The sequence below is a fragment of the Vibrio galatheae genome (assembly GCF_000967545.1).
Classification (GTDB): domain Bacteria; phylum Pseudomonadota; class Gammaproteobacteria; order Enterobacterales; family Vibrionaceae; genus Vibrio; species Vibrio galatheae.
In genome coordinates, this window is the sequence record NZ_JXXV01000007.1 from 1 (window position 1) to 115343 (window position 115343).

100 protein-coding genes and 1 pseudogene (1 of these 101 running past the window's edge) are annotated in these 115343 nt (G+C 45.1%); 48 read left to right on the forward strand and 53 right to left on the reverse strand.

The window, feature by feature from the left end; genetic code table 11:
- Window positions 1-49 precede the first annotated feature (49 nt).
- Window positions 50-823, reverse strand: coding sequence for an ABC transporter substrate-binding protein (locus TW81_RS02755; protein ID WP_045954209.1), 774 nt, complete (start codon window positions 821-823; stop codon window positions 50-52).
- The gene (hisC, locus tag TW81_RS02760) at window positions 807-1925 is read right to left on the reverse strand and encodes a histidinol-phosphate transaminase (protein WP_045954210.1); all 1119 of its coding nucleotides are present in this window, start codon (window positions 1923-1925) and stop codon (window positions 807-809) included. Before hisC ends, TW81_RS02755 begins: the two co-directional genes overlap by 17 nt.
- Window positions 1926-2073: 148 nt before the next feature.
- Between hisC and TW81_RS02765 the strand changes: the two genes are divergently transcribed.
- On the forward strand, window positions 2074-2976 hold the full coding sequence (locus TW81_RS02765; RefSeq protein WP_045954211.1) for a LysR substrate-binding domain-containing protein: 903 nt from the start codon (window positions 2074-2076) through the stop codon (window positions 2974-2976).
- Here TW81_RS02765 and TW81_RS02770 read toward each other — a convergent pair.
- A complete protein-coding gene (locus TW81_RS02770; protein WP_045954212.1) occupies window positions 2973-3839 on the reverse strand; it encodes a glycerol kinase in 867 nt (288 codons plus the stop codon). The genes TW81_RS02765 and TW81_RS02770 overlap by 4 nt on opposite strands.
- Window positions 3840-4007: 168 nt before the next feature.
- Complete coding sequence (gene glgX, locus TW81_RS02775; protein ID WP_045954213.1) at window positions 4008-5957, reverse strand: glycogen debranching protein GlgX; 1950 nt, start codon at window positions 5955-5957, stop codon at window positions 4008-4010.
- Between the two features lie 446 nt (window positions 5958-6403).
- Here glgX and lamB point away from each other — a divergent pair, with 446 nt between their 5' ends.
- From lamB to TW81_RS02790, 3 genes are all read left to right on the forward strand, one after another.
- Window positions 6404-7699 carry a maltoporin LamB gene (gene lamB / locus TW81_RS02780; protein WP_045954214.1) on the forward strand — a complete coding sequence of 432 codons (1296 nt, stop codon included), beginning with the start codon at window positions 6404-6406 and terminating at the stop codon, window positions 7697-7699.
- A gap of 80 nt (window positions 7700-7779) precedes the next feature.
- On the forward strand, window positions 7780-8688 hold the full coding sequence (locus TW81_RS02785; RefSeq protein WP_045954215.1) for a MalM family protein: 909 nt from the start codon (window positions 7780-7782) through the stop codon (window positions 8686-8688).
- Between the two features lie 166 nt (window positions 8689-8854).
- Window positions 8855-9469, forward strand: a complete 615-nt coding sequence (locus TW81_RS02790; RefSeq protein WP_045954216.1) for a fumarylacetoacetate hydrolase family protein — start codon at window positions 8855-8857, stop codon at window positions 9467-9469.
- A gap of 180 nt (window positions 9470-9649) precedes the next feature.
- Here TW81_RS02790 and TW81_RS02795 read toward each other — a convergent pair whose 3' ends face one another.
- The 3 genes from TW81_RS02795 to TW81_RS02805 all read right to left on the reverse strand — a co-directional run bounded on the left by TW81_RS02795 (window position 9650) and on the right by TW81_RS02805 (window position 11589).
- Window positions 9650-9958 (reverse strand): AzlD domain-containing protein, encoded by a 309-nt coding sequence (locus tag TW81_RS02795; RefSeq protein WP_045954217.1) that lies wholly within the window; start codon window positions 9956-9958, stop codon window positions 9650-9652.
- Window positions 9955-10674 carry an AzlC family ABC transporter permease gene (locus TW81_RS02800; protein ID WP_045954218.1) on the reverse strand — a complete coding sequence of 240 codons (720 nt, stop codon included), beginning with the start codon at window positions 10672-10674 and terminating at the stop codon, window positions 9955-9957. Before TW81_RS02800 ends, TW81_RS02795 begins: the two co-directional genes overlap by 4 nt.
- A 75-nt stretch (window positions 10675-10749) precedes the next feature.
- On the reverse strand, window positions 10750-11589 hold the full coding sequence (locus TW81_RS02805; protein WP_045954219.1) for an AraC family transcriptional regulator: 840 nt from the start codon (window positions 11587-11589) through the stop codon (window positions 10750-10752).
- A 219-nt stretch (window positions 11590-11808) separates the two neighbouring features.
- Here TW81_RS02805 and TW81_RS02810 point away from each other — a divergent pair, with 219 nt between their 5' ends.
- Window positions 11809-12441, forward strand: a complete 633-nt coding sequence (locus tag TW81_RS02810) for a LysE family translocator (RefSeq protein ID WP_045954220.1) — start codon at window positions 11809-11811, stop codon at window positions 12439-12441.
- A 66-nt stretch (window positions 12442-12507) separates the two neighbouring features.
- The gene (locus tag TW81_RS02815; RefSeq protein ID WP_045954221.1) at window positions 12508-12927 is read left to right on the forward strand and encodes a GNAT family N-acetyltransferase; all 420 of its coding nucleotides are present in this window, start codon (window positions 12508-12510) and stop codon (window positions 12925-12927) included.
- Between the two features lie 46 nt (window positions 12928-12973).
- On the opposite strand, the gene TW81_RS02820 is transcribed toward TW81_RS02815, so the two are convergent.
- A complete protein-coding gene (locus TW81_RS02820; RefSeq protein WP_275041433.1) occupies window positions 12974-13921 on the reverse strand; it encodes a Solitary outer membrane autotransporter beta-barrel domain in 948 nt (315 codons plus the stop codon).
- Window positions 13922-14105: 184 nt separating this feature from the next.
- Window positions 14106-15812 (reverse strand): phospho-sugar mutase, encoded by a 1707-nt coding sequence (locus TW81_RS02825; protein ID WP_045954223.1) that lies wholly within the window; start codon window positions 15810-15812, stop codon window positions 14106-14108.
- A 370-nt stretch (window positions 15813-16182) separates the two neighbouring features.
- Between TW81_RS02825 and coxB the strand changes: the two genes are divergently transcribed.
- Genes coxB through TW81_RS02845 form a run of 4 tightly spaced genes read left to right on the forward strand, consistent with a single transcriptional unit; the run spans window position 16183 to window position 20459 of the window.
- Complete coding sequence (gene coxB / locus TW81_RS02830; RefSeq protein ID WP_420835054.1) at window positions 16183-17307, forward strand: cytochrome c oxidase subunit II; 1125 nt, start codon at window positions 16183-16185, stop codon at window positions 17305-17307.
- A complete protein-coding gene (gene ctaD, locus TW81_RS02835; protein WP_045954225.1) occupies window positions 17304-18968 on the forward strand; it encodes a cytochrome c oxidase subunit I in 1665 nt (554 codons plus the stop codon). The genes coxB and ctaD overlap by 4 nt, the downstream gene beginning before the upstream one ends.
- A 10-nt stretch (window positions 18969-18978) precedes the next feature.
- Window positions 18979-19578, forward strand: coding sequence for a cytochrome c oxidase assembly protein (locus TW81_RS02840; RefSeq protein WP_045954226.1), 600 nt, complete (start codon window positions 18979-18981; stop codon window positions 19576-19578).
- Complete coding sequence (locus tag TW81_RS02845) at window positions 19575-20459, forward strand: cytochrome c oxidase subunit 3 (RefSeq protein ID WP_045954227.1); 885 nt, start codon at window positions 19575-19577, stop codon at window positions 20457-20459. The genes TW81_RS02840 and TW81_RS02845 overlap by 4 nt, the downstream gene beginning before the upstream one ends.
- 14 nt (window positions 20460-20473) lie before the next feature.
- Here the strand turns inward: TW81_RS02845 and TW81_RS02850 are convergent, their stop codons facing one another.
- Complete coding sequence (locus TW81_RS02850; protein ID WP_045954228.1) at window positions 20474-20722, reverse strand: DUF2909 family protein; 249 nt, start codon at window positions 20720-20722, stop codon at window positions 20474-20476.
- On the opposite strand from TW81_RS02850, the gene TW81_RS02855 reads away from it, so the two are divergent.
- The 5 genes from TW81_RS02855 to aroG all read left to right on the forward strand — a co-directional run bounded on the left by TW81_RS02855 (window position 20721) and on the right by aroG (window position 25240).
- Window positions 20721-21461 carry an SURF1 family protein gene (locus TW81_RS02855; protein WP_045954427.1) on the forward strand — a complete coding sequence of 247 codons (741 nt, stop codon included), beginning with the start codon at window positions 20721-20723 and terminating at the stop codon, window positions 21459-21461. The genes TW81_RS02850 and TW81_RS02855 overlap by 2 nt on opposite strands.
- Window positions 21454-22002, forward strand: a complete 549-nt coding sequence (locus tag TW81_RS02860; RefSeq protein WP_045954229.1) for a hypothetical protein — start codon at window positions 21454-21456, stop codon at window positions 22000-22002. The genes TW81_RS02855 and TW81_RS02860 overlap by 8 nt, the downstream gene beginning before the upstream one ends.
- 17 nt (window positions 22003-22019) lie before the next feature.
- Window positions 22020-23060 (forward strand): COX15/CtaA family protein, encoded by a 1041-nt coding sequence (locus TW81_RS02865; protein ID WP_045954230.1) that lies wholly within the window; start codon window positions 22020-22022, stop codon window positions 23058-23060.
- A complete protein-coding gene (gene cyoE / locus TW81_RS02870) occupies window positions 23053-23949 on the forward strand; it encodes a heme o synthase (RefSeq protein WP_045954231.1) in 897 nt (298 codons plus the stop codon). Before TW81_RS02865 ends, cyoE begins: the two co-directional genes overlap by 8 nt.
- Before the next feature lie 235 nt (window positions 23950-24184).
- The gene (gene aroG, locus TW81_RS02875; RefSeq protein ID WP_045954232.1) at window positions 24185-25240 is read left to right on the forward strand and encodes a 3-deoxy-7-phosphoheptulonate synthase AroG; all 1056 of its coding nucleotides are present in this window, start codon (window positions 24185-24187) and stop codon (window positions 25238-25240) included.
- 124 nt (window positions 25241-25364) lie between these two features.
- Here aroG and TW81_RS02880 read toward each other — a convergent pair whose 3' ends face one another.
- The 4 genes from TW81_RS02880 to TW81_RS02895 form a co-directional block, all read right to left on the reverse strand.
- A complete protein-coding gene (locus TW81_RS02880; protein ID WP_045954233.1) occupies window positions 25365-26600 on the reverse strand; it encodes a quaternary amine ABC transporter ATP-binding protein in 1236 nt (411 codons plus the stop codon).
- The gene (locus TW81_RS02885) at window positions 26593-27492 is read right to left on the reverse strand and encodes an ABC transporter permease (protein WP_045954234.1); all 900 of its coding nucleotides are present in this window, start codon (window positions 27490-27492) and stop codon (window positions 26593-26595) included. The genes TW81_RS02880 and TW81_RS02885 overlap by 8 nt, the downstream gene beginning before the upstream one ends.
- 94 nt (window positions 27493-27586) lie before the next feature.
- A complete protein-coding gene (locus TW81_RS02890) occupies window positions 27587-28582 on the reverse strand; it encodes an ABC transporter substrate-binding protein (protein WP_204243978.1) in 996 nt (331 codons plus the stop codon).
- A gap of 186 nt (window positions 28583-28768) precedes the next feature.
- Window positions 28769-30520, reverse strand: a complete 1752-nt coding sequence (locus TW81_RS02895) for an SgrR family transcriptional regulator (RefSeq protein WP_045954236.1) — start codon at window positions 30518-30520, stop codon at window positions 28769-28771.
- 469 nt (window positions 30521-30989) lie between these two features.
- Between TW81_RS02895 and TW81_RS02900 the strand changes: the two genes are divergently transcribed.
- Window positions 30990-32426 (forward strand): coniferyl aldehyde dehydrogenase, encoded by a 1437-nt coding sequence (locus TW81_RS02900; RefSeq protein ID WP_045954237.1) that lies wholly within the window; start codon window positions 30990-30992, stop codon window positions 32424-32426.
- Here TW81_RS02900 and TW81_RS19490 read toward each other — a convergent pair.
- Window positions 32423-32887, reverse strand: a pseudogene (locus TW81_RS19490) (substrate binding domain-containing protein); the annotation flags it as partial. The gene TW81_RS02900 and the pseudogene TW81_RS19490 sit on opposite strands and share 4 nt — an antisense overlap.
- A gap of 102 nt (window positions 32888-32989) precedes the next feature.
- Between TW81_RS19490 and TW81_RS02905 the strand changes: the two are divergent.
- Window positions 32990-33793, forward strand: a complete 804-nt coding sequence (locus tag TW81_RS02905; RefSeq protein ID WP_045954238.1) for a PilZ domain-containing protein — start codon at window positions 32990-32992, stop codon at window positions 33791-33793.
- A 380-nt stretch (window positions 33794-34173) separates the two neighbouring features.
- A complete protein-coding gene (locus tag TW81_RS02910; RefSeq protein ID WP_045954239.1) occupies window positions 34174-35337 on the forward strand; it encodes a tetratricopeptide repeat protein in 1164 nt (387 codons plus the stop codon).
- Window positions 35338-35384: 47 nt separating this feature from the next.
- Here the strand turns inward: TW81_RS02910 and sstT are convergent, their stop codons facing one another.
- The 6 genes from sstT to TW81_RS02940 form a co-directional block, all read right to left on the reverse strand.
- Complete coding sequence (gene sstT / locus TW81_RS02915) at window positions 35385-36602, reverse strand: serine/threonine transporter SstT (RefSeq protein ID WP_045954240.1); 1218 nt, start codon at window positions 36600-36602, stop codon at window positions 35385-35387.
- Between the two features lie 221 nt (window positions 36603-36823).
- A complete protein-coding gene (gene rsgA, locus TW81_RS02920) occupies window positions 36824-37888 on the reverse strand; it encodes a ribosome small subunit-dependent GTPase A (protein WP_045954241.1) in 1065 nt (354 codons plus the stop codon).
- Window positions 37889-38129: 241 nt separating this feature from the next.
- Complete coding sequence (locus TW81_RS02925; RefSeq protein ID WP_045954242.1) at window positions 38130-38576, reverse strand: copper chaperone PCu(A)C; 447 nt, start codon at window positions 38574-38576, stop codon at window positions 38130-38132.
- A 5-nt stretch (window positions 38577-38581) separates the two neighbouring features.
- Window positions 38582-39175: an SCO family protein gene (locus TW81_RS02930; protein ID WP_045954243.1), complete on the reverse strand. Its 594-nt coding sequence runs from the start codon at window positions 39173-39175 to the stop codon at window positions 38582-38584.
- Window positions 39172-39600: a hypothetical protein gene (locus TW81_RS02935; protein WP_045954428.1), complete on the reverse strand. Its 429-nt coding sequence runs from the start codon at window positions 39598-39600 to the stop codon at window positions 39172-39174. Before TW81_RS02935 ends, TW81_RS02930 begins: the two co-directional genes overlap by 4 nt.
- Before the next feature lie 99 nt (window positions 39601-39699).
- Entirely contained in the window at window positions 39700-40233 is a 534-nt protein-coding gene (locus TW81_RS02940) for a GNAT family N-acetyltransferase (RefSeq protein WP_045954244.1), read from the reverse strand.
- 226 nt (window positions 40234-40459) lie between these two features.
- On the opposite strand from TW81_RS02940, the gene TW81_RS02945 reads away from it, so the two are divergent.
- Window positions 40460-41731 carry an HD-GYP domain-containing protein gene (locus tag TW81_RS02945; RefSeq protein WP_045954245.1) on the forward strand — a complete coding sequence of 424 codons (1272 nt, stop codon included), beginning with the start codon at window positions 40460-40462 and terminating at the stop codon, window positions 41729-41731.
- A gap of 15 nt (window positions 41732-41746) precedes the next feature.
- On the opposite strand, the gene TW81_RS02950 is transcribed toward TW81_RS02945, so the two are convergent.
- Window positions 41747-42397, reverse strand: coding sequence for a DUF2057 family protein (locus TW81_RS02950; protein ID WP_045954246.1), 651 nt, complete (start codon window positions 42395-42397; stop codon window positions 41747-41749).
- A gap of 444 nt (window positions 42398-42841) precedes the next feature.
- Here TW81_RS02950 and TW81_RS02955 point away from each other — a divergent pair, with 444 nt between their 5' ends.
- Both TW81_RS02955 and TW81_RS02960 read left to right on the forward strand, forming a co-directional pair.
- Window positions 42842-44239 carry a tryptophanase gene (locus tag TW81_RS02955; RefSeq protein WP_045954247.1) on the forward strand — a complete coding sequence of 466 codons (1398 nt, stop codon included), beginning with the start codon at window positions 42842-42844 and terminating at the stop codon, window positions 44237-44239.
- A gap of 345 nt (window positions 44240-44584) precedes the next feature.
- Window positions 44585-47122 (forward strand): glycosyl hydrolase family 18 protein, encoded by a 2538-nt coding sequence (locus TW81_RS02960; protein WP_045954248.1) that lies wholly within the window; start codon window positions 44585-44587, stop codon window positions 47120-47122.
- A 64-nt stretch (window positions 47123-47186) separates the two neighbouring features.
- On the opposite strand, the gene TW81_RS02965 is transcribed toward TW81_RS02960, so the two are convergent.
- From TW81_RS02965 to TW81_RS02980, 4 genes are all read right to left on the reverse strand, one after another.
- Complete coding sequence (locus TW81_RS02965; protein WP_045954249.1) at window positions 47187-49301, reverse strand: type I secretion system permease/ATPase; 2115 nt, start codon at window positions 49299-49301, stop codon at window positions 47187-47189.
- 17 nt (window positions 49302-49318) lie between these two features.
- Complete coding sequence (locus TW81_RS02970; RefSeq protein ID WP_045954250.1) at window positions 49319-51229, reverse strand: bifunctional diguanylate cyclase/phosphodiesterase; 1911 nt, start codon at window positions 51227-51229, stop codon at window positions 49319-49321.
- Window positions 51230-51234: 5 nt separating this feature from the next.
- Complete coding sequence (locus TW81_RS02975) at window positions 51235-51870, reverse strand: transglutaminase-like cysteine peptidase (protein WP_045954429.1); 636 nt, start codon at window positions 51868-51870, stop codon at window positions 51235-51237.
- A 79-nt stretch (window positions 51871-51949) separates the two neighbouring features.
- Window positions 51950-53341 (reverse strand): HlyD family type I secretion periplasmic adaptor subunit, encoded by a 1392-nt coding sequence (locus TW81_RS02980; RefSeq protein WP_045954251.1) that lies wholly within the window; start codon window positions 53339-53341, stop codon window positions 51950-51952.
- Window positions 53342-53551: 210 nt separating this feature from the next.
- Between TW81_RS02980 and pdxH the strand changes: the two genes are divergently transcribed.
- Window positions 53552-54187 (forward strand): pyridoxamine 5'-phosphate oxidase, encoded by a 636-nt coding sequence (gene pdxH, locus TW81_RS02985; protein ID WP_045954252.1) that lies wholly within the window; start codon window positions 53552-53554, stop codon window positions 54185-54187.
- Between the two features lie 64 nt (window positions 54188-54251).
- On the opposite strand, the gene TW81_RS02990 is transcribed toward pdxH, so the two are convergent.
- Together TW81_RS02990 and TW81_RS02995 are read right to left on the reverse strand one after the other, a co-directional pair.
- Window positions 54252-56078, reverse strand: coding sequence for an SUMF1/EgtB/PvdO family nonheme iron enzyme (locus TW81_RS02990; RefSeq protein ID WP_045954253.1), 1827 nt, complete (start codon window positions 56076-56078; stop codon window positions 54252-54254).
- A 142-nt stretch (window positions 56079-56220) separates the two neighbouring features.
- Window positions 56221-57318 carry a PEGA domain-containing protein gene (locus TW81_RS02995; RefSeq protein WP_045954254.1) on the reverse strand — a complete coding sequence of 366 codons (1098 nt, stop codon included), beginning with the start codon at window positions 57316-57318 and terminating at the stop codon, window positions 56221-56223.
- Between the two features lie 495 nt (window positions 57319-57813).
- Here TW81_RS02995 and TW81_RS03000 point away from each other — a divergent pair, with 495 nt between their 5' ends.
- The 6 genes from TW81_RS03000 to TW81_RS03025 all read left to right on the forward strand — a co-directional run bounded on the left by TW81_RS03000 (window position 57814) and on the right by TW81_RS03025 (window position 65196).
- The gene (locus TW81_RS03000; protein ID WP_045954255.1) at window positions 57814-58629 is read left to right on the forward strand and encodes an AraC family transcriptional regulator; all 816 of its coding nucleotides are present in this window, start codon (window positions 57814-57816) and stop codon (window positions 58627-58629) included.
- Window positions 58630-58816: 187 nt separating this feature from the next.
- Entirely contained in the window at window positions 58817-61936 is a 3120-nt protein-coding gene (gene putA, locus TW81_RS03005; protein ID WP_045954256.1) for a bifunctional proline dehydrogenase/L-glutamate gamma-semialdehyde dehydrogenase PutA, read from the forward strand.
- Window positions 61937-61959: 23 nt separating this feature from the next.
- Window positions 61960-62658, forward strand: coding sequence for a 1-pyrroline-5-carboxylate dehydrogenase (locus tag TW81_RS03010; RefSeq protein WP_045954257.1), 699 nt, complete (start codon window positions 61960-61962; stop codon window positions 62656-62658).
- 71 nt (window positions 62659-62729) lie between these two features.
- A complete protein-coding gene (putP, locus tag TW81_RS03015) occupies window positions 62730-64217 on the forward strand; it encodes a sodium/proline symporter PutP (RefSeq protein ID WP_045954258.1) in 1488 nt (495 codons plus the stop codon).
- 168 nt (window positions 64218-64385) lie between these two features.
- Window positions 64386-64619: a hypothetical protein gene (locus TW81_RS03020; protein WP_045954259.1), complete on the forward strand. Its 234-nt coding sequence runs from the start codon at window positions 64386-64388 to the stop codon at window positions 64617-64619.
- 100 nt (window positions 64620-64719) lie between these two features.
- Window positions 64720-65196 (forward strand): Lrp/AsnC family transcriptional regulator, encoded by a 477-nt coding sequence (locus TW81_RS03025; protein WP_045954260.1) that lies wholly within the window; start codon window positions 64720-64722, stop codon window positions 65194-65196.
- A gap of 42 nt (window positions 65197-65238) precedes the next feature.
- Here TW81_RS03025 and TW81_RS03030 read toward each other — a convergent pair whose 3' ends face one another.
- The 4 genes from TW81_RS03030 to TW81_RS03045 all read right to left on the reverse strand — a co-directional run bounded on the left by TW81_RS03030 (window position 65239) and on the right by TW81_RS03045 (window position 68488).
- A complete protein-coding gene (locus TW81_RS03030; RefSeq protein WP_045954430.1) occupies window positions 65239-65943 on the reverse strand; it encodes a DUF445 domain-containing protein in 705 nt (234 codons plus the stop codon).
- A gap of 100 nt (window positions 65944-66043) precedes the next feature.
- Window positions 66044-66472: an acyl-CoA thioesterase gene (locus TW81_RS03035; RefSeq protein ID WP_045954261.1), complete on the reverse strand. Its 429-nt coding sequence runs from the start codon at window positions 66470-66472 to the stop codon at window positions 66044-66046.
- A 140-nt stretch (window positions 66473-66612) separates the two neighbouring features.
- Complete coding sequence (locus TW81_RS03040; RefSeq protein ID WP_045954262.1) at window positions 66613-66939, reverse strand: hypothetical protein; 327 nt, start codon at window positions 66937-66939, stop codon at window positions 66613-66615.
- Between the two features lie 115 nt (window positions 66940-67054).
- Window positions 67055-68488 (reverse strand): methyl-accepting chemotaxis protein, encoded by a 1434-nt coding sequence (locus TW81_RS03045; protein WP_045954263.1) that lies wholly within the window; start codon window positions 68486-68488, stop codon window positions 67055-67057.
- Between the two features lie 286 nt (window positions 68489-68774).
- On the opposite strand from TW81_RS03045, the gene TW81_RS03050 reads away from it, so the two are divergent.
- Window positions 68775-69230: a GNAT family N-acetyltransferase gene (locus TW81_RS03050; RefSeq protein ID WP_045954264.1), complete on the forward strand. Its 456-nt coding sequence runs from the start codon at window positions 68775-68777 to the stop codon at window positions 69228-69230.
- A 1-nt stretch (window position 69231) separates the two neighbouring features.
- On the opposite strand, the gene TW81_RS03055 is transcribed toward TW81_RS03050, so the two are convergent.
- The gene (locus TW81_RS03055) at window positions 69232-70128 is read right to left on the reverse strand and encodes a DMT family transporter (protein ID WP_045954265.1); all 897 of its coding nucleotides are present in this window, start codon (window positions 70126-70128) and stop codon (window positions 69232-69234) included.
- Between the two features lie 214 nt (window positions 70129-70342).
- Here TW81_RS03055 and TW81_RS03060 point away from each other — a divergent pair, with 214 nt between their 5' ends.
- Window positions 70343-70699, forward strand: a complete 357-nt coding sequence (locus TW81_RS03060) for a hypothetical protein (protein WP_045954266.1) — start codon at window positions 70343-70345, stop codon at window positions 70697-70699.
- A 109-nt stretch (window positions 70700-70808) separates the two neighbouring features.
- On the opposite strand, the gene TW81_RS03065 is transcribed toward TW81_RS03060, so the two are convergent.
- The 6 genes from TW81_RS03065 to deoD form a co-directional block, all read right to left on the reverse strand.
- Complete coding sequence (locus TW81_RS03065; RefSeq protein WP_045954267.1) at window positions 70809-71939, reverse strand: HlyD family secretion protein; 1131 nt, start codon at window positions 71937-71939, stop codon at window positions 70809-70811.
- A complete protein-coding gene (locus TW81_RS03070; RefSeq protein ID WP_045954268.1) occupies window positions 71939-72328 on the reverse strand; it encodes a DUF3302 domain-containing protein in 390 nt (129 codons plus the stop codon). The genes TW81_RS03065 and TW81_RS03070 overlap by 1 nt, the downstream gene beginning before the upstream one ends.
- Before the next feature lie 233 nt (window positions 72329-72561).
- Entirely contained in the window at window positions 72562-74142 is a 1581-nt protein-coding gene (locus TW81_RS03075; protein ID WP_045954269.1) for a GGDEF domain-containing protein, read from the reverse strand.
- Complete coding sequence (locus TW81_RS03080) at window positions 74123-75610, reverse strand: hypothetical protein (RefSeq protein ID WP_045954270.1); 1488 nt, start codon at window positions 75608-75610, stop codon at window positions 74123-74125. The genes TW81_RS03075 and TW81_RS03080 overlap by 20 nt, the downstream gene beginning before the upstream one ends.
- Window positions 75611-75737: 127 nt before the next feature.
- Entirely contained in the window at window positions 75738-77207 is a 1470-nt protein-coding gene (locus tag TW81_RS03085) for a lactate dehydrogenase (protein ID WP_045954271.1), read from the reverse strand.
- A 60-nt stretch (window positions 77208-77267) separates the two neighbouring features.
- Window positions 77268-77978, reverse strand: coding sequence for a purine-nucleoside phosphorylase (deoD, locus tag TW81_RS03090; RefSeq protein WP_045954272.1), 711 nt, complete (start codon window positions 77976-77978; stop codon window positions 77268-77270).
- 350 nt (window positions 77979-78328) lie between these two features.
- Between deoD and TW81_RS03095 the strand changes: the two genes are divergently transcribed.
- The 4 genes from TW81_RS03095 to TW81_RS03110 are packed head-to-tail and all read left to right on the forward strand — an operon-like array spanning window position 78329 to window position 82385.
- Window positions 78329-79282 carry a YbgA family protein gene (locus TW81_RS03095; RefSeq protein ID WP_045954273.1) on the forward strand — a complete coding sequence of 318 codons (954 nt, stop codon included), beginning with the start codon at window positions 78329-78331 and terminating at the stop codon, window positions 79280-79282.
- Window positions 79272-80060 carry a MerR family transcriptional regulator gene (locus TW81_RS03100; RefSeq protein ID WP_045954274.1) on the forward strand — a complete coding sequence of 263 codons (789 nt, stop codon included), beginning with the start codon at window positions 79272-79274 and terminating at the stop codon, window positions 80058-80060. Before TW81_RS03095 ends, TW81_RS03100 begins: the two co-directional genes overlap by 11 nt.
- Before the next feature lie 9 nt (window positions 80061-80069).
- Window positions 80070-81485 carry a deoxyribodipyrimidine photo-lyase gene (gene phrB / locus TW81_RS03105; protein WP_045954275.1) on the forward strand — a complete coding sequence of 472 codons (1416 nt, stop codon included), beginning with the start codon at window positions 80070-80072 and terminating at the stop codon, window positions 81483-81485.
- Entirely contained in the window at window positions 81486-82385 is a 900-nt protein-coding gene (locus tag TW81_RS03110; protein WP_045954276.1) for a L,D-transpeptidase family protein, read from the forward strand.
- 50 nt (window positions 82386-82435) lie between these two features.
- On the opposite strand, the gene TW81_RS03115 is transcribed toward TW81_RS03110, so the two are convergent.
- The gene (locus tag TW81_RS03115) at window positions 82436-82684 is read right to left on the reverse strand and encodes an Lpp/OprI family alanine-zipper lipoprotein (RefSeq protein WP_004744579.1); all 249 of its coding nucleotides are present in this window, start codon (window positions 82682-82684) and stop codon (window positions 82436-82438) included.
- A gap of 345 nt (window positions 82685-83029) precedes the next feature.
- On the opposite strand from TW81_RS03115, the gene TW81_RS03120 reads away from it, so the two are divergent.
- Window positions 83030-84373: a DEAD/DEAH box helicase gene (locus tag TW81_RS03120; protein ID WP_045954431.1), complete on the forward strand. Its 1344-nt coding sequence runs from the start codon at window positions 83030-83032 to the stop codon at window positions 84371-84373.
- Between the two features lie 123 nt (window positions 84374-84496).
- Here the strand turns inward: TW81_RS03120 and TW81_RS03125 are convergent, their stop codons facing one another.
- Complete coding sequence (locus TW81_RS03125) at window positions 84497-86404, reverse strand: DEAD/DEAH box helicase (protein ID WP_045954277.1); 1908 nt, start codon at window positions 86402-86404, stop codon at window positions 84497-84499.
- 473 nt (window positions 86405-86877) lie between these two features.
- On the opposite strand from TW81_RS03125, the gene rnb reads away from it, so the two are divergent.
- The gene (rnb, locus tag TW81_RS03130; RefSeq protein ID WP_045954278.1) at window positions 86878-88881 is read left to right on the forward strand and encodes an exoribonuclease II; all 2004 of its coding nucleotides are present in this window, start codon (window positions 86878-86880) and stop codon (window positions 88879-88881) included.
- Between the two features lie 58 nt (window positions 88882-88939).
- Here the strand turns inward: rnb and TW81_RS03135 are convergent, their stop codons facing one another.
- The gene (locus TW81_RS03135) at window positions 88940-89293 is read right to left on the reverse strand and encodes a DUF3024 domain-containing protein (protein WP_045954279.1); all 354 of its coding nucleotides are present in this window, start codon (window positions 89291-89293) and stop codon (window positions 88940-88942) included.
- 162 nt (window positions 89294-89455) lie between these two features.
- On the opposite strand from TW81_RS03135, the gene TW81_RS03140 reads away from it, so the two are divergent.
- Window positions 89456-90274, forward strand: a complete 819-nt coding sequence (locus TW81_RS03140; RefSeq protein ID WP_045954280.1) for a phosphate ABC transporter substrate-binding protein — start codon at window positions 89456-89458, stop codon at window positions 90272-90274.
- 108 nt (window positions 90275-90382) lie between these two features.
- Here the strand turns inward: TW81_RS03140 and malK are convergent, their stop codons facing one another.
- Window positions 90383-91501: a maltose/maltodextrin ABC transporter ATP-binding protein MalK gene (malK, locus tag TW81_RS03145; protein WP_045954281.1), complete on the reverse strand. Its 1119-nt coding sequence runs from the start codon at window positions 91499-91501 to the stop codon at window positions 90383-90385.
- Window positions 91502-92160: 659 nt separating this feature from the next.
- Here malK and malE point away from each other — a divergent pair.
- The 3 genes from malE (at window position 92161) to malG (ending at window position 95896) form a co-directional block, all read left to right on the forward strand.
- A complete protein-coding gene (gene malE / locus TW81_RS03150) occupies window positions 92161-93342 on the forward strand; it encodes a maltose/maltodextrin ABC transporter substrate-binding protein MalE (RefSeq protein ID WP_045954282.1) in 1182 nt (393 codons plus the stop codon).
- A gap of 76 nt (window positions 93343-93418) precedes the next feature.
- On the forward strand, window positions 93419-94993 hold the full coding sequence (malF, locus tag TW81_RS03155) for a maltose ABC transporter permease MalF (RefSeq protein ID WP_045954283.1): 1575 nt from the start codon (window positions 93419-93421) through the stop codon (window positions 94991-94993).
- Between the two features lie 12 nt (window positions 94994-95005).
- Entirely contained in the window at window positions 95006-95896 is an 891-nt protein-coding gene (gene malG / locus TW81_RS03160; protein ID WP_045954284.1) for a maltose ABC transporter permease MalG, read from the forward strand.
- A gap of 340 nt (window positions 95897-96236) precedes the next feature.
- On the opposite strand, the gene TW81_RS03165 is transcribed toward malG, so the two are convergent.
- The 6 genes from TW81_RS03165 to TW81_RS03190 all read right to left on the reverse strand — a co-directional run bounded on the left by TW81_RS03165 (window position 96237) and on the right by TW81_RS03190 (window position 101004).
- On the reverse strand, window positions 96237-96482 hold the full coding sequence (locus TW81_RS03165) for a hypothetical protein (RefSeq protein WP_045954285.1): 246 nt from the start codon (window positions 96480-96482) through the stop codon (window positions 96237-96239).
- Window positions 96483-96617: 135 nt separating this feature from the next.
- The gene (locus TW81_RS03170; RefSeq protein ID WP_045954286.1) at window positions 96618-97103 is read right to left on the reverse strand and encodes an acyl-CoA thioesterase; all 486 of its coding nucleotides are present in this window, start codon (window positions 97101-97103) and stop codon (window positions 96618-96620) included.
- Window positions 97104-97329: 226 nt separating this feature from the next.
- Window positions 97330-97536 (reverse strand): hypothetical protein, encoded by a 207-nt coding sequence (locus TW81_RS03175; RefSeq protein WP_045954287.1) that lies wholly within the window; start codon window positions 97534-97536, stop codon window positions 97330-97332.
- Between the two features lie 226 nt (window positions 97537-97762).
- Window positions 97763-99199, reverse strand: coding sequence for a glyceraldehyde-3-phosphate dehydrogenase (locus TW81_RS03180; protein WP_045954288.1), 1437 nt, complete (start codon window positions 99197-99199; stop codon window positions 97763-97765).
- A 331-nt stretch (window positions 99200-99530) separates the two neighbouring features.
- On the reverse strand, window positions 99531-100217 hold the full coding sequence (locus TW81_RS19495) for a hypothetical protein (protein WP_239424270.1): 687 nt from the start codon (window positions 100215-100217) through the stop codon (window positions 99531-99533).
- Window positions 100218-100581: 364 nt separating this feature from the next.
- Complete coding sequence (locus TW81_RS03190) at window positions 100582-101004, reverse strand: hypothetical protein (protein WP_045954290.1); 423 nt, start codon at window positions 101002-101004, stop codon at window positions 100582-100584.
- Window positions 101005-101175: 171 nt separating this feature from the next.
- Between TW81_RS03190 and TW81_RS03195 the strand changes: the two genes are divergently transcribed.
- Window positions 101176-103818, forward strand: coding sequence for a hybrid sensor histidine kinase/response regulator (locus TW81_RS03195; RefSeq protein WP_045954291.1), 2643 nt, complete (start codon window positions 101176-101178; stop codon window positions 103816-103818).
- 4 nt (window positions 103819-103822) lie between these two features.
- Here the strand turns inward: TW81_RS03195 and TW81_RS03200 are convergent, their stop codons facing one another.
- The 3 genes from TW81_RS03200 to TW81_RS03210 all read right to left on the reverse strand — a co-directional run bounded on the left by TW81_RS03200 (window position 103823) and on the right by TW81_RS03210 (window position 107739).
- Window positions 103823-104275, reverse strand: a complete 453-nt coding sequence (locus TW81_RS03200; RefSeq protein WP_045954292.1) for a dCMP deaminase family protein — start codon at window positions 104273-104275, stop codon at window positions 103823-103825.
- A 1176-nt stretch (window positions 104276-105451) separates the two neighbouring features.
- The gene (locus tag TW81_RS03205; RefSeq protein WP_045954293.1) at window positions 105452-106798 is read right to left on the reverse strand and encodes a magnesium transporter; all 1347 of its coding nucleotides are present in this window, start codon (window positions 106796-106798) and stop codon (window positions 105452-105454) included.
- Window positions 106799-107079: 281 nt separating this feature from the next.
- On the reverse strand, window positions 107080-107739 hold the full coding sequence (locus tag TW81_RS03210; RefSeq protein ID WP_045954294.1) for a pyridoxamine 5'-phosphate oxidase family protein: 660 nt from the start codon (window positions 107737-107739) through the stop codon (window positions 107080-107082).
- Between the two features lie 95 nt (window positions 107740-107834).
- Here TW81_RS03210 and pdxR point away from each other — a divergent pair, with 95 nt between their 5' ends.
- Both pdxR and TW81_RS03220 read left to right on the forward strand, forming a co-directional pair.
- On the forward strand, window positions 107835-109259 hold the full coding sequence (pdxR, locus tag TW81_RS03215) for a MocR-like pyridoxine biosynthesis transcription factor PdxR (RefSeq protein ID WP_045954295.1): 1425 nt from the start codon (window positions 107835-107837) through the stop codon (window positions 109257-109259).
- A gap of 41 nt (window positions 109260-109300) precedes the next feature.
- Window positions 109301-110059 carry a class II glutamine amidotransferase gene (locus tag TW81_RS03220; RefSeq protein ID WP_045954296.1) on the forward strand — a complete coding sequence of 253 codons (759 nt, stop codon included), beginning with the start codon at window positions 109301-109303 and terminating at the stop codon, window positions 110057-110059.
- Here the strand turns inward: TW81_RS03220 and yjeH are convergent.
- The gene (yjeH, locus tag TW81_RS03225) at window positions 110045-111304 is read right to left on the reverse strand and encodes an L-methionine/branched-chain amino acid transporter (RefSeq protein ID WP_045954297.1); all 1260 of its coding nucleotides are present in this window, start codon (window positions 111302-111304) and stop codon (window positions 110045-110047) included. The two genes, TW81_RS03220 and yjeH, sit on opposite strands and share 15 nt — an antisense overlap.
- 190 nt (window positions 111305-111494) lie before the next feature.
- On the opposite strand from yjeH, the gene TW81_RS03230 reads away from it, so the two are divergent.
- The 5 genes from TW81_RS03230 to yddG form a co-directional block, all read left to right on the forward strand.
- Window positions 111495-112415 (forward strand): LysR family transcriptional regulator, encoded by a 921-nt coding sequence (locus TW81_RS03230; protein ID WP_045954432.1) that lies wholly within the window; start codon window positions 111495-111497, stop codon window positions 112413-112415.
- Between the two features lie 93 nt (window positions 112416-112508).
- Window positions 112509-113123 (forward strand): LysE family translocator, encoded by a 615-nt coding sequence (locus tag TW81_RS03235; RefSeq protein ID WP_045954298.1) that lies wholly within the window; start codon window positions 112509-112511, stop codon window positions 113121-113123.
- Window positions 113124-113230: 107 nt separating this feature from the next.
- A complete protein-coding gene (locus TW81_RS03240; protein WP_045954299.1) occupies window positions 113231-114235 on the forward strand; it encodes a Gfo/Idh/MocA family protein in 1005 nt (334 codons plus the stop codon).
- Between the two features lie 10 nt (window positions 114236-114245).
- Window positions 114246-114644 (forward strand): OsmC family protein, encoded by a 399-nt coding sequence (locus tag TW81_RS03245; protein WP_045954300.1) that lies wholly within the window; start codon window positions 114246-114248, stop codon window positions 114642-114644.
- 62 nt (window positions 114645-114706) lie between these two features.
- A protein-coding gene (gene yddG / locus TW81_RS03250) for an aromatic amino acid DMT transporter YddG (RefSeq protein ID WP_045954301.1) crosses the window boundary here: on the forward strand, window positions 114707-115343 show its 5' portion. The gene runs 260 nt beyond the window's last position; only the first 637 of its 897 coding nucleotides appear in the window; its start codon is at window positions 114707-114709; its stop codon lies off the right edge, out of view.

A 115343-nucleotide genomic window follows, 5' to 3' on the forward strand; every position in this document is an offset into this window, starting at 1 on the left:
TGCCTTAACTGATCGGCATTAGGCTCAGTTGAGCCTCTTACGCTATCGATTATAGCTCTTCGCCATAGATATCAAACGAGAAGTATTTGGCCGCAATTTTGTCGTAGGTGCCGTTGGCTCGAATGGTTTTAATCGCTTGGTTGAATTTTTCAGCTAACTCTTTGTCGTTTTGACGTAAAGCGAGCGCTGTGCCTTCGCCAATATAGGCTTTATCGGTAACAGGGCTGCCAACAAATTCAAAACCTTTGCCAATTTCTTTGTCTAAAAATGCCAGAGCTAGTTGGTCGGAATTGCCAAAAGTCAGGTCCAAACGGCCATTCGTCATGTCGATGTATACTTCATCTTGGCCTGTATAACGCTTAATTTCTGCTACATCACCGAACATATCGGTCACATATCGATCGTGAATTGTACCAGTTTGAACACCGATAACCTTATCCTTAAGGCTTGCGGGTGTTAACTCGATATTGCTGTTTGCACTTGCCACAAAGCGAGCGGGTGTTTGGTAATATTTATCGGTAAATAGCACACGCTTTTTACGATCTTCAGTAATGCGCATTGACGCCATGATCACGTCAGATTTGCGTGCAAGTAAGCTCGGGATCAGTGAATCCCAACCTTGTGAAACCCAAGTACACTCTAGTTTTGCTTCACTACACAAGGCGTCAGCAATCTCAATGTCAAAGCCGACTGGTTTCCCGCTTGCATCCATATAATTGAATGGAGGATAAGTAAAATCAGACGCCAATCGAACTTCTTTCGCTAAGATTGGGGCAGATAAAAGAGCTGTGGCGCAAGCTAAGGCACTAAGCATTTTGTTCATGAGTAATATCCCTATTTTTGTTTGATGGTGTCAGGGCATCAGAAAAGTTGCAAATGATTTCACTGACTTCTTGCATACTTTTTTCTGAGCCAATGGTGATCCTTACACAGTGTTTAAGGCTAGGTTCATGACTTTGGTTGCGAGTCACGATGCCATGCTTAACTAGGTATTCAAACAGCTCGATACCTGGTTGCGTTCGAATGAGGACGAAATTGGTCGATGATGGATAGATGGTATCAATCCAGTCGATTGTGCTGAGACGTTCAATAAAGGCGTCGCGGGTTCGAATAAGAGATTGAGTATTCGCCGCAACTTGCGCTAACCCTTCGGCAGTGAGTGCTTTTAACACAATTTCAGCCGAGCTATCTGGCATTGGGTACGGCGGGACTAATTTAGCGACATATTCCATTACGCTTGTCGCCGCAATGATAAAACCGCACCGCACTGCGGCCAGACCAAATGCTTTTGATAAGGTGCGAATAACGACCAGATTTGGGTACTGATCGATGAGGTCAACGACACTCTCTGCCAGTTCAAACTCAATGTAAGCTTCATCGACCACAACCAAAGAGTGGTCTTGTGTTTGTTCAAGGACGGAGACAATATTCTCTTTCTTAAGTAGTTGACCTGTCGGGTTATTTGGTGAGCAAAGAAAGACGATATTAGCTTGGCGTGCTGCCGCAACCACGCTGTCAACATCCAGCGAGAAGTCTGGCGCTAGCAGGGGGCACTTGATGACATTGACAGACAATGATTCTGCGCAAAACTCGTACATTGCATAGGTCGGTGTGCAAATAGCAATGCTGTCGACTCCAGGCTGGCAAAATGTTCTGACCAAAAGATCAATCGCTTCATCAGCACCACGAACTGCGATAGTGGGTTGAGTCGTATCGCAGTATGCTTGATAGGCTGCGGCAATATCATGTGGTAGGAAGTCAGGGTAACGGTGCAGAGCGCTCTGATGGTCTGCAAAAAACATGGGATGTTCAAGCTCATTGGCGTTGAGCCACAATCTTCCTGAACCGCCAATACGTCTGGCTGATTGATATGGTATTAATTTTTTTATGCTCTCAGGTGCGAGTTTTTCAGCTAGTGACGCCATGTTATCTACCTTGAATGAATACTTAGTCAATCCGTTAGTGAATATCTAAGTAGTTTTTCCTAATGATTAATAATCTAGTCAATATGTGCTTTGGGTTAAATCGAAATAAAGGCATACTAGCTATGCAAAAAAATCATGGATGAAAACAATGAACGCCAGACTTCCCTCGACGAAAAATCTTCAAGCATTTCTCTCAACGGCTTACTACCTGAATTTTACCCATGCCGCTGAAGCACTTAACATGACGCAAGGTGCGATTAGCCGTCAGATTCAGTCACTTGAGGAGATCATGGGGGTTGCACTGTTTTATCGACAAGCTCGGGGGCTTTCTCTGACACCTGAAGGGGATAAGTTCGTTCCATTAGCCGAAGATATCGTCAAGCGTTTGCAAATGTCGATTCGTGAGGTCGCTGATAGCGCCAACCGAATTAAACTCAACGCCCCAAGTTGTATCACTTCTTGGCTGCTTACGCGGATAGCGAACTTTCAACAGGCATTCCCTGACGTAAATGTTGAATTGACTTCTACGACTAAGCATGAGGCCGTGCCAAACTTTGATAGTTTTGACCTAATTATCACCTATGGTAAACCGACACGAAGCAAGGCAGTAAAACAGACGGTGCTATTTGAAGAGTTACTGGCTCCTGTATGTGCCCCGGAGACTTGGCAGCACATAAAGGCGAAAGGTGTGAATGAAGAAGCGCTGCTTAGTCAATTAACTTGGTTGCACGCTAACCCAGAGCAATCCGACTGGATGCTGTGGCTGGAAAATAGTGGCTTGAAAAAATATAAAGGTAAAGCAAATCAAACATTTGCAACGCTTGATCAAGCAATGAATGCGGCTCAACAAGGATTCGGGATTGCGATTGGGGACATTACGCTCGCCGCTCAAGATCTCAAGCTGAAACGGTTACTTCAGCCGTTTGAAAAGTGCGTATCGACTGGAAATGGCTATCACTTGCTTCACTTGCATCAACAAGACAACCTTATGGTCAATCGGCTTATTGAGTGGTTGACGTTAGATAGTGGTAGCCACGGAGTTAAAACCTAATACGCTTTGATCCCATAGGGTTTGAGTTTGAGTGGTAGAACATCATCTAATTTTTCGATTTCATCGGGGTAGACTTCGATCAGGGCAAAGTTATGCTGCTGATAGAGGGCGCGGAGGGTTTGCTGCTGGTGCTCTGAAGTGGTGCCAGTGTCTGTTCCCCAATACTGTAGATAGACTTTACCTGACGGCAGATAAAAGTCGCTTAATACATCTTGTTCAATGGGTAACTGTCTGTCATAGGAGTGGACAATACCGTTCATGTATAGCCAGTTATCTATGATTAGCTCCCCTTTAGAACGGACGTAATGACCATCTAAGGTTCGGTGCTTCGCCTCGAATTTTTGCCTAAAACTAGAAAGAGACTTATCGGTTGCGTGGGTTTGCGCATCTTGACCAGAGAACTCAACTACAGACTGTTTTAGTCGCTTATTACGCGCGATTGAGTCATGCCATACGACAAACAGAGCATCGTTTTGCTTGTCTTCTCGTTGATAGCCACCCACGGTTAAACCCGAAGTCGTGACCAACCAACCATTTTCACCACGCTCAATCCAGCCAAGTTCTTGTAACAGCTGATTGACCTTTTTGGCACTGAGTGAAAAGCGTTCACCCAATTGGGTTGCGCTGAGCGTTTTTCCGCTGGTTGCTATGGTGTCGATGAGCAAATTTTCCGGCCATACGATAAATTTGCCAAACTTAGGGTGGTCGACATATTCACCGCCAAACTTGCCACCAAGTTGCGTTAGCAGCCAACCCTCTTCTGCGCGATTAATATAGCCAGCAGACTTAAGATCATTGAACAGTTGCTTTGGGTCTAAATCACGTAATTTAGCTAACGAAGTGGTCGATATTTTGTCTGACATAGGCATCTCCTTATCGAGCGCTTATTGTTCGATGTAACTCGCCACGAATCAAGGCTTTGGAACATATGTTGACAGGAAATGGGAGCCGGCGTAGGCACGAACGTATTGTTTTGTGTTGATGAGGATTAAAACAATGAGCAGCGCAAAAAGCACTGCTCACAAACGCGGTTATGATTGGGCAAAGAAGATAGCAATCGAGCGAGGTGCCACTAATACTTGTTTATGGTCGATAGTCTGGTGCAGTTCATGCGAGTCGGTATTGCAGATCATCGTCCATTCTTCTTTGTCTGTCTCTGGCATCGTAAAGCGGGCAGGCGCATTGGTTTGGTTAATGCAGTAAAACAGTTCATTGCCATCCTTGCCGATTCCCAAGTGTAAAGCGACTGAGCTTAGACGGTTCCAATCATCGTGTTCCATAAAACTGCCATCAAGGCGACGCCAGAAGATACGGTTGTCGTTGCGGTTTTCCCCACTGAAGGCACGGATAAAAGGCACCATGAATTCTTGTCTCGCCGCGACCATCTTGGCAAGCCATGTTTTGAATAAAGTCTTGTTTTCAGTCGGTTGCCAGTTTAACCAGCTTGTTTCGTTATCTTGGCAGTAGGCGTTGTTGTTGCCTTTTTGAGTATGAGAAACAACATCTGCCGTTAAAATATGTGGAATACCAAAGGCAAACAGTAAACTCGCCATAAAGTTACGCTTTTGCTTTTCACGCAGCTCAATGATGGTGTGGTTTTCAGTGTCGCCTTCGATACCATAGTTATCTGAACGGTTATCACCGTGGCCATCTCGGTTTTGCTCTCCGTTTGCCTCGTTGTGCTTATGCTTGTACGAGACGAGATCCTGCATACAAAATCCGTCATGGTAGGTGATGTAGTTGACGGTCAGCTTGTAAGGCCAATTCGCTGCACTATAGAGGTCTCGAGAGCCCATAATACGTGTCGCGAACTCTTTCAAAAATCCTTGGTCACCGCGCCAAAAACTACGCGTGATGTCGCGTAATCTGTCGTTACATTCATTCCAGCCGAAGGGGAAGTTGCCTACCTGATAGCCATTGGGGCCAATATCCCAAGGTTCTGCAATCAGTTTGACCTCACGTAATACCGGGTCTTGCGCAACCGCTTTAAAAAATCCAGCATCGGGGCTGAAATGTTCACCATGGCGTCCGAGTGTTGCAGCTAAGTCGAATCGGAAACCATCAACCTGAAACTCGCTGGCCCAATATCTGAGCGTATCCATGACTAGATTCAACGAAGGCTGATACGAGAGGTCGACCGTATTACCACAGCCAGTAAAGTTGGCGTAGTGCTCACCGTGTTTAAAATAATAACGGCTATCTAAGGCTTTTAGGTTAAATACTGGACCTTCTTCCCCGCCTTCAGCGGTGTGGTTGTACACCACGTCGAGGATCACTTCAATACCGTGACGGTGCAGCTCTCGAATTGCAGTTTTCAGTTCGGTAACCGCGTCTTTGGTCGCATAGCGTGGGTCAGGTACCATAAATAGATATGGGTTATAGCCCCAATAATTGACCTTATTCATCTTGAGTAGATGAGGCTCGTGCATACAGGCTGCGACAGGTAACAGTTGCAACGTGTTGATGTTTTGTTGTTGGTAGAAGCTGATCATGGCTTCACTGACCAATCCAAGGTAGCCACCTCGATGCTCGATTGGAACGGCGGTGTTGAGCTTTGATACGCCTTTGACGTGGGTCTCAAACAAAACCATCTCTTCTCGTGGGCGATTCGGCTTTACAATACCTTGCCAGTCAAACTTATCGCTCACAACCACACACTTAGCAAGTTGGAAACTCTTGTCTGAGTTAAACGGCACCGTGTAGTGGAGCGGCTTCTCAATCGCTTTAGCGTATGGGTCAGAAATTAAATGCGGTTTATCCTTGCGAGTCACTATGTAGCCGTACTTCTGCCCCGGCGAGATATTCTCAAGATAAGTATGCTTAATGCCCGCGTGGTCACCTTCTAAGGGGTAAGTGGAGAACTCACCGTTGTCGTTAAATAACGCCAGCTGAATATCATCTGTCTGAGGTGAATAGATTGAAAAATTACACCCTTTGTTATCAGGTGTGGCACCTAGAGGGTAAGGACGGGAGCACGTCATGATCACTACTTTACTGCAATTGTTTACTGTTTGATCTTAAGTAAATAGTTTTGCAGGTGATTGGTCAAGCACCTAAGCACAAAATTATAAATGTAATTTTATTTCAAAATTATGTCAGTGCAGCTTCAAATGGTGATCGAGTTTGCGTTTTGATCTGGTTATTTTTCTGATAACTCTAAATCTCAGCCCAAATATTGTGATTGCAGGCATAAAATTTTGTTCAAGGATGATTTCTCCTCCTTTCTCATCCCCCTTAACTATTTCTCATCTGGAGGATTCTGCTCTCCTCCTCCCTAGTTAACCTTACTGCAGTTGAAACAAACGAGGATAACGGTCTAGCCAACATCCTGTCTTACCTCTCTTTTTTGAGTCTACTTGATTTACTGCCTTTTAAGTCATCTCAGGAAGAGACAAGAAAAATATAAGAACCCTAAATGGAGTTAATAATGAAAAAAGTAAGTGTAATTGCTGCTGCAGTGGTCGCAACTTTATCAGCAGGCGCTTTTGCCGCTGCCGTTGATTTCCACGGTTATGCACGTGCTGGTGTCGGCCTTAGTGGTGAAGGTTCGCACACAACGTACGAGAAAAACAAAGTTGGTCGTTTAGGTAACGAAGACGACTTGTACGGTGAAATTGGCCTGAACGCTGAGCTATATAAAGTCGATGACGTTACTTTTAACTTGGAAACTTTAGTTGCATACGGCCAAGCGGGTAACAACAACTGGGAAGGTAACTCGAATGCTCTACGCGTAATGAATGTTCAAGCTAAAGGTCTATTTAGTGATAAAGATGCAGTCCTTTGGGCTGGTCAGCGTTACTACCAACGTAAAGACATTCACATCACTGACTTCTACTTCCTAGATACGTCTGGTGGTGCTGGTGGTGGTATCGAAAACCTATCTCTAGGTGATAACGTTAAAGCATCATTCGCAATTATGCATGATGATGGTTCTCAAAAAGTGTCAGATGGAAATGCATTTGTTTTTGATAAAGATTTGTGTACAGGTACCGGAACACCTGCAGATGACTCTTGCTACAAATCTGAAGAGCAATTCAAAGACGAAACAGTCTCAGGTTATACATTCGATGCGCGATTTGCTGGAATTAAATTAACAGACAATACCAATCTTGAGCTTGCTTTTGCATATGACTTTGCTTCTGAAGCTGAAGGTCAAAGCGTAAAATCGGATGACGGTGTGCTTGCAACTGCGGTATTCGGTACTGGTTTATCAAACGGCTTCAACCAAACGGTACTTCAATACGGCACATCATCTTACGGTAAACAGATGGCGACTTACGGCGGTGGCGGTTGGTTCAATCGCTCAGGTGATAATAACGACGCAGACGGTTTCCGTATCATTAACTGGGGTGTCACTGGTCTAGGTGATTCTTGGGAACTTGGTCACGTTGTAATGTATGCTCAAGCATCTGATACAGATAAAGGTGATATCACAGCATACAATGCTGTAATTCGTCCAATGTACAAATGGGATGAAAACATGAAGACTGTTTTTGAAGCAGGTTACTTTGCTGATGAAACTAAACTATCTGGTACAACAACTGACGCCGCAGGTTCTAAGCTAACTATTGCACAAGCATGGTCAGCAGGCTCTAGCTTCTGGGCTCGTCCTGAAATTCGAATCTACGGTTCATACTTCATGGATCATGAAGGCGATAGCTTCAAAGACAGCACTGCAGATTCTGAGTTCAGTGTTGGTATTCAAATGGAAGCTTGGTGGTAATATAGTTTCCTAATTTTATAAGTCCATAAATCTAAGCCGGCTTATAGTGAGCCGGCTTTTTTCGTCTGAAAGAGGTTCCAATGAAACATTTAGTACTGGGCTGCGCGATCAGTATTGCCCTCATGGGGTGTACTACTACCGAGACCATTGTATTTGATACAAGTGATGCATCACAAGTTGTTGAGTCGTACTCTCAGATACATTGGGTTAATGTTGAGCCTACTAAGCGGGTTAACTTCTCTATTGATGAAAATAATCAAAACTTCGAATTTCCAACAGGTGTCAGTCCTGTCGCCGCTTTTAATATTGATACACAGGGTAAAGAACTTGATTTAGAGATCATAAGCTACTTCAAGAAAACGGTTCTCTACCCGAACGCATTACTTCTAAATGAAAATAATCAGGTGCTGAAATCATTTGGAACAGAAGATTTCGAGTATAAGCATGCCTACGGCTTTGAAGGTGATCGTCTAACAACAGAAGTAACGATTCAACCCGTCGGAAAGCAGCGCGTTAAACTATTAATCTATACAACACCTGAACTGATTTCTGGTGAATCAGAGGTTCTGCACCCTGTTAAGCTTGACGCAATAGCGAGAGGTAACTACCCACCAGATGTACCTAACCCTAAAGTTCCACATTCTCAATTTGGTGAGCTGAGTATCGTCGCCAAAGTTGATAGTGCAATTGTTGTAGATGAACCAATTGCGGTCTCTAGTACCGACACTGCGCAGAAAAAATTCACAGAAGACTTGGCAGCAAAAGACCAAGCTGATGTTGGCACAGCACCTATTATTTCTACGCAAGTAAATGTTGAAAACGATCAAATAACACTTTCGTCTGAACAACAGCAGTTCTACCTCACTAGCATAGAAAATGCTGTTGAAGTCGGGATGCTGGATAAGGCTCTCGCATTACTTGAAGAAGCAAAAGCCCTTAATGTTGAAGGTGCGCAGCAAGTCTTTGTTAAGGCCGTCAACGCTAAATAAGCAGATGTTTTATCTTTTAAAAGCTCTCGGATAGGCCGAGGGCTTTTGGCATTGATTAAATAGGCTTAATAATGGGTAATGGCTCTTAGTTTTGCATGCAAAATGTTTCTTTATCAGCGACTTCGAATACACTGTTTGCTTGTTCAATTGAGTCAGGGATGATGACATGAGTTCAGTAAAACTCGGAGATTTAAGGGTGAAGCCTTCGAAAATTTTATGTGTTGGTCGCAACTATTTAGAACATATCCAAGAACTGAACAATGCCATTCCTGAACAGATGGTGGTTTTTTCTAAACCCCCTTCATCTATCACATCTCAACTCTCATCATTTCATCAAGAACGGCTTCACTATGAGGGTGAAATTTGTTTCCTCATCAAGCAAGGTGAAATCGCCGCCGTTGGCGTTGGTTTAGACTTGACTAAGCGTGAGTTGCAGTCGCGCTTAAAAGAAAAAGGTCTGCCGTGGGAAAGGGCGAAAGCATTTGATGGTTCCGCGCTCTTTAGCCGCTTTATCGCCGTCGAAGGGTTGGAGATTGAATCTTTAGAAATCGAGCTTTTTATTAATTGTGTCCGTGTGCAGAAGGGGTCGGTCAAGCAGATGATCTATTCACCAAGCGTCATCGTTGAAGAGCTCAAAAGTTACACGACCTTATGTGATGGCGATATCATCATGAGTGGAACGCCTCAAGGAGTCGGTGAAGTTCATGCTGACGATGTGTTCCTTGCTCGGTTAAAGTCAGGCGATAAAACCTTGATTGAGATCGAATGGGTCGCGAGCTAAATATTGCTTTACCTTGACCTAAGGGTAAGAGTTAACCTCCTATTGAATGTGCAATAGGAGGTTTTTTATTATGGGCTGTTGTAATCAGGCGTCTAATGGTGGAAGCAAAAGTATCGGTGTTTTAGTTAAGTGTATCGCGGTGCTGGCCGTTGTCATTCTGGTTTTAGCTGCTCTGTTTGGCTAAAGCAATTTTAAACACAGAAAGATAACCATGCTGACCAGTGTCGTTAATAAGACGTTTTTAGTTTTCCAGGCGATGACGGCCGCGAGCAAGGCGGCGACTAAATATGGGTTACTTGGTGACAACCACACCGTTTGCTGTGGCATAAAAACGATGGGTGCCCAAATTGCCGTGAGTACCGCAGGGCTCGAATATTTTAGGAGACGCTGCGTTTGTGTATTGAGGCGTAAAGGAAGGCGCGGCTCTAAAAAGAGGTAACGACTGGCGAATACCAGTACTGTCATAGCCAGAATCGAAAGCATGATCATTGTTTGCCTCCTTGTCGTGATTCAGCAAAATAACCTGCCACCATTCCAGCAACACTGGCAATCATAAGCCCAGATTCTATTCCTTTTGCATAACAAACCACGGAAGTGACTAAAGACACAACAACCGCGATGAGCACGGGTGAGGACGTTATGTTCGGGACGACAATGGCGATGAAGGTGGCGGCAACGGCAAATTCCAATCCGAGTTCATTCAACGATGGGATGTAGCTTCCGGCGACAATACCTGCCAAGGTTGCTAGGTTCCAACACACGTAAAAACTGAGTCCAGCACCTAACGCGTACCAGCGATTGAACTGTTTCTGCGATTGCTGCCCACAGAGGGCAAAAAGTTCGTCAGTCAACAGGAATCCTAATCCCAACCTCCACCTTAAAGGCAGTGGACTAATCTTATCGCGCATTGACACGCTGTAGAGAAGGTGGCGCGAGGTGATAAAGAAAATCGCTAACAGCATGGTGGCTAGTGTGGCGCCAACTTTAAACATACCAGTCGCAACCAATTGGGCAGAGCCGGCGAATAGGATCGCAGAGAGAGCTTGGCTTTCGATAACGGTTAACCCTGATTCAATGGCGAAAGAACCTGCCAGCAGTCCCCATGGAATCACTGCGATACTCAACGGCACCATTGCCAGAGTGCCTTGCCAAAAAAGCCGAGATCGGCTGAGTTGTGAGTCATTTTCGAAGGTCATAGTATTCATAATTATTGTTGTTCGTGGATTGGAAGATGAACTTATTAAGTCACGATGAAGCTATCTAAGCTTGTATAAACTTGCTCACAACTTTGAGTCGTAAGTGTTGCCGACAAACTGCTTGGGCGTGACGCCGAGCGCACGTTTAAAGTGTCTATGGAAATGGCTTTGGTCATGAAATCCGGTTTCCTGTGCGACATCAGAAATTTTCATTCCTTTGCGTAACAGTTGTTTTGCGACCCTTAACTTCGCTTGAATTTGGTAGGCGTGGGGTGGCAAGCCAAACTCTTTTTGGAAGCTACGAGTAAGATAGTATGGGCTTAGTCCTGCTAACTTAGATAAGTCTTCAAGGCTTACATCCGCTTGAGGAAAATCATCGAGAAACTCTTTAACTAGCAAAAGCTGACGCTGACTACGAGTATGAGGTTCCCAACTCTGTTTAGACTTACTGTGACGAGAGATTAACTTCACCAGAGTGCCATAAATGAGCGTTTCGCGTAGCAGTTTATTGTCGGACTGAGCTAAGGTATCAAACACCAGACGAAGTTGCTGTGCCATCTCTGGATCGTAGACAACAGGTTCTGGAAAGTAGGGGACAGAGTGTCCAGACGACAAGCCTTCCGTAAGCTGAGCAAACTGTTCAGGTAATGGGTACATGGCTTTGTATTCCCAGCCCCCTTCTGTGGCTGTCTGGCCGTTATGCACTTCATCAGCATTAACCAAAATTATGCTATCTTGTGGCGCAATATGGTTGCCACCAGTGCGATAGAAACGTTGTGCCCCTTTTTCGATAACACCTATCGTGTAGCCTTCGTGACTATGGCGAGAAAAGTTTTGATGCGTATATTTCGCATCGAGCAATTCCAACCCACCTAGCTCGCTTGCTAAACGAAAATTGGCCGACTCTTTATTGCTTTTTGCCACACGCTTTCCTTGCTTGTACCGCTCACGGAATGATCTATCAGTTTAGCTTATAGCGGACAATTATTTTTGTACAAAATTGCTCAATTTTTAGCGCCACGCAATTTATTCCACTGTGCGTTGTTATTCTAATGTGATTTCTATTTTCTGCCGATTATTGTGGATCTGTTTTCTATGTCAGATTAAAATTCTGCGCTTTGTGTGTTTGCTGAAATTATAATAATGATCGATATTTCTGTGCTGCCTGTTTATTTGACGGCGGTTGTTGCGCTTCTCCTGTTACCTGGACCAGATATGCTGCTTATCGCCAGCTCAAGTATGAGCTATGGCCGCCGAGTGGGTGTTTTTGCTAGTTTAGGTAACGCCACTTCAGGGATTATTCTTACTCTATTTGCTGCTGCGGGCGTGTCTGCGCTGATTGCCATGAGCCCAATCGCGCTAAAAGTGTTGCACTTACTTGGCGGTGCTTACCTGCTTAAAATGGGCTGGGATTGTCTGCGAGCAAGTGCCGCTATCGCTCCCGAGCTGGATGGGAGCAATAAAGTTGCCACGACCTTTTACCAACGCGCGTTGGTTAGCAATTTACTCAACCCAAAAGCTTTGGTCTTTTTTGTCATGTTTTTGCCGCAATTCGTGTCTAGCAATATTAGTGCAACTTCCGGTGAGCAAATGTTGGCTCTGGGGCTGCTATTGAACGTGTTGGGATTGCTGTTCAATTTTGTTCTTGTTGCCTTAGTAGGGATATTAGGTAAGCCTCTGTTAGAAAAAGAAAACTTCCGAAATTACCAGCATAAGTTTATGGGAGCGATATTTGTCGTGCTCGCCATTTGGATGCTAAGCTCATTTGCGAGCTAACGGAATGTAAAACAGGTCAGCGTTTGCTGGCCTTTTTTGTACCTGTACAGAAACAAGGAAGTAACAATGAATGTCCAATTTGTGCTAAACCCACCGAAAAATATTAGAGATGTTATTTATAACGGTTTGAAAACGTTCAATATGAAGCACTTTCCTGACCAAGACGTTCAAAGTCTCGCCTGTTATATAGAAGATGAAGATGGCAACTTTGCTGGTGGACTGACGGGTGAGATCTTTACTAATACCCTATTTGTCGAGTTCTTATGGGTCAATGAAAATGAAAGGAATTCGGGGATAGGATCGGTATTGATGGCTCGCCTAGAAGAGGAAGCTAGAGAGTTTGGTGTGACAGATTTATATCTTGATACTTATAGTTTTCAAGCGCCGGGCTTCTACGCCAAGCTGGGTTTTACTGAAGTTGGGCGTTACTCGGGTTTTCCGACCCAAGGTGTGGATAAGATTTTTCTGCAAAAGAGCATTGGTTAATGCGCTAAAGTTCTATATCAGACAATGCCCCTACGTTTATCTCTCACTAATCCTGATTGAAAAACACAACTAAACTGCCGCCCTTGAAGGCGCTTCCATAATTGAAGGTCAGCCCTAAGCCGATGTTATCGATGAAGCCGATATCAAAAGGAGGAGTCATTAACCAACCTAGAGAGGCTTCATAGTAGGAGGAGGTGCCTAAGTTGTGTTCTACATCGCTGCCCACATCGACCCGCCTGATCGTGCTGTAGATTGATTGGGTCGAACTTCCGATTCGGTTGAAATCGTACACTGCGGTTGCACTATTAACTAAATACCAGCCTTCGGGATTACCAGGATCACCATCATTGGCCTCTCCCCAGCCATAGCCATAAAAATAGTGTCCACTGGATGACAACTTCCATTTTCCCCAAGACTCTTTCTGTCGATAATTTACGCGGATATGTGGTTCGTAGACATTGGCCCACGCTGACGTGTTAAAAAGCAAACCATCTAACACAGGTTGAAATTGTCGACCTGTGTTGCTGTTATAGGTCATTGAATTTTGATAGTGCATCAAATGAGTACCGAAACCGGGCTCAATCGACCAATTTTCATCCAATACATGCTCATAGCGATATGCGATGTACATATCTAGAATGACTTGGCTCAAATCGTCATCTCGATCCTCGCCGGGCCAGCGTATAGTATCCTCAGTCGTTAATCCGGAAAAGCGAACCAGAAGTGAATGAGTATTTGTATCTTGTTCGTCATTAAGGCGAAATGACATTGGTATTGTGGTAATGCCGTATTTTTTTCGATTCTCAACTGAGTCGTAGGTGCCTAAATTTTCATTCTCAGTATTGAACAAGTTGTTTGGGTTGAAATCAGCGAATCCTACGGTAAAGACGTCACTGTCACTCATGACTATGGTGTAAGCGAAACTTTGCTCAAGGAAATTACTAATAACGTCAAAGCTCTGCGCCATGACATTGCCAACATAGAGTAAAGGCAGTGTATATAACCATCTTCCTTGCGTCCTTCTTGCCACTCGCCGTTCCTATTAGTTATTTTCTGTATTAATGTTACAAGGATTGATTTGATATGCAATCGATGAGTGACATGTTTAGCGAGCACACTCCCAAATTAGAGCGATACCCTATTTGGAAGTGAGCGACTGCTTACTTTGGGCTATATATCTACAGCAGACTATGTTGGTGCTCTGAGATAAGCATCCCCATCAATTCTGACGCTTTATCAAAAACTTGAGCAAATGTATCTGAATCGGTGAATTTCTCGATTACTTCGTAATAGCATTTGAGTTTAGGTTCAGTTCCAGAAGGTCTCACAATCACTCGGGCGCCACACGATAGGTGGTAAATCAAGACATCACTTGCAGGAAGCTCGATGGTTTCTGTTGTGCCATCGGCAAAAGTTTTAATACCCGATTTAAGATCCTCAGATATGACCACTGTACTGCCAGCGATCATGGTGGGTGGATTGGCTCTGAGCTTATTACCCATCGGAGGTGATTTTGGATCGAGAGCAATACTGCGCTGAGCATTGAGATAGAGACCATGTTGGCGATAGATGGACTCTAAACGATCCCAAATTGTTTTGCCTTGGCTTTTGAGCTCGGCGGTCAATTGGGCAAAAGCAACCAGTGCAGATAGACCATCTTTGTCCCAAACTTTGTTGCCGACCGTGTAGCCAAGCGCTTCTTCATACGCAAAGAGGAACTGTTGGTCATCGCTGAGTTTTTGCATTGCCACGTTGGTGAGCCATTTAAAACCTGTCAGTGTTTGGTAGTATGTTGCTCCGTGCGCTTGGGCTATTTTATTTAACAACGTAGACGAGACAATGGTATTGCCCACAAGCTGTTTATTCGCTTCGGTCTTTGACAGCAGATAATCGCCAAACAAAGTGCCTACTTGGTCACCAGTTAACATTTGGTAGTCACCATCAGGTTTGCGAACAGCAACGGCGAAGCGATCGGCGTCGGGATCATTGGCACAAGCGATATCGGCATTATGCTGTTTTGCCAATGCCACCACCATATCCATCGCTCCTGCTTCTTCAGGATTGGGAAAGTTGACCGTCGGAAAGGTTCCATCTGGCTGACTTTGCTCGGCCACACTGAAGAAGTGGTTGAACCCAGCATCTTTGAGTAATGTCTGCGCCATTTGCGCTCCAACACCATGCATGGCGGTGTACGCAATCGTAATGCCATCGGGTTCAGTATGATTGCCAAGTAAAGGATTGGTGTTCATGGCTTGGCGGTAGGTTTGGTAGTAATCCTCTCGCAACCAGATAAGTAAGTTGTGTGTTTCTGCATCACTGAGTGACATCAATGGGATTGGTTTCGTCGCAGCGAGATCGATTTCTCTGGCAATACCAGAATCGTGTGGTGGGATTATTTGTGCGCCATTTTCCCAATAGACTTTAAAGCCGTTGTATTCTGGCGGATTGTGGCTTGCCGTGACCACCACGGCGGCCGCTGCGTTAAAGTGCCTGACGCCAAATGCGACAATTGGGGTTGCGGCGACTGCATGGGTGAGGAATACCTTAATACCCAACGAGGTGAGCACAGATGCAGTGTCATGAGCAAATTGCTTCGAATCCGTACGACCATCGTAACCGATGACCACGCCACGTGTTTTAGCGTCATTGACTTGTTTGATTAGGTAATGGCCAAGGCCCGTTGCTGTTTCTTGTATCACCAATCGGTTCATGCGGTTGGGGCCACATCCAACTTTGCCGCGCAGCCCGGCTGTGCCAAATTCTAAGCGTTGGCTAAACCGCTCTTCCAGTTCTATCATCGCTTGTTTATCGATTAGGTGTTGCAGTTCTTCTCTCGTTTTTGGGTCAGGATCTTTTTCCAACCAGTTCGTAACTTGTTCCATCATGATGTTTACCTTCTTCATGCCAAAGCAGATGCTTAATTTAAGTCTATGTTATTTGCCCGATTTATCCCGATTTTAATTGATATTAATTCTCATTATCTGGATGGCAATCGTTAAACTTATACGCGATTTATTTGGTCATCATTTCTAGTTGTACTTTCTTGCACAAATGAAAAACGCCAACTAACGTTTATTAACATAAATATAACAAATTACATGAAATTTACGGGTTATAAGGAATTTTCCAAGTCCAAAGGCTGATTGGTACTTTCTTGCAGATAAACGCTTGTGCACAGAAGAGTACCAGCATCACGGTTGATGACTCTGGCAGAGGAGAGGTCTTTTGAAAAGTTTACAGTTGGTGCTAAGGCAATTGAGTCGAGTGCTGTTGGTTTGCTTCACCGCTTCGGCGTATGCACAAGAGAGCGCCTTCAACATGACTCAAGGTGTAACTAATATCAGCGAGCAAGTTTACGACCTGCATATGTTGATATTCTACATTTGTTGCGCCATCGCCATTGTCGTGTTTGGCGTCATGTTCTACTCGATGTATCACCATCGAAAATCTAAAGGCGCGGTGGCTGCGCATTTTCATGAAAGTACCAAAGTTGAGGTGATATGGACGGTCATTCCCATCGTCATATTGGTGTTAATGGCCATTCCTGCCACCAAAACTCTGGTTGCAATGGAGGATACCTCTCAATCGGATCTCACCGTAAAAATTACCGGCTCACAATGGAAGTGGCACTACAGCTACTTTGGTGAAGAGGTTGAATTCTTTAGCTTGCTGGCGACCAGTCAAAAAGCGATCGATGGTATTGAAGAGAAGGGCGCGCACTACCTTCTCGAAGTTGACAACCCGCTAGTGCTACCAATCAATCGTAAAATTCGTTTCTTGATGACTTCTGACGATGTTATCCACTCGTGGTGGGTGCCTGACTTTGCGGTCAAGAAAGATACCATTCCAGGTTTTATCAATGAAACATGGACTCGAATTGATAAGCCAGGCGTTTACCGAGGACAGTGTGCTGAGTTGTGTGGCCGCGCACATGGATTTATGCCGATAGTCGTTCATGCCATGGAAGAGGATCAATATGAGCAGTGGCTGGTGGCGAAAAAGGCCGAAATTGCTCAGGCCAAGCAAGAGGCCGCTGCGTCTCTCACAGCTTCTCTATCAATGGAAGAGCTGGTTGAAATTGGCGAGAAAGTGTACCTCGAACGTTGTTCAGTATGTCACCAAGTGAATGGCGCCGGGATCCCGGGGGCGTTTCCAGCCATTACGGGTAGCAAAGTCGCAACGGGTGATAAAAACGAGCACATTAATGTTGTCGTCAACGGCCGAGCAGGCACCGCGATGCAATCTTTCGCTAACCAGTTGACGGATAGGGAGATAGCTGCCGTGTTGACCTATCAACGTAATGCACTTGGCAACAGCGTCGGTGACTCTGTTCAAGCGGCCGATGTGAACCAGTTCAAGGCGTCTAAGGAGGGACAATGAAAACGTCCAAACCTGATTCGATAGTAGAAGATAAAACTAAGTCAGCACCGATAACCGATGCGGAGATCAGTCGTGCAAATAGCACAATTACTGTTGAGTCTGACGATCATGAACACCACGCAGCGCCGAAAGGCATTACGCGCTGGCTTTATTCGACCAACCATAAGGACATTGGGACGCTTTACCTTTGGTTTAGCTTCATCATGTTTTTGACCGGCGGTGCGATGGCAATGATCATCCGTGCTGAGCTGTTTCAACCCGGTTTGCAATTAGTCAAACCTGAGTTTTTTAATCAAATGACAACCGTTCACGGTTTAGTCATGGTGTTTGGTGCCGTGATGCCCGCTTTTACTGGTTTAGCGAACTGGATGATCCCTATGATGATCGGCGCGCCAGATATGGCATTACCAAGGATGAATAACCTGAGCTTCTGGATATTACCTTTCGCGTTTGCCATCTTAATTGCATCTTTATTTACCGAGGGTGGGGGGCCTAATTTCGGCTGGACTTTCTATGCGCCTCTGTCAACGACTTATGGGCCAGATAGTACAGCTCTATTTGTATTCTCGGTGCATATCATGGGTATCAGCTCAATTATGGGCGCCATCAACGTAATCGTCACGATCGTCAATATGCGTGCGCCGGGGATGACGTGGTTTAAGATGCCGATGTTTGTTTGGACCTGGTTGATTACGGCTTTCTTGCTTATTGCAGTGATGCCCGTTTTAGCCGGAGCGGTCACCATGGTGTTAACTGATAAATACTTTGGGACGTCGTTCTTTGATGCAGCCGGAGGCGGGGATCCTGTGATGTTCCAGCATATTTTCTGGTTCTTTGGTCACCCTGAAGTGTACATTATGATATTGCCGTCGTTTGGTATTATTTCGGCGATAATTCCTGCATTTAGCGGCAAGAAACTATTTGGCTATCACTCTATGGTTTATGCCACCTGTAGTATTGCTTTGCTCTCATTCTTAGTATGGGCGCACCATATGTTTACTACCGGTATGCCTGTTTTCGCCGAGTTATTCTTTATGTACTGCACCATGTTGATAGCAGTGCCGACAGGGGTGAAAGTATTTAACTGGGTTGCGACCATGTGGCGCGGAGCAATGACGTTTGAGACGCCGATGTTGTTTGCGATAGCTTTCATCATTTTATTTACCATTGGTGGTTTCTCTGGATTGATGCTCGCGATTGTTCCGGCAGACTTCCAGTACCACGATACGTATTTTGTGGTGGCACATTTCCACTACGTATTAGTTTCTGGTGCTGTATTCTCGATCATGGCCGCCGCCTACTATTGGTTACCTAAATGGACGGGGCACATGTATGACCACAAGTTGAGCTTGTGGCACTTCTGGTGTTCGATTATTTCGGTCAACGTGCTGTTCTTCCCGATGCACTTCTTGGGCCTAGCGGGCATGCCAAGACGTATTCCGGACTACGCCATTCAGTTCGCGGATGTCAACCAAATCGTCTCTATCGGTGGTTTTGCCTTTGGTTTGTCACAGCTGATTTTCCTATGGGTGGTGATTAAATGTATCCGGGGTGGGGTTGAAGCGCCGGCCAAACCTTGGGAACGCGCCGAAGGACTTGAATGGACAGTCCCGAGCCCTGCGCCGCATCATACCTTCTCTACGCCACCCAAAGTGGATTAGGAGTTGAGTTATGAACGTGCAAGCAAAGTCGAATCGAAAGCTGATAGTTAAGCTATGTGCAGCCGTCGTGGCAATGTTCGGTTTTGGTTTTGCACTGGTGCCACTGTATGACGTGATGTGTGACGCATTAGGAATCAACGGTAAAACCAACAGTGAGTCTGCGCTACAGCCACAAGGTATGGTTCCTGACACATCACGTCTTATTCGCGTAGAGTTTATGGCTCACAATCACCACGCGATGCCTTGGTCGTTTGTTCCTGCTCAAACATCAATGGATGTACACCCCGGACAGGTTATTCAGACCTATTACCATGCCGAGAATTTGTCATCTCACGATATCGTCGGGCAAGCGGTACCTTCAGTATCTCCAGGCTTAGGCGCGACTTACTTCAATAAAATCGAGTGTTTCTGCTTCACTCAGCAACCCTTGCGATCAAACGCTAAAGCAGACATGCCGCTGATTTTTTATATCGAACCGGACATTCCAGATTCGATTCAAACACTGACGTTGTCGTACACCCTATATGACATTACGGACAAAACGACCTCATCTGAGTTCGTCAATGTTTCATCCTCCAATGATGGGACTTCTCAAGGAGCAACACCATGAGTTCAAAACATCAACCCTATTATGTTCCCGCACAAAGTAGTTGGCCGATCGTCGGGGCGGTATCGCTGTTTTTAATCGCTGTCGGTGCCGGTCTGACGGTGCAGAATATGGCTGAAGGCGGTGATGGCAGTGTATTTGGCCGACTGGTTTTACTGGCTGGCTTCCTTTTCCTGCTTTATATGTTTGCAGGTTGGTTTAGCAGTGTAATTAGTGAGTCCATGAGTGGGAAGTACTCTGCGCAGCTATCGCGTTCTTTTAGGCAAGGTATGAGTTGGTTCATCTTCTCAGAAATCATGTTCTTTGGCGCGTTTTTTGGTGCGCTTTTTTATGCGCGAATGATCTCGGTACCTTGGTTAGGTGGGGCAGGTAATAATGCCATGACACACGAGGTGATTTGGCCGACGTTTGAGGCATTATGGCCGCTTACCACTACGCCTAACGGGGAAACGACGACAGCGATGTCTTGGCAGGGCATCCCCTTGATCAATACGATTATTCTTCTTACTTCTTCGATCACATTGCATTTCGCTCATGTCAGTCTTGAACAGAACAAGCGTATGGCACTGATTGTGTGGTTAGAGATCACGATAGTGCTTGCGTGCTTCTTCTTGTATTACCAAGGTGTTGAATATGCTCACGCGTATCATGAACTTGATCTGACGCTTCAATCTGGGGTGTATGGCAACACTTTCTTCCTATTGACGGGCTTCCACGGCATGCACGTGCTGCTCGGTACGACCTTCTTGAGTGTCCTTTTATTTAGAGTGGCAAAAGATCACTTTACGCCTAAAGACCATTTTGGATTTCAAGCGGGCAGCTGGTATTGGCACTTCGTTGATGTCGTCTGGTTGTGTTTGTTTGTTTTTGTCTATGTGCTTTAAGGTTGGTTCGTTGGTCAGTAGGGGCGGGAGTTGGGGTCGATAAAGCCACTAAGTAGTGCGGCAATCAATAAAATAACGGCTAATGCAGAAAGGAAAACACGACGACCCAAGTAAAAACTCATTGGCTTGTCTTGATGAGGGTTCTCCGACTCAGAATCTTCGTCAGCGTCTGGCCCTTTAACCATCTCAAACATCGCTCTACCGAGGTTGAAAATAATGAAGAGTAGCAGCAGCACCAAAACAAGTTTGAAGATGAATACCATGGATAGATCCTTTTTTTCACCGATGAAAACGATCAGATTTGTGGTTGTTTGTCTAATAACTGTGGTTGCCTTTTCAATTTTGATCAACTTGGGGTTATGGCAATTATCGAGATCGGAAGAAAAAAAGGATATAGAACAAAGCGTTATTGAACGATCGCAACTCACACCGCTTCGCTTGTCTCAATTGACCGCGGATAGGCTAAGTAATCCGACAGGGTTTCTGGTGCGGCTAGAAGTGGCGCCGATCAAGGATAGATACTTACTGTTGGATAACCAAAACTTTAACGGCAAGGTTGGCTACCTTGCTCTGCAACTGATGGAGAATGAAGATCAACAACGGGTTCTAGTCGAAAGAGGATTCGTGCCGGCGCTGAGTGTTCGCGATACGTTGCCTCAAGTGGATTGGTTGTCTGAGCCAATGAGTTTAGAAGGAAGGCTTTATCGCAAGTCAGTGAACCCGCTGAGTCATGATCTTCATTTAGAGCCGGGAGCGATAGGCCGAATACAAAATCTCAACTTCGCTCAGTTGGAACAACAGTGGGGAGTCGATATCGAACCTTTCATTGTGCAACCTATCGTCAAGTCATGGCCATACAGCCAACCTTGGCAACCAGTTTCGATGAACTCAGAAAAGCATCTTGGTTACGCAGTGCAATGGTTCTCGATGGCCGCAGTTTTAGCGCTGATAAGTTTAATGCTGCTAATTCGAACCTTAAAACAGGGAGGAAGAGATGATTAATCCAGTCTATCGCGGAAGGATAATTTTTATCGGTCTGGTGGTGATGTTCGCTCTGCCTGCCATCATGGCCAAAACGGTGTTGAGCCAACACTGGTATCAATCTGGTGTTACCAATCAAGGCGAACTCATTGAACCCTTCACCACGTTTGATTCGTTGGGCTTAGACAATCCGTTTCAACAAAAACAGTGGCAGCTTGGCTATGTGATACCTAGTGATTGTGACTACTTTTGCCAGCAGCAAATCTATTTGCTCGGTCAGAGTTACATCGCACTTGGCAAATACCAAGAGCGGGTGAAACCCGTGCTCATTTCAATTCCTCAAAGTGACAGTGCTGCGTCAGGGCAAGCAAATTATGCTCATATGACGGCGAATGACGGCTTTTCTCAAGTGGTTGACCAATATGAATTTGTTATCGTTGATCCCTTAGGGCAACTGGTTATGCGTTATCCCAAAGTCGACTCAGAAGCCGAGCTCGTGTCACAAAGCAAGGGATTACTCGCGGATCTACGCAAGTTACTGAAGTTGTCTAGAGTTGGCTAACAGCAGGGAGTGCTGATATGAAGTTGATAAACCTCGTACGCTTGAGTCTTGTTTTAACCTTTATTGTGATCATGCTAGGTGCATATACTCGCTTAGCTGATGCGGGTTTAGGTTGCCCCGACTGGCCTGGTTGTTATGGGCATTTGACAGTCCCCAATGAGCATCATGAGATTGCACTGGCTCGTTCTCTTTATCCAACACTGACAGTCGAAGCGCACAAAGCCTGGCTTGAAATGATCCATCGATATTTTGCGGGTTCATTGGGGCTTGTCGTGTTTTCTATTAGCATTCTTGGTATCAAAACCCGTCAACTGTCTATGCTGCTTGCCGGCGGCCTTACTGGCGTCGTGATCTTTCAAGCGCTACTTGGTATGTGGACGGTAACAATGAAACTGATGCCCATTGTTGTGATGGGACATCTGCTCGGTGGTTTTACGCTGTTTAGTTTGCTGGCACTGACACACTGGGTGCTACAGTCCAAGCAAAGAATAATTGATCTCGAAGCTGTTTCAACTAAGTCAGGGCTAAGAATACTCGCTGGTATCACGTTGTTGGTTGTTATTATGCAAATAGCACTTGGCGGCTGGACATCTTCAAACTATGCGGCATTAATGTGCACCTCCTTGCCGATTTGCCAAGGAGATTGGAGTGCCCATCTCGATTTTGCCCGCGCATTTGATTTTATCCAACCTAAACAAGACAGTTATGAGTTTGGCACCCTAGACTATGGTCCCAGAATGACGATACATGTCACTCATAGGCTTGGCGCGGTGCTGGTGACTCTGTTTGTCTCAAGCTTAGCTTATCGATTATTTAAAGAGAAAAATCCAATCTTCACTACTACAGCCAAATGGTTATTGGTGATGCTTGCCGTACAGATTGCGCTGGGGGTTGGCAATGTCATCTTGAGTCTGCCGCTGGTTGTGGCGGTAGCACATAACCTAGGGGCGGCAATCTTGCTGATGGTGGTTTTAAGGGCCAACTATCTGATTTGGCACACCAGCCAGCAGACGATAGTCGAACCTACCTTATTCACTAAGGAGAGTGCCCATGAGTAAAACGTTAACAGTAGCGGCGCAAGAAAAAGCGCTTTGGCGCAGCTATCTGTCGCTAACCAAACCTAAAGTGGTGGCTCTCATGCTGCTAACTGCTGTGGTCGGGATGTGCCTAGCCGTTCCTGGTACGTTGCCTGTGCAAAATACGGTACTTGGATTAGTCGGTATTGGTTTAATGGCAGGGTCGGCTGCAGCATTCAATCATCTAATTGATCAACGTATTGATGCCATAATGGCTAGAACCTATAAACGGCCGCTTCCATCTGGGGAAATTAAAGCGAGTCATGTGTTTGGCTTTGCCGTTACGATTGGCGCCGTTGGGTTTACGATCCTATATTTCGGCGTTAATGGACTTACTGCATGGTTGACCTTCGCCAGTTTACTCGGTTATGCCGTGGTTTATACCATGTACTTAAAGCGTGCCACGCCTCAGAACATTGTGATTGCTGGTATTGCAGGAGCGATGCCTCCGCTATTGGGTTGGACAGCCGTTAGCGGAGAGCTACACGCGAATGCTTGGTTGTTAGTGATGATTATCTTTATTTGGACACCACCCCATTTTTGGGCGCTGGCGATTCATCGTAAAGATGACTATGCAAAAGCGGACATCCCCATGTTGCCTGTTACACATGGAGTCGAGTACACCAAAACCTCTATTCTTCTTTACACCATTTTGCTCGCGCTGGTTTGCTTGTTACCAGCATTGGTTGGTATGGCAGGCACTCTCTATTGGATTGGATCAACGATTCTCAGTTTTGGCTTTATCGCGCATGCGTGGAAACTTAAGTTTAATGCACAAGAGAAGTCGGCAATCGAGACGTTCAAGTTTTCTATTTATCATTTGATGTTTCTATTTTTGCTACTGTTAGCAGATCACTATTTGCTCGTTTAACTTTTGAAACAGGGTGTGACAGCGCTTTTGTATATGGTCAAAATGACTGTAATTAAATTTTTACACTTCGTGTAAAATGTAAAAAATAGCAATTATTGCCTTTTATTTAAAAAAGTGGTTGCAACCTTGGTTTTTGATAGATAAGTTACACACAACAGGCACAAGATAGTGTGAACGTTTTTTCACCACATATTTGGGTGATGCGTTCAACCAAGAGAAATAGGAAGAAGTAGCAATGTTCCAAACTGATGATGTACGAATTAACAAATCCAAAGAGTTATTACCTCCAGTTGCCGTTTTAGAGAAGTTTCCTGCGACTGAATCTGCTTCTTCGACTACGTTTCGTTCTCGTGAAGCCATTTCAAATATTTTAAAAGGTCAAGATGACCGCTTGCTCGTAATTATTGGCCCATGTTCGATTCATGACCCAGAAGCCGCAATTGAATATGGCAAACGTCTGAAAGTTCTTCGTGACGAACTTGGTGATCGCCTTGAAGTGGTTATGCGTGTCTACTTTGAAAAGCCACGCACTACAGTGGGTTGGAAAGGACTAATCAATGACCCGTATTTAAACGATACATTTAAAATCAACGACGGTTTGCGTATGGGACGTAAGTTGTTGCTTGATCTGACAGATATGGGAATGCCAACGGCAAGTGAATTCCTTGACATGATTACACCTCAGTATGTTGCGGATCTAATTAGTTGGGGCGCGATTGGAGCGCGTACAACGGAATCTCAGGTTCACCGTGAACTGGCATCTGGTATTTCATGTCCGGTAGGTTTCAAAAATGGTACAGATGGCAACATCAAAATTGCCTCAGATGCGATTCGTTCAGCAAGTGCATCACACCACTTCCTATCGGTGACTAAATACGGTCATTCGGCCATTATTGAAACGGCGGGAAACCCAGACTGTCACATCATCTTGCGTGGTGGTAAAGAGCCAAACTACAGTGCAGACCATGTTGGTGCGATTAAAAATGAGCTAGAAGCTTCAGGTTTACCACAAAAAGTGATGATCGACTTCAGCCATGCTAACAGCTCTAAGCAGTACCAGCGTCAAATGGTCGTTGCAGAAGACGTAGCGAGTCAAATTTCAGGTGGTGAAGAGGCAATTTTCGGTGTGATGATTGAATCTCATCTGGTCGAAGGTCGCCAAGATCTTGTAGCTGGTCAGACACCAAAGTACGGTCAGTCGATTACTGATGCGTGTATTGGCTGGGATGATACTGAAAAGGTACTCCGCCAGCTTGCTGATGCTGTTGAAGCTCGTCGCAACAACAGATAACACGCACCTTGCAATTTAACCAATAAAAGCTCCCTCGGGAGCTTTTATTGTTGGTCACGATTGAGTCAGTACGCTTTAAACTTCATGTTTTTGCTGTCCACAATCGCCTTCACTGCAACGAGCTTTAACAAGCTCTATCCAGCTTTGGGGAGATGGGATTCTCCTTTTCTTCCTCTCCATTGTCGGAGAAAATCTCAGCGACTGCACTGCGCTCTAGCTCTCCTTGAAGGTTACCATCTTTGTCGACAACAGGAAGGGAATAATCGCACGACATCGTATCGACGAGTACTTCCTCAATGACTGAGTCGGGTGAAATTGCGGGGACTTCTTCGTAGAACTCTGCTTTGATTTCTTCTTCGACTGTTGGATCTTGCGCCGCATCCAACAGGCCTTCTTTGGTCAGAACGCCTTGGTAACCCTCATCCGTTACGTGATAAGCATAATCTTGTTTGAAGCTTTTCATTTGAGCGATCGCTTCTTGGATGGTATTCGCTGTAATCCGATAAGCAGGTGGATTCATCACAGTCTCCACCGTAAGCGCCCGAGCCCGGTTGACGTCTTTGACGAAAGCCTCGACATAGTCATCGGCAGGGTGAAGTAAAATTTCATCCGGCGTGCCTTGCTGAACTAATTCACCATCCTTTAAGATTGCAATCCGATCGCCTAAACGTAGCGCTTCATCCAGATCGTGAGTAATAAAGATAATCGTTTTGTGCAGCTTTTGCTGTAATTCAATGAGCTGATCTTGCATTTCACTACGGATTAGTGGGTCGAGCGCCGAAAAGGCTTCGTCCATTAATAGAATCTCAGCATCAGTACATAATGCTCGAGCTAAACCCACACGCTGCTGTTGACCACCTGAAAGCTGTGACGGGTACTGGTTTTCATATCCCTTAAGCCCGACGGTTTCTAACCACTGTGTCGCCTTTTGAATGCGTTGAGCTTTTTCAACTCTTTGTATCTCAAGTCCGTAGGCGACGTTGTCGACCACAGTTCGGTGTGGCAGCAGACCAAAGCGTTGAAAAACCATCGACATTTTATGGCGGCGAAAGGCTTCCAGCTCTGGTTGGCTGAGTTGCATTACATCGGTACCTTCTACCAAAATCTGCCCTTCAGTTGGATCTATCAGACGATTGAAGTGGCGAATCAAAGTCGATTTCCCTGAACCGGATAGACCCATGATGACGAAAATTTCGCCTTGATGGATTTGAAGATTAATTTCTTTCAAACCTACAGTGTGTCCGGTATCTGCTAGCACTTTGTCTTTGCTGTCACCTTGTTTAACGCGATCCATCACTGACTGCGGCTTTTGACCGAAAACCTTATATAAGCCACTGATTTCAATAAGTGGTTTAGTCATGTTTGAGATCTCCTAAGTGAGCTTGAGTTCGCTTTGCGTAAGCCTGTGAAGCTCGGTCAAATAGGATAGCCAATGCAACGATGGCAAAACCATTTAATAAACCAAGGGTGAAATACTGATTGGTGATTGATTTAAGAACAGGTTGCCCTAAGCCTTTGACACCGATCATTGAAGCGATGACAACCATCGACAGAGCCATCATAATCGTTTGATTGATACCTGCCATAATCGTTGGCATAGCAAGTGGCAACTGAACACCAAACAAACGCTGTTTTGCACTGGCGCCAAAAGCTGTTGCAGCCTCAAGTACCTCTTTATCAACCAATCGTATACCTAGATTGGTGAGGCGAATGACCGGAGGAATCGCGTAAATGACAACCGCAATGAGGCCGGGTATTTTACCAATACCGAGCAGCATCACAACTGGGATAAGATAAACGAATGCAGGCATGGTTTGCATAACATCAAGCATCGGGGTCACTATCGACTGAACTTTATTTGATCGCGCCATCGCAATGCCAATTGGAATCCCAAGTACAATTGATAACAGGGTGCAGACAGTAATAATGCTCAAAGTACGCATTGTGTCTTCCCACATGCCAAAGTAGCCAATCAGAATCAAGGAAACAAAGCAGCCGACAGCCAGTTTCCAAGACCGGCTGGCAGCGTAGACCAAGCCTGTACAAACAGCTAAAACAATCATCCAAGGCGTGGAAAGAAGAAGCTTTTCAAACCAAATTAGAAAAGAGAGTAGGGGATCGAAAATCGACTCTATGAGATCACCATACTCGCGTGAGAAATCTCGGTAGGCGCCATCGAGAGTTTTGCGGATCGCTCTTAGATCTGAGCGCTCCATTTCAGGAAAGCTGTTGAACCAGCTGTCATTAGACATCAGTAAGTTCCTTTTATTCTCCTTCACCACTTTTGTAGTGAAGGAGTACATCTAACACATAGCAATTTTATTGCTACATAGGTTGTCTTTCGTCTTATAGAGCTTGCTTCACCTTGTCTGCAATTTCCTGTGGTACCCAGGTTTGCCAGACTTGAGGGTAGTTTTCGAGGAAGTGGTACATGGCTTCTTCGCCGTCCGCTTGGTTGTCTTCCATCCATGCAAGCAATTGGTTCATGTCTGCATTGGTAAAGCCACGCTTGGTGAAGTACTCATAGGCTTGAGGCGCTCGACTAGCAAATTCTTCTGTGGTAATGGTGTGGACAGGTGATGGCGGGTACATAGTCGGTTTTGGCGATTCGCAGTCCGCTTGAGTAGTGCACGAAACAAACTCGGCCTCATCGACGCCGCTGCCGAAGTCTACTTTGACCATTTGATATTTGCCTAACACTGCCGTTGGTGCCCAGTAGTAACCAAACCAAGCTTCTTCGCGTTCATAGGCTTTGGCTATCGCACCGGAAAGACCCGCACTTGAACCTGGGTCAACGATAGTGAAGCCAGAGTCTTCTAACCCAAGAGCTCTAAACAGATTCCCAGCGCTGATTTGGCAGTTCCAGCCCGCTGGGCAGCTGTAGAATGCAGCTTGGTCAGGATCTTCAGGGTGCTCGAACAATTTTGCATGTTTCTTCACACCTGCGATCGTGGCTATCTCAGGGTATTGCTTAACCAAGTATGATGGAACCCAAAAGCCCTCTTCACCACCGTCGACTAACGACTTACCTGCATAACGAAGGCGTTTTTCTGCGACCCCTTTATCAAGAGCATCTTTAAGACTGTTACTCCATAACTCAGGGGCAACGTCAGGCTGGCCTTTTTCAATCATAGAGGTACCCGTTGGCATTGTGTCACCGGGGATCAGTTCAGCGTCACATCCATAACCATTCTCTAAGATAAACTTATCGACATTGGCCATCACTGTTGCAGAATTCCAGTTCATGTCAGCAATGGTCACCTTGCCACACTCATTTGCTTGAGAGTAGAAAGTGGTTGCACTTAGGGATAGGAATGCCACCATTTTTAGTTTCATTTTAATTTCCTTTTTAATGAATACGTCATAAAAATAGCGAAACAATATTTAGAGTTCAAATTTATAAATAGACTCTGTGATTTAAAAATGGCATTAAATTTTTGCTAAGTGACTAGATTGTTGACGATATATAAGTGGTTTGGCTGTAAATATGATTCGTGAGCTAATGATTAATGATGTTTTCTAATGTCACTAGTCTGCCGACCAAACGTTCTTGATATCAGGCCACCCCCAGTTGGTCAGTCCGACGTCTTTCAGCACACCTTGAAAGCGTAAGGTTTGCCGGTGATGAAAAAGTGGTGACAGCCAAAATTGATTGATCAATGCGGAAGCAATGGGTTCGAGTGCATTGAGGTATTGCGTGAGTTCAGTGTCGGAGCGAAGTTGATTGAGTCGTTCGAGCAACCAAGCTTTAGAATGTTCACCGATGCAACGCTGAATAATTGGGTTGTGGTAGAGGCTATTGAATGCCGATGCATGCCGGTTATCATCGAGGTTAATGTTGGTGATGATCAGTGATTCTTGCAATTGACCAAGCGATGCTCGGGACGTTAGTTTTCGGTAGCTATAACTTTGGATTGAGACCTCAACACCACATTGTTCCAACAGGTGTTTGACCGCTAACGCACAATTGCTCAAAGAGCTGTAATCGTAGATGGCGATACTGAGTTGTTGTGGAAGTGAAACCACAGGCATTTGTGGTCGCGTAATGTTATGCCACATTGGCAATAGATTATTCGCATTCTCGCATCCAAATAGTAAATTGTTGCTCTCTAAAAACGCATACACCTTTTGTGGCGTCAAGTAGGTTGATAGAAAGCGACGCTGATTTTCGTCTAATATGATGTCTGCGCACTGATTAAATAACACGAACATGCAGCCATCTTCGGTACGACTTTTTTGTACGTTACGGTCAATATGTTTGCTAACCGCATGCGAAACAAAGTAATGACAATCCGCACTTGCTTGAGCGCCAGGTTGATTAGTTTGAATTTGTTTGTTTTCGAGTTCCGACTCGTCGAGGTGCCAGATAGTGACCTGATCGGTTAATGCTCTGCAAGCGTAGTAGCGATCAAAAGCTTGTAGGCAGAGTTTGCTATCTGAGTGCTCGGTGACCTGAAAAGGACCACAACCGATAACCTGTTTTCCCGTTGAGTCATTGACCTGACCTATTGGCTGAATGGAGTATTTTACCCCAGAAATCAGCCCGCCAAAGCCTTGATCTGGTTTGGAAAGTGTAAAGACGATTTTGTTTGGCAGCGGTGAGTGAACATCAACCAAATGATTTAATTCACTCTGATAGTCATCCAGCGTGGCCAACTTTTTAAACAAACTAACGACGCTCTCGGCATCAATAGTGCTGCCGTTATGAAAAGTTAATCCCGGGCGAAGGTAAAAAGTCCACTCTAAAGCGTTTGAATCGCAATGCCAATGATGTGCTAGCTGTGGTTCTAATACGCCATCGGCTGCGCTTGCGACCAAACAGCAGTATATCTGACGCAACAAATAACGCTCGCTTGACCGCTGCAAATGATGTGGAACTAAACGCTCAAATGGTCGCTTATAGGTCAGCTGTATATGAAGTCGACCTTCGCGCATGGAAGCGCCTGAAGTAGTTTGCAATAATCGGCCAAATGCCATTTCATCGTCGTCAAGTATCGCCAACGCCTTCTCATACTTTCCCTGCAAGATTCGTTTTGCGGCCAGTTGAGCTTTGAGTTCGCTTAACTCTAAATTGAGTAGCAAGGTTGAACGTTGATTTCTGCCTGCTTTAGGTAACCAAGAGAGCCAAGCAAGTTCAAGCATCTGGTTGAGGAGGTTTCTCGCATGTCTTGGTGTCGTGCACAATGAATTGGCTACCTCGGGCAGCGTGGTTTTATGCTCAACACCGATTCCAAATGGAACTAGGCGGCTGTAATAACGTAGCAAGTTTAGATCAGACACAGCAACATATTCGTCAAATAAGAAAGTTTAAGTCTAATTTTGTTCCTAGTTTTGTTAAAGATCCACTGTAAATATGTGATTTATTCCCTTTTTCTCTTATATAAGGAATAAATTAATAATATGTCGACAGTTTTTTGATTCCTTATTAAGGCGCAAAATACTCATAGCCTACGGAGGAACAGATGAACCACGATATTGCAACCACTTCACTTAGCATTCATTACCGAACAAGATTAGCGAAAAGCTCATCTATTTTGGAACAACTGGCTCTAATTAGCCTTGTTCAATTGATGCATTGGTAAAAACAAGCAGCACCTGATGAAACATGCTCCTGACCCCCACGAACAGTTCTCTGGTGCTGCTTTCTTTTCGTTGTTATTCAAAAATGCGCGTTAACAACGCGCGACTTTGTAGGAGAAAGTGTCTAATATTACTAAAGAATTGAAGACAAAATGGGTTGGCTATAAATATGGAAAAAGTCATAGATCTCACGCGCTGGCAACAGGAACATGTTAAAACAGAGCAGGATTTAAAGTCTTTGTTTTCGGATATAAAAGCCAATTATAGTCACGCCCCTTATCCAGAGCTTGAACAACGTATCGACTGCCTTGTTGCGCTTAAGCATGAGCTGCTTGAACGTAAACAAAAGTTGGTTGACGCACTTAAACAAGATTATGGTTACCGGAGTGAGTTTGATAGTTTAATTTGTGACATATTACCCGCCATCACGCATATCAACTATACCATCAAGCATTTGAAGAAATGGATAAAGCCGAGCAAGCGACATGCTGGTTTGCTGTTATTCCCATCAAAAATTCGTGTTGAATACCAGCCTCTTGGCATTGTTGGTGTCATGGTTCCTTGGAACTTTCCAATCGTGCTAAGCATTGCGCCGATTGTCACGGCGTTAGCTGCGGGAAATCGAGTGATGGTGAAGCTGAGCGAGCACACGCCTAATACCAATCAAGTACTCAGTGAAATCTTCGCCCAGCTAGGGGACCAGGTTTACCCCATTGAAGGTGAAGCTCAAATTTCGCAATTCTTTGCATCCTTACCCTTTGACCACCTGATCTTTACTGGTTCTACGCAAGTTGGTAAGTTGATCGCCGCCGCCGCCGCAAAGAATCTGACTCCAATCACTTTAGAGTTGGGCGGAAAGTCTCCCGCTATCGTTGCTAACGATGCTGATATCAACCAAGCCGTTGATGCGATTCTATTGGGTAAATCGATCAATGCAGGACAAATCTGTGTCGCACCTGACTATGTACTGGTTCCTCAGGGGAAAGAACTGCAATTTGTCGAAAGATATTTAGCGCGGTTTTATCAACTGTATGTCAAAGAGGGGCGGCTAGATTCTGCAACTTGCATTGTCAATGAGGCTCAGTACCAAAGACTGCAAAGCTATTTGGTCGATGCGAAAAACTTGGATGGTACGATTCACACCATAGATTATGTTGAGCTAGAGTCGCGCCAAATGGCGCCGCAATTAGTGACCGGAGTTACTGATACTATGCGCTTAATGCAAGAAGAGATTTTTGGTCCAATATTACCTGTTATTGGCTATCGGCAGATGAATGAAGTGTTTGCGTATATCAATAGCCGTGCTCGGCCACTTGCACTTTACCTCATGACGAATGACAAAGTGTTACAGCGTCAAGTGATAGAGCAAACGCATAGTGGCGGGATCGCGATTAACGATACTCTGCTTCAGGTTGCGGCCGAAGATGCCCCCTTCGGTGGTGTCGGTGATTCTGGAATGGGACACTATCATGGTGAAGAGGGCTTTCGGACATTTTCTAAAGCTAAGACGGTACTCTCTTCTCCATCATGGATGCCAAGAAGCTACCTTTTGCTAAAATATCGCAAACTTGCCATCAAATTACTCGGCCGTTTGTTTGTTCGTTAAATCGTCAATGTTTCAAAGTGGTGCTTGATAAAGGCAACAAATGTTCTCAATCGCTTTGGCTGATACTTATCGCGGTGAAAAATTGCCGAGAAATCAACGCTAGGAATTATCTAATCGTCGAAGACCTCCATCAGTTGCCGTGATTTGATTTCTTGGTGACAGTAGATTGCGGGGACACGAATAATGCCACGATGATTAACTGCTCCTTTAACCAGAACACGGCCATTTTTACACTGTAAATGGCCATTTATCGTAATGTCTCTGGTTTGTTTGCTTATTTTATTGGTATATCCCCAGCGTTTTACTGAACCCGTTAAGCAATGGTGATGTGCCAGTTGCTTAGGGTGGTCAGGCTTGCCATGTTGTTTAAGGTATTACGGGCTAGCTAGCGTACATATATCAATAGTCATCAGCTTGCGTGCGACAAATTCTGAGTCTTCTAACTTTCCCATTCGAAGAGCGGGGTGTTGTGCTAGCTGTTGAAAAATATCTTCGGCAACATTTTACTCATGCTATTTCCAGCTCTATATTTATTAAGTGATAAATTGCATAGGAGATTTCGCGTGAGTTTAGTGCAGCGTAACAGCGACGATCTGAACGAGTTACAACTCTCTAATAACCATCAAGAACAAGACACTCCGCTCGCCAATAAGGATGTGAGTAGTACAGATTCATCCAGCGCGATTCATTATGGTGAAGATGCATTTAGCAATATTATGCCGTTGTGTGAAGTGGCTTGTATTGTTACCACCCCAACAGGTAAAACACTCAGATGCAAAACCAAGTACGTGGGCTTGCATACAAACAATGTTCTGTTGTTAGAGTTACCCAATGTATCACCGAAAGAAAAGTCGCAGTTTATGCAGCGCGGCTATGGAATAAAGGCGTGTGTTATTTCCTCAAAAGGGGAAGGGGCACGTGTTTATTTTAAGAGCAAGATTGAGTATGTATTGAGCGGTGGCGATAGTGACTTGCTGCTAGTCGGTTTCCCTAAAGCCACCCAAGTCGTTGTGGGATTAAGGGAAAGTGCTCGGTTGGAAGTTGACCTTGAAGGAATGATTAGTCCGAATGAGCACCGTTATCCATGCCAGTTACGAGATATTTCGCAGCAAGGATGCCTGCTCGTGGTTGAGCGAGGTAAATCAAACTATCGTATGGGTTCGATTTTTGATTTCAAGGTGCTCAGTAGTGATGAGTCAAACAAACCGTACACTGAGAAACAATTTAGCGCTGTGGTCAGAAATGTCACCAAAACCAACCATTACGTAAGGTATGGAGTCAAGTTTGAAGAGGAGTGTCTTAAGTCGGTCTCTGAACTGATTGAAGGGCTTCAGTTCTGTTCCATTCAACATAAATTCACCTTGTAAGTGGTAAAATAGTTTCTATTGCGGGTTGTAGACACCCGCAATTCATTTCTTTTCATTGTTCTATGCTTGTTGGTTAAACGCCGCCAATACTCAACAACATCCCACCTGTGCTTTATACTTCTCATATTTGAGGTTTAAGTTAAAACTCGTTTCGATAGACTAAAATCAATGTAATATCACCGCGATAGGTACAGCGTTTTTTGTCAGACGATTTGGTGTTTGTAGTCAATGTCCTCCGACGTTGTGAAGCAGATACCAGCCTTATGCAGATTGGATAACTGAAAGGTTCCGATCTGAGGTACCATGTAGCGCTCAATCATTTGACGTTGATGCCGATACAGTGGTGAGTTGAATGTCTTTAGGAAACATAAGAAGAACGAATGAATATCATGGGGATCGCCATTGGGGCGACGGGTTTGCTGTTACTCTGCATGTTTATGTGGATGTTAGCCTTATCAATGCGTAAAAAGCGATTAGAACAAGAACGCAAAGAGAGAGAAATCGCGTTTCGTAAAGCGATGGAGAAGAACCGCAAGCAAGAACAAGAAGAACGAATCGTAAAAGCCGAAGAGGGACATATTCCCACCATTCTTTATTTAGCGAAAGAGGCGGAGCGTACGCGTCCACAAGAAGCGGTTTATTGGTACAGCAAGGCGGCCAAGCTCGATAGTGTAACAGGCATGTATGGTGTCGTTCGTATCAGCAATAAAATGAAGCAGGATTTAGTTCTTAAACAACAAGCTAAGTTTTGGCAAACATGCATATCTGCCGCGGAAGGAAGTTTACCGCATCAGTTTGAAATGGCGCAGGCACTTTTTTCTGGTAGAGGTACTGAGGTTGATGTACCAAAGGCACTATCGGTGATGGAGTCTGCGGCGGATCAAAATTATGTTGATGCGTTGATATTTCTTGGTGACTGGGCGAGTTCGCCGAACAATCTTCAAGCAAGCCCAGCAACGTCGACTGATTACTATCGCAGGGCTGCTGAGTTACGCAGCAATGAAGGTCGGATGAAGCTGGGTCTAAATTATATTCATGGTCGTGGTGTAGAAGCTAACTTTGATTTGGGCGTGTATTGGCTAGAACGCGCGGCTGAAAAAGGCTATTTAGAGGCGATGTATAAAGCAGGTGAGACGTGGATGGACTACAAGCCTGCCGGAAATTCACTGGCTTATATATGGTTGTTTTTGGCTGGACAACTTGGCCATGAGCCCGCGCGAGTATTACGTGATAAGGTGGCGATGAATATCGGTGTTGATACTGTGGTTGGCTTGCAGAGTTTAGCTAAACCTATGGTAAAGAAAATTCGTGATAACAAGGTCAGCAAACACTCGATTATTCGCGCGCTTAACAAGCTGTATAAACGCTCCATCCCAACTGATGAACAGCTTAGCAGCAGTATGCCGATGGAAAAAGTTGCTGAAGAAGAGAGCGCGTCCGTCACCGTGCCTCAAGAACCTTCTCTTCATCAAGAGTCTCAATCGGAGTCAGAGCAACCTCAAGCAAAACTGGATTTCTCTCAATCTCCAATTGATAAGCAATAAAAAATGGCCTCGTTGATACGAGGCCATTTTGTTATCTAATCTGAAGCTTATTTAGCTTGCTTCTGCTTTGCTTTACAGACTGCCGCAGTGAATACCACGTCAGTTGAGCTATTCAATGCGGTCTCTGCTGAATCTTGTACCACACCAATAATGAAACCTACCGCAACCACTTGCATCGCGATTTCATTTGGAATGCCAAACAGACCACAAGCCAATGGGATAAGTAGTAGTGAACCGCCTGCAACGCCAGATGCACCACAAGCTGAAACTGATGCCACAACGCTTAGGAGGAGTGCGGTCATTAGGTCGATTTCAATCCCCATGGTGTGAACCGCCGCTAGGGTAAGTGTTGTGATAGTAATCGCAGCACCAGCCATATTGATGGTTGCGCCAAGAGGAATCGATACTGAGTAGGTATCTTCATCCAATTTTAGCTTTTCACACAACGCCATGTTGACCGGAATGTTTGCCGCGCTAGAACGGGTAAAGAAGGCAGTAACGCCACTTTCACGAATACATTGTAGGACAAGTGGGTAAGGGTTTTCGCCTGTCTTAACCAATACAATAATTGGGTTTACCACTAATGCAATGAAGGCCATTGAACTCAACAGCACCGCCAGCAGTTGCGCGTATCCGGCTAGTGCCTCAAAACCAGTTGTGGCAAGTGTTGAAGCCACTAGGCCAAAGATACCAAATGGTGCGAGACGAATAATAAAACGCACGATTTGAGATACGCCATGGCTTAAGTCTTCAAATACCGCTTTCGTTGTTGCAGACGCATGGTGAAGCGCCAAACCTAAACCGATTGCCCAAGCGAGAATACCGATGTAGTTGGCACTCATCAGAGCGTTAACTGGGTTATCTACCAGCTTAAACAACAGCGTATTTAATACTTCTGCGATACCTTGAGGTGGTGTCGCCCCCTCAGCACCTGAAACCAAAGTCAATGTGGTTGGGAACAAAAAGCTCAGTACCACCGCAGTTAAAGCTGCAGTAAAGGTACCCAAAAGGTAAAGAACCACAATCGGACGCATGTAGGTATGCTGGTCTCTTTTCTGGTTAGCAATGGATGCTGCTACCAAAATAAAAACAAGAATTGGCGCGACCGCTTTGAGTGCGCCAACAAAAAGGCTTCCAAGTAATCCAACACTTTGGGCGTGATCTGGAGAGACAGTCGCTAAACCCACACCTAGAATGATGCCGGCTAGGATCTGCAAAACCAAATTGCCACGTGCAAAGCGCGCAATGATTGAGTTGTGTTGCATAGTTATCCCTGCAATGAATGGTTTTATAACGTTATAGTAATTTCAGTTGTTAAAACTGAGGATGACATACTAGCGGCTTGAAATATTGTGTCTAGAAATAATTGAAACTTAGCATTAATAATTAACTACAAAGATTTTTTGTGAATATTATGTTTTGTTTCTGTGTTTTATTGGTAACAAAGTGGGGGCTAAAGCCCCCGAGTATTATGTAGCAAGAACCCTTAGAAATGATTGCCTTGCTTGTTTTGTCGACTATTGTTTTGCACCTTTTTATAGAACTTTGTCAATTGCTTAAATGAGGCTCGCTGCTCAGCAATGGTTGCACTGTTGCGCCGCTGCTCACGCAGTAACTTAAGATAGTTCGTTAATCGTCTTTCTTCTAACTCACCAGATTGGATCGCTTGTTGAACACGACAATTAGGTTCATCCTGATGTTGACAGTCAGAGAAGCGGCATTGGCTAGCGAGTGACTCGATATCTGAGAAAGTTTCTGCAACCCCATCAGCACAATCGATAAGCTGAAGTTCTCGCATTCCCGGAGTATCAATCAATACCGCGCCCGTAGGCATAAAGTGCATTGAACGGCTGGTTGTCGTATGTCGTCCTTTGCTGTCAGCCTCACGTATGCCGCCAGTCTGCTGAGTATCTTCTTTAAGCAGGCTATTGACCAGCGTCGATTTGCCAACGCCTGACGAGCCCATAAATGCCACGGTTTTTCCGGTTTGGCACCAAGGTAACAGACGTTCACATTGCGATAGGTCGAGTGCATTAACATGCTCAATCATCAACAAGGGATCTAACTTTTGTACTTGCTGTTTCTTGTCTTCTGCGTCAGCACATAAATCCGCTTTGGTTAATACAATCACTGGCTCAACTTCCGCTTCATGTGCGATCGCAAGATAACGCTCTATTCGACTCAGATTGAAATCGTCATTGAGTGAACAAACGATAAACAGCGTGGTGACATTGGAGGCGATTAACTGTTCACTGGCCTTGCTACCCGCTGCTTTTCGATGAAAAAGAGATTGGCGATCGAGCAAGGTTACGAATTGGAAATGTTCATCGAGTAACACCCAGTCGCCTACGGTCATCGCAGGGAATGACTTATGGATCTCTAGATGTATTTCACCAGATTCACTTAGCAATTTATAACCACTTCGGTGGTGCTCAGTGATTCGCGCAGCAATGTGCTGTTGCTCTAAGTCGTCAAGTGTCAGTTGTTGTTGAAATAAATTGTTCCAGCCAAGTGTCGGTAATGACATTGGTGTATTTGCTTTGGTATTCATAGTTGCCCCAAGCTAACAGAAATTATTCTGTAAAAATTTGCTAGGGTCTTTAGACCCCGGTATTAGGTGACACCGGGCAAAGGAAGGGTAGAAGTAGGCGTGTTAAAGTGACTTCACCGTTTTTGCCGGGTGGGTTTTAATTACAATCATCGTATCCTCCTATGGATTAGTTCGTGTTGACGTCGCATATAATAGCAAATGAGGTGAGCGATTGCCCACCTTTGCGTATAAAATTTATTGCTTAGTGATGATGTGTCATTCCCTTCATCACTTTTTTGATGGGTGCAGTGATCGTCTGAGTCTCACCATTGGCAAAAGTGACTTGGACATTGATGCTGTCGCCTTCAACAAATGGCTTGGTCAGGTCGAACAACATAATGTGCAGACTACCGGGTTTCAAAACCGTTTTACCCTTGGCTGGGATCGTGATTTTTTCAATTTGACGCATCTTCATCACGTCACCTTCGGTGATCACGTCGTGAAGCTCAACTTTTCCGGCCGCGTCAGTTGTTGCTGACACAATATGTCGCTCGGTATCACCCTTATTCATAAACTCAGCAAATACAGCACTGGTAGGTGCATTGGGTGGAGTAGCACGTGCGTATGCGTGGTTGGTCATAATGTCCGTTTCAGCATAAGCCAATGGGCTTAGTGTCAAACACGCCAATATAAGTGCTTTAAGTTTCATTGTGATTATCCTTGTGATGAAAGAGTTTTAAAGGCTTCAACCAGCGGAGCTGGAGTAAGAGTATGTGGCACTTTTGTAATGAGCGTGCCATCTGGTTTGAGGAAGTAAAAATAAGAGCTGTGATCTAGGGTGTATTTGAGCTGGGAGTTTTCCAACTCGGTTTTACGAAAGATGACACCATACTTGTGAGCAAGTGGTGTGGTTACCTCTAACGGAGCAGACAAACCTTCTATCATTGGATGGAAATACTGCGCGTACTGATGAGATTCCGCTGCTGCGTCACGCTCAGGATCGAGAGAAATAAACAGTGGGCGAAAACCGCTCTTAATTGAGTCATCAACTTGATTAAGAGCTCCGGCTAGCATAGCTAACGAGGTTGGGCAAACGTCCGGGCAACGCGTGAAACCAAAATAGACGACACGAATTCTAGAGTCTTGCGGATCGAATATAGAGACTGGTTGGTTGTCTTTGCCAAAAAGTGTAACGTTCGTTGTGTCACCTAATTGCGGTTTGGATTCATTTTGTTTATCAAGGTAGCTTTTCAATCCAAAGCCGATCACAAAGGCTATCACTAAGATCAAAGACCAGTTTCTATTCATTGTTCCATCCTTATTGATGTCTTAATTGATTGATTACCATCACTAATGCTGCCAAACCAAGTCATGGAAGTTGTGGTACACACGGGTAAAATGATTTGTCCAGAAAATAGACCCGAGGCACTTTTTTCTAGTTTAAATACCACAGTGCCCATTTCCATTTCGTAGCCCTGTAGCGTCATGATAAGGCTTTCGCTGGAAGTGTTAGTCCAGTTTACACTTAATACCGTCGGGACGAGAGGATGGCTGACGTCTTTATTGGCTTGAACGGAAATATCGCCTTGCTGGCATTTATTCGTTGTGACCAAGCAATAGTCATCCAGCGAAGCAGTTTGCTGGGTTGATTGAAACCACTTAATAATATCACCAGCGTAGAAACCACTGACAAGGGCGCTGGCGATGAGAACAAATTTTGCGAATGTGGGCACGACACTAATCCCTTGAAATACCGACGAGCGCAATGCTAGCACAAAGCGCCTTAAATCTATGAGATATCGAACAAGATTGTGCTTGCAGTCAAGCTGAGATTAACGGCTTTTATGAATAGCGTAGATCGCATGATCTAAAATGCGTTCACCGACTTTTTCTCGATTGGTGATAATACCTTCAAGCGCCATACCTACTCTTTGCGCCACGTTGCGACTGGCTGTGTTTTCTACCGCAGCGGAAAGTTGGACCTTTTCAACCTTTAACTCGTGAAATGCGTGTTCGACCAAGTGCTTCACGACTCTAGTAACAATTCCTTTTCCTTGATGATGTTTAGACAGCCAATAGCCTATTTCTAAGCTTGAAGTCTCATAATCAATGTTAAAGCAGCTGCAGTTGCCGACGATTTCAGACTGGTACAAAATTGCGCAAGTGATTGACTTGCCATCGGCATAGTCATGCAGCGAACGTTGGACAAACAGGCGGAAGTCCTGCTCGCTTTTGCAATGTGGTGGCCACGCAAGCCACTGAGATAAATAGTCAAACTGCTCTGACGCAAGCTCCACATACTGATTAGCAAATGACTCTTGAACAAGAGCGATGGAAATCTCGCTGTCGATTTTTTGGCTGAACATAATCCATTCCGTGCATATAGCGTTGAACTTAAACCTAACAAACTACCAAGGTGATAGCCAGAGCATTTAAATGTAAAAACAGAGTGCTTTCTAGCACGAAAATAATGCACTAGGTTGCACGGCTCACAGTTCTGCTAATAACCATGGTTATTTTGTGGTTTAAGGCGCGAGGTATAGTTTACTCTCCCACACACAATAACTAATTATAAGTACCACAAACGTTAGTATGGATATGTCCCTAGACGATGTAAGTGTGGATCTACGTCGCGTTTTGTTTGAAATTGCCTATGCTCTGGACGAGGTCGGTGTCGATGACATCTATCACGGTCATAGAGTTGCCTATATTGCTTATCGATGCGCTCAGCGAATGAGGTGGAGTGACGCACAATGTCAGACTGTGTTTTCGCTTGGCTTAATACACGATTGTGGCGTGTCGGAAAGTGCTGAGATAAGTGCGCTTCTCACGTCATTAGCTCCGAAGAATACGAGGAAACATTGTGTGAAGGGGTATGAGCTGCTTAAAGCATGCCGCCCTTTGTCTGAATTGGCGACTCCGATTCTATTCCATCATACCTGGTGGCAAGAGTTGCAAAGCATGAGCACAATAGACGCCGAAACAAAACAATACGCTACTTTGGTGTTTTTGGCTGACCGATTGGATTATCTTCATGGTCATTATCCTCTAGATGCTTATGGCAATATCACTCAACGTAGCAAAGAAAATATCATCGGCGAGCTGCAAGCTAATGCTGGCACTATGTTTGAACCAAACCAAGTGGTGGCGATGGCTGAACTGGTTGCTTGCGATGACTTTTGGTTCTCGATGGAGGCCAGACACATTGAAAGTTTGTCCGATACCTTTTTGCCGCTATACCACTCACCAATCGGTTTGGACGAGTCCATTGAAGTCGCGGAGCTCTTTGCTCAGATTGTTGATGCGAAAAGTTCATTTACCTACCAACATTCACTCCATGTTGCTCAGTTAGCGGAGTTTTTTGCCCTTCAGTTGGGTTATTCTCCAAGAGAGAGAAAAATGCTCTACTTGGCTGGATTGATTCACGATATCGGTAAGCTAAAAACGCCAAGCGCTATTTTACATAAACCGGCTCAGCTTTCGGATGAGGAGTACGCTTGTATCAAGCGACATGCAACTGATTCGCGTCATGCAATCGAGCGAATGTTTACCAACCAAAGCATTGTCGATTGGGCATCTAACCATCATGAAAGGCTGGATGGTTCTGGTTATCCATTAGGGATGAATGCATCACAGTTGGATCAGCCAAGTCGATTAATAGCAATGACTGATGTATTTCAAGCATTGACTCAATCTCGTCCCTACCGGAAAGGTTTACCGCTAGAGCAGGCACTCGCTATCATTGAGCGGATGGTGAACGACAACCAACTTGACCGCGTAGTTTTTGATTGTCTGGTTGGCAATGCAGAAATCTGTTATAGGATTTCTACCGGCCAGGAATATAAGCAGCCAGTGCTGGTTTAGCACTGGCCATTTTTACTATTTTTGATTGATAAATGCTTTGAAACGCTCTTGGGTCGCGCTGTCGGCTTTGTTGTACCAAAAGTGCAGCATCTCTTCGGCGGTGTTGTCGCCGCTTTGCATCTTTGCAGGTGTATCATTGAGCGTTGCAGGTAAGGTTACCGGAACGACAGCAACACTTGACACTGCTGCTACGCCTCCACGGCGATTGTACTCCGCTAGCTCTAATTTGTGATTACGGCCTATCTGCATGCCACTTTTCAGGAGCTTGTCCTGTTTTACTTCGATGGCTTGGCCATTTTGGGTTCGAAGGCTCCATTCAAGCGTCGGCAGTTTTTTCGCTGCGTCATTTTCATTGCGATATTGAGGTAAGCCAAACTCTAGCCCTGTGTTTGACTGATTAAACGTGGCAATGATGGGATCGCTTTCAAGCAGAACGCGTTCTTTACCTTTATCGAAGTAAGGGTTGTAGGTGAACAGAATTTGGTTCTGTCCATCTGGTAGGGTTAAAGTTTTCGTTGAAGAGAAGAGCCCACCTGAAAGTTCAGGTTTATTGTCGTTAGCCACCAAGACGTCGATAGTGTCTGGTATCGCAATGGTGACCTCGGCAACTGCTGTCCCCGTGATACCCAGTGCGATAGCAGCAAGCAATGTTGTTTTTATTTTCATTATTGATTCCTAATAAACAGGCACTTAAGCCTCAATGAGAGTGCCTAGCTCCCTAGTTTATTGCAATACTTGTATGTAAGAAGTTGGCAAAATTCATCAAATCTTCATCACTGTTCACGCCAATGTGGCACGTGAAATCGCAAATTTGAGGTACCTTTCACGGTAATCATAACTATGATTCGACTATATTAGTCTGAGTCAACAAAACCAATATGTTTAATGAATCAGGAGGATAACGCTATGGCATATAGAGATATGTTAGACAGCAGACTAGTGTTGTCGCCGTGGTATAACCTTGACTACACCCTTTCTCTTTTAAACAAAGACATCGTTCTACGTTAATTTCTGCGGTGCACTCTGTACCGAATTACGATCTCTCTAAAACAAAAATGATGACTCGCATTAATTATTGCGTGGATTCGATCTATTTAAAGGAAATTAACAATGAAACGTATCCCAGAACCTTTTCGCATCAAAATGGTAGAACCGATCAAAATGACAACGTATGACGATCGTGTTGAAGCCTTGAACGAAGCGGGTTTAAACCCATTCTTACTGAGAAGTGATGATGTCTATATTGACCTGCTGACCGACTCAGGTACTGGCGCAATGAGTGACAATCAATGGGCAGGCCTGATGATGGGGGATGAGTCTTATGCTGGTAGCCGTAACTATTACAACTTGTGTGCGGCGGTTGAACACTTCTTTGGCTACAAGTTGACAGTGCCCGCTCACCAAGGGCGTGGTGCAGAGCAGATCTTATTTCCGGCATTGATTGAACGGATGAAGACGGTTCGTGGTGGCAAAGAGCCGGTTTTCATTTCCAACTACCATTTTGATACTACGGCTGGGCATATTGAGCTCAATGGCGGTAAAGCGATTAATGTGGTCGACAAGCACGCCTTCGATACAACCACGCCATATGACTGGAAGGGTAACTTCGACTTAGACAAGCTTCAGTCGACAATTGAAGTGTATGGTGCTGAAAATATCTGCGCCATTATTACTACTGTGACGTGTAATAGTTCTGGCGGACAACCTGTTTCAATGGCGAACATGCGTGCCGTTTACGAGATCGCGGCTAAGAATGATATTCCGGTGGTGATTGACTCAGCACGTTACTGTGAAAATGCGTATTTTATCAAGCAGCGCGAAGAGGGTTACCAAGACAAATCTATCCTCGAGATCATCCGAGAGATGTACCAATACGGTGACATGCTGACGATGTCGGCCAAGAAAGATCCTATGGTCAACATTGGTGGTTTGTGCTGTATTCGTGATCATGAAGAACTTTTCCAAGCGGTTCGAACTCGTTGTGTGCCGATGGAAGGATTTGTGACCTATGGTGGTATGGCTGGACGCGACATGGAAGCATTAGCAAGAGGGCTTTATGAAGGTGCTGATGAAGATTACCTACACTACAGAATTAGTCAGGTAGAATATTTAGGCGAACGCTTGCGTGAAGGCGGGATTCCAATCCAATACCCAACTGGGGGGCATGCAGTATTTGTCGATGCAGCAAAAATCTTACCGCATATTCCCGCAGACGAGTTCCCAGCGCAGGTGTTATGTAACGCCTTGTACCTAGAAGCAGGTATTCGCGCGGTGGAAATCGGCTCCTTGTTACTCGGACGTGACCCGGAAACAGGTGAGCAGAAAGCTTCTGAACTCGAGTTGATGCGTTTGACCATTCCTCGACGCGTTTATACCAATGATCATATGGACTATATTGCTGACGCGATCATTGCTCTTAAAGAACGAGCACATGAGCTTAAAGGCTTGACGTTTGACTATGAACCTCCTGTACTTCGTCATTTCACGGCGCGTTTTAAGTCTAAGTAAACCATCGTTCTAGCGTAACGCCACTGCCGCAACTTAGCTCGAGTTGCGGCAGTTGTCTATCTTGGAAGCAAAGTCCCAATTAGCATTGAAATCTATAACTTACTGTTTGACATGTTATTTATTCCTGTTTGACTGATGTTTATTAAATTTTGGCTCGATATCCTCTTTGTAATGTAACAAGTTGATAACAACAAGATTATTTCCAATCGTGACTCGAAAATAACCTTTATTTTTTTCTTCAAAAAAAAAGTCTCTTAAATACTTAGTGCTGACGTTCTTTGAATGAGCAAGGGACAGATTGGCTCTGAATTTAGAGTCGACCAACAAGGAAAGAGAGAAATAGGTATGAATCGCATGACTCTATGTGCTGCGGGTATCGCGTTAGCGATCTCGGGTACTACGATAGCCGCCCCCGCGGCTCCAAGCGTTGATGTATATGGATCCAACAATCTTCAATTCTCAAAGATTGAGTTAGCCATGGAAACCACATCTGGCTACAACGATATGGTTAAATATTTTGATGAAGCCGATATCACGATCAAGTTTAATCAGTGGAGTGGTGAGACTGGCGACACTTACAAAGTTTACTTTGATGGTGTAGAAGTCGCGACGGGCCCGATCAGTGGCAGTCAAACGACGGCTAACTTCAAATATGGCAAAGGTGGTCTTTATCAGATGACGATAGAGGCGTGTGACGCAACCGGTTGTAGCGCGAGTGCTCCGGTGGACATTGTGGTTGCTGATACCGATGGTGCGCACTTGAAACCGCTGACGATGAACATCGACCCAAATAATAAGTCTTACAATACCGATCCGAATACGGTTGTCGGAACATACTTTGTTGAGTGGGGTATCTATGGTCGCGAATATACAGTCGATAACCTCCCTGCTGACAACCTGACTCATATTCTGTACGGCTTTATCCCAATTTGTGGGCCAAATGAATCGGTCAAGTCGGTCGGTGGCAACAGCTACAACGCTTTGGTTACCGCGTGTCAGGGTGTGCCAGACTACGAAGTCGTCATTCATGATCCTTGGGCGGCTTATCAGAAGAGCTTCCCTCAGGCGGGTCATGAGTACAGTTCTCCGATCAAAGGTAACTACGCAATGCTGATGGCGCTCAAGCAGCGTAACCCAGACCTTAAAATTATCCCTTCTATTGGTGGCTGGACGCTGTCAGACCCATTTTTTGATTTTACGACTAAAGCAAACCGAGACACGTTTGTTGCTTCAGTTAAACGCTTCCTAACCACATGGAAATTCTACGATGGGGTTGATATTGACTGGGAATTCCCAGGTGGCGGCGGCGCTGGTGCAGGTCTAGGTGATCCGGTGAATGACGGCCCAGCTTACGTTGCTTTGATGCAAGAGTTGAGAGCCATGCTGGATGAACTAGAAGCGGCGTCAGGTAGAAAGTACGAGCTTACTTCTGCCATCGGTGTTGGTCACGATAAGCTTGAGGACGTGGACTACGCGGATGCGGTTCAATATATGGATTACATCTTTGCCATGACCTATGACTTCTACGGTGGCTGGAATAATGTCGTTGGCCATCAAACAGCTCTTTACTGCGGTAGCTTTATGCGCCCAGGCGAATGTGATGGCACAGGCGTTGACGAAAATGGCGAAGCTTATAAGGGTCCAGCTTATACGTTAGACAACGCGATTAAGCTACTGCTCGCTCAAGGCGTTCCTGCGAGCAAGCTTGTGCTTGGCGCGGCAATGTATGGACGAGGCTGGGAAGGTGTGATGCCAGAAAGTTTGTCTGACCCAAGCGATCCTATGACAGGTGTTGGCAACGGTAAGCTCAAGGGCTCAACAGCACAAGGTGTTTGGGAAGACGGTGTTATCGATTACAAAGGGATCAAATCCTTTATGCTTGGTGCAGATAACTCTGGGCTGAATGGCTTTGAGTATGGGTATGATACCCAAGCTGAAGCGCCTTGGGTTTGGAACCGTACAACGGGCCAATTGATTACTTTTGATGATGAACGATCAGTAAAAGCGAAAGGCGCTTACGCACGTGATTTAGGTTTAGCGGGGCTATTTTCATGGGAAATTGACGCAGATAATGGTGACATTCTCAATGCGATGCATGAAGGTCTTGCTGGTGGCGAGCCAGTCAATCGTCAGCCTAATGCCAATGCAGGTGCAGATGTTACCGTAGTTGGCCCGGCAAGTATCGTGCTGGACGGTAGTCATTCAAGTGATTCTGACGGTAGCCTAGTAAGCTATCAGTGGGAGCAAGTCTCTGGTCCGGTAGTGACACTCTCTGGCGCCACTGACGCGATTGCAGGCTTTGATGTAGCGGAAGTTGTCCAAACTGAAACACTTACCTTTAAATTGACAGTGACCGACAATGAAGGTGCGTCTTCATCGGATACGGTTGTTGTTACAGTGAATGCCAAAGATAGCCAACCTGAAAACCAAGTTCCGGTTGCCTCGATAAGCGCTCCAGTCAATGCAAATGCGGGTGACCTTGTTGTCGTTGATGCGTCAGCTTCAACGGATGCGGACAACGATCCACTTACGTACACTTGGGACTTGCCTGCAGGAGTTAACGCAACGGTAAGCGGTGCAACGGTAAGCTTCACTGCTGCTGAGTATGCCATAGATACTTCGCTAACTTTCACTGTGACGGTGAGTGATGGACAGGCGACGTCCGTGGCTTCAACAAGCGTCGTGGTTGCGAAACACTCATCTGGTGGCGAGGTGTGTAGCAACTTATGGGATGCGTCAATGGTTTACGTTGGCGGAGAACAAGTTTCTTGGGCAGGAAAAGTTTGGGAAGCGAAATGGTGGACGCAAGGTGATGATCCAGCGCAGTCAGGACCGTGGGGCGTTTGGAAAGAAGTCGGTGTCGCGGATTGTACTACTAACTAAACCCCGTTTGTTCAAATAATATGAAGCCATCCGAATATTTCGGATGGCTTTGTTTTAAGCAGGTTTAATTGACGGCTCTGACTTTACCCTGTTTCAGACTCGCAAGGACTTCCGATTTAGGTCCATCAGCGATGATGCTGCCTTTTTCCATCACAATGACACGTTCAACAACATCGAGCATTGAGGTTTTGTGCGTGATTAGAATCAGTGTCTCACTAGGCTTAAGCTGAGAAAGTTGTTGCTTGATGTGCATTTCAGAACGATTATCCATTGCACTGGTCGGCTCATCCATTAGTAATACAGGTGGACGGCCAAGTAGTGAACGTGCAATCGCGACAGCTTGACGTTGACCTCCTGAAAGTAAAAGACCACCTTCACCTACTTGTCGCTCTAGACCTGCGGGGTCTTGTTGCGTAAAGACCGTGACCCCAGCGCGGTTAGCGGCATCAAGCACATCTCTATCATCTGCCAAAGGGCGACCTAAGGTGATGTTGTCACGAATACTGCCATAGAAAAGCTGACTGTCTTGCGGAACGCAGCCAATGTTGCGCCTTATATCGATATGATGCAGTTGTGAGATATCCGTATCGTCTATTCTCACGTGCCCTTCGGTGGGTTTATACAAGCCCATGATTAAGCGTTCAAGGGTTGTTTTACCTGAGCCAATTCGACCGATAATCGCGACTTTTTCTCCTGGGTTAATGGTTAAGCTGAGATCACGAATCGATGCAATCGGTGAATCAGGGTAGTGGAAGGTTACTTTATCTAACTCAATCTTACCGTGAACAATTGGACGGTGGATGTAACGTTTCCCTTCTTCTTGCTCATCCGGCATCGACATCACTTGCTCTATGATGGTCATCGAAGATTTTGCTTGATTGTAGCGAGTTGAAAGCAATGACAACTGCACCATAGGCCCAATCGCTCGCCCACTGAGCATGGTTGCAGCAATCAAGCCCCCCATCGTCAGCTCACCTTCAGAAATTAAATAAACGCCGAGAATGATCATTCCGACGTTGGATGCTTGTTGGACAAAACCCGCGGTATTTTGGATCCCATCGGTGATTCGGCGACTCTTAATATTCCAGTTAGCCATATGTGCGACCGCTTCTTCCCAACGGAATTGAAACTGGCTCTGTGCGCCAAATAGTTTGACAGTCTCAAGGCCTGCTAAGCTCTCGATCAGGTTGGCGTATTTTTGCGAAGCTAACCTTGATCCTTCTTCAATGGTGTGACGCAATGGGCCTTGAATCAGAGCAGAATAGATGATCAAGATAAGCACACCAACGATAGGAACCACAACTAAATTGCCTGCCATTAGCCAAATCAACAGCAGGAATAATACCGCAAACGGCAAGTCGATCAGGGAGCCTATGGTTGCCGATGTGAAGAATTCACGGATGGATTCAAACTCTTGTAAATGACGAGCAAATGCACCGACCGAAGGCGGACGTGCCTCCATACGAATTCCCATCACTTTACTAAACAATTTCGATGAGATAAGAATGTCGGACTTTTTCCCAGCAACATCGATAAAGTAACTGCGTAAGAGCTTGAGTGTTAAGTCGAACAAGAAGATCACAAAGATGCCACTCGCGAGCACCCATAGGGTTTCAAATGCAAGATTTGGTACAACTTTGTCATAGACTAAACGAGTGAACATTGGCGCGGCGACGGCAAATAGATTAATCAGGATCGAGGCGATCAACACATCACGATATATCTTCTTCGACTGCCAAATCGTTCCCCAAAACCAGTGCCCTTTACGGGTTTTAAGTACCTCAGGTGAACGTTCATCATAGCGAAACTGCTTTTTTACTAAGAAATAGCGTCCAACATACTGCTTTTCTAACTCTTCAATCCCTATAGAGATTGGCACTAAGCCTGACTCGCCAGTCACGATCTCGGCGTCGGTTTTGTCGTCGTTGATGCTGTTTAGAACGCACGCATCCCCCCCTTTGAGAATGAGTACCACAGGTAAAACAAGCTGCGGAATTTCTCTTAGTGTTGCGCGGTTTTCTTTAGCAACCAGTCCGGCCCGCTCTGCGGAGCGAGGGAATAGAAACGGGGTCAGCTTGCCATCAGACAGTGGTAAGCCGTTGATCAGCGCCTCTGGAGAGTTGGCGAGTCCGTAGTATCGACTGACGTAGATAAGTGAATTTAATAGCGGATCCTGCATGCTATACCTTTAGTTGATTATTTATCTACGATAAAGCCTTGGAAGACTTCAATAAAGTGCTCAGAAAGGAAATCTAGCTGAGTCTGAGTTTCGACACGTGAAGCAATGGTCTTAATACCCAAGTTATGCGCCGTTCTTGATATCGATGTTAAGGTAAACTTCTGTTTCTCATCATCAAGGTGGTGAGTGTAGAGATAGTCTAATTTCACATAGGCCGGGCGGAATTCGTTGATGTAATCCAATGATTGGAAGTTACGTCCATAGTTATCGACACCGAAATCAGCACCCGCACCTCTCACCGCATTGCAGAACAAAGCGGTGTGATGTGGTGCATTGATAAAGCAGCTTTCAGGGATCTCGAAATGCAGCAATGACGCAACGGATGAGTGCCTATTGAGTAGTTGCGTTACCCAGCGAATGAAGCTTGGCTGCGAAATACTGCTTTGCGCTATATTGATCGCGACTGGCTCATTAAACTCTCCTGCCTCCAAGCGTTCAACAATTGATTTTGTCACATATTCATCAAACAAGTGGCTGGCATTAAGTTGCTCTAAAGCGAACAGATATTGGTTTGCTCTGTAGCGTTCACCATCTTTCTCAATCGAGGAGAAAACTTCGCGGTGATAGGTTCTTCCCCAACTGTCGTTCGCCGCTTGGAAACGGAAGTTAAACCAATCATTGTTGATAGCTTCTTCAACCAAATGCTTCCACTGCTGTTTACCCATCAGGTTGTCAGAGTCTTCACCTGTGACGTAGCCATAATTGAGTTCAGGATTCGATTTGGCATTTGCCAGTGCATTATCAAGCATGGTCAGAACTTCGCTGGTGCTAGTCGACGCTTTGTTGTAAACGACCCCCAAAGAAACATTAGCCGCCGCCGTACCAGTTGGATCGGCGTTAATATCTTGTACATAAGTGACGATGCTTTCTGCTGCAAGTTTTAGCTCTGAATCATCGATATTAGGCAGTATGAAACCAAACTCTTCGGTCGAAATACGCGCCAGTGTAATGTTTGGCGATGACATAGACACTTTAAGATGATCGGCCAGTTCTCTAACCATGCCGTCACCCGCTTCGTAACCTTTGTCGTCATAGAGTTCGCGAATGAAGCTTGCTTCCAGAATGGCGACACCACCAATCCCGCCTTCGCCAATCCACGAATTGAGTTGGCTCATGTAGTAGGCACGGTTACCAAGCTGGGAAACAGGATCTATGTAGGCACGCTCACGCAGTTGCTGGGCTTCTTTGGCTTGCGCTTTGAATGATTTCTCTAGTTGTGCCGACATGCTGTTGATGCCGTCAACGACATAAATAAGATCGCGTGTCGCAGGTCTAGGCAGTGGTTCACCGAATTGATTATTGGCGACTTGTTCCATCTTATTCACTATGAGTTGCAATGGGCGAAGCGCGCGTTTCAGGATAAAGGATATCGACAATAAACCAAGAAGCATGATGATACAGAAGGCAATGACCAGGCGCTCAAAGGCTAGCCACAGCTGGGTGTAGGCGTCCCCAGGGTGACTGACAATTTCAACTTCTGCTAGCTGCATCCAACCACTGGTCACAACTCGTCGGTCATGAATCTTTTCAAACAGATTAAGACGAGTAAACCAGTCGGGTACGTCATTAGGCTTAATGGGGTAGGAGCGAAGAATCTCGTCTCCGGTATCAAGAAAAATTAAACGTACCACTGAATAACTACTGCCATCAAACAAGGCGTTGATTACCGATTCTACGGCGACCTGGTCCTTATTCTCTAAATACGGGGCGAGTGCAAGGCCCACCGTATTAATGGTGTTATTCACCTCAGATTGCTGTTGCTGAATAAGGTTACTTCGGGTGGTGTTGAACTCGATGATAAACACCGAGATCAACAGCATCAAAATAACGGCAATCATTCCAGCAACAAGTTGTTTATATAAAGTCATATTGCCTACTCATCATAATTGACTACTGGTTTATTTAGGTTGAGCGATTTTTCGCGGGCACGGAGGTCATTCCATAAACTTAGCCTTGACGACTTCCCTGCCAGTTGCCCTTGTTTGGACTTCATAAGCCATAGATTTTTACCATTAAAACTGTAGATCGGTAGTAAATCTCGACGTTGTGATGCGCGTTTTATCTGTGGATTGATGTTATCCAACAGAATCGGTTCTGCACTGGGTTTAGAGTAATAAGCGAGAACCATGTGGAATTGGTTAAGCTCGATCGCTTTAACATACACTAGGCGTAGTTTCTTATCTGATACACCGAGTTCAAGTAGGGAGAAATATTTGGCAATGGTGAAGTCTTCACAATCACCAGCATTACTACCTAGAAACTCGAGTGGTGTTGCCCAATAATCCTTTTTTCCCCACAGATGAATGTCATTTACGAAATTTAACTGGTTAAAGAAATTGTTCACCTTTGTCAGCTTTTCGCGTTCAGGAATCGATTTATACTGCGTCATTTCTGTACGCCAGGTTTGAACCCGCTTTCCTGCCCGTTCACCATAGGTACTGCGCACAGCGTCAACCCAGCGCTGCTCTTGAGTATTAAGAGCAAACGAAGTGGTTGTGGCCAGCAGCATCACAGCAGAAGCAATCAAGCCGTTAGTCAGCAATCGAGCCTTCAAGCTGGTTTTCCTGCTACAGTGGTGGACATATCATCTATTCCTTTAGCGCATTATTTTGCGCACTCAGAATGGGTTTCAATAAGTATTCTAGAATGGTGCGCTTACCTGTAATGATATCGACGGATGCGGTCATGCCGGGAATAATCGGCAGGGAATTATCCTTATCTAAACTGGTCTCTTTGGTTCTTACTCGTACAAGGTAGTAGCTATTGCCTTCTTCATCTGTTGTTGTATCGGCACTGATGTGTTCTAAAGTACCTTCTAAACCGCCATACTTGGTAAAGTCATAAGCACTAAATTTAACAATGGTATGCAAATCAGGACGTAAGAAAGCAATGTCCTGCGGTGCGATTTTCGCCTCGACTAATAAGGTGTCTTCACTTGGTACGATTTCAACGATATCCATACCTGGTTGGATAACCCCACCTACAGTATTGACATTGAGCGTCTTCACCGTCCCGGTCACAGGGGATGTCACCACGGTACGATTAACGCGGTCTTCTAGACCGACTGTTGATTCTGTCAGTGATGAGAGCTTGTCTTGGGCGTCGTTGAGTTTTTCTTGTTGCTCCGAACGGAATTTCTGAGCGGTATCAATTCGGCTCAACATGGCTTCACGAATCGCTGACCTAAGAACCGGTACTTTGAGTTCGCTGGAGGTTAATTCACGTCTTGTATCGTTGACTTGTCGTTGCAGTTTGAGCAGTTCAATGCGTGGTACGACACCTTCTTCGGCAAGCGGTTGGGTAATTTCTAACTCTTTATTGGCAAAGCGATAGCTGTCACGTAGGTTTCTTACCCGAGCCTGAATTTCGACTAAATCTTGTTGCTTTTGCTTAACTTGCTGATCGACCAGCGAAAGTTGGTTACGCAGGTTGTCTAAGTCTTGACGGTATTCATCACGTTGGCGTGCGACCAAGTTGGGCTGTGTTTCCTGCAATATTGGTGGAAACGCGAGTTTATTGAAGTTGAGCTGAACGCTTTGCTGCCAGTTACTTTCATCAAAATCTTCATTGATCACAACGCTGGTAATAGAGGCTGAGAGTTGTAATACACTGGCAGTCAGGTTAGCGACTTGTTGTTCACGCTCACGATAATCTGAACGGAAACGCGTATCATCGATTTGAAGTAGCTGTTGGCCTTTTTCTACTTTTTGCCCTTCACGGACAAGAATTTCTTTAACTAGACCACCTTCTAAGTTTTGCACAACTTGGACTTGAGAAGAGGGCACAACCTTACCTTGCCCAACAGTGACCTTGTCGATTTGCGCCCAAGATGCCCACAATATGGCAAGTATGAAAAACAGCACCATTACCCATAGCATAACGCGTGCGCTACTAGGTGTGTTGAGTAGAAGTGCCGCCGTTTTGTCGTCGACATAGTCCAGCTCATCGGGAGTAAGCTTGTTGTAGCCGCTCTTACTCATGGGTAATCCTTACGATATTTAGTTATTCTATTGATTTTATTACTCATGGCAGGAAATGTTAAGGATTTGCTGTGAGTTTTGTCTTAGTAAAAACGTTAACTTAGATTTAACTCGTTATTTTTATAGAGTGTAGCGTTATCCTCAGAGGTAGGCTTGAGTTCTTGCCATTTAGAGCGCACAATCGACAAAAATTTCCGCCGAGGAGAACAGATGGAACTTGATGATATTCGTCGTGAATACACAAAAGGTGGCTTGCGTCGAAAAGATTTGCTGGCCGACCCAATTGCGCAATTTGACCTTTGGCTAAAACAGGCGATAGAAGCGCAACTGACTGACCCGACTGCTATGACAGTGGCGACCGTTGATGAAACGGGTCAACCTTATCAAAGAATCGTGTTGCTCAAAAATGTCGATAAGCAAGGATTTGTCTTCTACACCAATTTAGGCAGTCGTAAAGCAAAACAGATTGAACACAACGCCAAAGTCAGTTTGCATTTTCCTTGGCATCCGCTCGAAAGGCAGGTTCACATTACAGGCGTTGCTGAAAAACTTACCGCCGTTGAAAACATGAAGTATTTTTCTTCCCGACCAAAGGCGAGCCAGCTTGCGGCGATTGCGAGCAAGCAAAGTAGTCGCATTTCTGCTCGTGGTGTTCTAGAGGGTAAGTTCCTCGAACTGAAAAAGAAATTCGAGGCAGGAGAAATTCCTGTGCCGAGTTTTTGGGGAGGCTTTCGTATTAAGCCGCAAAGCATTGAATTTTGGCAGGGGGGCGAGCATCGTCTGCACGACAGATTCTTGTTCTCCAAAGATCATGAAGAGTGGCATATTGACCGCTTAGCGCCATAAAATAACGCCGCTTTAAGCGGCGTTATTTTATGAGAGTAGGACTAATACCGGGGTGAACATTTCGCTAGTTGATGTCTCGAACGACACGGAAACCAAGATAGTTTGCCGCTTCGAAAGTGGACAGGAACAACTGTTTATCAGATGCGGCCATTTCGGGGGATGAGTTCCAAGCTCCTCCTTTTGCAATCCCTTTCGGACTGCTGGTCCATTGCCAAACATTGCCAACGACGTCGTAGAGTCCAAGTGGGTTTGGCTTAAATGCACTTACAGGAGATGTGCTCACGTTTGACCACGGTGTTCCACTCCAGCCTGTGTTGGCGTCACCAGAGGTGAAATTGTCACCCCACCAGTAACTATCTTGGCTGCCAGCGCGAGCGGCCACTTCCCACTCTTCTTCGGTTGGCAAACGGTATGAAGCGCCAGTTTGTTTACGAAGCCAATTGATGTATGACTTGGCGTCATTCTGGCTAACACAAACAACAGGGGAGTTAGGATACTGTCTAAAGCCAGGATCGCGCCAGTTTGCTTTTTCTACTGGTGTCACCTCACCTTTAATTAGCGCAGTACAAGTGTTCTTTAGCTCGGCATCTGTCTGGTAGTTGGTTTGCTCCACAAAAGTTGCAAATTGACTTATGGTTACTGGCGTTGCGCCAATCCCGTAAGCATGATCAAGGAACACTTGCTTTGAGGCATTTTGACCCGTGAAGTATTTACCTTGCAAAATGGCAATCATTTCAGGTGCTTGACCTTTACTCGCCATGCCATCTGCAAACTTGCTCCCCGCTCTTAGAGGGTTGGATTTCTCTTCAAGTACGGCTCGAATTGCGGTATCAGACTTTACTGAAATTTTCTGAGTAAAGGCTTTGTAACCTTCTTTCTGCACGCTAATTTCGTGAAGACCAATGGGTAGCATCACTTCAACAGGTGTACTGCCGTAAGAGACGCCGTCAATAAGTACGCTGTCGTTAAATTGGTTCGAACGCACAGCAAGCGTTACCCACGCCATTTCTTGATCGGCTTGTAGCTGCAATTCACCACTAGTGCCCGGAGCAAAACAGTATCGGCTGTCAACTTGGAGCAAATCACAAGCTGCCTTAGCCTTTGGTCTTGCTTCTAGCTCAACATCCATGATCGTGCGATAACGGACACCATCGTAGAATCCGGCTTGCTTGGTTTGATGTCTGATCACGTGAATATTCAGAGCAGTGTCATTGATAGTACGGCTGACTAACGAACTCTCACTGGTTTGTTCAACAATCTCTGCACGAAACTGTTTGACCGCTTTCTGCAGTGCCAACTCTTTGGTTTGATGGTCACACTGCGCTATGGTCAGTTCAGCTTGGCATCGGTTAGTAAAACTGACCGAAATCTGTTGAGGTTGTTTGAGCTCTGTTCTCAACTGCTCGACGCGCGCACGGATCTTTTGTTCATCAAGTCCTGATATCTCATGGGCAATAGCGTCTAGTTCAGACTGATATGTGCTTAAGATACTGTTTACTTCCACTAGCTCTTGTTCTGCGGCTAAACGCGCTTTTTGGTTTTGCTTAACTGCAGACCAAGCGTCTTGATAATTTTTTTGTGCAACAGCAAGGTTGATATTTGGGTCATCGATCATACGTTGATAAGCATTTTCAAGCTGACTTTTGGCACTGGAAAAAGCGTCATCCAACGATTTGGCTTGTGTTTCAAGAACGGCCAAATCAGATTTTTTACTGTTTAGCAGAGCTTGTTGTTCGTCTTTCTTCTGTTGCGCAGCTTTTAATTCGTCATGCTTAGTAAACAACTGGTCGTCAATTTGAACCAATGTATTTGGTGCTTCTTCTGCAAAAGCAGAAGGCAAATATAAACACGGAGATAATGCTAATAAGAGAGCGGGTAAACCTGGGCGCATTGTCTTTCTTCTACATCTAATTATTGAGTAATTGGCTTATTTTAAACGAAAACGCCACCTTGTCTTTGGTTATCCGTTGATAACTTAGGATCAAAATGGCGTTTTTAGATCAATCTTGTGAATTCGGTAAGAGTTTCAACTGTTATCCACTCGGGCGCAGTTTTACCCAAACCGTATCATTGGCATCAATACTAATCTCTCGGTTGTAGGTTTCAAACCCACTTTTTGATACGGTCACTTGATGTTGACCACGAGGCAGAACAACCTCAACCGGTGTACTGCCGTAGTTGATACCGTTAATAACCACAGAATCGTCATATTGATCTGAGCGAACAGTGACGTTTACCCAGTTCTTATCGTTCTTTTGGCTTTTTGTTTCTTGCTCACCTTTCAAACAGTAACGTGAAGATACGTTAAGCAATTTACATGCTGCCGACGCTTCTGGACGCGCTTGGAGTTGAGATTGCATTTGAGTGAAGTAGCTGTTGTTGCCCTCGAAACCAGAACGGATGATTTGGCTCTCTTGTACATGGACGTTTAGCTGTACCCCTTTGGCATTTTGTTTGGCAACGTTTGACTCGGTCAGACGGTCCATCAATTTCGCTTTAAAGGCTTTGACCGCTTTCTGCTTGGTTAGGTAATGACCTTGGCTAGTACATTCACCGAGTGTCATCGTCGCAGAACAGGTTGTCTTGTAGCTGGTCTCTAGCACATCGCTTTCACGAAGTTCGGCTGCGATACGTTTAACACGCGCTTCAACCTTTTGCTCTTTTAGGTAAGAAAGCTCCGAGTTCAGACGTGCTTGCTTTTGCTTGACTTGAGATAAACGCATTTCACTTTCAGTGATGGCTTGTTGATTTTCAAGCAGAGCAGACTGGTTTTCTTTCACTTCAGACCAAGCATCCTGATAGGCCTTTTGGAAAGAAACTAGGTCGATATCTGGATCATCTAAGAGTCGATTATACTGTTTGTCCAGTGCCGATTTAGCACGATTACGCTTCGCATTGAGCTCTTGCTCACTGCGTTCAAGCTTACTTTTGTCATTCTGAAGTTGTTGGAGACGTTCAGCTTCAGAGTTAAACTCTGTTGCCATCGTGCCCATTTCCGCTTCTTTATTTTCTAATTTACTCTCGATTTCGGCAACAGGATCAGCCTGTACACTCTCTTCTGCCAAAATCGAAGTCGAAACCCAAAGAGGGCTTAGCGCAAGCAAAAGCGCTGGGATGCGACGTATGATCATAAGTCCCTGCAACAATTAACGTTTAAATTACTAATGTAAACTATTTAAACCAAGTGCATATTTCTAAAGCTATGCACCTTAAAGTAGGAAAAAGACAAACTTTTGACAGTCCATTGTTAAGCTGTCTTGCAAAGGTCTATTTCTTCCATTTATTTCCCTCTATTTCTAGAGAGGGTTACCTAAGCTTATCATAAATCGAGATAAACCTATCTAATACTTAATCCATTTTGGGCAGATTGGAAAAATATGCAAGTAAAGAATCTTGATCGCGAAGGGCTAAAATGGATAGAAGTGACATAAGCCGTAATTTATGTGCACTTGATCATTCTTCCAGTACCTGGTTTGGTTGTTTTTTCGACAGTGGACAAAGTGGTTGGGGCTAAGTCTAGCAAAGTAAAATGCAACCTATTTGATAAATTATCAATAGGAATTTCGAGTTGAATCACTTTTGGTATACCATGATATTCCTATCACCCAAATTGCTAGTGTGGCGCTATGTCTTCATCTATTACCTCACAAAATAAACGGCTAGCTGCCAAAGAATTGTCGCCTAAGCCAGCTCAGGTGATTACTTTGCCTTCCTATATGGAATGTCATGATCATAACTACACTCAGGTCGTGATTGGGCTAAAAGGCAAGGCAGAATTTGAGGTTAGCGGGTACGGCAATCTAGTTGGGCCTGGGCAAGGGTGTGTTGTGACTTCGGGCAGCGGGCATGCATTTGGTGGTGTGCTGGAACAATCGGATATTCTAGTCCTAAATATGCCCTTGCCTAGCGATGAAGATCCGCTAATGCTTCAACGTCTCAATGACTTAAATCAGAAAGACACTTACTTTCAACTTGATGGACAAATACAGAAGTTGATTCAGATGCTCGTTGCAGAAATGCAATCGAGCCCCGAAGACCTGTTATTAAGTCGTGCCTGTAATGACACTGTTGTTGCCTTATTGCAACGTCATATGTCGGCGTTTTCTACTTGTCGTCGTGATTCCCGTGTTGACTTAGAAGCGATTGATCGTTATATCGAACAACATTTAAGCCAAAAAATCTCGGTGACTCAGCTTGCGGGGAGTGTCTTCCTTGGGGAAAGTCAGTTTCATTCACTGTTTAAAGAGCAAATGGGTATTACTCCCCACCAATATGTTCTGGGTAAGCGTATCGATACCGCCAAAAAACTGATTGAACAAGGAAATTTAACGCTAGGGCAGGTGGCAGAGTTTACCGGTTTCTCTGGTCAAAGTATATTCACTCATACCTTTTCCCGTCTGCAAGGTATGTCGCCCTCTCAGTACAAGAAACAATTTGGTTAAATAAGCTAAGCTTAACCATATATTATTTTGCTTATTTGCATGTGACTCTGTTTTTGTTTTGTTAATAATCAGAGTTTTTAGCAAAAAACTCGGAGTTTTTGACAAGTAATCTTCGCGGCCTCAAAATACACTGCATGCCATTGTAGGAAACCTGGACTGATTTCAGGTTTGAGATTGAGGAAAACGCATGTTTACAGCGACTGACGTGTTAAATACTGAGTTTGTAGAACAACCACTCAACAAACTATGGTCGTTGATCTCTCCACTGTACATGGTGGACGAATCACAATGGCTGAACCAATTGCTGCCATTAGCTAAGCCAACGGATACTGAAAAACAACAAATTGAGGCGAAAACAACCGAACTGATTCGCGCGATAAGAGCAGATAAAAAATCAATTCAGATGATTGATGCTCTCCTGCTTGAATACAGCCTTGATACGCAAGAAGGTATTCTATTGATGTGCTTGGCTGAGGCGTTAATGCGTATTCCTGATGCTGCAACAGCCGATGCTCTAATCCGAGATAAACTGACGGTTGCCGATTGGAAGTCTCACCTCAAGAATTCTGACTCTGTCTTTGTTAACGCATCCACCTGGGGATTGATGCTCACAGGTAAAGTTGTGGGCTTATCTGAAAATGAATCTCAAAGCCCGGTCAGTGCGGTAAATCGTTTAGTCAATAAAATGTCTGAGCCGGTGATCCGTAAAGCGATGCATCAAGCGATGAAGGTGATGGGTCATCAGTTTGTCCTTGGTCGTAACATTGCTGAGGCGCAAAAGAACGGTCGTTCAATGCGCGATAAAGGCTTTACGTATTCATACGATATGTTAGGTGAAGCGGCGTTAACCACGGCTGACGCAAATAAGTATTTTAAAGATTACCTGATGGCGATTGAAGCCGTTGGACGCGATGACTATGGGCTAGATACCAGTCCAGCGCCATCGGTTTCCATTAAGCTATCGGCTCTTCATCCTCGTTATGAAGTGGCAAACGAAGAGCGTGTTCTAAGCGAGCTTTTCGATACGCTGCAACAACTTCTGCGTCGAGCCGTTGAACTTAATGTCGCCATCACAATCGATGCAGAAGAAGCGGATCGATTAGAACTGTCTCTGAAGCTATTTGAAAAAGTATATCGTAGCGAATTAGTCAAAGGTTGGGGCAAGTTTGGCCTTGTTGTTCAAGCCTATTCAAAACGTGCCTTGCCGGTTCTAGTTTGGCTAAATGCGTTAGCGAAAGAGCAGGGTGACATGATCCCACTGCGCCTTGTGAAAGGGGCTTACTGGGATAGTGAGATTAAGTGGTCGCAACAAGCGGGATACACAAACTATCCCGTTTATACACGTAAAGAGGCGACAGATGTTGCTTACCTAGCGTGTGCCCGTTTCCTCCTTAGCGAAAACGTACGTGGTAATATTTTCCCGCAGTTTGCGAGTCATAATGCTCAAACGGTCACTTCAATTGCGGTAATGGCTGAGCACAAAGACTTTGAGTTCCAGCGGTTACATGGCATGGGTGATTCACTCTACAATCATGTAATGAAAGCCTACCAGCAATCTGTGCGTATTTACGCTCCAGTGGGTAGTCACAAAGACTTGTTGCCTTATTTGGTTCGTCGTTTACTAGAAAACGGCGCCAACAGTTCGTTTGTTCATCGTTTGGTGGATGCGCGTTGCCCAGTTGAGACACTGACACAGCACCCAGTCGATATGCTTAATGCGTTTGAAACGCTCAATAACACTAGTATCCCGCTTCCTTTTAATGTTTTCCCAGAGCGCAAGAACTCGTTAGGCGTCAATATCGATATTGAAAGCGAAGCAAAGCCTTTTGAGCACGAAGTAGAAAGCTTTTTGAACAAGCAATGGTCTGCTGGGCCTATCATTAATGGTGAATTCCTTGCCGAAAGCATGATCAAGGAAAACATCAATACGGAAGCTGTAACCGCGCCCTACGATCGACGTGTCAATGTTGGTCAGGTAGCATTTGCCAGCCTTGATCATGTTTCCACAGCGATTGAAGGTGCTGAACATGCATTGAACGCGTGGCAAAACACGCCAAAAACGCAACGCTCTGAAAAGCTTGAAACACTCGCTGATCTTCTGGAAGAGAACTTAGCTGAGCTGGTAGCGATTTGTCATCAAGAAGCGGGTAAAACAATTCATGACAGCATTGATGAAGTGCGTGAAGCGGTTGATTTTTGTCGCTATTACGCCAAGCAGGTCGATGCATTGGGCGACTTCACCGTGAAAGGTTTTGATGGTCGCAGCCGTGTCGTTTCTCGCGGTGGTCGTGGTGTGTTTGTTTGTATCAGCCCGTGGAACTTTCCGTTAGCCATTTTCCTTGGTCAAATTACCGCTGCTTTGGTTGCCGGTAATACGGTAGTTGCGAAACCAGCAGAGCAAACGAGTTTAATCGCGGCGCGCGCCGTTGAGTTAATGCTGGATGCAGGCTTTCCAGCAGGCACAATCCAACTCTTACCAGGACGTGGCGCCGAAATTGGCTCAGCTCTAACGTCTCATTCTGCGATTGCTGGCGTGGCATTTACTGGCTCTACTGCGACTGCGCAGCGCATCAACCAAGCTTTGGCTGCCCGCGATGCTGATCCTGTTCCTTTTATCGCCGAAACTGGCGGACAAAATGCGATGATTGTCGACAGTACGGCTCTACCTGAGCAGGTTGTACGTGATGTTATTCGCTCGGCGTTTGCGTCTGCAGGTCAACGTTGTAGTGCGCTTCGTGTACTTTATGTTCAAGAAGATATTGCCGATCGCATTGTTGCTCTTATTCAAGGGGCGATGCAGGAACTAAGTGTGGGCAAACCTTACTTACATTCAACAGATGTCGGCCCAGTCATTGACCAAACAGCGAAAAATAAATTAGAGCAACACATTGAAAGAATGGCTGAGACTGAGAAAAAAGTCGCACAGTTAGCGCTTTCTGACGAGCACCAGTATGGTGATTTTGTTGCGCCTACGGCATTTGAAATCGCTGATATTTCTTGTCTTACCGAAGAGCAGTTTGGGCCAATTTTGCACATTGTTCGCTTTAAAGCGAGCGAGCTGCATCAAGTTGTCGAGCAAATCAATAATACTGGCTTTGGCTTGACCATGGGTATCCACAGCCGCAATGAAACGACTTATCGTTGGATTGAAAAACATGCTCGAGTGGGTAACTGCTACATCAACCGAGATCAAGTAGGTGCGGTTGTTGGTGTGCAACCTTTTGGTGGTCAAGGCTTGTCGGGTACAGGTCCGAAAGCGGGTGGTCCGCACTACTTGTACCGTTTTACACAAACACAGTTTTCTTAATTGAGTGAGCAAGGAGAATAATCATGGTTCATCAAGTAACTCGTTTTTCTGACGCTTTCTCTGCTTGGGAAAGCTGGAATCTAACAAATTTCGATTCAAAGAGTGAGTGTTTGCTCGCTTTTAAACAGGCTTTACAACAAGTTCAGCCTGAGTTGGCTTCAGTTGTGTCATATCATATTGAGCAAGCTTCCGCGTTGATCGCAGAAACTCATCAATTGGTTGGCCCTACTGGTGAAACCAACGAACTGTATACCGCAGGACGCGGTGTCGCGGTTGTGATTCAGGATGACACACGACCACAGGCAAAGCAGGCGGTGGTTGCGCAAATCAGCGCAGCGCTTATCGCTGGAAACAGTATCATCTTGTGTAGTGATGATGACGAGCTTTGCCAATCAATTGAAGCTGCTTATGTGCAGTCTTCGCTACCTACCAATTTAGTGCAATTGGCAGCGCTAGATGCCTATCATCAGTTGTTGGATTCTGATGTACGTAGTATCGGTTATGTAGGTAACACTGAGGTTGCAAGGAGCATCAACCGACAACTCGCCAAACGCTCAGGTGCCATTGTTAGCCTGACGTCTGAAACGGATCTTGTGGGCATCCCCGTTGCTCACGATCCTCATCTCGCATTACGTTTCATTACCGAACGTACCAGAACTATAAATATAACAGCAGTGGGTGGTAACGCGACCTTGCTCGAATTGGGGAACGACGCCCACTAAACTTCATTGATTTGCCCTCGATGTATCGGGGGCATTCAGGGAAGGCGATCTTTCAAAAGAGGACAAATCACATGGAAAATGGCTTTGCTATTACGACCACGTTTATTGCGTATCTAATACTCATGCTCGTCATTGGTATCGTCGCATATCAACGCACCAAAAGTTCAAGCGATTACTTTCTGGGTGGCCGTTCATTAGGCCCATGGCCTGCGGCACTTTCTGCCGGTGCATCAGATATGAGCGGTTGGCTATTGCTCGGTCTACCTGGTTATGCTTATGCTGCGGGTATCGAAGCATTTTGGCTAGCTGGTGGCCTGTTGGTCGGTACCTGGCTGAACTGGTTGATCAATGCAAAACGACTACGTACATACAGCATCACGACCGATGCGTTGACCTTACCCGAGTTCTTATCGCGTCGTTTTAACGATAACTCAAAACTGATTCAGGTCATTTCTGCCTTTTTCATTCTTCTATTCTTCCTTTTCTATACGAGCTCAGGCTTAGTAGCGGGCGGAAAATTGTTTGAAACAGTATTTGGTTTAGACTACACCATCGCAGTGATTATCGGCACTGTGTGTGTGGTGTCTTACACCCTGTTTGGTGGATTCCTCGCAGTGTCTTGGACAGATTTAGTGCAAGGCCTCCTGATGGCAGCCGCACTTATGATCGTTCCAATAGCAGCAATGAATGGTGGTATTGACCAGCTTGGTCACGACCTTGAGGCAATTAACCCTGAGCTATTAACGCTTTGGAATAACTCGAAAGGTGAGTCTTTGTCTGCGATTGCGATTATCTCACTCGTCGCATGGGGTCTAGGTTACTTTGGTCAACCGCATATTTTGGCGCGTTTCAAAGCTTCACGCTCAAACAAAGATCTCACGACAGCTCGCCGTATTGCGGTTATTTGGACTGCATTGTCAATGGCAGGTGCGATGCTCGTTGGTCTTGTTGGTCTAGTCTATGTGACCAATACTGGTATCAGTGTCGATGATGGCGAGAAAATCTTCATGTTGCTCGTGAACGCTCTGTTCCACCCTGTGGTTGCGGGTATCTTACTTGCGGCAATTCTGGCTGCTGTGATGAGTACGGCAGATTCACAGTTGTTGGTTTCTTCATCAGCGTTGGCTGAAGACTTTTACAAGCAAGTCTTTAAGCAAGATGCAACCTCTGAAGAGATTGTTATGGTTGGCCGTGTTGCTGTGATTGGTATTTCGATCGTTGCTTTGGTTCTTGCAATGACACCAGACAGCTCAGTTCTTGGTTTGGTTTCTTATGCTTGGGCTGGTTTCGGCGCGGCATTTGGTCCTGCGTTGATCTTGAGCCTTTACTGGGAGCGAATGAACCGCAACGGTGCTCTAGCGGGTATTCTTGTAGGTGGTATTACTATTGTCGTGTGGAAGCAACTATCCGGCGGTTGGTTTGACGTTTACGAGATCGTACCGGGAATCATCTTCTCGACAATTGCTATTGTTGCTTTCAGTTTGATGACGGGTGAGCCAGAAAACGCTGTTAAAGCGCAACACGCTAAGTTTAAAAAGTTACTGACTGAACTAGACTAGTTCACGCACGTTTAATCAAAAAGCTCCGAAGTTCGGAGCTTTTTTGCTTCAACTCGTTTATTTTTTGAACTCACCTCACGTTTTCTAAACTAACGTTTGAATTTAATGAACTCTCGCTTCCAAAATATGTCGATTATCAGTATTGAGAAATTTTGAGGAGTGAAAAACATGCCACATATGCACTGCCACTGCTGCGGAAAAAGCACAGCACACAAGATAGTCATGAAGCGTTGCGAAATGCAGCATGATTCGGTGGTAAAAAGTATGGCTTGTTTTTTTTCGACGTTATTTCAAGGCGCGCATTACGTCAAAATGGAGCAACAGGCATTTTGCCGCGTATGTAACACTCAGTCGGAAGTCGTTGCTACTCAGGATGCATTTTCAGATGTGAAAATCGCGTAACCTTCACAAAAATACCTTCAATCGCGACATAGATATAAGTGGAATTGAGTTTATCGCTTAAAATGGCGTTAAGTTATTCTACACGTACAACAAAGCATTCATGGACCTAGACCGAATTGACCGAGAGATACTGCGCGCTCTAAACCTCAAGGGGCGACTGCCGATTGTTGAACTCGCCAAACAGGTAAACCTCACAACCTCACCTTGTTCTGATCGTGTAAAACGCTTAGAGAAAGAAGGCTATATCACTGGCTATCATGCCGAGTTAAACCCCGAAAAACTTGGGCTCGATGTTCAGGTTTTTATTCATATTCGACTCGACCAAACGAGTTTCTCAATTTTCGAAAAATTCGCCCAAGCAGTGTCTGACATGCCAGAAATCGAAGAGTGCTACTCATTATCGGGAGATTTTGACACCATGATCAAAGTTAGGGTCAAAGATATGAAAGCTTATCAATATTTTATGTCGACTAAGCTGGGTACTTTACCCGGTGTGATCCAAACGCGGAGCGAGGTTGTGATCGAAGAACACAAGACCAGCTTTGGCGTTAATGCAGATCTCATTGCTAAGTTATAAAAAATGGGAAGCATCATGCTTCCCATTTTTAGCGTTGTTGCATTAGGCAACAAAAGATGACACCACACCAATCAAGCCACCAAATACACCGCCCCATACGACCAGCCAACCAAGATGCTCTTTAATCATTTTTTGCACCATCTCTTTGACTAGTTTCGGCGTCAGTTCATTCAGGCGCTGATCAATAATGTTTTCAACATTGGTACGAATCTCGTCCATCATTGCAGGTGCTTCAAACTGCTCTTTGAGCGCGTCTTTAATGGAGTCGCTGTGACTCATGTCGACAATCGCTTGCTTCATCTTTTCGACGAAGGGCTGCTTCATTGGCTGTAGAGCTTCCGTTCCACCAAACATGGCGAGCATGCCACCAAATTGAGAGTTAGCAATGACGTCGACAAGCGAATCAAAGGTTGGGTTAAAGTCAATTTTTTCAATCACAGGTTCAAGGTTAAGCGACTTGCCTCCCGCCAGCTCCTTACTCAAAAACTTATCGATGTTTTCTTGGGTGAAAAACTGTTCCATCATCAGATTTTTGATCGCCGCTTTAAACTCCTCAAAGCGTGCCGGAATAACACCAGAACCATACAATCCAGGAATTTTTTCGAAAAGCATATGGATGGCAAGCCAGTTAGTGATCGCGCCTGAGAATGCAAATAATCCGGCGTAAAAGGCCATTTGGTTGTCGGTTTGATGGCCTCCTGCGAGCAGAGCTAAAGCAACTATATTGGTGAGTAAACTCTTGTTCATGATGAAAAATGGATGAAAGTTTGACATTGATGCGAAGTATATAACAAGTCGATCTTATTGTGACATACCTTTGGCTAGATTAAGTATTTCCCGCACGTCGCTAGCTTTCTTGTGTTGCGAGTATCGCTTGTTTTACATGTTCGGGAATGGACGCTTTAGTTTGGTTTTTGAAATCAAACATGACACAAGTGGCGCTACCTGTGGTGGTGACTTTGCCCAGTTTTTTGCTGACGATAAGGTATTCCATGGTAAATCTGTCATCACTTAAACTGCTGACACGCGAGCCAATTAAGAGCGTATCAGGGTATGTTACTGGAATTTTATAACGGCAGTCAGTATGGCCTAACACTGGCCCGATATGGCTGGTTTGTAGGTCAACAAGCAGTTCAATTTTCTTAAAATAGTCCAAGCGCGCTGTTTCAAAATAGCGAAAATACACGGCGTTGTTGACATGTTGTAGTGCATCCATTTCGCCCCAAGCGACCGGTATTTCAGTCACGATAGGGTATTCTGCTAGCAAGGGTTCCATGATCATTCTCCTTTGGTATCGAGCAAATAGTCTAAATCGAAAGGAGAAGAATGTGATTTTTATGTTATTGATTTGTGATCATTGCAAGGTGCGTTTGTATCAGTACTGACAATGACGACTACAATCACCAAGTTAACCAGCTACTGGTCATAAGGTACTGCATTAAGTTGCCACATGTTCAAGGTGTGTTGGACGCTATCACACTTGCCAAGTAATATTTGGTACTTGGGTTCATAGGGCTTACCTATGTAGGTGGTGCGAATGAGTTCTTCCGTTTTCAAATCGATCTGTGCAACAGCTCGACCTTTAAAGTTTTGCAGAATGACGAATTGGTCACTTGAGTTGTTCTTTATAAAACCAAAGGTGTCCTCTGAATGCAACAGCTTACACTTTAGTGGCAGTGATGATGAATGTTGTGCTGAACTTGGGTTGGTCAACAGTAGCACATACAGTAGTAAGGTGCTCATCTCGCCGTCCTTACTCAACCTAAAACTTAAGTATAGGTAAAGGTCGTGAGTTATACAGAAACTTTTCGAGAGATAAAAAAGGGTCCGAATGGACCCTTTATGCGCTTTCAAGCGGTTATTGAGTTCGATAGCTTTTCAGTATATCCGCTAACGACACCGATGCTTGGGTAAGGTTCTCCACACCAGCAGAAGATTGCTCTGCGACACTGCGTATGGTGTTGGATTGTGAACGAATATCGCTTAGTTCAGAGGCGATATCATTCGCCACAGCACTTTGCTCTTCCGCTGATGTCGAGATCTGAATGCTCATATCCATCAGTGAACGTGCTGATTCAGAAATTGATTGGACGTCGTTGCCGATATCCGACACAAGATCGCTGCTGGTTTGCGCTTGACTGACGGTTTGCTCCGTAATTGAAGCGATACTGCGGGTTTCTGATTGCAGCTTCTCAATCATAGATTGAATTTCTACCGTTGCCGCCTGAGTTCGGCTCGCGAGTGTACGCACTTCGTCTGCAACGACGGCAAAGCCACGTCCTTGCTCGCCAGCACGTGCAGCCTCGATAGCAGCGTTGAGTGCGAGTAGGTTGGTTTGTTCTGAAATCGCGTTGATTGTGGTGATGACGTCATTAATCTGAGTTGTGTTCTCTGTAAGGCTGGCTACAGACTCAGACGCCTTACCAATGTAGTCAGAGAGACGAGTAATTTCGCTAATAGCAGATTGGACACGTTGGTAACTTTGCTCAATATGGTGAGCGTCACTTTCGGTCTGGGTAGTCGCTTGCTGAGAAATGTTGGATACTTCTTTTGCTGAAGCAGTCATTTCTTCCATAGCGGTTGCAACGGAATCTAGTGAAGCATATTGCTGACTGATTTGGCTCTCACTTAGCTTCATCTCTTGCTCGAATGAAGATGAAGTCTCGCTCAAAGTTGTGGCATTTTCTTTTACCGTCACCACGAGATCGGTCAGTGTATCCATTGCTTTATCCAGCGCGCAGCCGATAGTGCCGAACTCGTCACGACCGGGGTGGAAGCCTAATCGGGATGTAAGATCACCTTCACCAATGCGTTGTGTTGTAGTGTAAAGAACCCATAATGCGCCGCCCAAGAAGGTGGCGACCCAGTAGCTGAACACGGCAAAAGGTATTGCCCACAAAAAGCTTAAGCCAAAGCTGGTTAGCGCTTGTGACTCGACATCATCTGCTGAGCTTTTATTATTCAAGACCAGTTGAAAGGCTTGGCCGTTTGAAGCTTGCGCACTCACAGTCGCCACGCCTTGGTTATAAGTTGACGATTTTACTGCATTGATTTGAGACACATTGGCGAGTTGGCTAACTTTTTGTGGGTCGCCAACGCTGAGTATACCTTTGAGCTGTTGCTCAGCAGCATAGATAGTGTTCTGTTCGAAAGCTTTAATCGTGGCGTGATACCTGCCACCTGCCGTTGCGGCTAGGGCGATCAAGAACAAAATAAATATTACCCAGAGTTTGTCGTTAATAGACATTTTGATGAACAAACGGTCTATCGTTCGAAATTCAACTTCTTTCATATCAGAATTCCCATTCCATCTATGCCGGTAGGCTTCTTAGAATATTGTAAAATTGTAGTCATAAATTTATCGGTCAGAGATGAGGAATTATGAGCCTCTTGTCTCACTAATTTGTAATTATAAGATAGATTTGTTCCATTTATGTGAAGAGGATCGCTATGTGGCGAAAGTTTATGCAATTTGCCAGTGTGAATCATTAACGAGTTGAGAGACTTGTTGTCCAGGATACAAGTCACTTGGCTTTATTTTTGCTAAGTTGCAAGCTGAATTTCACAAGGAGGTAGCAATGGAAATAAAAATAGGTTTATTAGATAACCCACAAGTGATCAATTTACTTCAAGAGCATCTCGCCGATATGAATGCCACTTCTCCCCCCGAAAGTGTCCATGCTTTAGATGTCTCTGCTCTACAAGATGAGCGCGTGACTTTTTGGAGTGGCTGGAAAGATGGCAAACTGATGGGATGCGCAGCGATTAAACGTATAGATGTACACCATGTGGAAATAAAATCGATGCGAACGGCTTCTGATGCCCGAAACCAAGGCGTAGCTTCTTTTATGCTTCAATTTGCTCTTGATTTTGTGCGCCAGGAGGGCATTCAGCAGGTGAGCTTAGAAACTGGCTCGATGGCGTTTTTTGCACCTGCACGTGCCCTGTATGAAAAATTTGGTTTTCGTTATTGTGGACCTTTTGCGGACTATCAGCCGGACCCTAACAGCCAGTTTATGACGTTAACGTTTTAAGTTAACTCTGTTCAATCACTTGTCGTTTATGCAAGAGCTGTCGAGGAGAGAATCCCGTCACCATCATGGTGCCACTAAGCACCATAGTGGTGCCTACAATGGTGTTAATCCCAATGGGCTCGTCTAGAATCAGCGCTCCCCACAGGATGCCAAATACGGGAATCAAAAACGTTACAGAAAGTGCCGATGCCGCGCCTTCATCTGCAACAAGTTTGAAGTAGAGTAAGTACGCTGCACCAGTACAGACGACCCCGAGCGCAATAACCGATAGCATTTCGTATTGGCTTGGTTCTCCTCTCATTGGAATAAAAGGCAGCAGAGGTAGAATGAGCAGCACTGCAGCCCACATATTACCGTGAGCATTGTCGAAAGCGGCAATTTTGGGGGCCGTCTTGGTATAGTTGGTTGCGATGCCATAGCTGAACGCCGCCATAAGACTGGCAAAAATAGGTAGAGCAGCGCCAATACCTAAGTGGATCGCATCTAACCCGACGAGAACGATGACCCCAGAAACGCCAACCAGCATACCTACGCCTGCCTTTGCAGTTAAAATCGTTTTGTGCCAGAAAATACCGATTAGTGCTCCCCATATAGCGGCTGTCGAATTGAGCACGGACAGTGTTGAAGCATTAAGTGTTTGCGCTGCGTAGGCAAATAGCATAAAGGGGAGAGCAGTATTGAGTAGACCTATGATCATAAAATGCTTGAGGTTACGACCAAACGCTAATTTGCGCTTTAAATAGAGTGCAACGAGCAACAGGCTCATCGCGGCGAATCCGACCCTAAATTCAATCAAATAAGCCGGACCGAATGTGTTTGCAGCGATACGCATAAATAGAAATGAACCACCCCAGATTGCAGCTAGGCAAACTAGGCGGAGAAAGCTTATTGTACTCATTATTATCTCCTTCATATTTGTTAGCACAATGTGAACGAAAGCCACACGATAGGCAAGAATAAAACGAGTTAGATTTCCGAAACTGGCTAGTGTTCATATCCACAGTTTGGAGGATTTTTCATCTGATGAGAAAATGTTTGAACCGTGTAGTCGTCATATGATTTGCCCAAGACTACTCTAGAGCCGTATCAACCAGTTAAAGTCGAGTACCGTAATGAATTTGGTCGTTAACATTAACAAGAGTGTGCGCAGGCATGGTTTCGAGCTTGCGACTCGACAAGCGTGGAAATGTGGCGTGAAAGCCAATTTGGTCAAGCGTGTCATTGGCGTCGCACGTGGCCAAATCGTCTGTGTGATTGAAGGCGTCCGACCTGAATTATCGACAGAGATGAACAACAGTTTGCACTCGGAATCTAAACAAGGCCGTTATGTGTTTGTTGGCGGTGTAGTTTGGTTGCCCAACGATTTGCTTGCCCCAGGTTTTCCCGATTTTATGTTTATGCATCTAAGGAACTTAGGAACAAAACACAAATACATGACCGATGATGAATTGTTTACCAATCTGGCTTAGAAACCATCATGTTGGCTGTTTGTATGAGGCGTTTTTTAAGATTCGAAGTTACGATGATGATTTCGTTGCCCAAAACGACCAGAAAGGACGATTTGGGCAACGGATGTTATTAATGGTCTAAGTAGAGGTAGTTTTGCCAACTCTTCATGCGAATTAGAACTTTACGCATAATAGAGACATGGCTGAATTTATCTGAGTAAACCGCCACTTCAACCGCTGTGCCTAACGGGAGGTTGTACTCCGTCATATCGTCGGTAATTTTGAGTTTAACAAACACTCGCCCACTTGTTCGCAGGGCTTCTGTACCTAGTAAAGCGCCTCGAGCCTGAAATTGGCTTTCACCGATAGCAGGAAGCACCTCAACGACTTCACCTTTAAATACCTTACCTGGAAGCGCTCTAAAGACGAACTCTGCTTCAAAGCCAGGTTCTAGGCGCTGCAGTGAATTCTGTCTAAATGCCGCCGTGTAAAAAACGTCCTCAGTATGCACAAAGGTCATGACCGGAGCCAGTGGCAGAGGTACCGCCATTACACCAGGTCGTAGTGCGAGTTGAGTGGCAAAACCGTCTGTTGGTGCGCGAACAATGGTTTGCTCCAAATCAAATTCAGCTTGACGCAGTTCTTCAATTAGACGAGCGACCGTTGTGTTTTCTCCACCAATTTCGGAATCCAATGCGAGCCGTGCTTGATCAACCCTAGCACTTGCTACATTGACTGAAGATTCTGCTGCTTTATAGGCTTGACGTCGAGTGTCGAGTTGTTGTTCAGTAAACGCACCTTTGTCATAACCTCGCTGATAGCGATCAAATTCACGTTTTGCTTTGTCACGTTCCGCAATCGCTCGGTTCTTTGATGCAATGGCCTCTTGTAGAGAAGATTCTAACCCTAATGCACCTTGGCTTGCCTCTTTGATTTGCGCTTGTTTCTTCGCTACTTCGGCTTGGTAAGGAATAGGGTCAATAGTGAACAGAATATCACCTTGCTTCAGCGGCCTATTTGGTTGTACTGGAACTTCGATGACACGACCGCGAACACCAGAAACAATAGGTGTAGTTGAATAGACTTGGTTACCAATTTGAGTAAATGGATGGTTGTAGTTCATTAACAGGATAAGTGTACCGATAAGGACAACCCCACCCAAAACTGCTGTCGGTACTGTCCATTTATTCAAAGGAATTTTGAAGACTTTGAAAATCGTTATGCACAGTGCTGCATAAGTCATAATGAGTAGTAAATCCATTATTTGTTCTCCTCACTATTTTCGACGTTAGCAGTGGAATCTGTGGTGGTATGACTCTGTTGCTTGAGCTTTGAAACTTCATGCTGTAATTGACTGACCTGATCCATAAGGGCACTGACTCTATGGTGGATATCGTGCTGCTCTTCTTCGAGTCGCTTAAATCCCCAACCACGCTCTTTACGCCACAACGTGGCCCAGATCCACAAAAAGGGCCAAAGAGCATGCAATGTGAACAAGCTGACCCAACCCGCGTAATGGATAGCATCTTGGTGAGGGTGTTCACGCTCTTTAGCGATCTCGTAGGGAATATCGTGTATCACGATGATGCCGTAGAAAATAACTAACGCGACAAAGATCAAAAGACCTAACGCGAAATAGTCTAGAAACATATGAGTCTTCCTTCTTAAGTAAATCGGGTTAACAATACTGGGATGATTCTATAAAGTATAGAAATAAACGCTATGTATTAGAGATATTTACGCTATATCTTATTAAAAAGATGCCAGTTATCGTTGGATTTATTATTTAAGTTACGAAATAGTTTGAGCATCTATTGTTAGCATTGATAAATGAACATCTGCTAGATGAGAGTAGCAGATGTGTTAATACGTGAGATGAGGACCTATTCGGTGCAAACTTGATTGCGACCATTGGCTTTGGCGCGATATAAGGCTTTGTCGGCGCGGTAGAAGGTTCTTTGTGTGTTTTCGCCTTCTCGATGCAGCGTAATACCGATACTGACCGTCAGTCCTCGTTCGCCCAAAATACTGTGCCAACCGAACCCAAAAATGCGCTCTCTGTACGCTTCAGCATGCATTTCTGCTTGTTCTAGTGTCGAGCGTTCGAGTATTACCAAGAACTCCTCACCACCAAAGCGAACACATGACGCTCCGCGAAATTTGAAGTAGCTCGATAGTTCGTGAGACACATTAACAATCGCTTTGTCGCCTACTAAATGGCTCAGCTCATCATTAATTGATTTGAAGTGGTCGATGTCGACAACCATGAGTGCGAATGGTACATCATGCAGGAGCAAGTCTTTGAGTTTTACATCCAACCAACGTCTATTGTGCAGTGCCGTTAGAGGATCGGTAAATACGTCTTGTTGTAACTGAGCCACTGCGTGTTTTTGGCTTTCAGTGGTCTCTTTGAGTTCTCTGTTCTCTTGTTCAGATAAAATCAATTTTAGTTGCAATTCAAAGCGCGACAACCGGCGCAGTTGACTCGCGCCTAGCTCCCCAATCGGGATCTTTTTCATCAAATCGCTTTCAATACGATAAGCACTTTTTTGATACTCTAAAGCGCTTTTGAAATCCTCTTTTTGCTGGCATATTTCCGCCAGTGCGTTACATAACTTTAGGTTGAGGATCGGAGAGGCGTACTGCTTTATGCGGTTACGTGTCGATTCCAAAACCCAGTTGGCAATATGCGCTTTGTTATGTTCACTTAAACAGGCGGCTAACTCTAAACGAATCATGTTCGAGAGCCAGGCAGAATGAATATTACCTGCCGCGTATTGAACATTGCCTAGACATTGCAAGGCTAAGTCCATCTGCTTGTTTTGGCGATAGATCTTAGTTTGGTACAGGATGATTTGACCAGAAAGGACTTTGTCACTGACTAAGATACTCAGTTCTTCACATTCCTTAATCAAGTCAGTAGCAGCGGTTGTGCGTTTTAAATCTATGTAGCACGACAGCATGTAAAGCTTGTAGCGAAGGCGCAAAGAGCGACTGCTTATAGCGTGGTCTATACTGTCGATCTTTTGGTAGTATCTGAGTGCCCGGTTGTGATCGCCATACGCATCACAGAGGTTACCCATGCCAAGTACCGCAAGGACATAGGCATCTATATAGCCAGTATCTACAGCGATGGTGGAAGAGCTAATATATTCATTCAGCGCGCCATGATAGTCGCCTAGATCGACTAATCTATCTGCAAGGCTATTTCGCACTTCCAATATGAGTTCTGCATCGTTAGGCAGAGCCAGATAATCAAGGGCTTCCCTTAGTTCTTCAATGCTTACTTGGTTCTGATTTAATCTAACGCGGAACTCAGCGCTAATGATTAGGCAATGAGCGATCTCTCGCGCCGATGTGGCGATGTGTTGACGTACGTGATTCCAAAATATAATCGCCTCTTCGCCTGAAACAGAAGAAGGATCTAAGCCAGAGTCAGAAATTTTATTGAGTAAGGCTTCCATGTTTTTGGTCCTGTCGCTGGCTGTCTTCTAACTGTTCTAAAGTAAATGGGAAAGTGAGAATATCTTGGAAGCTCACTATTGGCAGAGCATCTTTCAAACCCTTCCTATGCCACGGGTACATCTCAATCATTTTTGCTAACACTTGAAAAACGTTGACCACTTCATCTTTCTCGCCAGCCAACAATATCCCTAACATTTCACTGCTCAATCGAGATAGCATGTCTTGTTTATTACACAGTGAATGGGCGATTTGTGTACAGACATCGAGATAATTAGCATCAGGATGTTGGATGATGATAACGGCGCGGTTGGATCGTTTTAGTTCTGTTTTGAACAAAACAAGCTGTTCCCACCAATACGTTTCCGACACCATTTGGCTAAGTTGTTTTTCGGGATCAAACTCGTGCTGGCCGCGAATGCGGTTAATAAGCTTACGTGCCCGTTGTTCGAGCTGGCGTTTAGACGATCTTGCTTTGTCATTACTCACTCGCGCGGTTTGCTCTCTCAACATATTGATAGAGTGAGTGCGGTACTTTTGAAAGGCTTCGAGTGCGGTTTTGTAGTCTCCAGACTCTTCCGCGACGCGCGATTGTTGGAAACAGATTTGCGATAGCAGTTCACCATTATCAAATCTCACCGCAGACTGTTCGGCTCGAACCAATAAATCGGCCGCTTTGTCTGGGCGTTTACGCAATAGTTCAACACGTGCTCTACTGATGAATGAGTGGGCTTTCATCCATACTAGATCGTGCTGCATGGCTAACTCATGCGCTTTTTTGGTCGCCTGTTCTGCGTCTTCAACACGCTCAAGGCCGAGTAGCGCTAACCCCCTAAAATCCCAAACTTCCGCTTGCCACGTTTTATCGTAATGCCCTTTTAATGCCTCAGTTGCACCATCGAGTACCGACAGCATTTCAATATAGTCGTTGAGAAGATATAGATCCCAGGCGAGCAAAATTCTCGCTTTGCCTTCAAGCCATTCGATGCGTGCGTTATTGGCGACGATAACCGCCAACTCGTGGGTACTTTTTGCCAGTTGGTATTCGTGAGTAATACGCCACACATTGCCTAGACCGATTAAAGACTCAAGCTGAACTTCTATCTCGTCAACCAATGCAGATTGTTCTAACGCATTGATCCAGTATTGTTGTGCGGAGTAGTATCTGGCGAGTCCCCAGTAGTGCAGGGCATGGATATGCAAAATTTCAGGCAGTAGATCATCAGTATCGAGGGTGTTTAGTTTACTATGCGCTTCTTTGATGTACTTGAGGCCCTTGCGGTACTCCATAGTACACCAAGCGCAGCGAGACATAATGACAAGGCTTTGGATTTCACCTTCAGGATAAAGTATCTGCGCGGAACGTGCTGCACACTGTTCCGCGATGGCCCACACTTTGTCAGGCTCCGATTCGACCTTGCCTTTTAGTTGATCTATCTCGATCTCTAGAAGTCGCTGGCTTTTATCCAATGAATCAATCCTTTAACTGCTGAGCACACTAATTAGTATAAGTCATTATATGAATAGCGACGGGGCAAACTCCACTAAAAGTACTATTTAAGGGAGTGATTAACGGCACGTGTCACAATACTGACAATTATGAAAGCAGCTCTCGTAGAGTCAAAGGTGATTGAGTTATCTCTAAATTTTGAGCAGCTGTCTTTCCGGTTTTGTCTTGATAGCACAAATTGTGCCAAGCTCGGAAAATATCCAACATAGGCAGCAACCCACCGGGTCTCAGTTTTCGTCGGGGCTCGTTCACAAAACCTTCGAACAGTGTTTGAAAACGGTGCTGGTAGAACTTTGTCCGCCGGATTGATGCATTGCGTAACCATTGTTTTGGCTGGCTATTTTCACCAGCAAGATAACAAATCCCTTTCGAAGAGTCACCACTGGTGGCGATAGCCCAGCGATCGCGCCACCAACCCATATGCACAATATCAACTTTGTCTACGGTGTAGTCCTCTCTCCACGCTTTATCTTCTTCGACATACATTAAGTCGATATTTTGACGCAAAATGCGAGGCAAGCAGACGCTGAGTGCCGCAGAACGCAAAACCGGGTCTTGGGGCAGATAGATAGACACCTGCCTCTCGTTGTGACACATATCGAGTACGTGTAGGAAATGGGCGTACGATGTATATGGTGGTCTAATCAACGCTCCTTTGGAAGGGTAGTTAAACACAGTAAGATTACCCATAGGATCTTCGACATTGCCACGGGCGAGAATCGTTTGATATTGCTGGTCTATCCGCTCTCTTAATCGAGGAGATGGTGTTGGGGCCGGCATATTGGCTTCGGAAGAGTGATCACGAGACACAAAACGCGCAGGAAACTGATAAGGGTTGTGATCAACGCTGCCTAATGGCTCCTCAGCAGACGAATAGTTGACGTGTTGGCAAAGAATATAACCACTGTGCGCTTCACCTGTCGCCATCCACAAGACACCGTTGTTACTTTTGGGTTGAAGCGGCACATAATAAGACGCCAATTCGTAACTTGATGCGTGATTGACCCAGCGCGCATCAAACATCGCGAGTTTCCTACGGCAACGACTGGCGATGTGATCTAGGTGGTCATAAAACGTCTTTGGATTGATTTCTAATTTACGGCATATCTCGCGTACCGAGTAGCCCATAAAAAGCAAGCCAAGTAAGTTTTCTTGAAATGAGAGTTTTTTGTTGGCACCTGACCACTTGTCGACAAACGTCGATTGACAGGCTTTACAGCGATAACGCTGTCTGTCTCCGCTGTAACCAAATGCATGGTAAAGGTGTTTGTGAGTGTGGACTGAGAGGCCAAAGTTTTCGCACTCGCCATTACGACAAGCTGGCAGACCATCACTGTGCAGCTGACGCAGGCGATGGAGTTCATTGAGAACTTCTTGGTTGTTAAGTAAGGGGGGGAAAGCGCCACATTCACGGCAAACCATCGCTGGTCGCTTAGGGTTAGCATGCTGCACAACGTAACGATGTGCATCACTCAATCCAAAGTTGTCACACGCCAATGTTTTACAAAAGTTGAGCTGTAACCCGTTCGCTTCCTTTGGCAGTTGGCCGGCTGTCACTATCTCCCCCTCGGGATTATTCAGGCCACCAAACCAAGATTTGGTGGCAAAGGAATAGAATTAGATGTTGATTGCAGTTTCTAGCGCGACTTTCATCATGTCGTTAAACGATTTTTGACGCTCTTCTGAACTTAGCTTTTCGCCGCGGATGATGTGATCAGAAACCGTTAGAATGGTCAGGGCTTTAGCGCCTAGGTCAGCTGCAACGCCGTAGATGCCAGCCGCTTCCATATCAACGCCAAGAATGCCTAGCTTTTCCATTTTCTCGAACAAGTCTGCTTCAGGAGTGTAGAAAAGATCTGCTGAGAAAACGTTACCCACTTTTACTGGTACTTGCTGTGCACGTGCTTGATTGACGGCTTCTTCTAAAAGACCGAAGTCGGCAATCGCTGCGAAGTCGTGGTTGTTAAAACGGATGCGGTTTACTTTAGAGTCCGTAGATGCACCCATGCCAATGACAACGTCCATCAGTTTAACGTCATCACGTACCGCACCACAGCTACCAACACGAATAACATTTTTTACACCGTATTCGGCGATCAGTTCGTGTACATAGATGCAGCATGAAGGAATACCCATGCCGTGGCCCATGACAGACACTTTTTTACCTTTGTAAGTACCTGTGTAACCAAACATGTTGCGAACGTCACATACTTGCTTCACGTCATCTAGGAATGTTTCTGCAATGTATTTAGCACGTAGTGGGTCACCTGGCATTAGGACTGTTTCAGCGAAATCACCTGGTTGTGCGTTAATGTGTGGGGTTGCCATAGTTATTACTCCAAAAATGAATAGTAATTCGGACTATTGATTACTAATTTTGTTGATTCTGAAAAATCTGTTGAAGCAATACTAGCTATATCTGCCAGTGCTCCATGAGAAGTATGTCACAAAAGGTAGGTGTTCGGCGTATTTGTTACTTATTGATAACTAAAAATGTTGAAAATGGTTGAGCAATCGATTTGTAAAAACGTTTGCGTAATGAGTGAACCAAAAAGAACCAAAAAACGTAGCATCTGATTATGTTGTACAAGTTGTTTTGTTGTACAGAAATTATATTTTATGCTAAAAATTATACAAAATGTTTGGTTGTATATATTGGCTGGACGAAGGAGCTCGAGATGAATCAGCAGCAGATTAAGATCGGAATCAGTTCGTGTGTACTCGGTGAGCGCGTGCGTTTTGATTCTGGACATAAAATTAGCAAGTTCGTGACCAAAGAACTCTCGCCATATTTCGAGTTCATATCTGTGTGTCCCGAAGTGGGAGCGGGGATGCCAGTTCCAAGGCCGACGATTAGGCTGATGTCGAATGAAGATAGAATCGAGTTGGTCGAAACGAAAGACGTGACCAAAGAACACACTCAGGCAGTTGTCGATTATTCAAAAAGTAAAATAGCTCAGTTGGAGCAAGAGCTACTGTGTGGCTATATAGTGTGTGCAAAATCCCCCACTTGCGGTATGGAGCGGGTAAAAGTGTACCGAAAAGACGGCGCTACCAATGTCGGCGTCGGCCTCTATACCAAAGAGTTGATGACCCAAATGCCCTGGTTACCTGTTGAAGAAGATGGAAGATTAAACGACCCACTACTCAAAGAGAACTTTATTACACGCGTCTATACCTTAAAAGATTTTTATAGTTCTATGGGAGAAGCGCCAACACGTGGAAAAATTGTTGCTTTTCACTCGCGTTATAAACTTACTTTAATGGCTCATCACCCCTCTTCTTATAAGCAACTTGGTAAACTAGTGGCCAACGTCAAAGATTATGACATCGACGATTTTTATCGACTCTATCGTGAGGGGCTGATGAAAGCGATGGCGCATCGCGCGAGTCGAAAAAATAACACTAACGTTTTAATGCATTTACAAGGTTATTTTAAACGTGAACTCGACAAGCAACAGAAACAAGAACTGCGACAAGTGATCGATGACTATCGGGTCGGATTGCTTCCTCTTCTTGCGCCGCTAACGCTTATCAAACACTATCTAACCGCACATCCCGATGCGTACCTTGCCGAGCAAGCTTTTTTACAACCTTACCCACAGGAGTTACGTTTAAGATATGGGCTATGAAAAAAAACTTTACGCGATTCGTGAGATTGCTGAGATTACTGGCGTAAAACCTGTAACGTTAAGAGCCTGGCAAAGGCGCTATAACTTAGTTCAGCCTCAACGAACTGACAAAGGACACCGCCTTTTTAGCGATGCAGATATTGCTTTGATTGGTGAGATCCAAGGTTGGTTAAGCAAAGGGGTACCCATTGGTAAGGTTAAAGGGATCTTAGAGTCCAGTGACCCTAACAAGGGGGAGGAGTTCCTAGCCACTGACCAATTGGATGAAGTTAGCGCGTTTTTGCAGGCATTAGCAGAACTAAACAAAGCAAAAGCCGATGCTATTGTGGCAATCGTGTTCAAAGAATATCCATTAGAGGTGGTTGAGAAGCAATTTGTCCGACCTACTGAGAAGGCACTATCGGTAGTCAAGTTTGGTCTCAGGGCGCTGCAAAAAGGCCTAATGGATGCCATTTTCGTTGCGCGACTGAACGCCATTATTGAATCGGAGAACAAAGCAGCCAAAGCAGGCAAATGTTTGTTTATCAACTACGACAATGCCAATAACCTGCACGCGCGGCTATGGGCGTTGAAACAGTCTGAATCGGGTAAGCATCTTGTTATTATCGATGGCATAGAAGATTTATCGGGGTTGATAGAACATCAAGGTCTCGACGCTTACGCCACTCTGGCCATTTATAGCTCACGCCCGATAACGGCAGGTCAGTCTGTGGTACTAGCAAAAATACGCGCTTCCTTTGCTGGTCAAGTATTACTTTCTGACTTAATCAACAACTAAGGCATCGCAATGAAACTCGTTTGGTTACGTCGAGATTTACGTGTTGAAGATAACACGGCCTTAGTGCAAGCCTGCGCCAGTGGGGAACCTGTGGTTGCACTGTACATCGCCACGCCAAAAACTTGGCAAAATCATGCTTTAGCGCCCATTCAGGCCGATTTAATCTACCGTCGGCTATTTGAGCTGCAAAAAGATCTAGCAGCTAAAAACATCAACTTGTATTACGCGCAAGTCGACTCATTTTTGGATTCTGTGCAACTGGTCACCTCCATCGCGAAGCAGCAGGGAGTGAGTGGTGTGTGGTTTAACAAAGAATATGAGGTTGACGAGCAGCTAAGAGATGCAAAGCTGATTGGTATGCTTGAACAAGCGGGTATTGATGGCATTGGCTGTGATGACAAGTGTCTTCTCAAGCCTGGGAGTGTCGTTAACAAGCAAGGTGATTATTTCAAAGTTTTTACCCCCTTTAAACGAGCCTACTTAGAAAAAATGTACCGACAAGCTGTGGTGGTGACGAAAGTAACTCCTGTGCGAACTCAAGGTACAGTTCAATCGTCGCAGATTGACGAATTTTCATCTCAGTGTCCGTTTGACTATCCAAGACAAACGAGTAAACGCTACCCAGTGAACATGGACGCTATTATCAAACGATTGCGAGATTTTGAACGTTTGTCGGTCAGCAACTACCACCTTCAGCGTGACTTTCCTGCGATAGAGGGGACCAGTGAGTTATCTCCCTACTTAGCCATCGGTGCCTTGTCTATCAGACAATGTATGGCAAGGCTAATGTTTGAACAGCAACTCCCCCTTAGTGGAGGGCGCGAGATATGGCAAAGTGAGCTAGTGTGGCGAGAATTCTACCAGCACCTCACTTATTTTGAGCCTAAGTTATCCAAAGGGAAAAGCTTTACCCCTTGGGGTGACAACCTTGTTTGGAAAAAGAGTGATAGCGCCTTTTCTGCGTGGAAAAATGGCACAACTGGCTACCCAATCGTGGATGCAGCGATGCGACAGCTCAATCAAACCGGTTGGATGCACAATCGCCTTAGGATGATCGTTGCCAGTTTTCTAATCAAAGATTTACACCTTGATTGGCGTTTAGGTGAGCAATATTTTATGTCTCAATTGGTGGATGGCGATTACCCTGCCAATAATGGTGGTTGGCAGTGGTGTGCCTCAACAGGGTGTGATGGACAGCCGTACTTCCGCATTTTTAATCCTGTTACTCAAGGAGAGAAGTTTGACCCTCAAGGAGAGTTTGTTCGCACTTGGATACCCGAGCTTCAAGATGTACCGGACAAGTTCATCCACCAACCTTGGAAATGGATCAATGCTAAAGCTTTGTCATATCCTAGCCCAATAGTTGATCACAAGACCGAAAGAGAGATAACCTTAAGCCTCTATAAAGAAGCGAAGGAAAGATAAATGGTGCGTAAGTTTCTCGCATTTTTGTGTTGTGTCAGTTCTCCCTTGTTTGCTGCAACGTATGAATTACCCAGCCAAGACAGTAGCATTGTAGGGCGTACGCAGTACCACAAAGTGCAAGAGGGTGAGACCCTTGCCATCATCGCCAAACAGTATGATGTTGGCTTTCTTTCGTTAATGGCAGCCAATAAAGGGGTTGATCCGTTTTTACCTAAGGCCGACTTTGTGTTGACCATCCCGACGCAAATTATACTGCCCAATGTCGCGCGCGAAGGGATAGTGATCAATCTGGCAGAGCTGAGACTCTATTACTTCGAGCCCGAGATTAACAAAGTCCACATCTTCCCAGTTGGAATTGGCCGCGTGGGTCGCGATACACCGGAAATGGAAACTACCATTAGCCAGAAACGACCTAATCCGACTTGGACACCACCGGCATCAATTCGTCAAGAGTATTTGGCGAAAGGAATTGAGCTACCTGCTGTGGTACCTGCTGGGCCGGAAAACCCATTAGGTGAATATGCGTTGCGATTAGCCCATGGTGTTGGTGACTATCTGATACACGGTACCAACAAAGATTTTGGTATTGGGCTAAGGGTCAGCTCGGGTTGTATTCGCATGGAGCCAAAAGACATTGAGTGGTTGTTCCCTCAGGTTCAACTTGGCGAGAAGGTGACTGTGATTAATGAGCCGATTAAGGTCGCACTTGAACCAGACCGGAGTGTGTTTTTAGAAGCGCATGAACCTTTAACGCGTAGTGATGGAATTAAGCAGCCATTAGAAATACCACAAGAGCTAAGCTGGTGGTTAGAGGCGTTTGAGCAATCTGATGTGAAAGCCAAAGCGGCAATTTTGGCACAAAATGGTGTGCCGGTAGAGATTGTCGCACCGACATTTTAAAACAAAAAAGAAAGGGTCTGCATGCAGACCCTTTCTTTTGAAAGACGTGATTACTTAGTGTAAGACTGAGCAATGTTGTCGATACGTTCGTTCGCACGAGCTGCTTCTTCTTGTGCTGCCATAGCAGAATCACCAGATTTACGTACTTCAGATTGAAGCGCTTGAACGTCTTGGCTTAGTTGGCTTACTTGATTGCTTAGCTCATCCATTTTTGCCGTTGTCGCTTCGTCTGGACCAGACGCACAACCCGCTAGTAGAAGAACAGAAGATGCTGCAGCTGCGATCAACATTTTGTTCATGTGAGAACTCCTTGCATATATAAGTATCAATAAAATGTCCTATACCTTTTTATTGTATAGTGACCACGATCAGTGTAGCCGCAATTTTACGCTTCCTAAAGCAACCAAAAGTCAAAAAAACCCAAGAATTTAAGTAATTATCAAATTAGGTGAGCTATGTCTCATTGATATGCTTAATAGTTGCAAGCGACACATAGCTACCACAGTCGGCTGAATTAGCACCAAAAGATTATTTTCTGTGATCTCTATCCTATTAGGGGGAATACAGTTATCATAGCCTGTTTTTATTAGAATTCGTGTTGGTTGGCACCTACTATGCGGTGCGAGCAACGCTGCGTGACCATTTTGGAGAATACTTTGCACTTTAAAGATTTAGGTTTAGACAATCGCTTATTGAAGAACTTGAAGCATTTTGACTTTAAGAAGGCGACAGAGATTCAGCAACGTGCGATTCCAGTCGCGATTGCGGGTAAAGATCTGTTGGCTTCTTCTAAGACAGGTTCGGGCAAGACGCTAGCTTTTGTTTTACCTATGCTACACAAATCGTTAAAAAACAAAGCGTTTTCTGCCAACGATCCACGCGCGGTTATTCTTGCACCGACTCGCGAGCTCGCTAAGCAAGTGTATGGTGAGCTGCGCTCTATGCTCGGTGGACTCACCTACGATGCGACCTTGATTGTTGGTGGCGAAAACTTTAACGACCAAGTAAAAGCATTGCGTCGTTACCCTAAGTTTATCGTTGCAACTCCTGGTCGTTTAGCGGATCACCTTGAGCATCGCTCTCTGTTCCTTGATGGGCTAGAGACCTTGGTATTGGATGAAGCTGATCGCATGCTTGATCTCGGTTTTGCACCAGAATTACGCCGCATTCACAATGCAGCGAAACACCGTCGCCGTCAAACCCTGATGTTTTCAGCAACTCTAGATCATGCAGAAGTTAACGACATTGCATTTGAGATGCTCGATGCACCAAAGCGAATTGCCATCGGTGCCGCGACGGAAGAGCACAAAGACATTACTCAAAAATTCTATCTTTGTGACCATCTGGATCATAAAGAAGCGATTCTTGAGCGTATCCTTGAAGAAGCCAATTACAAGCAATTGATCATCTTTACGGCAACGCGTGTTGATACTGAGCGTCTAACCGAAAAGCTGAACGAGAAAAAACTGAAAGCCGTTGCCCTTAGTGGTGGCTTGAATCAGACTCAACGTAACACCATTATGAGTCAGTTCGAACGTGCTGTATTCAAGATTCTCGTTACCACAGATGTTGCATCACGTGGATTGGATATTGCCAACGTGACCCATGTGGTTAACTTTGATATGCCAAAACATACTGAAGAGTATGTACACCGCGTTGGTCGTACTGGACGTGCAGGAAACAAAGGTGATGCTGTCTCATTGGTTGGTCCAAAAGACTGGGACAGCTTTAAGCGCGTTGAAACCTACTTGCAGCAAGATCTAAGCTTTTCTGAATTGGAAGGCTTGAAAGGTAAGTTTAAAGGTTTAAAACCGAACAAGCCTGACTTCCGGAATAAAGGTAATAGTGCGAAGAAGGCCAAGCCGCAGGCTAAGAAGACACCTAAGAAGCCTGTGAAACGTGATAAGAGCTTTCACCAAAATGTTGCCGTCGGAGATAGCGTATTTATCCCGAAGAAGAAAACGCCGCCAAAACCTGATAGCGAATAATCGTACAAATAAAAAGAAAGCCATTTGGTACCACCAAATGGCTTTTTTTGTGAGTGTTAGTCTGCGGACGACAAGCAAAAAAAAGAAGCCATTAGGCTTCTTTTTATAAGGATTTTGCTCGGATTAACCTTCGCTGCGGTTACCACGACCATGGCCACGTTCGCCACGGTAGTTGCCACGATGGTCACCGCCACGGTTGCGATCGAAACGACGTTCACCATCGCGACCACCACGGCCACCTTCACGATTGCCTTCGCGGTTACCACGATAACCACCTTCACGGTTGCCGTCACGATTACCACGGTAACCACCGTCACGACGGCCACCATCACGACCACGACCGCCATCACGACGAGGTTCACGGAAGTCATTAAAGTCACATACAACCGCGTCTACTTGTTTTTGACGGATACGCAGCTTACGTAGCTTGCCAGCCGTTTCAGAAGACATCGCTTTTGGAAGCTGAACGTAAGTTTCGCCTTGTGCTAGTTTGATTGCGCCGATAGAACCTTTAGTTAGGCCTAGTTCATTTGCAAGTGCACCAACGATGTCTTTAACCTGAACACCTTGCTCGCGACCAACTTGAAGCTGGTAGGTATCCCAGTCTTGATTGTTGAAGCTGCGTCCACCTTCACGACGACCATCGCGGCCACCATCACGACGTTCTTTGCGACGTTGCTTATCACGCTCGATGGCTTCAATCATTGGGTCTTCGCCAACGTAGAACAGTGGGCGTTTACCTTGTTGACGCTTAAGCAAAATAGCCGCTAGTGTCGCTGCGTCTAGCTCTAGAGACTCTTGTAGTTTCTCAACCAGTTCGGAGAATTTCTCTAGCGCTTTATGTTCTTTTTCTGTTTCTAGTTCAGCACCTAGCTTCGCTAGACGAGACTCTGCAACTTTATCACGGTGTGGAAGTTGGATTTCTTCCATTGATGATTTAGTCACTCGCTCGATCGTACGTAGCATACGTAACTGGTTAGTACGAACTAGAAGAATCGCTTTACCTTTACGACCAGCACGACCAGTACGACCGATACGGTGGATGTATGACTCAACATCGAATGGGATGTCGTAGTTGAATACGTGAGTGATACGCGGCACATCAAGACCACGAGCGACTACGTCAGTTGCGACTAGGATGTCGATAACACCTTGTTTGATGTGATCAACCGTACGCTCACGTAGAGACTGAGGAATATCACCGTGTAGAGCAGCTGCTTTAAAACCACGCGCAGACAACCAATCAGCTAGACGCTCAGTGTCTTGGCGAGTACGTACGAATACGATAGAGGCATCAGTCTCTTCAGTTTCTAGCAGACGAGACATGGCTTCGTCTTTCTCTACGCCTTTTACAACCCAGAATTGTTGCTCAACTTTGTCTACTGTGTGGTTTTTACCCGCTACGTCGACAGTTTCTGGATCACGTAGGAAGCGCTCAACAATGCTCTTAAGCATTGGAGGCATAGTCGCAGAGAATAGGACACGTTGCGCTGATTCTGGAGCGTGCTCCATGATTTCAGTGACGTCGTCTACAAAGCCCATGTTTAACATTTCGTCTGCTTCATCAAGCACGAATGTATGAACTTCATCTAGGTGTAGACGGTCACGATTGATAAGGTCTTGAACACGACCAGGCGTACCGACAACGATTTGAGCACCGTTTTTCAGTGCGCGCATTTGATCAACGATAGACGCGCCACCGTAGATTTCGAGTACTTTAAGGCCAGAGATGTTTTTGCCTAGGTTCTTAATTTCAGCGGCAACCTGAATCGCAAGCTCACGAGTTGGAGCAAGAACAATCGCTTGAGGTTTACGCTGTGCTAGGTCTAGCTTATTAAGAAGAGGTAGAGAGAAAGCTGCTGTTTTACCAGTACCAGTTTGAGCTTTACCTAGTGCGTCTTTACCAGCCAAAAGGTGCGGGATTGCCGCTGCCTGAATTGGTGTTGGTGAAACAAAACCCATACCGTCAAGAGCTGAAAGGATAGAGTCGTTAAGCGCTAGATCGCTAAACTGAATTACAGAATCTGTCATTGGGATCCTACTATATTATGTCAACAAAAGGTCCCATGAGCTCTACCAATTCCAATACCAATCCAGTTGAGAGCTGATTCCGTTCAGATGCGGAAAAGTCGTAAATCGCATCAAGCCACTAGGGACGTAAATTCTCTCGATGCCGCTCACTACACGCGTTGTACAACGTGGCAACTTGGCCTTAACAGTAGTCGCATCGATTTGAGGGAGCGGATTATTCCTTAAAAGCATAAAAAAAGCCAGAAAAAATTGAATTTCATCACAATTTTTTCTAGAAATGATAATTTTTGTGTAGTTATTCGCCGTTTCGTCACCGGGTCGTATGAAGTGTGACCAAATTAGAACATTTACTAACTGATTGAATTAGCCAGCAAAGACTCGATTGTCATTCTTCTAAGCTAGCAGGGGCTTGGGCTCAGTGATATAGTGTGCGCAAATTTTTGGTTAGTGACTTACTCGGTAAAACAAGATAGATGTTTCAAGATAACCCTCTACTGGCTCAACTAAAGCAGCAAATCCAAGAAAATCTGCCTAAAAAAGAAGGCACCATCAAAGCAACGGAAAAAGGCTTTGGTTTCTTAGAAGTGGATAGCAAGACGAGCTACTTTATTCCGCCTCCGTACATGAAGAAATGCATGCATGGAGATAAAGTAAAAGCGATCATTCGCACTGAGAAAGAGCGTGAGCAAGCTGAACCAGAAGAGCTATTGGAACAAGGTATTAACCGTTTCATCGGTCGCGTGAAATTGTTTAAAGGCAAATTAAACGTTACTCCGGATCACCCACAACTTAAAAAGTTATCTTTGAAAGCGAAAACGCACAAAGGTATCAAAAGTGATGATCTTAAAGAAGGCGATTGGGTGGTTGCTCACCTTACGCAGCATCCATTAAAAGGTGATAACGGTTTTTTCGTTGAGATTAGCGAAAAGATCACTGATGCTGACGATAAAATTGCTCCTTGGTGGGTGACGTTAGCACAAAATGATTTACCTAACAGCGAACCTGCAGGTATCGATAACTGGCAAATCAAAGATGATGCGGATCTAGAGCGTGTTGATATGACGCATGTTCCTTTTGTGACGATTGATGGTGAGTCAACTAAGGATATGGATGATGCGTTGTACGCGAAGAAAACCGACTCTGGTGACTATGAGCTAACCATTGCGATTGCTGATCCTACCGCATACATCACACCGGATAGCGAGATGGATAAAGTGGCGCGTGAACGTGGCTTTACCATTTATCTGCCTGGTCGTAACATTCCTATGCTACCGCGTGACTTAGCTGATGACTTGTGCTCATTGATTGAGGGTCAAGTTCGTCCTGCACTTTGTTGTAGCGTCACGGTCGATAAAGAGGGTGTGATTGGTGATGATATTAAATTCTTTGCCGCGCACATTAAGTCCCATGCTCGCTTAGCTTACGATCATGTGTCTGATTGGCTGGAAAACGGCGTGTCAGAAGCGTGGCAACCAAGCGATCAAATCGCTGAGATTGTCCGTGATCTCTATGATTTCTCACGTGCACGTGCTGAGTGGCGTGAAACCTACGCGGTGGTGTTCCCAGACCGTCCAGATTACCGTTTTGAATTAAGCGAAGATAACGACGTTGTGGCGATTCATGCAGATATGCGTCGTAGCGCTAACCGCTTAGTCGAAGAAGCGATGATCACGGCGAATATCTGTGCAGGCAAGACCTTGCAAGCGAGTTTCAACGCTGGCGTATTTAATACCCACGCAGGCTTCAAGCCTGAGAAAATCGCCGATGTGATTGCGCTGGTTAACCCAGATGGTGAACTACCGCATACAGTAGAGTCTGTAGCGACGTTGGAAGGCTTTTCGGCATTGCGTCGTTGGTTGTCGCATCAAGACACTTCTTACCTAGATAATAGAATTCGTAAATCACAGGCTTACAGCGAAATTGGTAATCAACCTCTACCGCATTACGCAATGGGTTTGGATCTCTATGCAACATGGACTTCACCTATTCGTAAGTACGGCGATATGATTAACCATCGTATGCTTAAGGCGCATATTTTAGGTAAAGAGCCAGTACAAACTGCAGACGACAGTGTGGGTGAAGAACTCGCAGTGCATCGTAAACACCATAAGATTGCAGAGCGCAACGTGGGTGATTGGCTATACGCGCGCACTTTGGCGGATGAGCCAGCCAAAGAGACCAAATTCAGTGGAGAGATCTTTGATATTAACCGTGCAGGTATGCGTATTCGTCTAATAGAGAATGGAGCCGCCGCATTTATTCCTGGCACACTCATCCTAGCAAACAAAGAGCGCTTAGAGTGCAATGGCGAAAGTGGAACCGTCTCTATAGACAAAGAGGTCGTGTATAGACTCGGTGACGTGCTTGAGGTTGTGCTTACGGATGTCAATCAAGAACACCGCAGTTTAGTCGCTAAACCAACGCAAGTTTTTGATGACGTCAAAACTGCTGAACAAGTAGAGACTTCTGAAAAATAATACTTTCTCTACTGAAAAGGCGCCGATTGGCGCCTTTTTTGTTGAGAACTATCGGCACTTAGTCATGCCAAAACATCTCTTTGGGGTCTTTATCAATCTCGCGCATAATTGCCGTAAGGTCAGTACTTTGCGCAAGGTAAGGGTAGGGTATCCACTGTTCGCTATCAGAATCATGCGGCATAAAAAGTTGCCACTGATTGAGCTCGTTGTTCCAAGCCACTTTCGCGATTGGATTCATATAGTCACAGTGGCTGGAATCGAGTAAAAAGTGTTGTTTAATAAAGACCACACCATTGTTCAACGTTTCGAAGCTGGCTTTACCGAGTTCTGCAGGCATACTCTGATTACGCTGCTTGCAAATAAGCTGCGCTCTGCTTTCAACCTGACGTTGCAATAGACTGACTAGCCCCATTGGTACATTCACCTTAACGCTATGAGTATCTCACTGATATAAACATAGTATGTACAAGATATTTGATTGTCTGTATAGGCTTTCACAAAAATGTCATCTAACCGCAATAACATAGCCGTGTTCAGGGTTTCATGCCCGTCGTTATTATTGTGGGAGTTTATTATGGTTCGTGTTGCGTTGGCTGCACTTTTATCTACATCACTGCTTGCTGCTCCAGCCTTGGCAAAAGAGGTGAATATTTCGGGTTCGACGTCCGTTGCCCGTGTTATGGACGTACTAGCTGAAGATTATAACCGCAGTCACCCAGACAGCTACGTAGCAGTGCAGGGCGTTGGATCGAGTGCGGGCATTACCTTAGTCAAAAAAGGTGTTGCTGATATTGGAATGAGCTCTCGATACCTTACGGATCATGAACAAGACGAATCATTGACGGTTAAGCCGATTGCGTTTGATGGCTTAGCGGTGGTGGTGAACAAATCCAACCCTGTTGCAAGTGTGACTCGCGATCAGCTTTTTGATATCTACAAAGGCAAGATCACCAACTGGAAACAGTTAGGGGGCAACGATCAGAAAATTGCAGTGGTAACGCGTGAAGCGTCGTCAGGCTCTCGCTACAGTTTTGAAAGCTTGATGGGGCTGACTAAAATCATCAACGATCGCCTTGTGTCTGACATTAACCCAGACAACCTAGTCGTCAATAGCAACAGCATGGTTAAGACCATTGTTAATCACAATAAACAAGCGATTGGTTTTGTTTCTACCGGCTCTGTCGACAGCTCAATTAAAGCGATTCAGTTTGAAGGTGTTGAGGCAAGTAACAAGACGATTGCTAACGGTCAATATGAGTTATCTCGTCCATTTTTGGTGCTCTACCATACAGAGAAAGTTGATCAAGACTCGAAGTCATTTATAGAGTACCTCAATAGTGCACGAGCAAAAGCGTTGATTGAAGAGTACGGCTACACACCTATCAAAAAGTAACACTGAATGACATCAAAAGGGAGTGCTGAGGCGCTCCTTTGTTCATTGTTGCAAGCGACAATCATAAAAAAGCTCCTGTGAAAGGAGCTTTTTGTCATTGAGATGTGATTACTTGAAATCGATACCCGCTTCTTTGTGCAGACGGCGACATGCTTTGCCATCGCTATGGAATAGGTGACAACGGTGAGCTGGAATACCAACTGAGAGTTTATCACCTGGTTCAACGTCAAGCGTGTCTGGTTGACGGTAAATCATATCCGCGTCTGCCGCGTCAATGTGCAGATAAGCTTGAGTTTCATTCCCGAGCTTCTCAACGATATTGACTTCACCTTCGATGGTTGCGTCACCATGATTTGCTGGAAGTAGATGCTCAGGACGTACGCCCAAAGACATACGTTCGCCACGTGTTACGGTAGTACCATCAACTGGGATCCAGAAAGCGGTTCCATTGGCCAGTTGCACCATAACTCGGTCTTTCTCAACCGCTTCAATGAAGACGCTCATAAAGTTCATCTTAGGTGAACCAATGAAACCAGCTACGAAACGGTTTTGTGGGTAGTGGTAAAGCTCAAGTGGCTTACCAACTTGCGATACAAACCCTGCATCCAGAACCACGATCTTATCCGCCATGGTCATCGCTTCAACCTGATCGTGAGTAACGTAAATCATGGTACAGCCAAGTTTGCGCTGTAGCTTGGTAATTTCAGAGCGCATTTGAACACGCAGAGCGGCATCAAGGTTAGATAGTGGCTCGTCCAGTAGGAAGACATTCGGTTGAGATACCAAAGTACGACCGATAGCCACACGTTGACGCTGGCCACCTGATAGTGCTTTAGGTTGACGCTCTAAAAGGTGGCTTAACTGAAGAATTTCAGCGGCATGTTCAACACGTTTGTCAATTTCACCTTTGTCGGCTTTGGCAAGCTTGAGGCCGAAAGACATATTGTCGTATAGGTTCAAGTGAGGGTAGAGGGCATAAGATTGGAACACCATGCCGACACCGCGTTTAGACGGCTCGACATCGTTCATGCGCTCTTCGCCAATGTAGAGATCACCTGAAGTGATATCTTCCAGACCTGCAATACAACGTAGCAGTGTTGATTTACCACAACCTGAAGGACCAACGAAAACGACAAATTCGCCTTCTTGGATATCTAAATCAACATTCTTAGAAATTAGTACGTCACCGTAAGCTTTACATACATTTTTTAACGTGACACTCGCCATCTAGCTCGTCCTCGATCAATTTTTATATTTTACTGCCTTTCATTATATGAATTATGGAGCAGGCAATAATAGTAGGAATTTGGTAAGGAATGGATTCTATGTAACAGAAAGTAAGAAAATATGGGTGATGGAGCTTCTCACATCACCCACCATGCCAAATTTAGGTTTGCTTTCCCCCGTGTAACACAAGCTTCTCCCCCGAATGAATCAGTTTCCTGAATACCTACGTACTTGTGCACTCATTGCAAACCTTAGCGGCATTGTAACCAGTCACCATGAATATGTGTTACTGGAAAGGGTTCTTACCATCCACTCTTGGATGACTGTAGTTTGATGAAATACCCCTAACGCTACATCCTCCCAAACTCACTTTTTGTAGGGGTAGTAGAAGGGGAGGAGCTATGAAAGGGCGCAGAAATCGAAGCGAGATCGAGTTCAAATATTTCTATTTGGTTACATTGAAATTGATCACACAAAGAGATGTTTTTGAGATCTTGGTCACCAACCTGTAACGATAGGGATCACGAAAATAGTCCATAATAGCAAGGGCGTAGGGAGTAGGAGGATGAGCCTCAAGTTCGTTTGGCTGAAAATAAGTGCTGAAATACGGCGAAACCTCTGGTGACGCCCTACAACACAAATATAAAAAGGATATGAACATGAAAAACGCCCTAAGCACAGTAGCACTTGGAACTCTTGTTGCTCTTGGCTCTTTTGGTGCAAATGCTGCTATCGAAGAAGGTCAACTTACTATCTGGATCAACGGCGATAAAGGCTATAACGGACTTGCTGAAGTAGGTAAACAATTTGAAGAAGACACAGGTATTAAAGTGACGGTTGCTCACCCTGACGCGCTTCAAGATAAATTCCCTCAAACTGCAGCGACTGGTGACGGTCCTGATATTGTGTTCTGGGCTCATGACCGTTTCGGTGGTTACGCAGAAGCTGGTCTACTGGCTGAAATCAACCCTTCACAAAAACTAAAAGAAGGTATCGTTGATTTTGCATGGGACGCAGTGAAGTATGACGGTAAAATTATTGGTTACCCAGTTGCAGTAGAGTCTCTATCTCTTATCTACAACAAAGATCTTGTTCCAAACCCACCGAAAAGCTGGGAAGACGTTGCGGCACTAGACGCGCAACTTAAAAAAGATGGCAAGTCTGCAATCATGTGGAACCTAAAAGAACCGTACTTCACATGGCCACTTATGGCTGCTGATGGCGGTTACGCGTTCAAATACGGCGCCGCTGGCTACGATGTGAAAGATGCGGGTATCGCAAACGCTGGTGTTAAAGATGCAATGAACTTCGTTAAAGGGTTGGTTGATAAAGGCGTTATCTCTTCAGACATGGATTACTCAGTATCTGAATCTGCGTTTAACCAAGGTGAGACAGCGATGACAATCAACGGTCCTTGGGCGTGGGGTAACATCGAGAAGTCTGGCATCAACTACGGTGTAACGACACTGCCTAAATTCCAAGGTCAATCTTCTAAACCATTCGTTGGTGTATTGACAGCAGGTATCAGCACAGCTTCACCAAACAAAGATCTAGCTGTTGAGTTTATCGAGAACTACCTACTGACTAACGACGGCCTACGTAAAGTAAATGACGACAAGCCACTAGGTGCGGTAGCGCTTAACTCATTCCAACGTGAGCTTGATGCAGACAAGCGCATTGCAGCAACAATGGATAACGCGATGAACGGTGAAATCATGCCAAACATCCCTCAGATGAACGCATTCTGGGGTAGCGCGAAAAACGCAATCATCAACATTGTTGATGGTCGTCAAACTGTAGATGCAGCACTTGCAGATGCAGAAAAACAAATGACTAAATAATTCAGTTTTGCCCTTTTTAAGGAGGGGGTAACCCCTCCTTCATTTTCAAGTTTTATTATCGCTAGCAGGTTCTTTTATGCAGTCAGTTCAAGGTACAGATGCTATGACATCTACAACAACGAGCTTGCCATCAAGTAAAAGTGTATTCATCAAATGGGGCTTACTGGGCTCTGTGGGTATCATCAATGGGTACGCCACCATTCTAATGTATTCTCGTGGTGAGTTGGCGTTTGCCTTACTTACCATCATATTAACCGCACTTGCGTTATATATTTTTGGCAGTAAAAAGACCTACGCACATCGCTACATTTACCCAGGTATTGCAGGTATGATTTTGTTCATCCTATTCCCACTTGCGTATACCGTTGGTCTTGCCTTCACAAATTACAGTGCGAAAAACCAGCTTTCTTATGATCGTGCACAATCAGTGTTGATGGATCGCACTTTCCAAAGTGGTGATAGCTACTCATTTGACCTGTATAAAACAGAAAATGGTCATCGCCTTGCAATTACTAAAGGTGATCAACTTCTAGCGACAGATGCGTTTGATTTAGCAATGTTGTCGGCTGGCGATATGGATCTTTCTCCGGTGGATGCGGTAACCGGTGATAAAGAGAAAATCAAAACTATTATCCAAAATAAAGCAGTACTTAGTGCGCTCGATCTGCATCTTCCGTCGGGCGAAGATATTCGTATGAGTGGTTTACGTAAGTTTGCAGCGGTAGTGCCGCTGTACACCTTACAAGATGATGGTGAAACATTATTCAACAACCGAACTCAAGAATACTTACGTCCAAATATGGATGTGGGCTTTTACCAGCCAGTCGATGAAAACGGCCAATTCGTTGGTTCAACAGTATCACCGGGTTTCGTCGTTGGTATTGGTTCGCACAACTTTGAACGTGTGTGGAAAGATGAAGGGATCAAACAGCCGTTTATCAGCATCTTTATTTGGACAGTCATCTTCTCAGCAGCCAGCGTTGGGCTAACAGTCCTGATCGGTTTGGTACTGGCGAGCGTTGTACAATGGGAAGCCTTAAAAGGCCGCGCAATTTATCGTGTATTGTTGATTCTTCCATACGCTGTACCAGCGTTTATCTCGATTCTTATATTTAAGGGTTTGTTCAACCAAAGTTTTGGTGAAGTGAACATGGTGCTTGAAGGTCTGTTTGGTATCAAGCCGACTTGGTTCTCAGACCCATTGTTAGCGAAATTGATGATTATCATCGTGAACGTTTGGCTTGGTTTCCCTTATATGATGATTCTCTGTATGGGCTTACTTAAAGCAATACCCGATGACCTGTATGAAGCCTCTGCCATTGATGGTGCGAACTTTGTTGATAACTTCCGCAAAATCACCATGCCGTTGATGATTAAGCCTCTAACGCCACTACTGATCGCCGCTTTTGCGTTCAACTTTAATAACTTTGTTCTTATTCAGTTGTTAACACAAGGTGGACCTAACATGATTGGTACATCAGAGCCTGCGGGTTACACCGACTTACTGGTGAACTATACATACCGTATCGCATTTGAAGGTGCAGGCGGACAAGACTTCGGTCTAGCAAGTGCAGTGGCGACGCTAATCTTCCTATTGGTTGGTGCTCTAGCATTGCTTAACTTACGTGTGACAAAAGTAGCTCAGGACTAAGGAGTTTTAACAATGGCAATGGTACAAGGTAAGTCATTAAAATACCGTGTTTGGGCTACTCACATCGCTATGTGGGCGTTCCTAGCACTGATAATATTTCCACTTTTGATGATCATCGCGATTTCCTTCCGTGAAGGTAACTTCGCTACAGGTAGCATCATCCCAGAAAACCCATCATTGGATCACTGGAAACTCGCATTGGGGATTTCAGTTACTAACGCTGATGGTACAGTAACACCGCCACCGTTTCCTGTATTGACTTGGCTATGGAACTCGGTAAAAGTTGCGGGCATTTCATCGATTTTGATTGTATGTCTATCAACGACTTCAGCTTATGCATTTGCTCGTATGAAGTTCAAAGGTAAGAACACCATCTTAAAGGCGATGATGATTTTCCAAATGTTCCCAGCGGTACTGGCATTGGTGGCTATTTATGCCCTATTTGACAAGCTTGGCCAATACATTCCTTTCCTTGGGTTGAATACGCACGGCGGTTTGATTTTCTCATATCTAGGTGGTATTGCACTGCACGTATGGACAATTAAAGGCTATTTCGAAACGATCGATAACTCTCTAGAAGAAGCGGCGGCTCTGGACGGTGCGACACCTTGGCAAGCCTTTAGATTAGTTCTGCTACCACTATCAGTACCAATCCTGGCGGTAGTATTTATCCTATCGTTTATTATGGTTGTAGGTGAGGTTCCTGTAGCATCTCTACTGCTTTCTGATGTAAACTCTTATACGTTAGCAGTTGGTATGCAGCAATACTTGTACCCGCAGAACTATTTATGGGGCGATTTCGCAGCTGCCGCAGTATTATCTGCGCTACCAATTACCATCGTATTCTTACTAGCGCAGCGCTGGTTGGTCGGAGGATTGACCGCTGGTGGTGTGAAAGGATAATAAGAGCGATAAGGGCGCCCATAAGGTCGCCCACTTGTTTCTCTGCTTAACAATTTTGGTTTGGCCGCCGATCAGTTAAGTAGAGTGCAGAACTGGCGTTACGCATAGCTGGCTGTTAGCTAGGTTCCTTACTATTTCACTACTAACAGTTTTTGTAACCAAAACCCGGCATAGTCCCGGGTTTTTTTATATCTGCGCTAATCTCAATTAAGAGAAAGTATACAGAACGTGGATCGGGAAAATAGCTCAGTGTGGGAACGTTGCGACAAAGTTTGGTTTCTGCTTTGTAACGTGTGGTCTTGTTGCATGAACTTGCGAGAAACTAAGCGAAGAGTAAGAGTTAAAACTCGCGACTGGATGGCGCGCACCCCAGATATCGTAGCAGCACATAGTGACTTTCTTGTGAGAGAGCAACTCGGCGGAAGAGGTCGGCAAATATGGCGTCACCGCCAAAACAGGTACGAATATAGCGGTTTATCTCGTCATCAGCGTAACCTTCAACATACATAGTACGCACCCATTGATATTCGACAGACTTCAAGTTGAGTAGGGTGGATTCAGTCAAAGTGATATCACTTAGATACAAGGTTTGTTCCTTATTTGCGCATTTTCGTTAGCGGATTTAAGCAAACAAAGATGAAAGAAAAATGACAGAAGTGTGGCGCAGTGGTGACAGGAAAGAAAACGGAGGCTAAAAGCCTCCGTTGTGGAATAAAACTCACTATTTTAAGTATTTCACATGTGCTTCCATTTCTTCGCCGATTTCCTTGCGCATATTCATCAAGCGAATTGCTGAGTTACGTAAGGCAATATCTTCATCGGTTATGGGAACCCATTCAGGAACAGAGGTTGGTTTACCCGTTTCATCCACTGCAACCATAATAACAATGCAATGTGTCGTTAAGCGGTTTTTCATCTCTTTAGGATCGCTGGCCTGTACATCAATGGCAATATGCATTGAGCTTCGACCTGTATAAATAACTTTTGCACTGACTTCGACGAGGTTGCCAACATGAATAGGGGCAACAAAACGAATTCCGCCTGCGTAAGCAGTGATACAATATTTACCACTCCAGGCCGCAGCATTGGCGTAGGCAGCTAAGTCGATCCATTTCATTACAGCGCCGCCGTGAACCTTGCCACCAAAATTGACATCCCCGGGCTCAGCTAGAAAACGTAACGTAAGATCGCGTTGACCATGACTCATTGTTCAGTCCTTATTTATTATCGTAATGTTTACTTAGTAACAAAACGGTTAAATGGCTGCAACAACTAATCGCGATTGATGGCCAAGTCGCTGAGAAATTTAGTGTCGACACTTTAGTTTGGGCTGATGAGGCTACTAGTGAGGGCGTATCACCGTATCCGTAGTGATCGTTTTTTGCTCAGTAATGTGTGGGTTGTGCGTGTATCATATTTTCAAATTTTTCCTTTTACTTTGATACCTCTTCATACTCACCCTCTAGTACTGAGCGATCTTTTTGTTGGGTAAACACTGATTGATGCATCTTCAGCGATCTCTCAATCTTTTTACCTGTTATCAGCGCTGCAATCGTTAGCGGAACAATCATGACCAAGCTAAATAGAAGGGCGAATACACCAATAACCAACGCCAAAATACCAGAAAGTACTCTATTCATAATCTATACCTCTTAATTTCCCACTAGAATAACTAATGATAAATGAATCAAACATGAATAGAGACCAAACAAAAAAGCCACTTCCTAATCAGAAAGTGGCAACTACGGGGATTATTATAGGTTTTATGTTGTGGAGCTTTGCGCTGAGTTTTAATCAGCGCGATATCCTGCAGATTAATCTAGGCAGGGCAAATAAATGCCTTGCCCAGAGCAACCAATAGCGACGTTACTTAGTTGGGAAAGTCTTGTAGCGAACACCCATCATTTGTTCCATACAATGAACCACTTGGCAGCTATAGCCAAATTCGTTGTCATACCAAATGTACAGAACACAGCGGTTATCTTGAGCTATGGTTGCTGCGCCATCAACCACACCGGCGAATCGCGAACCGACGAGATCTGTAGAGACAATTTCAGTTGATTCCGTGTAGTCAATTTGGGCAGATAGCTCAGAGGTCAACGCCATTTCACGTAAATAGGCGTTTAACTGCTCTTTGTCCGTGCCTTTTTCAAGGTTTAGGTTCGCAATCGCCATAGATACATTTGGAGTTGGAACGCGAATTGCGTTGCCAGTGAGCTTGCCTGCAAGCTCTGGTAGGGCTTTTGCTACCGCTTTTGCCGCGCCTGTTTCAGTTAACACCATGTTTAGAGAAGCACTGCGGCCACGACGCTCTCCAGAATGGAAGTTATCAATTAAGTTTTGGTCGTTGGTAAATGAATGAACAGTTTCAATGTGACCCGAGATAACGCCGAACTTATCATGTACCGCTTTCAACACCGGAGTAATGGCATTGGTCGTGCAACTTGCGGCAGAGACAATCGTGTCTTCTGCTTGAATAACTTTGTCGTTGACGCCGAATACGATGTTCTTGATTTCGCCTTTTCCTGGGGCGGTGAGCAAGACTTTCTCTGCGCCATTACACGCTAAGTGCTGTCCAAGACCTTCGGCATCACGCCAAACACCCGTGTTGTCGACAACTAACGCGTTGTTAATTCCAAAGCGAGTGTAATCAACTTCTTCTGGCTTGTTCGCGTAGATGAACTGAATGTAGTTACCGTTGGCGATGATCGCTTTGCGCTCTTCGTCTACGATGATACTGCCATTGAACTGACCATGAACCGAGTCACGGCGAAGAAGGCTTGCACGCTTTTCAAGATCGCCTTTCTTACCGCCACGTACCACAACCGCGCGCAGTCGCAATGGGTAACCAGGCCCTGATTTTTCAACCAACAAACGAGTAAGAAGACGGCCAATTCGACCAAAACCGTACAGGACAACATCGCGAGGTTCTGTCATTGTTTGACCATTCATAGCGCCAAGCAGGGCTGTATGAAGAAAGTCTTTCACGCCGTGGGCATCATCTCGACCTTGCCAAAATTGGTGGGCTAGTTGACCGATATCGACACGGCATGGTGACAATTCCATTTCCGACAATGCTTTGATAAGTGGAAGCGTTTGCTCTGGAGTCAGGGCAGTACCAGTGTAACGGCGAGCCAAACGGTGAGTCTTAATAATATCTATGGTTGCAGCGTTGACGAGCGTTTTACCAAACAGTAGAACTTCAACGCCTTTGTGACGGTATAATTGGCCTAGAAGGGGAGAGATAGTTTCCGCAATCGTTTGGCTAGTTTGCCAATCTAAGAGGTGTTTCTCTGGACTCATTGTTTGTAAGGACCTTTCACGTTTTTTGGGGGACTGACTCTATTTCACCTGTAGGGGCAGTGAATAGAGAAATGGTATTAATTTTGTAATTTTTATGCGGCAGGATTGTAAGTGCTACTATCTTATTCTGCTAGTAAAATTAATTAAGGGTCTTTAGGCTGCTATACGGGAGATTTCTGGATAAAATAACTGGTTTTTATCGCTGTTATTGGTTATTGACATTTTCAAACTAGCACGCTTATTTCGTGACAAAAAATACTTGAAGCACATTAATGATGTAATAGCAGCTTCGCATGTGAATTTATATGTTGATCTCTATTAACTTATCTACTTAAAACGTAAACGACAAACCAATAGAAAACAGATCAACTTTAGTACTAAATGGTTTCGATGGATCTTGCAGTTGCGTGAACTGTCCACTGATCACATTTTCTCTACCTAAGAAACGTTGCCACTCAACCGAGGTATTTATGCTTGGTGTCCAGTCATAGCGAAATCCAATTAAATAGCTTTCTGTGTCCTTGGTTAGCCTAGTTTGTCCATAACGAGTGTATGGTGTGATACGTCCTAATTGATACTCTACACTAAGATACCAATCAGAACTTATGTTGTCCGATAGCATGGTTTCAGCCTGAATATGAAGTGAGTGGTAATATTGGCTAATACCGAGAGAAAAGAGGTTCAGGTTGTCAAACTCTTGCGTTGAACTAGGTCCTCTCCATGTAGCATCTAGATTAATATAAGCAAGATGCAGTAAGTTGTCTTCATACACTATTTCCACACTTAAGCCTAATGCTCGTGAAAGTTCAACTTCAAACGGCGTAGCATACTGGGTAAAACCTTTCTTTCTGGGCGTCGCAACGTAAGGCGAAAAAACCACCTGGTGTCCATTTTTAAACTCATGTAGAAAGTCGGCCGAAATGCCTTCAAAATAGGTTAGACCAAGCGCATTGTCATAAACTTCTGTGGGTAGACGAAGCCATGGATAGGCGCTTGAAACATAATAATACTCAGACATTATGAACACTGGGGTTCTCAATCTACCAACCTTTGCACGAAAGGCATCGGTGCTATATTCAACGAAAGCCCGCTCTAACTCAGGAGAAGAAAAGTGATCTTCCGGGCGTTTCACTACTTGTATAGATGATCGAAGGAACGGTGAGAGCCTCCAATCTGCTTGAAGCCCAAACGTTGTGTCGCAACTGAAACACCACTCTTCCGTAATGTTACGTTCTGGCAAAATGGGGAGTGAGTTGTCACTCCTTGCAGCGGATAGAGTACCAAATCCACTTATGTGAAAGTTATCGGACAGTACTATCTGCGTATGACCTATTAATGGGTAACTCAAAACCACAAGATAGATTAATATTTGACAGGTATGCTTAATTTTGTAACTGGTAAATGACATAGACATCCTTAGGGATCTGCTTTTCAGATACATATGCTATTCCGTTTTTGTTGTTCTCTAGCCAATGAAAAATACGTTCGGGTGATTCATCTTCTATTTCTACTGGGGCGATCGCTTTTCCTGAAAAAGATATCCTCGCCCAAATGGATGACATCTGAGCGGGAGATTTATTGAGTAGTTTTTGGTAGAAGTGCTGACGGTTGACTGAGTTTCTGGGTAGATCAAGCAAGCGAACGGGTATTCCGTCTATATGTGAAACTCGACCACGATAGAGTAACTTGACCTGATTGACATCCATTGTCTTAAGGTCAGGATTCAATGTGATGATGGCAAATTCATCAGCATGAACTTGACATGCTATCCAGAGCAGCAGTGTAGTGATTACTAGCCTGATCAAAATTATCCTTCATATACTGACGTTGAAAATGTTCTAACCGCATTTTTATAAAGATTCGCTCAGCAAATCCTAGTCACATTAATGCGTTAAGTTAATTCTTTAAGCCCATAGTTGAATATTCAACTAGACTTACAACTCTAGTGTATTAATTGATTCAAGGAATGAATCCGGATGTTACTGACTAATATGTCTATTAAAAGTAGACTATTTATCCTATGTCTGATACCCACTTTTGTCATACTAGCGTTTAGCGCGAATGTCGTTAAAGACTTTCAAAATAAGCTCCATAGTTATCAACTTGTGAGTGAAAAAAATGAAACTATTACCCTGCTGGCGGAGTTTTCTCATCAGATTTATGTCGCTCTAAATCGACGTTTGAATGGTCAAAGTGCAAGAACTGCGATTGATCGCGCTCAGTTAACCCTTACTCTGGTTGCCGATGTTGCACATAAAACCACTCATATCCATCACGGTATACAAACGCCGAATCAAGCCGTCAGCTTTATTGAGGAGCTGCAGTTTATACTCCCCGAATTGTTGACATCAGACACGACTGCGACTTTAGAGATTGGGCAACTGATTTACACCATTTACCATGACTTACTTGTCGAGTTGCGCAGTTTGGAAAGTACAGAAACGTCAATGAGCATTCAAAACCTTGATTTGATTTTGTCTGATCTAAGTTGGTTGTACTTTTGGATGGAAAAAGAAGCTTGGCTGATGCAAGAGATTAAATGGTTAGATCTGCAGTATTCAGACTACGCAGAAGAATACTTTCGTATCCGAGAGCGACAACAGTTATATCTTGATAAGTTCGTCAGTATTGGCGCGAATTCGCAGCAAGTTCAGGTATTACTGGATCTTTTTTCCAGTAGCGAGTTTCAACGCGGTGCAGTTGTTAAAGAGGCGCTACTTAACCATTCTACGGAAACAAAGCTAACTTCAGCGACCACCTTTGTTGATATTATTCATAACCGCAATAAGGCGGTCGAAAAACAACTCGCCGCGTTTTCAGACTCTGTCCAATCGGAGTTGGCTCTTAACATTCGAACCGCTAAACAAGGGCTGTGGCTGATCATTATCTCGGGCTGTGCCATTTTTGCAGTCATGTTTGCCTGGGGAACAAGCACCGTTTATAGAATTAACTCTAAGTTGTCGAAAATTATTAGTGTCATGGGGCATTTAAAAGAGAGAAATGGCGTTGAACAAATACCAATAGATGGTAACGACGAATTTTCTTCTTTTGCTCGTCAACTAAATCATATTATCGAGCAGCAAGTTGAGTATGAACATAAGCTGGTTGATGCAAAAGAGCGTGCAGAGGCTGCCAACAAGGCAAAGAGTATTTTTTTAGCCAATATGTCCCACGAAATTCGTACACCGTTAAACGGTATTATTGGTATGACAGAAATCCTCTCTGAAAGCCATCTATCCGCTGGGCAGCGAGAAATTTTGGTTGACGTCGATAGCTCTTCTCATGCGTTGTTGTTGCTCATTAATGACATTCTTGATCTGTCAAAAATTGAATCGGGCAGTTTGGTGCTTTCTCCGCACAGTGTTGACCTAAGAGACATGGTATATGAAACCATTAACATGGTGTTCTCCAGTGCACTTAAGCAGCAGGTCGAAGTTCATGTGACGTTTCCCTCTAGTATGCCCACAGTAATTGATATCGATGATTTCCGTTTTAAACAGGTGCTGATGAATCTGCTAAGTAATGCCATTAAATTTACTCGAAATGGGGTTGTCACCATAGAGTTGGAGATTTTAGAAGCGACATTTAAATGCCACGTGATTGACAACGGCATCGGTATAGCAGGTGATCGTCTGGACGAAATTTTCAAGCCTTTTACTCAAGAAGATGGCAGTATCACGCGTCGATTTGGTGGCACAGGGTTAGGATTGGCGATTTGTAGTGAGTTGGTTGAACTGATGAGCGGGCAAATTGAGGTAAGCTCGACAATAGGAGTTGGGAGTCGGTTTTCGCTGACCTTTCCACTCGCTATCAGCAATGTTCAACCTGAAGCAAAATCGTTATCAGCGCATTGTGTATTAGTAGCGAATGACTCGATCTATCAAAGTTTGATTGAAGCGGAAAGCGCTCGATTGGGATTAGAAGTCAGCGTCTACAATGCGGTTGACGATATTCCGTCAACCGAAGGTGGTGGTGCTTTGATTATGTACTGTACCGAGCGCAATCGAAGTGCAAGACAAGATGTTACTCTGCTAAGACAACGTTATCCCGCGACAGAAATTATCGGTTTACACCATCATCTATTTATTAAGTCTGAATTGGATATCCTGCTCGGAGCTTCGGTCACTTTGCCGATACTTGGGCATCGATTTGCAGCGATTGTAGAAAGTATGTTGATTAAAGACCTGCACCCAGACTATCCACTCGCTCAACCCGAGCAAAGCTCTCAGTTAGCTGGGATCAAAAAGGTGCTGATCGTTGAAGACAATTTGATGAATCAAAAAATTGCCTCTTTCTTTCTTAATAAAATTGGGATTGATTACATTATTGCTAGCAATGGACAAGAAGCGCTAGATGCAGTGAAAACCGAGGAGCAATTTTGCGCGATTTTAATGGACTGTATGATGCCGATTATGGATGGTCTGACTGCAACCAAACAGATCCGCCAATGGGAAATCGAAAAAAATAAACAAAAGGTGCCTATTATCGCTCTGACAGCAAGCGTGCTGCCAGAAGAGATCCAAAGCTGTTTTGATGCTGGAATGGATGCCTATTTGCCTAAACCCTATAAATCTCAACAGCTATTTGACACCTTCGAACGTTTAAAAGTTACAGCTTAGAAGGTCAGTCAATTTGATTGAGATCGTCGAGTGGTAACCAGTTAACCTTTACCCCTGCTTGGAGGAACATCTCTTGGCTCACTTTGATCTTATCTCCCCAGCGAGAAAGAAAATCAGCCGTTTGCTCAGGACAGTGAACGGCGGAGATACCCGTTTGAATGATTTTGGCTGCACAGTTTGGGCACGGAAAGTGCGTGACCCAGATTTCGCATCCATCCAAATCCCTTTTTGCAAATAGGATCGCGTTTTCTTCAGCATGAAGCGTTTTTAAATACTTCATTTCTCGATCGTCAGTCATTGCACTATCTGAGATGCCATGTGGATAGCCATTAAAACCAACGGATACAATACGGTTCTGTTTTGTAATAACCGCACCAACTTGAGTTGAGGGATCTTTGCTCCAAGAGCCAACAAGTTCAGCCATTTGGTAAAAGCGTTGTGCCCATTTTGAAATCATTTAACCTTCCTTCAGGAGATAGTGAGTGGATAGACCAAGCTAGGTATATCGTGCTGGCTGCACATAAGGTGATTTAATCTGTTCATAATATCCTAATTTAGCATCAAGTAGTCCAGCAAAAACGCTGGTTTGATCAGTGAGCGATTCGTGTTGGCAGGGCCACTGAGATATATGTCACTTTTTTCGTGATGACAATATCGCGTGAGAAATAGAGATCGCCTTTAGCTTTTGTGCGAGATCTCTTACAAAGCTGTGAGCATTATGTGAGGGCGTAGTTGAGAAATTTGGATTAAATTAACCTAACTACATGAATTGTATGGCTATGTGTGTTTACTGACCGACGAAAATCTTGCCGTGTCGAAGAAAATCGCGTTGTGAAATAAAGCGCTTCGCCATAATCTTTAGTTGTCAGCAAGGAGCAGACACGGAACAGGAAAGACCCAAGGATAGGTCATCTTCAGGACGAAGATTCAATTATTCAGGATGAATAATTGGCATGGAAAGCGAAGGACATTGGCTGGACGCTAGTAACTAGGATGGTTACGCAAGGAAAGACAATGGACGCTTAACGGACTAAGGCAATTTCTATCAGGACGATAGAGTCAGGGACACCGCTTAAGGATAAGTGATGAGAGTTAGCTAGGATAGCTAACGGACTGGATTGTCAAGGACACCGCTAGGAAGGCGATGATACGGAAAGTGCTGAAGGATTCAGCGTACTATCAAGGAATAGATGCAGGGAGCACCTTTAGTAGCCGGATTGCTGCGAGTAAGAATGAGCCCCACTAGGCGAAAGCTTAGTGGGGTTTTCTTGTATTTTTGGCCTGAAGAAAACCAACATTTCTAGTTTCGTATTGGTATTAATTCGCCATGTCGTTTGCTGCAAAACAAAATATTGTGAATCAAAAAACAAAAGGCCAACCTCAATAGGTGAGATTGGCCATGATAAGTGTGAACAAAAATTTGGGTTCACTAACAACGTCAGTTGGCTAGGTGACCCTCGGCTTAATTAAGGGTCGCTAATATACCTGCACTATATGTGCCAATTTTTATAGCGTCATATTGCAATGAAATTAGTGAAATTAAGCCTTATCTTTAGCAAATATTTGCATATTGAAATTGCAATGTGCAAAAATGCCTGAATTTGCTAATGATACAATCATGACTAAGTCATAGTTACAGCATTACTAAACTAGCAGTACCGAGGAACGCAAAGAACCCAACTACATCGGTCACTGTGGTTAGAATCACCGAACCTGCTAAGGCAGGATCGAGTTTCAGTTTGTCGAGTGCGATTGGAATCAATACCCCAAACATGGCTGCTGTGATGATATTGACAACAATCGCCAGTGCTATGGTCGCACCTATTATGCTCGATTGAAACCAAAGTCCGGCGAGCCCGCCGATGATCAATGCCCATAGCAGGCCATTAATTGAGCCAATGCCAACTTCATTTTTAAGCAGAGCCCAGCGGTTTCCGGATGTGATCTGATTTAATGCCATGGCGCGTATCATCAGCGTGAGAGTTTGGCTACCTGCGATACCGCCCATAGATGCGACAATTGGCATCAATACCGCTAACGCGACGACTTGAGCTATCACCTCTTCAAACAAGCCGATCGTCACTGATGCTAAGATCGCGGTCATTAAGTTGATACCAAGCCAAACGCCCCTTTTTTGTGAGCTTTTGACCACAGGAGCGAACAGATCATCGCCCTCATCCATACCGGTACCTGCCATCAGGCGACTTTCGTAAATTTCACGTTGTGTCGACAACGCAAAGTGCCAGTCAACCTCACCAATCAGTAGCTGTTCATCGTCGGTGACAGGCATAGTGGACAACGAAGAGTGTTCAAGTGCTTCAACACTTTCTGCTAGTGTTAACTTCGCGTTGAGGGTCAGGACATTCTCAACTGCAATGCTTCTCAGCCGTTCACTTGGCTCTGCGCGCAGCAGATCAATATAGTTCACTAGACCTCGAAACTGCTTACGTTTATTTATCAAGTAAATCTGTTGCGGCGCGTCGTAACTGTATCTCTCCATCAATACCTTGGCTTTTTCCACCGAAATATTGAAAGGCAGAGTAACGACTTTCCTTTCCGCCCAGCGACCGAGTTCATCATCTTGATACTCGTTGGCTTGATCATAGAGTTCGAGTTCGTCCTTCTCGATAAGATGCAGCGCTTCGTTGATGATCTCTTCGGGTAGGGAATCAGCCCATTCTATGAGTGACAGGTTGTCGAGTTTGGCTAAGGTGAGTTTAAGCTCGGTTTCCGAAAGCTCTTTAATAATTGAGTGACGTACTTCTGCACGCGCTTCGGTGAGGACCTCAATATGGAGCTCTAACGGCAGTCCGCGCCATAGCCTGACCCTACCTTCGAGTGGAAATGCTTCAAGGATAAGCGCGACCGATCCTGACTCTAACCCGGCTTCAATCAGTTCATTGAGCTGGGAAACTTGCTCGGAATCTTCCGCGTGTGCAATCTGTGCGATCAAAGTTGAGAGGTCTTGAAACTCGCTCACTGAGTACCTCGTTAATCTGGTTTCGTTTTTGCTGCCTATCAAATTACCTTAAAGGAGCGGAAAAACAATACCTTGTTGCCGTACATTGCTCATATATAAAGCGTTCAGAGCATTTTGAGGTGCTCGGTGGGGGATCTTCTCATTGGCAGTTGCAGTGAAACTGGCTGATAAGATTGGTTTAGATAGCGCAGTCGTCATTGAGTGGAGCAATAAAAGCGCCCATTTAGTGTGCGTAAGGTGACTGTTTAAATGGGCGTTAAGGCCTTGCTTGTTAGGATTGATTAACTTTGGTTATGCCAACGAGAGCCGTATGCTTGGCTGTAGTCGGGTTCTTGATCGTGCTGAGAATCCGCCATCGCTTTCAATGGACCCACTATGGTGCGATAGGGCAGGAACCCAGCAAATGCCTTCAACTCCATATCACCGAGATCGTCGTTGACCTCTCCTTGACTCACTTTTACTGAGGCTTCCGTCAACGCAATTTCAAGTAACATAGTGCTACTAAGCTCACGTTCGCTGTTCAGGCGAACGTCATGGGTTCTTCCTGGAGCAATCTGTTCAATAAAATGGTTGAGTAAGCGATCTTTTTCCGTGTTGTTACTGACTTCAGTAAACGCGCCCAAGACCACCGCACTGCGGTAGTGGGCGCTGTGATGAAAGGCACTTCTCGCCAACACCCAACCATCGAATAAGGTAAACGTGAGGCAGGTGTTTGTCCCCCGTTTCAAGTTACGTAACAGCCGGCTATTGTGGGCACCATGAATGTAGACTTTATCCTCAACACGCCATGCCAGCATGGGGATAACAAAAGGCTGCTCTCTATCTGAAATGGCAATATGAGCGATCAACGACTCATCAATAATCTGGTAGAGTGCTTGTTGGTCACGAACTGCTTTATGGGCCGCTTTTTTCAATTCTGTTCTTTTTGTCATCGATAACATATGGCTATTTCCTGTAATTAGTTGATATAGCTTCAATGTAGCTTTAAATTGGTCCTTAATTTAGGTCCACTTTAATCAAATGTATGGAGCCACTTATGGCGTTGATTGATATCGGAGACTTGCAATTTGGTGGAACAGGACGGACTAAGCAAGATGCGTTGTTTAATGCGATCCGAGACAAAATTGTTGCTCAGTTGTGGAGTAAAGGCGCAAAACTCCCTTCGACGCGCAAGCTGGCTGAAGAACTGAGCCTTAGTCGTAACACGGTGGTACACGCCTACGAGCAATTGCATGCAGAAGGTTACTTGGAAAGCAAAGCCGGATCCGGTCATTTTGTCGCGCTGGAATTGCCTGATCAATTTGTTTCCACTGCGGATACTGGCGACAAGCAAGATTTCAGTGAGCAACCACAAACAATTAATTGGGCATTCTCACCGGGCGTTCCTGATCTTGCTCAGTTTCCGCATCAAAAATGGCAACGTTTACTGATGCGACATATGGGGAGAACAAGTTTACTCGCTGCAAATAATATCCAAGGTGACATGCAGCTTCGTCAAGCTCTGTGCCACTACTTAGCCACAAGCCGTTCTGTGGTGTGTAACCCAGAGTGCATAGTGATCACCTCCGGCGCTCAACAAGCAGTAGCCATTGCCACGCTGCTGACGGTTAAACAGGATCGCCGTTTACTAATGGAACAGCCAGGTTATGCGCAGATGGCGAAAGTGATCACCTTGTTCAACTGTTCGCTCGAACCAGCGCCTGTTGCGCCGAAACGCGGATTAGATTTTGATGCTGTTGAACGAAGTGACGCAAAAACAATATACGTAACACCGAGCAACCAATACCCGCTCGGAACCACGCTAGATATTAATCAGCGGCTACGTTTAATTGAGTGGGCGCGCGACCGTGGCGGTTGGATTATTGAAGATGATTATGACAGTGAATTCCAGTTTGCTCATCGCCCTTATCCAAGCTTGCAAGGCTTAGCCGCCAAAATGGGGCATGAGCAGCATGTCATCTATGTTGGTTCTTTGAGTAAAGTGATGTTCAACGGCTTACGTCTTGGTTATCTGGTGTTGCCTCAGTCTATGGTGGCGGAAGCCTTGACAATAAAAGATGCGTTAAGTGGTGATTCGCCCACTCACACTCAAGCCGCGTTGGCAGATTTTATCCACGAAGGGGACTTGATTCGCCATATCCGAAAAATGCGCCGCCTCTACAAGCAAAAGCACCAACTTATGGTCACTATGATTGAACGTTATTTTGCCGATTCAGTTGAGATCATCAGTCAGGCGGCTGGTCTTCACGTGACTTTGCGCTGGTACGGCTTTATTTCTGAGCAAGATTGGACGGAACGCGCGCGCGAAAACAATATCGTGATACGCCCTTTTAGTTATTACGAACAGCATCAACCACGCCCTGTGCGCAATTGGTCAGGAGCCGTTTTGGGCTTTGGCAATGTCACGCTTGATGACATAGAACCTAAGATTCGAACGCTTGCTGAAATCTTTAAATCGTGATGTGATGGATGATGAAAAGAGTGAGAAAGTAAGGAAAACATATGTGCCGATGGTTGGCCTATCAAGGCGCTCCGATTTATCTTGATGAACTGGTTTACCAACCGGAGCACTCATTGGTTCATCAACGCTTAGAAGCGCGTAAAGCCGTTACAAGGGTGAATGCCGATGGATTTGGCTTAGGTTGGTACACCGAGCGCCGCACTCCAGGACAATTTCATGAAGTGCTCCCTGCTTGGGGCGATGAAAACCTTCGTTCTCTTGCACATCACATTCGTTCTCATCTATTTATGGCGCACGTGCGTTCTTCAACTGGGACGCAAGTGTCGCGTTCCAACTGCCACCCATTTATCCTTGATAATTGGATGTTCCTGCACAATGGTCAGATTGGCTGTTTCGAACAAGTTAAGTTTGAGCTGGAACGTCAGCTCTCTGAACCGTTATTTTTACAACGTAAGGGTACGACTGACAGCGAGTTAATCTTTCTCCTCATGCTGCAAAATGGCTTAAAGGAAAATCCGATTCGGGCGATTAAGCACACGCTAGCGATGGTATGTACCGTGATGGAGAACAAACAGATCGCTGAACCGCTCAAAGCCTCAATTTGCATCTCTGATGGCGCTCAGTTCTGGGTGGTTAGGTACAGTTCCGATCAACAAGCGCCCACTGTATTTATCAAACAAGAGGGGGCGAATGTTACTCTCGCATCAGAGCCGTTAGAAAAAAGTGATCAATGGATGGCCGTCACGCCGCAAAGTATTCTTGCCATCCATGCGGATCATATAGAGTCATACGCGATTTGAGTTTTGAATGGTTCGCCATTTGTTCCAGGGAAGGCTGAGCAGAACAAAAATGGTTACCGCATAAAGCATTGACCAACCTAAACAAATGAACACCGCAGTGCACAGCAGTAGCGCGATAGCAGCAAGGTAGCGACTAAAACCAGACAGCAGTTTGTAGGCCGCGAGCATGGCAAGCAAGTAAACCAATACAAAAATGCCGTTGGCCAATTTAAGGAAGAATTCCAAGTCTAAGCCTGATAGCTTGCCGGCAACACACGAGGCAAGGGCGACGCCACCCACCGCAAAGGTGGCGTTGGCTGGAACACCACGAATAGAAAGTCGAGCGAGGGCGCTATTAGGGCTGTATTCTTTTGCTTGCGCCCACACCATGCGCGATAAACTTTGTGTATACAGATTGACGCTAGCAAAACAGGCGCCAAAGCCAATCACACTAATCAAAGCTTTAAATTCACTACCAAACAGCTTTTCTGATATCCACGGGATAGAAGCACTGTCGAAGGCTGACGAGCCATACGCGCCCATCTTTAATACGATAATTGAGCAAATCCAGTAAGTCGCCCCCGCGATAAAACAGCCGACTATGATCGCTATTGGGAAATCTCGTTGCGGGTTTTGGAACTCTTCTCCCATATGAGCGAAAGCTTCAATACCGACAAAGCACCAGAACATCACACCGAGCGCGGCACCAATTGACCACAAGCTGTCGCTATTCATCGCCGGTAAGACAAGATCTTGCGAGGTAAAGTTGCCTTTCCACCAAAAGGCGGCCATTAAGGCGAAAATCGAGAGTGCGATAAAGGTTTGTAGCCGCCCTGATGATTTCGCACCAGCTAGGTTAACGCCAATCAACATAACGATGGTTAGCAGTTGAGCAAATAATGCCGAGTTGATGCTATCAGGTAGAAGCTGTTGCAAGAACCCCCCGGCCAGTGCGATCGCTGCTGGAATGCCGACAGGCACAACGCTTAAAAATAACCAGGCGACACTTTTTTCTAGTTTGCTATTGAACGCTTGGCGCACAAAGTAGGCGGTGCCACCTGCATTTGGGTAACGCTTGCCGAGTTGGGCGAAGGTAAGCGCAATCGGACAGATAGCGATAAATAGGATCAGCCACGCCCATAACGACTCGTAGCCTGCAATCCCTGCAACAATTGCGGGCACCATAAACAGTCCGGTCCCCAGCAGTGTGGTGGACAATTGCCCGATACCAGACAGTAGGGTGATTTCTTTTTTGAGTTCGCTCATTCCGTTTCCAACGCATCCAAAATCGCTTTCGCAATAGGTTATATCAGACGTACTCAGTATGCAGTAGTCATTTCGTCACCGATGCTGGTCACATTGTCGGTTTGTGGTACTCATTACGGCAATTTACCTGCTTTCCTCTGGTCAAGTTTTATGTCACATTGCGATGATTCACTCTGTGCTAACTAATTCTATGTTTAACCATCTTAATCTTAACTTGCTGCGTTCGCTGCATGTGCTTTTAGAAGAATGTCATGTTAGCAAAGCGGCCGATCGCCTTCACATCACCCAATCTGCGATGAGTCGCCAGTTGTCGCAACTGAGAGAGGTGTGTGCGGATCCGTTATTGGTTCGAAACGGCAATCAATTGGTGCCGACGCCAAGAGCGCTAGAGATGAAAGACAAACTGTGTCAATTGTTGGGTGAGTTTGACGCATTGTTAGCCGATAAGCCGTTTGACCCTCAAGTGTGGAAACAAGAGTTTGTCCTCTCCTCCAGTGATTATGTGGCTCAGTATATCGTTCCTGATGTGGTAGCGGTTTTGGTCGAGCAGGCTCCGCGAGTCAATATTGCTTATCGGTTGTGGCAGCCAGAGTTCCTCTCCCAGTTTGATTCGACGGGCATTCATTTAGCGTCGACCATGCTTTTCGAGCCGCCCGAACATCTCAGCAGTGTCAAACTTGGTCAAGACAAGTCGGTGTGCTTGATGAGAAAAGCGCATCCTTTAAGTCACAAGCAGCCGCTCAGCTGCGAAGCTTTGGTAGGTTACCCTCATCTCAAAGTGACGGGAGGAGGGGACAAGGATTCCAACGCTGACATCGAGCTGAATAAGCGAGGTTTTCGCCGCAGGATAGCGCTTAAGGTGCCATTTTTCTCGGCCGCGGTGAATGCGTTAACCAACAGTGATTATCTGATGGTTGTCCCAGAGCATATCGCGCGTAATCTCTGCAATGAAGCCGAGCTTATCTACAAGCCACTGCCATTTGATACCGAGTTTCACCAATACTGGTTGATGTGGCACCCTAAATATGATCATGACAAAGCCCACCAATGGATGCGTGACAAAGTCTATGTTGCGATGCAGACGTCGAGCTATTCGATTGGTATGATTTGAAATCATGACCACTATGATTAACTTTGATTTCAAATCATTTAACTGATGGATTAGCTTTGGGTTATTGAAACTCACAGCGTATAGGGCTTTTGTATGACACTCACGGTTTGGCTATCTTTATTCACCATTAGTATCCTTGGTGCTATGTCGCCGGGGCCGAGTTTGGCTGCAGTTGCCAAGCATAGCTTAGCTGGCGGTCGGCTTAACGGTTTAGCGGCCGCTTGGGCACACGCGATGGGGATTGGCCTGTATGCTTTTATCACGCTAATTGGCCTAGCCGTCGTGTTACAGCAATCTCCAATCGTGTTTAAAACCATTAGCTATGCTGGTGCGGCTTATCTCGCCTATCTTGGTTATAACGCGTTACGTTCGAGAGGAGGCGTTGCCGCCAAGCTTGAGTCAGGGGAACGAACCAGTCTGTGGCAGTCAGCACGAGAAGGATTTCTGATTTCTTTGCTTAGCCCCAAGATTGCTCTGTTCTTTATCGCTCTGTTTAGCCAGTTTGTTGCCGTTGGTGATAGTGTCGCCGCTAAAGGCTTAATCGTGTTGACGCCTATGGTGGTCGATGGTTTATGGTACAGCCTGATTACATTTTTGCTTTCCAGCCCGAGATTAATTGATAGAATCCGTTCAAAAGCTTTGTTAATAGACCGATTGTCAGGCGCAGTTTTAATTTTGCTTGCGTTACGTGTAGTCCTGACAGTGTAGTACTTATCAGTATCACTCTTTGAACCTAGGTTCATCATTGTGTGGTAGTGAGTGAGGCTAAATCGGTCACGCTCACGTTGCCAAGTGGGCCAAAAGGAGAAATAAGAATGATAAGATTGGCGATCATTGGTACCAACTGGATCACAGACCAATTTGTTGAAGCGGCGCTAAAAACTGGCGAGTATCAGCTCGCAGCCGTGTATTCCCGTTCACTAGAGAGTGCAGGTCAGTTTGCCGAAAAGTATGACGCACCTGCTTTGTTTGATGATATCGATGCGCTCGCGGCGTCGCCGTTATTTGATGTGGTGTACATCGCTAGCCCGAATGTGCTTCATGGCCCTCAAGCGCTACAAATGATGAAAGCGGGTAAACATGTCATCGTTGAAAAACCAATGGCATCTAACTATGCGTTAGCGCAAGAAATGTTTGACGTGGCGCAGCAGAACAATGTGTTGCTGTTTGAAGCTTTTATGTCTGCACATATTCCTAATTTCAAACGCTTAAAAGAGTCTTTGTCCTCAATTGGCAAGATTCGTAAGGGTCTGATCACGTATTGCCAGTACTCTTCGCGCTATCCGAAATATCTGGCGGGGGAAAACCCGAATACGTTTAATCCTGATTTCGCCAATGGTTCGATTATGGACATCGGGTTTTACTGTTTAAGTTCAGCGATAGAGTTGTTTGGCGAGCCCCTGTCTGTGGTTGCACAGGCGCAGCTGCTAGATTCAGGAGTGGATGGCAGTGGTAGCGTGATCCTCAAATATGAAGGCTTTGAAGTGGTTTTACAGCATTCCAAAACAAGCGATTCTTATCTGCCGAGTGAGATCCAAGGCGAAGAAGGTGCGTTATTGATGGACATGATTTCCACGGCCAAGAAACTGACTAAGTTTACTCGTGGTAGTGATCTAGGTATCGATTTGAGTGTTAAACAAGAATCCAATCCGATGTATTACGAGGCGCTTGAATTTGCTAACCAATTCAAGCAACAATCAATGAATCCTAGCTGCACTCAACGTTCGTTAATTGTGGCTAAATTGCTTGAGGAAATTCGACGTCAAACGGGCGTTGTATTCCCAACAGATAAGAAACACTTTGCAAAAAAGACTAAATAGAGAGCGCGCGATGCAAGCTGAAGTTAAGTGGGTAGAAGAATTTAAGTTTCTGGGCCAATCCCAATCAGGGCACTCCATTGTTATGGACGGCAATGGGGGAGCAACAGCACCTAGCCCGATGGAGATGGTTTTGATGGCAGCTGGTGGGTGTAGCTCGGTTGATGTTATCGATGGACTGAAAGAGGCTGGGCAGGCGGTAACGGCCTGTAATGCAAAGTTGACCACCCAGCGTCGTGATAGTGCCCCACGTATTTTCACTCAGGTGAATATTCATTTTGAAGTGTCGGGTGACAACCTCTCTCCAGACGTTGTGGCGCAAGTCGCGGCAGATTCGTTAGAGAAATACTGCTCGGTCTGTTTGATGCTAGGTAAAGGCGTTGAAATGACACACAGTTGGGAAATTATCTAACGCTTTGATTACACGTTTCGAGCCGAGCGTTCAGCTCGGCTTTTTTGTTTGAGTAAGCCAACATGATAAACAGTTCGCATAAATTTACGCTGGCAGGTGTCGTCGCTATTTTGCTTTGGAGTAGCGTAATGGGATTTGCCAGAACGGTAACAGAAATGCTTGGGCCAGTCGGAGGCGCCGCATCAATTTACACTGTGGCATCAATCTTCCTTGTCTTGGTCATGGGCTTGCCGAAAGTACGTCACTACTCACTGCGTTACGTTGTGATCGGTGGAGGTTTGTTTGTTGCTTATGAAATTTGTCTCGCGTTAGCACTTGCTATGGCGAACTCGCGTCAGCAAGCAGTCGAAATGCTTGTTATCAATTACCTGTGGCCCGCTTTGACAGTGCTAATGGCTGTTGTCACCAGTGGCAAAAAGACCAGCATTTGGGTTTACCCGAGTATCGCATTAGCATTCTTTGGTGTGGCCTGGAGCATTACCGGTGAGCAAGGACTCTCTGTCGCGCAGATCGCCGCTAACGTAGCCACTAATCCTGTTACCTACGCAATGGCCTTTGTCGGCGCCTTTTTGTGGGCGATCTACTGCAACCTCACTAAGCGTATTTCCAATGGGCAAAACGCAATCACGCTGTTTTTTATAATGACAGCTGTGACGCTATGGATTAAGTATGCGTTGAGCGGTGAGACAGGGATGACAC

Bases quoted from the DNA above. Each gene is read 5' to 3' on its own strand.
- sstT (WP_045954240.1), bottom strand. From the start codon at position 36,602: ATGCAACACAACTCAATCATTGCGCGCTTTGCACGTGGCAATTTGGTT.
- TW81_RS02925 (WP_045954242.1), bottom strand. From the start codon at position 38,576: ATGAAACTTAAAGCACTTATATTGGCGTGTTTGACACTAAGCCCATTG.
- malE (WP_045954282.1), top strand. From the start codon at position 92,161: ATGAAAAACGCCCTAAGCACAGTAGCACTTGGAACTCTTGTTGCTCTT.
- TW81_RS03100 (WP_045954274.1), top strand. From the start codon at position 79,272: ATGGGCTATGAAAAAAAACTTTACGCGATTCGTGAGATTGCTGAGATT.
- TW81_RS03245 (WP_045954300.1), top strand. From the start codon at position 114,246: ATGCAAGCTGAAGTTAAGTGGGTAGAAGAATTTAAGTTTCTGGGCCAA.
- rsgA (WP_045954241.1), bottom strand. From the start codon at position 37,888: ATGAATACCAAAGCAAATACACCAATGTCATTACCGACACTTGGCTGG.
- TW81_RS03020 (WP_045954259.1), top strand. From the start codon at position 64,386: ATGCCACATATGCACTGCCACTGCTGCGGAAAAAGCACAGCACACAAG.
- TW81_RS03035 (WP_045954261.1), bottom strand. From the start codon at position 66,472: ATGGAACCCTTGCTAGCAGAATACCCTATCGTGACTGAAATACCGGTC.
- TW81_RS03195 (WP_045954291.1), top strand. From the start codon at position 101,176: ATGTTACTGACTAATATGTCTATTAAAAGTAGACTATTTATCCTATGT.
- TW81_RS03060 (WP_045954266.1), top strand. From the start codon at position 70,343: ATGAATTTGGTCGTTAACATTAACAAGAGTGTGCGCAGGCATGGTTTC.
- TW81_RS03055 (WP_045954265.1), bottom strand. From the start codon at position 70,128: ATGAGTACAATAAGCTTTCTCCGCCTAGTTTGCCTAGCTGCAATCTGG.
- TW81_RS03220 (WP_045954296.1), top strand. From the start codon at position 109,301: ATGTGCCGATGGTTGGCCTATCAAGGCGCTCCGATTTATCTTGATGAA.
- TW81_RS02755 (WP_045954209.1), bottom strand. From the start codon at position 823: ATGAACAAAATGCTTAGTGCCTTAGCTTGCGCCACAGCTCTTTTATCT.
- TW81_RS03175 (WP_045954287.1), bottom strand. From the start codon at position 97,536: ATGAATAGAGTACTTTCTGGTATTTTGGCGTTGGTTATTGGTGTATTC.
- yjeH (WP_045954297.1), bottom strand. From the start codon at position 111,304: ATGAGCGAACTCAAAAAAGAAATCACCCTACTGTCTGGTATCGGGCAA.
- TW81_RS02810 (WP_045954220.1), top strand. From the start codon at position 11,809: ATGATCGATATTTCTGTGCTGCCTGTTTATTTGACGGCGGTTGTTGCG.
- malF (WP_045954283.1), top strand. From the start codon at position 93,419: ATGCAGTCAGTTCAAGGTACAGATGCTATGACATCTACAACAACGAGC.
- TW81_RS02965 (WP_045954249.1), bottom strand. From the start codon at position 49,301: ATGCAGGATCCGCTATTAAATTCACTTATCTACGTCAGTCGATACTAC.
- TW81_RS03235 (WP_045954298.1), top strand. From the start codon at position 112,509: ATGACACTCACGGTTTGGCTATCTTTATTCACCATTAGTATCCTTGGT.
- TW81_RS03040 (WP_045954262.1), bottom strand. From the start codon at position 66,939: ATGAGCACCTTACTACTGTATGTGCTACTGTTGACCAACCCAAGTTCA.
- hisC (WP_045954210.1), bottom strand. From the start codon at position 1,925: ATGGCGTCACTAGCTGAAAAACTCGCACCTGAGAGCATAAAAAAATTA.
- TW81_RS03065 (WP_045954267.1), bottom strand. From the start codon at position 71,939: ATGGATTTACTACTCATTATGACTTATGCAGCACTGTGCATAACGATT.
- TW81_RS02795 (WP_045954217.1), bottom strand. From the start codon at position 9,958: ATGATCATGCTTTCGATTCTGGCTATGACAGTACTGGTATTCGCCAGT.
- TW81_RS03135 (WP_045954279.1), bottom strand. From the start codon at position 89,293: ATGGGGCTAGTCAGTCTATTGCAACGTCAGGTTGAAAGCAGAGCGCAG.
- malK (WP_045954281.1), bottom strand. From the start codon at position 91,501: ATGGCGAGTGTCACGTTAAAAAATGTATGTAAAGCTTACGGTGACGTA.
- TW81_RS02930 (WP_045954243.1), bottom strand. From the start codon at position 39,175: ATGAATAGAAACTGGTCTTTGATCTTAGTGATAGCCTTTGTGATCGGC.
- TW81_RS03170 (WP_045954286.1), bottom strand. From the start codon at position 97,103: ATGAGTCATGGTCAACGCGATCTTACGTTACGTTTTCTAGCTGAGCCC.
- TW81_RS02980 (WP_045954251.1), bottom strand. From the start codon at position 53,341: ATGAGTAAGAGCGGCTACAACAAGCTTACTCCCGATGAGCTGGACTAT.
- TW81_RS19495 (WP_239424270.1), bottom strand. From the start codon at position 100,217: ATGTCTGAGTATTATTATGTTTCAAGCGCCTATCCATGGCTTCGTCTA.
- TW81_RS02945 (WP_045954245.1), top strand. From the start codon at position 40,460: ATGGATATGTCCCTAGACGATGTAAGTGTGGATCTACGTCGCGTTTTG.
- malG (WP_045954284.1), top strand. From the start codon at position 95,006: ATGGCAATGGTACAAGGTAAGTCATTAAAATACCGTGTTTGGGCTACT.
- TW81_RS02770 (WP_045954212.1), bottom strand. From the start codon at position 3,839: ATGTCAGACAAAATATCGACCACTTCGTTAGCTAAATTACGTGATTTA.
- rnb (WP_045954278.1), top strand. From the start codon at position 86,878: ATGTTTCAAGATAACCCTCTACTGGCTCAACTAAAGCAGCAAATCCAA.
- TW81_RS02900 (WP_045954237.1), top strand. From the start codon at position 30,990: ATGGAAAAAGTCATAGATCTCACGCGCTGGCAACAGGAACATGTTAAA.
- TW81_RS03000 (WP_045954255.1), top strand. From the start codon at position 57,814: ATGTCTTCATCTATTACCTCACAAAATAAACGGCTAGCTGCCAAAGAA.
- putP (WP_045954258.1), top strand. From the start codon at position 62,730: ATGGAAAATGGCTTTGCTATTACGACCACGTTTATTGCGTATCTAATA.
- TW81_RS02800 (WP_045954218.1), bottom strand. From the start codon at position 10,674: ATGAATACTATGACCTTCGAAAATGACTCACAACTCAGCCGATCTCGG.
- deoD (WP_045954272.1), bottom strand. From the start codon at position 77,978: ATGGCAACCCCACACATTAACGCACAACCAGGTGATTTCGCTGAAACA.
- TW81_RS02860 (WP_045954229.1), top strand. From the start codon at position 21,454: ATGATTAATCCAGTCTATCGCGGAAGGATAATTTTTATCGGTCTGGTG.
- TW81_RS02865 (WP_045954230.1), top strand. From the start codon at position 22,020: ATGAAGTTGATAAACCTCGTACGCTTGAGTCTTGTTTTAACCTTTATT.
- TW81_RS03230 (WP_045954432.1), top strand. From the start codon at position 111,495: ATGTTTAACCATCTTAATCTTAACTTGCTGCGTTCGCTGCATGTGCTT.
- TW81_RS03210 (WP_045954294.1), bottom strand. From the start codon at position 107,739: ATGTTATCGATGACAAAAAGAACAGAATTGAAAAAAGCGGCCCATAAA.
- TW81_RS03180 (WP_045954288.1), bottom strand. From the start codon at position 99,199: ATGAGTCCAGAGAAACACCTCTTAGATTGGCAAACTAGCCAAACGATT.
- lamB (WP_045954214.1), top strand. From the start codon at position 6,404: ATGAAAAAAGTAAGTGTAATTGCTGCTGCAGTGGTCGCAACTTTATCA.
- TW81_RS03045 (WP_045954263.1), bottom strand. From the start codon at position 68,488: ATGAAAGAAGTTGAATTTCGAACGATAGACCGTTTGTTCATCAAAATG.
- TW81_RS03125 (WP_045954277.1), bottom strand. From the start codon at position 86,404: ATGACAGATTCTGTAATTCAGTTTAGCGATCTAGCGCTTAACGACTCT.
- phrB (WP_045954275.1), top strand. From the start codon at position 80,070: ATGAAACTCGTTTGGTTACGTCGAGATTTACGTGTTGAAGATAACACG.
- TW81_RS02850 (WP_045954228.1), bottom strand. From the start codon at position 20,722: ATGGTATTCATCTTCAAACTTGTTTTGGTGCTGCTGCTACTCTTCATT.
- TW81_RS03030 (WP_045954430.1), bottom strand. From the start codon at position 65,943: ATGAACAAGAGTTTACTCACCAATATAGTTGCTTTAGCTCTGCTCGCA.
- TW81_RS03010 (WP_045954257.1), top strand. From the start codon at position 61,960: ATGGTTCATCAAGTAACTCGTTTTTCTGACGCTTTCTCTGCTTGGGAA.
- TW81_RS02960 (WP_045954248.1), top strand. From the start codon at position 44,585: ATGAATCGCATGACTCTATGTGCTGCGGGTATCGCGTTAGCGATCTCG.
- TW81_RS03050 (WP_045954264.1), top strand. From the start codon at position 68,775: ATGGAAATAAAAATAGGTTTATTAGATAACCCACAAGTGATCAATTTA.
- TW81_RS03140 (WP_045954280.1), top strand. From the start codon at position 89,456: ATGGTTCGTGTTGCGTTGGCTGCACTTTTATCTACATCACTGCTTGCT.
- TW81_RS02765 (WP_045954211.1), top strand. From the start codon at position 2,074: ATGAACGCCAGACTTCCCTCGACGAAAAATCTTCAAGCATTTCTCTCA.
- TW81_RS03070 (WP_045954268.1), bottom strand. From the start codon at position 72,328: ATGTTTCTAGACTATTTCGCGTTAGGTCTTTTGATCTTTGTCGCGTTA.
- TW81_RS02950 (WP_045954246.1), bottom strand. From the start codon at position 42,397: ATGAAAATAAAAACAACATTGCTTGCTGCTATCGCACTGGGTATCACG.
- TW81_RS02815 (WP_045954221.1), top strand. From the start codon at position 12,508: ATGAATGTCCAATTTGTGCTAAACCCACCGAAAAATATTAGAGATGTT.
- TW81_RS02990 (WP_045954253.1), bottom strand. From the start codon at position 56,078: ATGCGCCCAGGTTTACCCGCTCTCTTATTAGCATTATCTCCGTGTTTA.
- pdxH (WP_045954252.1), top strand. From the start codon at position 53,552: ATGGAACTTGATGATATTCGTCGTGAATACACAAAAGGTGGCTTGCGT.
- TW81_RS02880 (WP_045954233.1), bottom strand. From the start codon at position 26,600: ATGACTAAACCACTTATTGAAATCAGTGGCTTATATAAGGTTTTCGGT.
- ctaD (WP_045954225.1), top strand. From the start codon at position 17,304: ATGAAAACGTCCAAACCTGATTCGATAGTAGAAGATAAAACTAAGTCA.
- TW81_RS02790 (WP_045954216.1), top strand. From the start codon at position 8,855: ATGAGTTCAGTAAAACTCGGAGATTTAAGGGTGAAGCCTTCGAAAATT.
- aroG (WP_045954232.1), top strand. From the start codon at position 24,185: ATGTTCCAAACTGATGATGTACGAATTAACAAATCCAAAGAGTTATTA.
- TW81_RS02825 (WP_045954223.1), bottom strand. From the start codon at position 15,812: ATGATGGAACAAGTTACGAACTGGTTGGAAAAAGATCCTGACCCAAAA.
- glgX (WP_045954213.1), bottom strand. From the start codon at position 5,957: ATGACGTGCTCCCGTCCTTACCCTCTAGGTGCCACACCTGATAACAAA.
- TW81_RS03200 (WP_045954292.1), bottom strand. From the start codon at position 104,275: ATGATTTCAAAATGGGCACAACGCTTTTACCAAATGGCTGAACTTGTT.
- TW81_RS02910 (WP_045954239.1), top strand. From the start codon at position 34,174: ATGAATATCATGGGGATCGCCATTGGGGCGACGGGTTTGCTGTTACTC.
- TW81_RS02975 (WP_045954429.1), bottom strand. From the start codon at position 51,870: ATGCTGCTGGCCACAACCACTTCGTTTGCTCTTAATACTCAAGAGCAG.
- TW81_RS02955 (WP_045954247.1), top strand. From the start codon at position 42,842: ATGAAACGTATCCCAGAACCTTTTCGCATCAAAATGGTAGAACCGATC.
- TW81_RS02995 (WP_045954254.1), bottom strand. From the start codon at position 57,318: ATGATCATACGTCGCATCCCAGCGCTTTTGCTTGCGCTAAGCCCTCTT.
- pdxR (WP_045954295.1), top strand. From the start codon at position 107,835: ATGGCGTTGATTGATATCGGAGACTTGCAATTTGGTGGAACAGGACGG.
- TW81_RS03240 (WP_045954299.1), top strand. From the start codon at position 113,231: ATGATAAGATTGGCGATCATTGGTACCAACTGGATCACAGACCAATTT.
- TW81_RS03115 (WP_004744579.1), bottom strand. From the start codon at position 82,684: ATGAACAAAATGTTGATCGCAGCTGCAGCATCTTCTGTTCTTCTACTA.
- cyoE (WP_045954231.1), top strand. From the start codon at position 23,053: ATGAGTAAAACGTTAACAGTAGCGGCGCAAGAAAAAGCGCTTTGGCGC.
- putA (WP_045954256.1), top strand. From the start codon at position 58,817: ATGTTTACAGCGACTGACGTGTTAAATACTGAGTTTGTAGAACAACCA.
- TW81_RS02940 (WP_045954244.1), bottom strand. From the start codon at position 40,233: ATGTTCAGCCAAAAAATCGACAGCGAGATTTCCATCGCTCTTGTTCAA.
- TW81_RS03025 (WP_045954260.1), top strand. From the start codon at position 64,720: ATGGACCTAGACCGAATTGACCGAGAGATACTGCGCGCTCTAAACCTC.
- TW81_RS03075 (WP_045954269.1), bottom strand. From the start codon at position 74,142: ATGGAAGCCTTACTCAATAAAATTTCTGACTCTGGCTTAGATCCTTCT.
- TW81_RS02845 (WP_045954227.1), top strand. From the start codon at position 19,575: ATGAGTTCAAAACATCAACCCTATTATGTTCCCGCACAAAGTAGTTGG.
- TW81_RS02840 (WP_045954226.1), top strand. From the start codon at position 18,979: ATGAACGTGCAAGCAAAGTCGAATCGAAAGCTGATAGTTAAGCTATGT.
- TW81_RS02885 (WP_045954234.1), bottom strand. From the start codon at position 27,492: ATGTCTAATGACAGCTGGTTCAACAGCTTTCCTGAAATGGAGCGCTCA.
- TW81_RS03110 (WP_045954276.1), top strand. From the start codon at position 81,486: ATGGTGCGTAAGTTTCTCGCATTTTTGTGTTGTGTCAGTTCTCCCTTG.
- TW81_RS03095 (WP_045954273.1), top strand. From the start codon at position 78,329: ATGAATCAGCAGCAGATTAAGATCGGAATCAGTTCGTGTGTACTCGGT.
- TW81_RS02855 (WP_045954427.1), top strand. From the start codon at position 20,721: ATGGATAGATCCTTTTTTTCACCGATGAAAACGATCAGATTTGTGGTT.
- TW81_RS02785 (WP_045954215.1), top strand. From the start codon at position 7,780: ATGAAACATTTAGTACTGGGCTGCGCGATCAGTATTGCCCTCATGGGG.
- TW81_RS02970 (WP_045954250.1), bottom strand. From the start codon at position 51,229: ATGACTTTATATAAACAACTTGTTGCTGGAATGATTGCCGTTATTTTG.